The organism is Sphingobacteriaceae bacterium (assembly GCA_016715905.1).
GTDB lineage: Bacteria > Bacteroidota > Bacteroidia > B-17B0 > Aurantibacillaceae > Aurantibacillus.
Map to the genome: position 1 here is coordinate 1 of JADJXI010000004.1, position 115,343 is coordinate 115,343.

A 115,343-nucleotide genomic window follows, 5' to 3' on the forward strand; every position below is an offset into this window, starting at 1 on the left:
TTATTATCTTTATTTTGATTTAATTATTATGAAATTAAAACTTGTTTATTTTTCGTTTATTTTTTCAATTAGTTGTCAAATATTGGTTGGAAAGAATAAAGATGGGAGGCATTTTAAAAAAATAGTTGATAAAAATAATTCTACTTCGGTTTTATTTGGTGAAAGTGATGATAAAAAAGGTAGATCAACTTCGCGAAATGTGGTGAAGCTTAATTTAACTTCCACAATACTTACTAATCCAACAATCCAATACGAATTTGCTTTTCATAATAATATGTCAGCTGCCGTTGCCTTCTCGTACTTTACCCCTAAAAAAATACCCAATTTTTATTACCGCCAAAAATCTAACGAGCAAGGTTGGAAAAATGCCAGATTTGACGGTTGGTCAGTTACCGGAGAATATCGTTTTTATCCGGGTCAAAAAACGGAAAGACAAGCCCCAAATGGATTTTATTTTGCACCTTATTATCGCTATGCAAGTTATACTTTAAAAGCAGACTATGTTCAAACCAATGGAGGTGTAACGCGTGATTTTGGTATGAAAGGAACTTATTCAGGGTACACCATCGGTGGGATGATTGGCGCTCAATTTTTGCCAAGTAAAAATTTTTCAATTGATATCTGGATTTTAGGAATGGGCTTTGGCAAGTCTAAATTAAAATTAGAAGGCTGGGCAAAGGATGGACAGCCTATTTTACAAGATGCGCTTACAAATGATATCTTAGAACATCTTGATGATTTAGGTAAGTTCGGTAAAGGCAATGTAGAGCTTGATGTTAGCACGAGCGCTGCAACGCTTGAAATAACAAAATTACCTATGAGCAGCTATCGAATAATAGGTATTTGTTTGGGCTTCGCTTTTTAATTCATAGCTTATGAAATATTTGTTTATTGGAATTCTTTTTGCTTTTCTTCCTAAAAAACCTTTTACTGCCAAGAGCCTTGATTTTGCGGAAGGTCATAATATTCAGTCTAAATTTACTTGTGATGCCCAAAATATAAGTCCGGGTATTGTTTTTGAAAATATTCCGAAAAAAACAAAATTTTTCGCCATCATCATGGATGATACCGAATCGCCCAATGGTGAATTTGTGCATTGGGTTTTATTTAATATACCCAAATGTGATAAAATAGAAGAAAATACTGCGCCGGGTGTGACCGGAAAAAATAGTTTGGGCATCAATAAATATTTTGGTCCTTGCCCGCCTAACGGCATTCATACCTATCATTTTAAAGTTTATGCCGTGAAGGATTCATTAGCGATTAACAATAATGTAACAAAAACCGAATTACTCAAAGCCTTGAGTGGACAGGTATTAGCGGAATCACAATTTACAGGAAAATACATGCGCAAACAGTGAATAAATTTTATTCAAATGAGTTAGAAGTAATTATAGATTAACTCCTTATCTCCGCGATTCAACGATTCTTTTTTAATTAACTTAGTTTTTCTGGAAAATTTAGATTTTGAAATATTCAAACCCCGCGCTCAATATTCCTTGGAAGAGTTTTATGGAAATGAAGCACAACTGTTGCGCGTATATGGTTTTTTAAAAAATCCCTATAAATCTTTACTGGTTATTCACGGCGCATCGGGCAGTGGAGTTACCCATTTACTGAATGCTTGTGGAAAAGAAACGGAGAAACGAAATAAAAAAGCAATTTATCTCACGGCTGAATGGTTTACTGAAATAATTCGTTCTAAATCTAAAGAGGAGCAAAAAAAGGAGTTTTACGAGCAGTTGAGTAGTTTTGATTTAGTGTGTGTAGATAATATTCAGTTTTTTTATAGAAAGAAAAAGTCAATTACCTTGGATTTAATTGAATTAAGCAATTACCTATTAAAATCAGGAAAGAAAATTATTTTCGGTTGTAGTAAATTAGGTTATGATATTACTCGTTCCAAAAAAATAAATTGGCCGGGGGAATCTATACGTGTACAATTATCTCCTTTAGCCGGATTAACCGTGTTTAAATTATTAAAAAGATTATGTACACCTGAAGATAAAATTCCGGATAGTTTACTTTTTTTAATTTCGGGTTACAATGCCAGCATTGAACAGTACATTAATTGTTTAATATCCATACGTTTTAAAAGCCGGATCAATAATATAGATTTATTGAGCTTGACTATTGAGGAATTAGAAATAGAATTCAGGATAAAAAATTATTTCCCTCAACAGCAATTGAGAAAATCGTTTATGCAAAGCAGTTTGCATTTTATTTCGACAATTAAGCAATCAAAAAATTTAAAGACTTAGTTATTAACCTGTGTTTTGTTAATATTTAAGGGCTAACAAATTTAGAATTGGGATTCTGAGGTTGTAGTTTTAAGAAAATCAATCTTCAGACTATGCCAAAGAATAACAAACGTTCAGCTACTTCTAAAAAATCGTCAAAGAAAATGAAAGTAATAGCCGTTAATTCCAGGAAAGCCGGTAAATTTTTATCGCAGGCCGGTAATAATGTAGCAGTTGCCGGAGGATTGTTAGGTGTGCCGGTATATGAATTTTTGTATTGGTAATTAGCCTTTCATTTTTTTATAAGAAGCATTTATCCCCTTAATGATGGAACTGCTTAGTCCATCATGTTCCATTTGATTTAAACCGGTTATAGTAACACCCATAGGGGTTGTTACCTTATCAATTTCCTGTTCAGGATGTGTTCCATTGGTAATTAATAAATCGGCCGCACCTTTCACGGTTTGCGCGGCGATTAAACTGGCCGTTGCCGCATCAAAACCAATTTCAATACCAGCTTGAATATTTGCGCGAATGTAGCGCATGGCGAAAGCAGTACCACAAGCACCCAGTATTGTGGCAGCATCCATTAACTTTTCGTCAATTACAATTGTTTTGCCCAATGAATTAAATAATTTGTTTACCATTTTCAGCGCATTTTCATTTGAATCGGCCGATGAAATGCAGGTCATGCTTTGATTGATGGCCATGGCTGTATTAGGCATAGCCCTGAAAATTATCACTTTAGGTGGCAATAAATCTTGTAGTTCTTTAATTGAAACGCCTGATACCAATGAAATAATAATTTGCCCGGCCTTAATTTTCTTCGAAATTTCTTTTACAATTTCTTTACATTGAAAAGGTTTTACACACAGCAATACAATTCCGGCATCTTGTACTGCTTTTGCATTAGCACTGGTGATTTTTAAACCTTTATCTTTTAAGTAATTTAAATGATTTATTTTTCTGCGAGTAATAGTAATGTCTTTTCCGGCATACAATTTCGAATTTAATAAACCCTCGGCCAACGCTTTCCCTAAGTTACCTCCACCGATGATGCAGATTTTTGATTTCATGTAAGAATATTTTTGCGTAAAGATACTTGTTTTGAAAATAGGAATATTTATACTTATGAATAATCACAAAATAAAAAAGCCCTGTGATATACAGGGCTTTTATTTTAAGTATTGGTGAATTACTCTATTTTAATACAACCATCTTTGATAGTTATTTTAGCGCCGTTTTTTACTTTAACCCAACCGCAAGAAGTTTTTATTTCAACTTCTGATGCACTGGTTTGAATAGAGGCCGACCCTGACGTAGAAGCTGAAAATTCTACTTTTTGAGTGGAACCATTGGATTTAACTTCCATGGTGTATTTTTTTGAATCTTTGTTGTAATAGCTAACGGTGAATGCGCTTGCTATTGTTGAGCACATAATTAAAATAGCGGATAAAAGAGTTTTAAATTTCATAAGGTTGTTTTTTTTAGTTTTCTCAAATATAAACGATTTAAAATAAATATTAGATAAGTTTTATTAAATGTTGTACTAAATGCGAAAACCTACAACTCTGCCAGTTTTTCAGCTTTTTTTATGGCTTCATTTAAACCTTCTAACTTGCTCCCTCCGGCTTGCGCATAAAATGCTTGTCCACCACCGCCGCCATTTATTTCTTTAGCCAAATCTCTTACAATATTTCCTGCATTCAAATTTTTTTCTTTAACCAAGTTATCATTAATAATCACTGAAATACTTGGTTTTCCATTTACATCAGCGGCTAAAACACAAAATAAATTTGGAATTTCATTTTTTAATTCAAAAAGAATATTTTTTATTTCCTCAGCACTTTCAAATTTTATTTGTTCCGCTAAAAAATTTATTTCACCCTTTTTTTCAATTTTGGTTTTCAATTGATTTTTAACTGCATTTGCTTTTTCTTTCAAATAAACAGTTAGTTTTTTTTCAAGTTCAATTTTTTCTTCTGATAAAGCGCTTACACTTTTGATGAGGTCTTTCGGGTTTTTTAGTATGCTTTTCAACTGCTGAATAATTTCGTTTTGCTGATCAAAAAACTCTTCCGCTTTTTCTGAAGTTATGGCTTCAATTCTTCGAATTCCGGCAGCTACTGCTGATTCCGAAGTAATTTTAAAATAACCAATTTGTCCGGTTGAATTTACATGACAGCCTCCGCAAAGTTCAATGGAATAGTTTTTATCGATGGTAACCATGCGTACAATATCGCCATACTTTTCGCCAAATAAAGCCATTGCTCCTTTTTTCTTGGCCTCTTCAATTCCTAATAGTTCAATATTGGCTTTGTGATTTTCCCGTATTTTAGCATTCACCATTTTCTCAATTTGCGATAATTGTTCATCGCTAATTTTTGAAAAGTGCGAAAAGTCAAAACGTAGATAATCATCATTTACCAAACTTCCTTTTTGCTCAACATGCGTTCCTAAAATATTACGTAATGCTGCATGAAGTAAGTGTGTTGCGCTATGATTGTTTGTGGTTAATAATCTTTTTTCTGCATTTAATTTTGCCGTGAAGGAAGAGCTTATTTTTTCAGGTAATTGTTCGCAAATATGAATGATTACTCCGTTTTCCTTTTTAGTATCAATAATAGTAATTCGGTCGTTAATATTTTCTAAGGTTCCGCTGTCACCTATTTGTCCCCCACCTTCTGCATAAAAGGGAGTTTTATTTAAAACGAGGTGATATAGTTCTTTATTTTTTGTTTTTACTTTTCTGAATCGTAAAATAAAACTTTCGCATTCGTATTGTTCAAATCCTACAAAATCAGTTTCTTTTTCTTGTTTTTCGGTAAGGTGTTTATTTTCTCCTACAATTATCCAATCTTCGGTATCAACTGCTGTGGCGGCTCTTGATCTGTTTTTTTGTTCCTGTAAATATTTCTCAAATCCTTTTTCATCAATACTCAATCCATATCCTCTTGCTATCAATGAAGTTAAGTCAACCGGAAAACCAAAAGTGTCATACAAATCAAATACAATTTTTCCATCGATTATTTTTGTTCCGGCATTATTGGTTTCTATACAAACCTGATCTATCATTTTTAAACCTATTTCTAAGGTTTTATAAAATGAGGTTTCTTCTTCTTTAATTACTTTTTCAATTAATAGTTTCTGTGTATTTAATTCGGGAAAAGCTTCACCCATTTGATGTGCTAATACCGGAACGATGCGATATAAAAAAGGTTCTTTTAAACTTAAAGATTGATAACCGTATCTTACTGCTCTTCTTAAAATACGACGAATTACATATCCGGCACCTGTATTACCCGGTAATTGTCCGTCGCATATGCTGAAAGAGATTGTACGGATATGATCGGCAATCACCCGCATGGCTATATTTGCTATTTGATGATTTTTATGCAAATGTTCTTCTTTTGGATTGTATCGTTGTCCGCTTAATTCTTCAATTTTAGAAATTAAAGGCATAAATACATCGGTATCGTAATTACTTTGTTTTTTTTGTAAAATCCTTACTAATCTTTCAAATCCCATACCGGTATCCACATGTTGCATGGGTAATTTGATCAATGAGCCATTTGCTTTGCGTTCAAATTCCATGAAAACATTGTTCCAGATTTCAATTACCTGATCGTGATCTTTATTCACAAGCGTTGCACCATCAACCTTTTCACGTTCTTCATCCGGTCGGCCATCGTAATGAATTTCGGAACATGGACCACAAGGGCCCATATCACCCATTTCCCAAAAGTTATCTTTTTTGTTGCCATTTAAAATTCTTTCCGGACTAACAAATTGTTTCCAGGTATCATAAGCTTGTTGGTCAAACTCCAAACCTTCTTCGGCATTTCCTTCAAAAACGGTTACATACAAACGATCTTTATCTATTTTATAAACTTCAGTTAATAGTTCCCATGCCCAGGCTATGGCTTCTTTCTTAAAATAGTCGCCAAAACTCCAATTCCCCAACATTTCAAACATGGTATGATGGTAGGTATCAACGCCCACTTCCTCTAAATCGTTGTGTTTACCACTAACGCGTAAACATTTTTGAGTGTCGGCAATACGAGGATATTTAATGGGTGAATTCCCTAAGAAAATATCTTTAAAAGGAGCCATACCGCTATTATTAAACATGAGGGTAGGATCACCTTTCACTACCATAGGAGCACTGGGCACAATGTGATGTCCTTTGCTTCTGAAAAAATCTAAAAATGTTTGTCTGACTTGGTTTGCGTTCATAGTCTCGAAATGAGGAGACGAAGATACAAAATTATTGAGATTTACGAATTAGAGTTTGTAATTCCAAAAGGTGATAAGCGTGTTGAAAAAACTAATTATTTTACTTTATTAAGAAGTTTAAGTACCTGTTTTTCATCTGGTATTTGAGCCATTTGAATTTTACGCGCATAATGAATGGAATCCAGGATTTCCTTTTGTTTTTCATCCACTAAAGCTTTTTGACTTTCTACCTCTTCTTTTTGGCTTTCAATGATTGCTTTTTGCTTTTGGGTTACCTTAAAACGATTGAACATGAATAAGGCAAATATTATTACAATGGCAAGTCCGCCAAATAACGCAACTTGTTGATTTTTTTTGGCTTTTATTTCGGCACTTTGTTTGGCGAGTTCTGCGTTTTTAATTTCACTTTCTTTTGCGTGCGAAACAGAATCAGCGGCCGCTTGTTTTTCATATTCGTATTTAAGTTGGGATTTGATAGAAGCCTTTCTGATAGATTCATTCTCTAGGCTATCTTTCATTTGTATATATAATTCAAAATATTTTAGTGAAAGTTTATAATTTCCTTTTGTTTTATAAATTTCGCTTAATGCCTGGGCGGTTTTTTTGATATTTTTTGTATAGCCAAATTCAGAGGAGATTTGAAGACTATTATGAAAGAGTTGCAGTGCTTTTGAAGCTTTACCGATTTTAAGATATGCACTACCTATATTGTGCAATGTGGTAGCCGTATTAGCATTATCTCCTGATTGTTCGAATAATTTTAAGCTTTCTAAACCATAGCTTAAGGCCTTAGAGTAATCGCCCGAATCATGGTAAAAAGTTCCAATATTGTTAGTTGCCGCAGCCATGCCGGCAATATTACCGGTTTCTTTAAATAATTGAAGCGCAATTTTGTAATGAAAGAGTGCACTATCTAAATTATTCATATAATGAAAAATATCACCAATATTATTATGAGAATATGGTAGATCTCCTTTAAGTTTTAATTCTTCACGTATCAACAAACCTTTTCTATAATATTCCAATGCTTTTTCGTGATCGCCGTGTACGTGATAACATTGGCCTAACTGAGAAAGTGACATGGCTATTCCATTTTTATCACCTAATTTTTCTTTTATTTGTAATGATTTACTAGCGTATTCGATAGCTTCTTTAAGATTGCCGTTACGGCTATAAACGTATGAAATTGCGTTTAGTGCTTTGGAAATATAATTATTGTTATTACTCCTTTCGGCAAAACTCAGACATTTAATGTAATAATCTAATGCTTTTTTGATATTCCCTTTAGAAGAATAAATGTTGCCGATATTAATGTATGAACTAAGAGCACTAAGTGTGTCGCCTAATTGTTTATTTAAATTAAAACTTTCATTAAAGTAACTTAAAGCTTTATCAAAATCTTGTTTATTAAAATAAATTGCACCAATGTTATTTAGTATTGAAGATTGTGTTTTTTTATCATTCAATTGTTTTGTTATTTCAGTGCTTTGAAGAAAAAGCTCCAATGCCTTTTGAAAATCGCCTTGTAAGTAATACACTGTTCCGATGTTATTTATGCTGCTCGCATAGTAACTTTTATACTTCCTGCAAATTTTAGTCAGCGTTTGGCATTGTTTTAATTTTTGAATGCATAAATCTTTAGCGTTTTGCCATATTGCTCTTGCACTATCATTATTTTGTAAAGAAATTTCAGTTCCTAATTGTAAAAGTGTAGCAATCTTTATAGTGTCATTTTTTGTAATTTCTATAATTTTATATAAAGAATCAATTTTACGATTATGTTTAATTTGATTGTTTTGCGCATAATATGTTGAATGTTGAATTCCGAATACAACAAGACAAAAAATAAAATATTTTATTATACTTTTCAATTAAGTAATATTCGTTTTAAATTTTCCAAATTCACTCCAGTTACTGAAGTTGTTTGCATTAATTCTTTATGCTTAATAATATCAAACTATAATTAAAACTTAATTTACAAAAAAGCAACACTTATTCAATTTACTAAATTATATCCTTATTCCAATCAAACAAATATCATCTACTTGTTCTAAGTCGCCTTTCCAATCGTAAAAAGCCTTTTGCAAATTTTGTTTTTGCTCTTTTATAGATTTATCATTGTTCTGCAATAATAGATTTGCTAAAGTTTTATATTTAAACTTTTTCCCTTTCGGACCTCCAAATTGATCGGCAAAACCATCAGTAAATAAATAGATGCAATCTCCTTTTTCCAATTCAAATTTTTGATCAGCAAATGTTTTTTTAGCATATTCTTCCGAAGCGGTGATGGCTTGCTTAGTTCCTTTTAATTCAATTAAATTTCCGTTACGGATAATCCAACAAGGGTTATTAGCCCCAGCAAATAAGAGCGTATTGGTATTAAAATTAATTAAACAGAATGAAATATCCATTCCGTCTTTTATTGAATTTTCTTTATCGGTGGATTTTAAATTTTTAGGTAACTCTCGGTTTAAAAAATTAAGTGCATCTGCAGGGGTATTTATTTCGGGGTTATATGCCGTTTGGTTTAGCAAGGTATTATTAAGCATGCTCATAAATGCGCCGGGCACTCCATGTCCGGTACAATCAGCAGCAGCGATTGCGAGAATGTTTTTATTTAATTGTGTGTCTTGAACATGAATCATCCAATAAAAATCGCCACTAACGATATCTTTAGGAAGGAAAAAAATAAAACTTTCAGGTACTATGTTCAATAACTCTAGTTCAGGAAATAATATAGCTTGCTGTATTCTTTGGGCATATAATATGCTGTCTTTGATGTCCCGATGAGCTTCTTCAACTTTTAATTTTTCTTCGTTTAATTCTTCGGTACGCTCATCCACTTTTTGTTCGAGTATTTTTTTAGCAACAATTAATTTTTTCTCTCTGTATTTAATAAAACCGTAAAAAGAACTTATAATAGTGATTATACACAACGTGTAAAACCAGTTTGTTCTCCAAAAAGGTGGTGCGATATGGATAATCAATTCGGCTGGTTCTTCAGCCCAAGTGCCATTGCTGTTACCGGCTTTCACCAACAGACGATAAGTACCTGGATCAAGATTCGTAAATGTTACGGCGTGTACATTACCAATTTCAACCCAATCTTTATTAAAGCCTTCGAGTTTATAATTAAACTCGTTTAAGTTGGGGTCGGTGTAATCAGTCGCCACAAAAGAAACTGAGAAAAAGTAATCGCGGTAACTTAAATTAATTTCTTTTATAACTGAAACGTGTTGAGGTAGGGCAAAAGGTTTGTTTTGTACACTAAAATCTGTAAAGCAAATTGTTGGGGCAGCTTTTGTTTTTGTTAGTTCTGCCGGATTAAAATAATTTAAACCGTTTAATCCGCCAAACATTAAGCTTCCATTTGGAAGTTTGGATGTTGAATTGCTATAAAATTCTTTTCCTTGTAAACCGTCGGAAACATTATACAATGAAAAACTTTTTAGCTTAGGATTGAATTTACAAATGCCATTTAATGTTCCAAGCCAAAGATTTTCATCGAGGTCGATCAATAATCCTAACACGGCAGTTTTTAAATAAGGTATTTCCTCTGAATAATTTTCAAAAATTTCTGATTCAGGATTAAATTGGATTAAGCCTTCACTAGTGCCCAGCCAAAACATTCCTTTTTTATCAATTGCTATACTCGAAACTCCCAAGCCTAGGCCTTGTTTATTCACTATATTTAAAGGTTGACTAAAAATATTTCTTTTCGGGTTGTACTTGATTAATCCGTGAAATTGTGTTGCAATCCAAACATTTCCCTTTGAATCTTTTATCATTTGAAAAATTTTCAAATCATTATCACTAATATTTATCCCGGTAAATTTAACTTTTCTGAATTTTCCGGACTTTGGGTACAAAATAAATAAGCCGTTTTTAATCATGGAAACCCAAATATTTTGAGCATTGTCAACTAATATTTCATCCGGCGTATCTCCCTTTAGTGAATTGCTATCATTCGCTTGAATGTAATTCACGTAACGATTTTCTTTCTCTATATATTTGAATAAACCGCCTCCATTGGTGCCAATCCACAAGTTATCATCTTGGTCTTTTTTAATGTCGGTAACGGTTGAGTTTGTTGCCAGTTTTTTTCCGTTTTTTACGGGGTCGAATAATTCAAAAGTTCGGGTTTTCAGATTCATTTTAGAAATACCGGCAGCGGTACCCAATAAAACAGCTTCTTTATTTAATTGACAAATGGTGGTAATATGATTGCTATGCAGGGAATGAGGATTATCGGATTGATGTTTAAAGTGTCCTAATAATAGTGATCTGGTGTCAAAGTAATTCACGCCATTTCTCCAGGTTCCGGTAAACAATACTCCATATTTGTCAATAAAAATTTTCATAGCCGTATTATCACCTAATGAATTAGGGTCGTCGGGATTGTTTTTTAAGTTAATTCTATCTAGTGTTTTTTTATCGTATCGAGTAATTCCGTTTTCGGCCGTAGCAAACCAAATTTTACCATCTGGGTCTTCGTACATATCAAATACTAAACTTACTTTTTCAAGACCGGGGATTTGTGTTCCGATGCCAGTATTGTCTTCTATTTCTCCGGTTTTAACGTTTAGTCTGCAAATACCGGCTTGCCATAAACTAATCCACAAATAACCATCTTTGTCCATCATCATATCCCGTATACTTCCGGTATGTAATTGACCTTTTTCCTTACCTATGGTAATTTCTTTAATTTTACCTTGTTGTAAATCCAAACAAGTAATTCCCTTGTTAAAGTGTGATAACCATAAATGTCCTTCTTTGTCTAATTCAATTGATCTTATGCTGTTAGACATTAAACTCGCTTTATTTCCTTCTTCATGTCTATAGTGAGTGAATTGCATAGTATTCATATCCAACAAATCCAAACCGGCGGAAGTGGAGATGGCCATTTTGTTTTGATCAATCAATTTTAATTCCTTAATTACTTCACTCGATACGGAATTATCATTTATAGAATCAGGCATGAAGTAATTAATAGCGTAAGTTTTGAGGTCGATGCAAAACAATCCACCGGCAGAAAAACCAACCCATAATTTATCATTGGGTGTAGCTAAGAGACAGTTAACATGGAATGCCGCCTCATTAATTGAATCAATTTCGGGCACAAAAGAAGTAATTTTATATCCGTCCCACTTGGCTAATCCTCCGCTTGTTCCAAACCAGATGAAACCATTTCTATCTTGCGCAATGGCATTTACAGAAATATTAGGCAGCCCATTATCGGTAGTTATTTTTTTGAAGCGAGTGTATTGAGCTTTGAGAATTACGCTAAAAAACAATAGGGCATATATAAGAGAGCATCTTATTTTCATTAGTCTATCAAATTTTGTCAAAAAAATCGGATTGAACAAACCGGTTGGCTCATATTTACATTATAATTATTAATTTTACTCATATGAGGCATATTTATAAAATTATTTCAAGTCTGATTTTTTGGGGTCATATACTTTTGGCGCAACCTGCATCATTTTCTTTTCAGGTAAATGGCACTGTTCCTGCAGGATTTACAACTGCTTTAAATATTGCCGGGCAGAAATGGAGTGATTATTTACAAATAACTGTGCCAATAAAAGTAAATGTATTTACCGTTAATTCAGGTTTATTGCCGTTTTCGGCGATTACTATTTCTAATGGAGATAAAGATTTTTTGAATGCTCCGGTTTCTAATACGCTTTATCCATCTGCGCTTGCGAATCAATTAGCGGGTATTGAAACAAATTCCGGCGAGTATGATATGGATATTTATTTCAATTTGGCATCCGGATATTATTATGGTACCGGTAAACCTTCCATTTCCGAAAAAGACTTTATCAGTACTGCTATGCATGAAATAGGGCATGGCTTGGGTTTTTATAGTGATGGATATGTAACGAATGGAGGATTGGGATCTTTTGGTAATGTGCCACAATCAGTTATTTTTCCGTTAACACCTTCATTTCCTTGGAAGGGACAGGAGGGAGTTCCAACTATTTTTGATAAATATATTATTAAACAATCGGGTAGTTCTTTAGTGGGAATTGCAGCACAAAATTCGCAGGCACTTGGCGATAGTATAAAAAACAATGCGCATTATTTTAACGGACCCTTATTTGCCAATGCTTCGCATTCTAATACACCCATTCGTTTATCGGGAGGAGCTGGAACTTATACCATGGGCGTTGATTTGTTGCATATACACGATTCGTATGCTAACACGATTATGTCTTATTATTGGGGAAATGGAGATACGGTAAGAATACCGGGTCCATGGGAACTGGGCTTATTAAAAGAAATAGGTTGGAATTTAAAACCTATTGGCTTAGCGGAAAAAGAAATTTCGGAGTTGAATTATTTTTATCCTAATCCGGCTTCGGAGCAAATTAATTTTGCGGGTAAGGGGGCTGAACAGTTTTCAATTTATAATATGAAGGGTGAATTAGTGTTGAATGAAAATATGATTTTGGAAAGCGCAAAAGTTGATGTTTCAACTTTTCCGAAAGGCATGTATTTTGTAAGAGTAAACTTTAAGAATGGAAATTCCATTCAAAGAAAAGTACTGATACAGTAGAATTAATAAATTTTACCAACCCAAAATCCAGGCAAAAATCAAAGGTGCAACAATAGTAGCATCACTTTCAACAATAAATTTAGGTGTATTAATATCTAATTTTCCCCATGTAATTTTTTCATTGGGCACGGCGCCTGAATAAGAACCGTACGAAGTGGTAGAGTCAGATATTTGGCAAAAGTATGACCAAAACGGAATGTTTTCCATTTCCATGTCTTGATACAACATCGGGACAACACAAATAGGAAAATCGCCGGCTATGCCACCGCCAATTTGAAAAAAGCCAACGCCTTTACCCGAACTATTTTTCACGTACCAATCGGCAAGCCAGGCCATATATTCTATTCCGGATTTCATGGTGCTTGCTTTAATTTCGTTTTTGATTACATAAGAAGCGAAAATATTTCCCATGGTGCTATCTTCCCAACCCGGCACAATAATAGGTAAGTTTTTTTCTGCTGCAGCAAGCATCCAGCTATCTTTTGGATCGATTTCGTAATACTGTTTAAGTTCTCCGCTATTTAATATTTTATACATGAATTCGTGAGGAAAAAATCGTTCGCCTTTGGTGTCTGCATCTTTCCATACCTTATGAATGTGTTTTTGCAAGCGACGAAAAGCTTCTTCTTCCGGAATGCAAGTATCCGTAACGCGGTTGTAATGATTTTCCAGTAAATCCCATTCATCTTGTGGAGATAAATCTCTGTAATTAGGCACTCTTTTGTAATGGCTGTGAGCCACTAAATTCATAATATCTTCTTCCAGATTAGCGCCGGTACATGAAATGATATCTACTTTTCCTTGACGAATCATTTCGGCCAAAGATTTACCTAATTCAGCCGTGCTCATTGCTCCAGCCAGCGTAACCATCATTTTCCCACCTTCTGTTAGGTGAGTTTCATAACCGGTTGCAGCATCTACCAATGCAGCTGCATTAAAATGTTTATAATGATTAGCTATAAAGTTTGAAACCGGGCCTTTATTTGATACAGCTGAATTTTTCATAGATTTAAATTAAAGCGACAAAGATAAAAAATTAATGGGATATTATTAATTTTCAATTGTGCCGAGCGACTTTATTGCGGTTCTGTATTTTTTCTTTTTAATAAGGTAGTAATTAATATCATTTCTAAAATAACCGAGTGAAAAACGAATGCCAAACAAGTAATAAAATCCATCAATAACGGATATATTACTTTGCCGAAGGCCTACCGAAGTAACCACGCCAAGCCAACTGAGCGGTTTCCCTATAAATGAAAAACCGGCTGTTGCAATATAAGCTCTGGCCTGGACATTTTTAATATTCACCAGGTTTTTATCGATATTACGTTCTTTATACATTCCTGTGCCTAATTCAAACGGAAATTGAAACTCAAAATACCTTTTATTGATAAGTACATATTGATAATAGAAAGTTGCGTATTGTATGTTAATATATTCCTTCGTTTCTATTCCATCAACAAAATTACGGTAACCGGCACGTGTTTTTGGTGTAGAAAAATAATAGCCTAATGCAAAAACATGTTTTTCGTTTATTAGCACTCCCAGTTGTGGTCCGAAAAAATTTACGATATGCGGATTTCCTAAAGAATTACGTTCAGAGTATTTTAAATGTAACCTGAATTTTCGAAATCTGTAAATGTAGTTAGAGTCAGATTCGAGTTTTGTTTTTAAGGAATCTATAATTTTTAGCCTCGCTTCGTTTTGGGAAAAACAAATTCCGTTAAGCAGGATAATAAAAAATATTAAAATCGGATAACTACGATATGGTATCCTGTTCATCATCCTTTTCTTCCACCATAGATTCGGTATCCACAATTATACCTTCGCTATTGATGAATTTTTTGTCGGTTAATCTTTTTTCCAAAGAAAGTAAAAAGGCCGGAAGAAGAACAAGGTTTGCGCAATAAGCAACAATTAATGTAAAAGAAATTAGTAGGCCCAGGGCTTGTGTTCCGCCAAAACCTGACAAAGCAAACATGCCAAATCCAAAAAATAAAACAATTGCCGTGTATACCATACTAATGCCGGTTTCGCTGATGGTAAGTCTTACGGCTTCGCCAATGCTTAATTTATTTTTCTTTATTTCATGCCGGTATTTGGTTAAAAAGTATAATGTACCGTCGCTGCTTATACCAAACGCTATACTGAAAACCAAAATGGTACTTGGTTTTAAATAAATATTTAAATACCCCATTAACCCGGCAGTAATTATTAGGGCCACTAAACTAGGTATGGTAGCAATGATAATCATTCGTAGACTAGTAAATAATGTGACCATAAAAGCTGCGATTAAAATGATGGCCAGGCCTACACTTTGAATTAAGTTGTTTACTAAAAACTCATTTCCTTTAAGAAACACAATGCAAAAACCGGTTAAGCTAACATGATACTGATTTTCTTTCGCTTCCCATTCCTTTTCATCTTCGTTGTAATTGAAAACGGTATCTAACCTGGGTTTTAAATTTTCTGATATTTCTTTTACACGGGTTGAGCCGCAATCCGCTATTTGCACACTAATTCGAGTGTAACGCTGAGAGCTATCTAAAAAGGAGGAAAGCTGGTTCTTTTTTTCTTTTTCTTCTTTGATATATTCCGCAATAGTTTTTAATTCGGTGATGGAGGGTAATTTGTAAAATTTAGGTTCTCCGCCTTTGTAACTTTGATAGAGGAATTTAGCACCTTCGGCTATCGAAACCGGCCTCGAAAATTCATCGTATTGAGAAATTAATTTTTGAGCTCTATGGATTTTGTACAAACATCTGGCATTATCACTAAATACGCCTTTATCTTTTTTGGTATCAATTAAAATTTCAAAAGGTAAAACTCCGCCAAATTTGTTTTCAAAATATTTTAGATCCTGAATTAAAATATCTGTTTTAGGTATGTCATCTACAACATATCCAAATGCTTTTATTTTTAACAGGCCTACTATGCTTAAAATGCTTATGATTGTTACTGTAACATAAATTGATTTGCGGTGATATTTTGTAATGTAGGCCACTTTATCTAATACCAGCGTTAATCTTTCGCCGTCGAGGTGACGCAAATGTTTGGCATTTGGTGGAGACAGATAACTGAAAATAGCCGGAACTAATACCACTGAATAAATAAATGTGGCCATTACATTAATGGCTGCCACCATACCAAATTCATACAAAACACGATTTTGAATAGTGCAAAAAACGGCGAATCCAATGGAGGTAGTGATATTAGCGAAAAATAAAGAGGCGCTTGCTCTTTGAATAGCTAAATGTAGCGCTTTAGCCTGGGTTTTTCCCAAGGCGATTTCTGTGTGGTATTTATTAAGAACCAAAATACAGTTTGGCACTCCTATCACAATAATTAATGGCGGAATTAATCCGGATAAAACGGATAGTTTATATCCGAACAATACGATGGTACCCATTGCGGTTACAACGCCCACCATGATGATGATTAAAGAAAAGACTACAGGAAATGCAGACCGGAAAAAGATAAATAATAAAATGGCTGTAACCACCAAAGCTGCAATCAAAAAGAAAACCATTTCATTTCTGATTTTACGCATTACTGTGGTTCTGATAAATGGTAAACCTGAAGAATGGGTGTCAACTTCAGTAGATTCGTTGAAAGAATTTATTTGTTTTTTAATGTCATCAACTATATCGATTCTGTTCTTGGTGTTTAATATTTTTTCATTGAAAGTAATCGCCATTAACGATGAGTTTGTTTTTTGATTATATACAATGCCATCGTAAAAAGGTAATTCTTTTACGTTTCTTAAATAAGCATCTAACTCTTTCTGATTTTTGGGTTGATTTCCTGAAAGCGGAATAAATTCAAATTTGCCCAGAGAATCGTTTAATAATAAATCGTTGATACGAGCAATAGAAACAACCGTTTTAATCCCATTCAATGCCTTTATATCATTTCCTAATTTAGCCCAGGCATTATAATTAGAAAGCGATTTTAATTTTTCACTTTCAACTCCAACAACTAGTATGGTACCGTCTAATCCAAATTTCTTTTTAAAGAATTCATATTCTATACTTGTTGTGTCGTCATCGGGTAAAAGTTTAGCAAAGTGATAATCTTGCTCAATTTTAGTAGCGAAATAGCCCATAAAAATTGTAATCAATCCAATTGTAATGATTAACGGCAATCTTTGCTTAAGAATAAAATAAGCTATTCGTTTTAACATAAAATTTGAGCAAGCAAGTTAATTAAAATAGTCGAATCAAAAAGACTTTTGGTGAATAAGAGGCCTCTTGTTTTTTATTCTTTCTGTTAAGATTTCACAACATCTCAACACCAATTGAAATACAGCTTCAAAGTCTTGTGCTGTGCCATAGTATGGATCCGGTACTTTTTGAGCGCTATTATCGTGCAGTAAATCTGTTAATAAAGCTATTTGGGCCTTATTAATCTTATTGTTCATTAGATCAGCTATATTTGTTAAATTGCTTTGATCCATTGCGAATATAAAATCAAATTCATCAAAATCACTTTCAACAAATTGCCTGGCTACCAATTGCGATAAGTCGACTCCGTTTTTTTTGGCATTTTTAATTGTTCTTGGGTCAGGCGCTTCTCCTATATGAAATGATGAGGTTCCGGCTGAATCAATCTGAATGTTCAAATTATGCTTTTGTTTTAGATCTAACATTATACCTTCCGCCAACGGCGATCGACAAATATTTCCTAAACAAACAAAAAGAATTTTATGCATTTTATTTTCTGCAAAAATAAATCATTTCACCTTTGGGTAACCTGTAGCGATCGATAAGTTTTTCACCCAAAGTATTTACATAATCATCTACAATAACTTGAAAACCGGCCTGGGTCAATTTATCTTTATAATCCAACCCAAACAAGCGTAAATGGTCTTTTTGCCAATAATGCTTTTCGCGATCTGCTTCAGTAATAATGTTTTTATCTTCCAACGTAGTTTCCCGTGTTGCGTCTAGCGGGACCTGAAAAATACCCCAACCCCCGGGCCTCATAATTCTATATAACTCGCGCATACATTGATTCGCGTCATTCACGTGTTCAAGTACATGATTACAAAAAATAACATCAAAGGTATTATCTTTAAAAGGTGCACTATGTAAATCAAAATGTATATCGGCAATAGGGCTATTATAATCGCCGGTAGTGTAATCCAGATTTTCCATTTTCCGGAAGATCTTATAAAAGCATTGTTCCGGTGCAATATGAAGCACTTTATGTTTGGCAGTGAAAAAATTGGTTTTATCTTTTAAATAAAGCCACAATAGTCTGTGTCGTTCTAAAGAAAGACTACCCGGACATAAAACGTTTTTCCGTTTTGCTCTGCCTCCGTATCCGTAGGGCAAAAATTTTCTATAGGTTTTGCCCGATATGGGGTCTTCATATCGCTTACCGTAATAAATAAATGGTGCAATTTTACTGAATATTAAACTCAGAGAAATCAGAATAGGGCGGGGGATTGTACGTAAAAGAAAGTGAAACACGGCTAATTTAAAGCTGTAAAGATATAGTTTTTAAGTTTTACTCGGTAAGGAAAGTTGTTTTACAAATAATTTTTTAAATATTGGTAGGAAGGAAATAAATATAATTATACCACTGTATTTCATGATGCTCATCCATCTATCGTATTCTTCTCTCCAATAGGAATCTAAATAGGATTGAAAGTAACTGTCTGTATTATGCACAGTAGGTATTTCCGATGCTTCAACCATTTTATAATTTAATGCATTGTTGTAATAATCATGATTATGAAAAATGTTTGTGTTATCGTGTATAAAGGAAAGCACCAGCAGGAAAATATAAATAATACTCACATAGGTGATTTGATTGAATAAATTGTAAAATGGTTTGTAAACCTGCTTTTGTTTCCAGTAATAAAAACAGGTGATTGCTGAAAATAAAAACAGTAACAATAATCCAATAGTAAATAGATTACCACGTTTAAAATAACCACCAAAAGATAGTAACTCAAATAGAATGAAAGTAATTAAAGGGTACAGCAGTAAAATGATTATTGTTAATAAAAACTGACGCCATTTGGTCATTTTAAAAAGCAATAAAAATGAAGTAATACTTAGGGTGAAATAAAAAATTGTCCAACGGTAATCAGCAGTGAAAATGAATAGTCTGTTGTATTTAGCTTCATATAAATTAGTAAAAACAGTAAGTAATTCGTATTGATAGCTTCCGTAATAATTCATCTCGTTAGCTTGTACTTTATTTTTCTTTATCAATTCCAAATACCGGTTCGCCATTTCCTCGGCTGTAAGATCCATTTTTACTTTATACTTATTGGCTACTGCCACAAACGCATTAATTTTGGATAATAAAATGCTTTTATCGTAAATGGGTTTATAAGCTTTTATTAATTGATGAGCCGTTTTGATTTCCGGAAAATTTAAAGAATCCCATTTGATGAAATAAGGGACAAAATAGGCAGTACCATTGGGATTTAATTTTTTCAAATTCACATATTGAACGGTATTGGTTGAATCGTACCACTCAAAATAAGTGTAAGAAGAATTAGCCAGATAGGGTTCATTCTCATTTAATGTATTTAAATCGCGAATGATTTCTTCTTTTTCAAACATGGAAGAAACACGTGCGTTTTGTATGAGCTCAAAGGGTACAGGGATTAATAAAATAAGTAAAATAATAGTGAAAACCAGGCTAAAGTTCAGATATTCATCAGTCCATTTATAATTTCCAAAATTCTTTTCTTTATTGAAAATAGCATAACGGTAAATCCAAAAACACATGATTATAATAGCCAGTACCGTTAATAAAAAGTACCATAATTCATGCTGAATATCTATTCTAATATCAATGGGTAATGCCAATCCAAACAATGCAGAACATAACATCAACAAAACAATATGCCAAACTGCAAGGTGTATTTTACTTATCCACAATACCGGATAATTAATCAATAATTTATCATTTAACTTTTTTAAAAAACCCGGTGTAATATTTTGAAACATGATTAAATATCTTTATGAAATAATTTACGGGTACTCTGACTTATATTACGGATATAGTTCAATTCAATTTTATTTTTATGCAGTATCTCCGTAAGAAAGTAAATTGTAATATCTGTTCCTGTGCTGATGATATAGGAAGTGCCGGCATTTTCAACATTAATATTCGGTAAATCCTTAAAGCAGGCGGTGAGTTGTTCTAAATTAAAATTGCCTGAAATTTCAAAACTATTGTGACTTCTTTCCAGGGCAAATAATTTTTGAGGCCCGTTGTAAATAGTTACGCCTTGTCTGATGAAAATAATATTATCGGCAATTTTTTCAATTTCGTGCAAATTTTGCGAACTTAAAATAATGCTCATGGGATGCGCTTCTGAAAGCGTAAAAAATTTTAAGTCCTGAAGAAACAACTGTTGGGCATTTATATCTAAATTAGACAAGGGTTCATCAAGAATTAATAATTCGGGTTTCCATAATAACATTTTAGCCAATTCGAACCTTAAACGGTATCCACTTGAAATCTCCGACCATTTTAAATCTCTGTATTTATCTAAGCCCAAACGATATAAAATATAATCGATTCTTTCATCATTGGCCTTGCCTTTTATGTTGTGAATGGTGGCGAAAAACCGCAAATTATCTAATAGTGTGCCTTGCCATTTAGGAATGCGTTGGGGAATAAAAGCTATTTTATTTTTGATCGCATACCAATCGTTAGCATTCACATTTAATTTTGGAAAATCAATTTTTCCTGAATCCGTACTTAGTTCTCCGGCTAAAATTCTAAGTAATGTAGTTTTTCCATTACCGTTTTCGCCTACAACGCCGGTTATTTCTCCTGATTTTAAGGTTAAGTCTATGGGTTGTAAATAAAAAGGATTTCTTCCTTGTGTAAATTGCTTAGAGATGGATTCGGCATTTAAAATTGCTTCTTCAGTTCTGTGTCCTTGTTTCTGCGTGAAGGACCCGGATTTAAATTGATTAAGAATTTCATTTGCATGATGGTTAATGTCGGATTTAGTTTTTTCACTCTGTTCTCCTAATTCTATGGTCAGATAATTTTTCCGAATATCAAAAATTTTATTTTTACTCTCCTCGTCCAGCTCAAACTCTTCACTTAAATCCATTAATCTTCTGCTTAATAAACTATGGTCACCATAAAGTACACCACTTTCAATTTCCTGAACGAATTTATCTCTCAAAAGATTCATGTTTGCTTGTTTGTTATTTAAGAATAGTAAACTTTTTACGCATTATTTTGTGTTGAGAATAATATTCAATCAGATAAAGCCCTTCAGGTAAATTCAATTGCATATTTTTCAAAGTAACTTCATCCGAACTTTCATAAACAACCGAGCCATTAAGATTGAAGATTTTCAATTTAACGAATTCTTCAGAATGTGTTATTAGGCTAAAGTTTCCATTATTTGGATTTGGGTAAATGATTAATTTTTCAGAATCCAATTTTAAAGTTGATATTCCATTACAAATAACAACAGACTGTGTGAACTGCGCGGAAATTGAACAGCCAGTAACGCCGCTGGCATTTAAGGTATAAACAGTGGTTACCGTAGGCGTTACCTGAATACTTGCTGTATTGGCGCCGGTATTCCAAGTATAAGTAGAGGCGCCCGAAGAAACGATAACGGCAGATTGTCCTAAACATAATAAGGTTGAAGTAGAGCCAATGGTTAAGCTTGGTAGAGCATTTACTTGTACAGTATAGTTTTCTGCAGGTGAAATGCCACAGGCGTTATTGGCAACTACACTCATAGTACCACCGGGCGAACTAACAATTGCACTAATTGCATTAAGCGTTTGTGTTGATGTCCAACCAAGGGGCAGATTAAAACTATAAGAAGTAGCTCCTACAACTAAAGGTGTAGAGAATATTAAAGTATCACCTGAGCAAGCAACAGTATTGCCACTTATTGAACTGGGTTTTACCGGCACTTGACAATATTTAGCCGCAAATGCATCAATACTTCCGCTTGAAGTTAGAATGGCATTTCCCGGGCTGAAATCAAAATCAGGAGAGTTACTGAATTCACCGGCTAGATGAACATTGTAGTTATTATCAATTAAAAGCGCATTTCCAACACTGTTGTTACTACCAACCACAGAATTGGCGCTAGTAAAATTACCATTGCCGTCAACTTTTGAAATAAATAAATTAGTTCCACTCGGATTGATGTTGAAAGTACCCACTCCGGCATCAAAATCAGTTAATGCAGAAAATGAGCCTGTGAGATAAACAAAATCTGTGGCATCGCTGGCTATGCTATTGGCAAGGATTGGTGCAGATGAACTTAGCATTTGCCCCCAGGCAAAATTGCCCATATTATCTAGTTTAGAAACATAAACATTAAAGGCGACTCCGGAAAGTGTGAATGTGGAGGGACTCGGATCCATATCAATTATGCCTGAAAAAATACCGGTACTTAATATATTACCTGTATTATCCAAACTTATATTTTTGGCGATATCATCACTAGTGCCACCTATTTGTTCTGAAAATAAAAAATTCCCTAACTGATCAAATTTTAAAATGTAAGCATCTAAGCCACCAAATGATGTAAGTGTGGCTGTGCCGGGACTTGGATCAAAATCCACTGTTCCCGCAAAGGAACCGGTAGTGTATACATTCCCATTATTATCAGTTGAAATAGCAATACCCTCATCATTTCCACTATCTCCGTATCCGGAAACCCAATTTAAATTACCTGAGGTGGTTAAACTGCAAATAAATGCATCCTGCAAACCGTTAGAAGCAATGTTGGTAGTGCCCGGGCTAGGATCAAAGTCAGTTGTGCCGTTATGGATACCTGTACAAACCACATTTCCCAAAGGATCGCAGCTTAAGTCATAAACAACTGATGAAACGGAAGAAATGAAATTTCCTGCCCAAACAAAATTACCGGAGGAACTATATTTGGCTACAAAGCCACTTAATCCGGTGCCCGCATCCAGTGTGGTAGTAGCGGGACCTTGATCAAAATCAACTACGCCCGAAAAGCTTCCTCCTAAGTAAATATTTCCATTTCCGTCTTGTGCAATGGAATAAGCCACATCATTTCCGAAATTTCCAATGCTGAATCCCCAAACTAAATTTCCGCTGCTGTTTAATTTCACAACAAAAAAATCGGACATACCTGCTGAGGTGATGGTTAACGTACCGGGTCCCGGATCTAAATCCACGGTTCCTTCAAAATAACCTGTGATGTAAACGTCTCCATTTGAATTTACGGCATTAGCTTTAGCGCTAACATTATTTAAACTTCCGAATTGTTTGGCCCATTGTAAATTTTGTGAGAAATAAAATGGATTAAAGAAACAAGAGAAAATAAAAAGTAATGTGATTTTTTTCATGATAAAATGTAATTAAAAAGTAAAATAAAATGCGAATTGTTTAAATGCTTAAGAATAAACCCTAGCAATTAAATTATCCTATACAAAGATATAATTTCAGATGAGAATGCCAATTTTTACGATATTTTTTTATATCGCATTTGTATATGTGGGATGTTATCCTCAAGATATTCAATTCCTTCAGGTTTGAATTGCAGATCGGAGTAAAACCTTTCTAAATATTTTTGCGCGGAAATCACAATTTCATTTACTTTAAATTTTTGCAAAGTGGTATCCATACTTTTTTGCATGAGTAATTTTCCAAAATTCTTTCCTCTGACTGATTTTGAAACTACGACGCGACCAATGGCAGCTTCGGGATAAGAAAGCCCGGGAGCAAGAATACGAGCGTATGCAATTAGTTTGTTATTTAAAAAACCTAATACATGCAGCGCATTTAAATCTTTATCATCCATATCCTGATATGCGCAATTTTGTTCAACCACAAAAATTTCACTTCTTAACTGCAATAATTTATAAAGTGTTTCGGAGTCAAGTTCATTAAACCTGTATACAGAAAAAATAATTTCAGAATTCAAATAAACCTCCGTTTTTTCCAAATGGGTTTTTACCTAAATGTTTATATGCAAGCTCTGTGGCTTCGCGGCCTCTTGGAGTGCGATGTAAATAACCTTCCTGCACTAAAAAAGGTTCATATACTTCCTCGATAGTTCCGGATTCTTCACCAACGGCAGAACTAATGTTGTTTATTCCGACCGGACCGCCTTTAAATTTATCAATGATGCAATTTAAGATTCTAAGATCCATTTCATCTAATCCATTTTTATCTACATTCAAGGCTTTTAATGCATAGGTGGCAATTTCTAAGTCAATACTCCCATTACCTTTTATTTGCGCAAAATCCCTTACCCGTCTTAATAAAGAATTTGCTATTCGTGGTGTACCGCGACTTCTTCTTGCAATTTCAAATGATGCGGTTTCATCAATACCAATATTTAATATTTCAGCACTACGCTCCACAATACCGGTTAATATTTTAGAATTGTAATAATTTAAACGACTGTTTATTCCGAATCTGGCTCGGAGTGGAGAGGTGAGAAGTCCGCTTCTTGTTGTAGCTCCAACTAAAGTAAACGGATTTAATTTGATTTGAACCGTTCTTGCGTTAGGTCCGCTATCAATCATGATATCTATTTTATAATCCTCCATGGCAGAGTAGAGGTATTCTTCTACAATGGGACTCAATCGGTGAATTTCATCAATAAATAAAACATCAAAGGGTTCTAAGTTGGTTAACATGCCTGCTAAATCACCGGGTTTATCTAAAACGGGGCCGCTAGTTACTTTTAAATTAACACCAAGATCGTTTGCAATAATATGAGCCAAGGTAGTTTTACCTAAACCCGGAGGTCCATGTAACAAAACATGATCAAGTGCTTCATCTCTTTTTTTGGCCGCCGCCACAAATACCCGCAAATTATCAACTACTGAATCCTGTCCGCTAAACTCATCAAAAAGTTTAGGACGTAATGCTTTTTCCACTTCCCGTTCTGTAGGATTAAGATTTTCTTCTGAAGGATCTAAATTAGGATTCACAAAGTAAAGATAATTGAAAAAGTGGCAGAGTCTTGCTATATTTTGTAGTATAAAATAAACTCAGGGAAAAATTCAGAGTTGAGCGTATTTTTATAAGGAGACTTGATATTAATGTATTTGAAAGGATAATTTTTTCTATTAGATTTATATTGTGAATCGCAAACTATTAATAACTGTTTTAGTTTATTCTCTATTTGTTTCTGCCGCACAAAATGTTTCTGAAATCCAATTGAGTAAATCGGTCGATTCTCTAAAAATGCTGTTGTTTAACAATACTCATGATACTGTTAAAATAAACACATTGCTTATGCTCGGTGATCTTCAATATAATGAACACCCTGATACAGCTTGTTTTTTTTGGCGAGAAGCTATAAAACATGCAGAAAATTCATTGAAAAAATACAACAAAAAAGAAAGAATTTACAAATCTATTTCTTCTGTTTATGCCAGTGCCCTTAATAATGTTGGATATATTGAACAAAATAATGGTAATGTTAACCTGGCAAGAGAATATTATCAAAAGAGTTATGAAGTTCGCAAGGATATTGACGAAAATGACAAAATAGATGAATCATTAATTAACTTAGGTTTTACATTTCAATTGGAAGGAAATTATGAAAAAGCATTATCTAATTATTCTATGGCATTGGCAATTCAAGAAAAGGAAGGTGCCCTTGAAGACCAGGGGATTTCTTTAGGTAACATTGCGTGGTTGTTACAAACAAAGGGAAATATTCATGATGCTTTAATTGCTTATGAAAGAGCACTAGCAATTACAAAGCAAACAAAAAACAAATCCGGATGTGCATTGAATTTAAACAATATCGGATTTTTATATCAGAGCATTGGTAATATTGCTAAATCAATTGAGTATTATCAAGCCGCACTAAAAGAATATGAGTTATTGAATGATAAAAAAGGAATTTCATTATGTTTAAGTAACTTGGGCAACCTTTATCAATCACAAAATGATTTTGAAGCCGCATTTGAGTATTACACCAAAAGTTTAATGATAAGGAAACAGGCTAATGATTTTTTTGGAATAGCAGATTGTTACAATAATTTAGCAGGTTTATATAATTTTAGAAATATTACCGATTCAGCCATTTATTTTCAGAAAGAGGCATTAAAAATTTACGAATCGTTAAATGATCAAAGAAGAATTTCATTCGCGCTTTATAATTTGGGCGTTTCTTACTATAATTTAGGGAACTTTGAGTTATCGGACAAGTTTTACAAAAATAGTCTTTCTATTCGTGAAAAGATTGATGATAAATCTGGAATGACTCAGTGTTACTTGAAAATAGCTGAAATTCTTATGAAAAGAAAGGATTATTTACTTGCTGAGAGTCTTACCTATAAAGGATTTCTACTTGCAAAAAAAATAGGATATCCCGAAAAAATTTGCAGCGCATCAAGGCAGTTATATAAAATAAATTTAGTAAAAGGAAATGCAAAAAATGCATTGACGTATTTCGAAATTTACATTCAAATGCGCGATAGCATGAATAATGAATCCACTCGAAAGGCTTCAATAAAATCTCAACTCAAATACGAATATGAAAAACAAGCAGCTGCAGATTCTGTAGCACATGCAAAAGAGCGTGAAGTGAAGAATGCAGAACTAGCCAAACAAAGTGCAGAAATAAAAGCTAAGAAAAATCAGCAGTACGCTTTATTTGGAGGGTTGGGATTAGTAATGATCTTTGCAGGCTTTATGTTCAACCGATTTAAGGTTACACAAAAACAAAAAACAATCATTGAAAATCAAAAGCTTGTGGTGGAAAGTCAAAAGCATTTGGTAGAAGAAAAGCAAAAAGAAATTCTGGATTCTATACACTACGCGCGTAGAATACAAATGGCCCAGATTCCAAGCGAAAAAAGAGTAGCTAATATTTTGAATAAATTATATGAAAATTAGTAGTCTTTAATCTAAATCACAAAAAAACCCGAGTGTTAGTCGGGTTTTTAATTCTATGAATTATTTTAATCCTTTTTTGCCTCTTCGGGTTTAGGGAGTAAAATTTTTCTACTCAGTTTTATTTTTTTAGTTTTTGGATCATCACCAACGTACTGCACTTTTACGATATCTCCTTCTTTTAGTAAACCTTCAAAGGAGTCAACACGCTTCCAATCATATTCGCTGATGTGAAGTAATCCATCTTTACCCGGTAGTATTTCAACAAATGCACCATAAGGCATAATTGATTTTACTTTGGCATCATAAATAGTACCTACTTCCGGAATAGCAACAATACCTCTAATCTTATTCATGGCTGCTGTTACTTCATCCTTATTGGTTCCAAACACTTCCACAATGCCGGTTTTACCTTCTTCAGTAATAATAATTGTAGTATTGGTGGATTTTTGCATTTCCTGAATTACTTTACCACCCGGACCAATTACTGCGCCAATAAACTCACCGGGAATTACCATTTTTTCAAATCGTGGTGCGTGTGGTTTATAATCTGCTCTTGGTTGATCTAGGGCTTTTAGCATTTCATTCATAATATGTAAACGACCTTGTTTGGCTTGTTCCATTGCTTTAGCCATTACCTCATAAGGTAATCCGTTTACTTTTAAATCCATTTGTACGGCTGTAATACCATCTTTTGTGCCACAAACTTTAAAGTCCATGTCACCTAAGTGATCTTCATCTCCTAAAATATCAGATAAGATTGCATAATTACCTTTATCATCCGTAATTAATCCCATGGCAATACCGGCTACAGGTTTTTTAATTTGTATACCTGCATCCATCATAGCTAATGTTCCGGCACAAACGGTTGCCATACTCGATGAACCATTACTTTCTAAAATATCACTTACAATACGAATGCTGTATCCGGTATCAGTTGGTACTACTTTTTTCAAAGCACGGTTAGCTAAATTTCCATGACCAACTTCTCTACGCCCTGGCCCTCTATTTGGTTTTGCTTCACCGGTGCTAAACCCGGGGAAATTGTAATGTAAAATAAATCTTTCTTCACCATCATAAAAAGCGCCATCAATTTTCATGGCATCTTTAGGTGTACCTAAAGTAACCGTAGTTAATGATTGAGTTTCTCCTCTGGTAAATACTGCACTTCCGTGTGGAGAAGGTAAGTAATTTACTTCAGCCCAAATCGGACGGATATCTGTGGTTTTTCGGCCGTCCAATCTTACTTTTTCATCCAAGGCTAATCTCCTTACCGCATCGTATTCAACATGGTGATAATATTTATTAATTAAACCTTCTTTTTCAGCTAATTCTTCTGCTGTAAATGTTTTTTTGTATTCTTCCAATACAGCTTTAAAATCTTCCTTGCGATTATTTTTATTGGCTTGTAATTTTTTAGCAACAGCATAAACTTTCTCGTAAGTATCTTTATGCACTTTTGCTTTTAATTCTTCATCATTAACCTCATGACAATATTCTCTTTTCGGTTTAAGACCTGCTTTCACGGCAAATTCCTGAATTCCTTTGATATGACCTTTAATGGCGGTATGTGCAAACTGAATAGCTTCCAGCATTTCAGCTTCGCTAACTTCACTCATCTCGCCTTCAACCATTAATATATCGTTAGCACTTGCAGCTACAATCATATCAATTGTACTATTCACTAATTCTGACTTACCTGGGTTAAGACAAAGTTTCCCATTTATTTTACCCACGCGAACTTCGCTTATTGGTCCGTTAAACGGTATATCTGAAACGGCAACAGCGGCAGAAGCCGCTAACCCAACTAAAGCATCAGGCATGGTTTCACGATCACTTGAAATCAATGAAAGCATTAATTGCGTATCAGCATGATAATCTTCGGGAAAAAGTGGTCGCATGGCGCGATCAACAATACGTGAAATTAAAACTTCATAATCTGATAATTTGGCTTCTCTTCTGAAAAATCCTCCCGGAAAACGTCCTGCAGAAGCGTATTTTTCTTGATAATCTACGGTTAATGGTAAAAAATCAACTCCTTCTTTTGCGTCTTTGTTACTTACAATGGTAGCTAAAATCATAGTATCTCCTATTTTTAATACTACTGATCCATCGGCTTGTTTTGCTAATTTTCCTGTTTCCAGGCTTACAGTTCTCCCGTCTCCGAGATCAAAACTGTGTGTTGTTCCTATTTGTGACATTTGTTTTGTTTTGTGTTCCGGCCTTTCCGAAACGGTTTATATTATATAATTTATTCTCTTAATAAAAAAGGCATTTCGAACTGTAATTCGAAATGCCCCCTCTTACTATATCTTTTCCCTTTGTGTTTAGGGATTATTTACGGATATCCAAAGTTTTGATGATAGAACGGTAACGCTCTAAATCAGTTTTCTTTAAATAATCCAATAACGCACGGCGCTTACCTACTAAATTTAATAATGCACGTTGTGTACCAAAATCTTTTTTATTGTTCTTCAAATGACTTGTTAAATGATCAATACGATGTGTAAAAAGCGCAACCTGAGCCTCTGAACTTCCGGTGTTTTTCTCCGTTCCTGCGTATTTCTTAAAAATGTCTTTCTTTACTTGTGATGATAAATACATGTTTCTTCTTTTTAAATAAGGCATCAAATATACGGTTTTTGACCTAATCTGCAAAATTATTTTACCATCTTTAGCTTGGGCATCGGTATCATATTCAATTCTTTGGCTTTATTTTTTTTTGATAGTGTTTCATTATGCTTAAATTTGTTTCTTTAGCACACTAAATCATGAATCAGGAACTTACTAAGGAACAAATATTGGAGATTTACAACACGCCTTTGCTGGAATTGATTACCAAAGCCGCGGAGGTGCATAAAAAACACCACAAAACAGGTGAAGTTCAAATTAGTTCCCTGATATCTGTAAAAACAGGAGGTTGCCCCGAAGATTGCGCCTATTGCCCTCAGGCTGCGCGTTATAATACCGAGGTAAAAGTACATAAGTTGATGGGTGTTGAAGAGGTTAGTGTATGCGCAGATAATGCTAAAAAAGGAGGGGCAAGCCGTATGTGTTTAGGGGCTGCTTGGCGCGAAGTAAGAGATAATAAAGATTTTGAAAAAGTGCTGGATATGGTGAAAACCATTAATGCAAAAGGTATGGAAGTTTGTGCTACTTTGGGTATGGTAACAGAAGATCAGGCCAGAAAATTAGCCGAAGCCGGCTTATATGCATACAATCATAATATTGATACCTCGGAAGAGAATTATGAAAATATTATTTCTACCCGAACTTTTGAAGATAGAATTGGAACACTTAAAAATGTGCGTAAAGCCGGATTAACCGTTTGTTCGGGAGGAATTATTGGAATGGGAGAGAGCGTAGCGGATAGAATAGGTATGTTATATACTTTAAGTTTACTAAATCCGCAGCCCGAAAGTGTTCCTATTAATGCATTAGTGCCGGTTGATGGTACGCCGCTCGAAAATCAAAAACCTGTTCCGGTTTGGGATATGGTTAGAATGATTGCAACGGCAAGAATTGTACTTCCGAACTCAGCTGTTCGATTGAGTGCAGGTAGATTAGAAATGAGCATGGAAGGCCAGGCCTTATGTTTTTTAGCAGGCGCCAATTCCATTTTTGCAGGAGATAAATTATTAACCACACCAAATCCGGCCTATAATCAGGATATGGAAATGTTTTCTATATTAGGATTAACTCCCAAAAAGGCATTTAACGGTAAACCCGAGGTGCAAAACGCATAGTCATTATGAGGAAGGATTTGCCCTTTCATTTAATGAGTATGTTATCGGAACGGGAACATAAAGGCTTACTCCGTGAATTAAAAACAGATTTTCCTCCTATTGATTTTTGCAGTAACGATTATTTGGGTTTTTCGGTAACCGGAAAATTAAAAAATGCACTAGTACAATATCCCGATCAGGATATAAAATCCGGATCTACTGGTTCACGTCTAATTAGCGGCAATTCTTTGTTTGCCGAAAAGTTGGAAGCTAAAATTGCGGCTTATCATCAATCGGAAGCCGCTCTTATTTTTAATTCAGGGTACGATGCAAATCTGGCTTTATTTTCTTCCGTACCGCAAAAAAATGATGTGGTTTTGTATGATGAATTGATTCATGCTTCTATTCATGACGGAATTAGACTGAGTTATGCAAACCGTTATAAGTTTAAACACAATGATGTGCAGGAAGTGAAGGAATTGATTTTACGAAATAAAGATACCGCGTACAATATTTTTATTGCCGTTGAAAGTGTTTATTCAATGGATGGTGATTTAGCTCCCATAAAGGAACTTATCGAATTAAGTAATTTATTCAAAAACGTTTATTTGATTGTTGATGAAGCGCACGCCATTGGAGTTTTTGGTGAACAAGGAAGAGGATTATGTGCTGAACCGGTAATAGCCAACCAGTGTTTTGCGCGACTTTATACTTATGGTAAAGCCATGGGATGTCATGGTGCAGCAATTGTTTGTAATCAGGATTTAAAAAAATACCTCATTAATTTTGCCCGCTCATTTATTTACACCACTGCCTTACCGGCGCATTCATTAAGAACCATTGATGTCGCTTACAATTTAATATCTTCCAATAAAGATCAAGTGAAACTACAGGAAAATATTAATTACTTTAATTCTATTTCAGCGGATTTATTTGTAATTAAAAATCAAAGCGCTATACGTTGCCTGATTACCGGTTCAAATAAAAAGGCGGAGCAATTGGAAACTAAATTAGCAACCGAAGGTATTTATACCAAGGCTATAAAGAGTCCCACTGTAAAAGAAGGTACCGAACGTTTGCGTATTTGTATACATTCGTTTAATACCAAAGAAGAAATGGATAAGCTGGTTTCGGTTTTAAAAAAGAACAGAGTTGAATAAGTACTTTATAACAGGAATAGGAACAGGTGTGGGTAAAACTGTTGTGGCCGCTGCATTCACCGAAGCACTTAAGGCTGATTATTGGAAACCCGTACAATGTGGTTTGGAAGGAGGCAGCGATTCAAGTCGGGTAAAACAGTTTGTGAAAAATCAGGTTTCTGTTTTTCATCCAGAAACTTTTGTTTTTAATGAACCGGCTTCGCCACATTTAGCCGCCCTACTGGAAGCTAAAAAATTAAGTTCCGATCAGTTTATTCTTCCAAATACACAAAATAGCTTAATCATTGAGGGCGCAGGGGGATTGTTGGTTCCGTTGAATGAGCATAATTATGTGATTGATTTAGCTGCTGATTTTGATGCAGAAGTGGTTTTAGTTTGCGGCGATTATTTGGGATGTATTAATCATTCTTTATTGAGCATAGATTTTTTATTAAAGAACGATTTTAATTTAACGACTTTGGTATTAAACGGAAATTTTCATCCTGAAGTTAAAAAAGCAATTATTAATTACGCGGAAATCCCAAAGTTAATTGAGTTACCAAAGGTTGAACAAATCAATGAAGAGGTGATTGGAAATTTTGCAGGTCTAATCAAAAAGCAATTTAATTGAATTTAAGCGAAAAAGATAAAAAAAACATTTGGCATCCTTTTACTCATCAAAAGGATCGAGAAGATAATATTGTTATTATTAAGGGTGAAGGAGTTTATTTATATGATGAGCAAGATAAAAAGTATTTAGATGCAATCAGTTCATGGTGGGTAAATTTACATGGACATAATAATCCACATATCAATAAAAAAATTGTCGATCAGCTTTCTAAAATCGAGCATTTACTTTTTTCCGGTTTCACGCATGAACCTGCAATAATGTTAGCGGAAAAGCTATTGCAATTTCTTCCTGCTAATCAATCAAAAATATTTTATTCAGATAACGGATCTACTGCGGTGGAAGTGGCTATTAAAATGGTATTGCAGTATTGGAACAACAACAATAAAGCCAAAACAATTTTTTTGGCATTTGATGGCGCCTATCATGGTGATACTTTTGGTAGTATGAGTGTTGGTGCCCGAAATGTCTTTAATCAGGCATTTGATAAGTTACTTTTTGATGTAGTGCATTTGCCACTTCCTTCTCAAGCTAATATTGAAGAAATTAAAGCAAGTGTGAAACTTATTTCGAAATCAAATAAAGTAGCCGGATTTATTTTTGAACCTTTGGTGCAAGGCGCGGCAGGTATGAGAATGTATGAAGCTGAATATTTAGACCAAATCATATCCTTATGTAATGAAATGGATATTTTAACGATTGCAGATGAGGTGATGACCGGCTTTGGAAGAACAGGAAAGTTTTTAGCTAGCGATTATTTAGTGAACAAACCAGACATTCTTTGTTTGAGTAAAGGCTTAACCGCCGGATATATGCCTCTGGGAGTAACATCCTGCGCTGATAAAATTTTTCAGGCCTATGTTCAGGATGATAAAACTAAAACTTTTTTCCATGGACATAGTTATACGGCTAATCCATTAGCATGTGCGGCTGCTATTGCGGGAATGGAATTAATGGAAAATGAAGCAACGTGGGAAAAGATAAATTTAATCCACCGCATGCATACGGAATTTAAAAATCGAATTTCCCCACATAAAAAGCTTATAGATGTGCGAGTAATGGGTACTATTTTGGCATTAGAATTGAATACTCAGGAAAAATCTCACTATTTAAATGCAGCAGCTGATAAGATTAGCGATTATTTTATAGAAAGGGGTGTTATTTTACGACCACTTGGAAATGTTTTTTATGTTCTCCCTCCTTACGTCATAAACCGCGAAGAATTGGAATTTATTTATAAAAACATAATAGATTTTTTAAATAATGAATAAAACAGATTAACTATTTCATTCTTATTCAACGGCTGCAGAAATTTTCTTTTCTTTTTTCTTTTTAATCTTTTTATCAATTTGCCAAATCAATATTCCCGATCCTATGCCGATAATCGCGCCACCTAAAACATCGCTTGGATAATGCACACCTAAGCGCATGCGTGAATAACCCATCATTCCGGCATATAAATAGGCAGGTACGCTTACATACCATTTTTTATAAGTTAAACTCAGTGCCGTTGCAGTTGAAAAGGCTCCGGTGGTATGTCCGCTTGGAAAAGAATAGGGACCGGTTTCCTCTCTCTGTATGATTTCATTTGGAAATTCAGTGTATGGTCTGGTTCTGTTTATTGCATATTTTAGTCCTGTAGTTAAACCCAATGCTAATCCTATGCTTAATGCGCTTTTGTAAGCCTCACTTTTTAATTCTTTATTATTTGAAAAATGTCCGTGCGCCCAAATGCTAATACAGGTTACCGGCATAACCGGATAGACGGAAAATGAAACTCCTTTCATGCCTTGATCTAATCCGGTATTATTTCCATTGTTCATTTCTTTCAGCCAATGTAAATCGTAGTTTTGGCCCTGCTGAATCAATGTAAATAGTAACAATAATAAAATTAAACCTTTTCTCATTATATGTTAACTTGCATTTGTTGGTTTAGCCAGGTTAATGCCTTGTCTCGATCGTCAAAAAATTTGGTTTTAACGGCCGGTTTATTAATCTGAACAAATAAATTTCCTAAAATTTTTAGAACGGTTTGATTACTGCATAAAGCTAAGGCCGATACATGTTTACTGTATTCTTTGGAGGCCCCGGCCGATCTTGCTCCCGGAGTAGGGTTAAAAGCGCCTTCTGCTTCTGTCAGTACAAAAAATTTTTTACCGGGTAAATAATTCATTGATAAATTTCTGGAAAGCCAGATGTCATTTTCCGTTAAGCGACAGTCTTTTTTGATGAGAAATTCCACCAATGCATTTTCATGAACGTGCATCTTAAAGTTATCTTCATCGAAAGTCTTCATTTCATTGTAAATATAAGCAAAGTACATTTCTAAAAAACAATTCACAAAATGTTTAAAAATGTGAATTACTTTATAGGCTTATTTGAGTGCTTCTGTTAAATTTGCAACAAAGAAGATGAATATGGCGAACGCAGAACATGTAACTTGTTTAATTATCGGATCAGGGCCTGCCGGTTATACGGCCGCAATTTATGCTGCTCGTGCAGATTTAAAACCGGTTATGTATACCGGCTTAACTCCGGGTGGTCAATTAACGGAAACTACAGAAGTAGATAATTTCCCGGGATATCCTAAAGGTGTTACGGGTCCGGTTTTAATGGAAGATTTAAAATCACAAGCCGAACGTTTTGGTACGCAGGTTCGTTTTGGTATGGTTACAAAAGTGGATTTAAAATCGAATCCTAAACGTGCATGGGTAGATGATACTATTGAGATCACAGCCGATGCTGTTATTATTTCTACAGGCGCAAGTGCAAAGTGGTTAGGTCTTGATTCTGAATACAGATTGCGCACCAATGCAGGTGGAGTAAGTGCATGTGCAGTTTGCGACGGTTTCTTTTTTAAAGGGCAAGATGTGGCTATAGTAGGAGGCGGTGATACTGCTGCTGAAGAAGCAACTTACTTGGCTAAACTTTGCAAAAAAGTGTATATGATTGTTAGACGGGATGAAATGAAGGCAAGTAAAGCAATGCAACATCGAGTGAAAAATACATCCAATATCGAAATTTTATGGAACTCGGAAACAAAAGAAATTTTGGGACAAGAATTAGTTGAAGGAGCTATTGTTACTAATAAAAAGACAGGTGAAGACCGAAAGTTAGATGTTAAGGGCTTTTTTGTGGCTATTGGACATAAACCAAATACTGAAGTATTTAAAGGCCAATTAAACCTTGACGAGATGGGATATATTCAAGTAAAGCCGGGAACAACTAAAACCAATATAGAAGGAGTTTTTGCAGTGGGCGACTGTGCTGATAAAGTTTATCGCCAGGCTGTAACTGCTGCCGGTACAGGTTGCATGGGTGCTTTGGATGCTGAAAGATATTTAGCCATGGCTGAAGTACATTAAAAAAGCACATTTATTCAGCGCGCGCATTAACTCAATTTGTTCATTAATTTGAAATGAACTTTTATACATTTATTCATTGAGAATTATTTTCATATTTTTTCTTTTGCCGGTATTTTTTACAGCGCAAAATAAATATCCGACATTATTATGGAAAATTTCAGGTAAGGGGCTCAATAAACCGTCGTATTTGTACGGAACCATGCATGTCAGTAACAGAGTGGCGTATCATCTTTCCGAAGAATTTTTCAATGCACTTCAAAGTGTAGATGTGGTAGGTTTAGAAACTAATCCCGGAGACTGGATGGATAACATGGAAAAAACCGGTGAGTTGAAACAAGAAACTGTTTTTTCTAATTCCTATTTGCAACAACGTGATTTTTACGGTTCTGTTTTTGATGCTAAATTACCCGACAAAAAACTATTACAAAATTTAATTAGTTATGATCCTGATTTAATAAATGGCCTACTTTACAGAAGAAACGGCGGTAAAGAAAATTTTGAGGAAAATACGTATATCGATTTATTTATTTTTCAAGCTGCCTCAAAACTGGGTAAAAAAGTAATTAGTTTGGAAGATTTCATTCAGGCTGAAATTCATTCGCGATTAGCTTCGTTACCCGATGATGAAACAGAGGAGGAATACGGAAGTAGAAACAATATATTTATCCCATTTTCTAAAATTGAAGATGCTTACCGTACCGGTAACTTAGATTTATTGGATAGCTTAAGCAAAAAAGGAAATTCAAAAAACAACCAAACGTACTTAATAAATAGAAGAAATGTGTTTTTTGTAAATACAATTGATTCTGTTTTGCAAAAAAATACCATTTTCAGTGGAGTAGGCGCAGCACATTTACCCGGTGAAGAAGGCGTGATTGAATTACTTAGAAAAAAAGGATATACCTTGGAACCTGTATTTCCGAAAAATAATTCAAAAGCTGATAAAACTAGAGATGAAATAGAGGCTATGCGAAAGCCGGTTACTTTTGTAAAGCAATTGGTAACCGATTCAGTTTTTTCAGTTGCAGTTCCCGGTAAATTGTATAGTGTGGTTGATTTAGAAAATATTAAGTACAAAGTGTTTGCCGATATGGTGAATGGAAGTTTTTATTCAGTTGTACGATTAAAATACAGCGGACCTTTATTTAATATGAATGCATCGGCTATGCAAGCCAAAATGGATAGTTTACTTTTTGAGAATATTCCGGGTAAAATAATTTCTAAAAAAGAAATTACATCCAATAATGGATTTAAAGGGATTGAAGTAATCAATAAAACGCGAACCGGCGATATGCAGCACTATCAATTCTTCTTCACCGATTTTGATATTACTTTGTTTAAAATGGGAGGAAAAGGTGATTATGCTATCGGACCTGATGCAACTAGCTTTTTCTCTTCCATACATTTCCATCCAAAAAAAGAAGAGAAAATATTATTTACTCCTAAAACAAAAGGTTTTGAAGTACAGATTCCTAAAAATCATTCCTACTTAAAAAATAGCGGAGTTAGTTCTGTGGGTTTGGTAGAAGATGTTCATGCCTATGCTAAAGCCAATAGCACTTATTTCGGAATTAAACATGCCGTATACAACGATTTTGATTATATTGAAGAGGATACATTCGAATTAAATATTCTTTCAAGTAAAGTATTAAAATCATACGAATTTGAAGAAAATATTAAAAAAGAATTAATAAAACATCAGAATTTACCGGCTATCCAATTTAGCGGACAACATAAAAACGGTAAAATTTTAAATGGAAAAATAATCATTAAAGGAGTTCATTATTATTTGTTTTTTACCGTAAATGAGTTAAACACGCAAATGGATCAATCTTTTTTTGAATCCATTAAATTAACTCCAATTGTAAGCACAGAAATAATTAAGGAGATAGAAGATAAAGATTTTTATTTTAAAGCTACTGACGAAGTGAGCGATAATGCTTCCACTCGATTTAATGAACTGTATAGGCAAGTGTATGAAAAAGAAATGGGGCATTTAAAAAAGAAAAAAGAAAAGAAAAAGGATATTTATGATTACGACTATCGAACCGAACGCAAAGCCTATTACTCCCCAAGTAGTAATGAATACGTAAATATTGTTTACGAAAAATTTAATAATTACGATTATAAATCCAATGATGAGTTTGTAGAACTTTTAGAGAAAAACTTAAAGGGATTACATTCTATTTATCCGTCCAATACCATTAAAAAGTATCATGACGGCGGTATTTTCACTTACCGAACTAATTTAAAAGATACTGCATCCAGCAGAGCAATTGCTTTTAAAATGTTGATCAAAAACGGAATGCGATATGAGGTGAGTACTACCTACGATACAATAATTGGATTAGAAGGTTGGTCTAAAGGTTTTTTTGAATCCTTTCGATTAACGGATACAGTTATTGGATTAGATATTATTAGAATTAAATTTGACCTATTAGTAAATGATTTATTAAGCTCAGATACTATAAAAAGAAGAGAAGCAAATCATTCTGTTCAACGTTCAATAAACATGCATAAATTTTTTGCACTTGGTTTTATTGAATTATTATCCAACCCCCGTTTTAATGAAATCAACGAAGATAGCCGGGCGCAATTATTGGTTAACGGAGGAACATTAGAAACGGAAAAAATCATTGAACCTTATAAAAAATTGTACCAACAGTATACCGATAGCTTTTATTTGCAATTGAGTTTATTAAAAGGGTTGGCGTATTTAAAAACCCAAAAGTCTTATGATGCATTTTATGAACTCCTTAGAAATGATGCTCCATTAGTTGGACAAGAAAGTATTATTTCAGATGTATTTCAGGTGTTAAATGATAGTTTAGAATTGTGTAAAAAGTTTTTTCCAAGCATGTTAACTTTAACCCGTTATGAGGAATACAGGAATCCGGTATATTCCTTATTAGCTCAATTAATCGAAAAAGAATTGGTTAATCCTAAAGTAATTTCAGCACGTAAAGATGATATTTTGGCCGATGCACACCTCACTCAAAAAAGATATAATCCCGGTGTGAAAAATATACCCGGTAACATAAAAGCTTTTGAAAATTTGGATAAAGCTAGCAGAGAAATAGCTGAAGTTTTGGCTTTAAACTTAGAAGGGCTTGCCAATAATTCTATTTTTCAAAATACTTCTTTTTTAAAAAACTTGGATGCTGTTTCGCGCCATGAATTGGTTAATTATGCCGTAATTCTAATGCCATTTTATAAATCTGATGAGCGAATAAGGCAATACTTTAATCGATTGGATAAAATTAAATCACAGCATATTAATATGCCTATTGTAATATTGAAACATGAAAATAAAATACAGGGTACTGATACCTTATTTAATTATTATTGTACCAATCTGGCAACGCGGGCTTATTTTTACAGTGAACTCGAAAAAAGGAAAATCGATTATAAGTTTTTAAAGCGTTATAAAAATCAAGAAAGCTTAAATCAAGCCGTAATTTCTATTCAACTTCAATTTGCGAAAATCTACTCATACGATAAAGATAAAAAGCAAATAGATTCCTTGTATCCAATTGAAAACATTCCAGCCATAAACAGATATCAAAAGGGAAAATTATATTTTTATAAAATCGGAAAAGAAAGGGGGGAGAAGGAAAAATGGGCCATAGCATTTGTTCAAAATTCAGATAAGGAATTAACTGTAGATGTAGATGTAATCAGTTTAAATTTTATACCCGATAAAACTAAAACGCAAACTGAAAATATGCAGCAAGCTGCTAGTGAATTTGCCCTCAGATTCAGAAAAAGGGTGTCGCAAAAGGCAAATGACCTTTCCTATTCTTCCTATTAACAAGCTTCCTGCTTTAATAAGTGCTATTTCGCTTTTATTAGTTTAATTATTACCAATAAAACCGTATTTTTATATGCATATTTCCGGTATGATTCAGTTCCATAAATTTAAATTAAAAAACAATCTTACTGTGATTGTTCATGAAGATGAAAGTACGCCCATGGCTTGCGTAAATATCCTTTACGATGTGGGTGCACGCGATGAGTCGGAAGAAAAAACAGGTTTTGCGCATTTGTTTGAACATTTAATGTTTGGCGGTAGCATTAACATTCCGAATTACGACGAGCCCTTACAAAATGTGGGTGGCGAAAATAATGCCTTTACCACAAATGATATAACTAATTATTACTGTACCGTTCCTGCTGAAAATTTGGAAACCGCTTTTTGGCTGGAAAGTGATCGTATGTTAAGCCTGGCCTTTACCGATAAGAGTTTAGAAGTGCAACGGAGTGTGGTTATAGAAGAATTTAAACAGCGATATTTGAATCAACCTTACGGTGATGTATGGTTGCTTTTACGTCCTTTGGCTTATGAAAAACATCCTTATAAATGGGCAACTATTGGTAAAGAAATAAAACACATTGAAGATGCAAGAATGAGCGATGTGAAAGATTTTTTTAAAAAACATTATACTCCTTCAAATGCAATTATGGTTGTTGCCGGAAAAGTTAAACTCGAACAAGTAAAACAATTGTGTGAAAAATGGTTTGAGCCAATTCCCTCCGGCGAAAAACCAAAAAGAGATTTACCGGTTGAACCTAAACAAGAAAAAGAACGAGCACTTACTGTAGAGCGTGATGTGCCGGCTACTGCAATTTATAAAACATACCACATGTGTTCGCGCCGGGATAAGGAATATCATACTATTGATGTTATTTCTGATATATTAAGCAGAGGAAATTCTTCCCGACTTTATAAAAGTCTGGTTAAAGAAAAACAACTTTTTTCTGAAATCAATGCCTATGTGATGGGAGATTTTGATGAAGGTTTGTTTGTGGTAAGCGGGAAATTACCGGATGGAGTTGATGTAAAATCGGCTGAACTTGGAATTACCGAAGAGTTAAATAAAATCGCTACTGAAAAAATTGATGACAAAGAATTGAGAAAGTGTAAAAATAAAGTTGAATCTACTTTAATTTTTAGTGAAACGGATGTGTTAACAAAAGCCACCAATTTAGCAATTGCCGAATTGTTAGGTGACGCAAATGAAGTTAATACCGAAATCGATAAATACGAAGCTGTTACTGCTGAAGGCATTTTAGAACAAGCTAAATTATTATTCAACGAAAAAAATTGTAGTACGCTTTATTATTTGGCTAAACAAAAATGAATAAGTCAGAAATAATCCATAAACTGCAAACGCTAAAGTTTGATACCACCGTTCTTCAACGGTATGAAGAGAAACACAGGCACTATCACACCGTTGCTCATGTAAGTGCTGTTATTGATTATTTGATAAAATCAAACCAATTAAATGATGAGTTATTTTTAGCCGCTGTATATCACGATGCGATTTATGATCCTAAACAAAATAATAATGAAGATTTGTCAGCTGAATTATTTAGTAAGGATGCCGAGGCCGCTAAACTAGACGAAAAAACCATTGCGAAAATTGTACAAATTATTCGTGATACTAAAACACATAAGGCATCATTTAAAGAGTCAGAAATATTTATAGAAGCTGATTTATCTATTTTTAAATCTTCTTTTGCCGACTTAATGAATTACGAACATCAGATTTTCAAAGAATTTCAGTTTGTGGATTATCGGGAGTATAAACCTAAAAGACTGGAAGTACTGCGTAAATTTAATACGGATGGAAAACTGGACTTACTTATTGAATATGTAAGTAATCGTAAACCTCTAATCGGCGTTTTTTGCGGTAGTTTTAATCCTTTTCATAAAGGACATTACAATGTGCTGGAAAAGGCTGAGCGAATTTTTGATAAGGTAATAATTGCATTTGGTAAAAACCCGGATAAACAAGAGCGTAGATGGCCTATCCCAAAAATAATTCAATATCATCAGATGGAAGAGTATAACGGATTGATGACTGATTTTGTGGAGACACTTGGAACAGAAGTAGTGGTAGTGAGAGGTCTCCGGAATTCAACTGATTTTCAGTACGAACAAAATCAATATCGCTACATTCAGGAATTAATGCCCGGCATTCGTATCATTAATATTTTTTGCGATAAGGAGTTTGAACACATCAGTTCGTCCGGTATCAGAACATTAGAAAAATACAATAAACACCATTCTTATCTGCTCGAATAATTCTGTATGATTCAAAAGAACTTTAATAAATTGTATTGGTTACTGGCATTTATTGTGTTTGTCATCATTTGTCTGCGCGCTTTTTTTATTCCCTTTAGTCATGATGAGGCTTCTACTTTCTTCTTTTACATTCAAAGCGATAATTTTTTACCCTATCAGGCGCACGTTTATACCAACAATCATATTTTAAATAGTGCACTGGCCAATTTATGTTATCACATTGCAGGTTCGCATCGTTTTGTGCTGCGTTTGCCCAATGTTTTTGCTTTCGTTTTATTGGCCATCGGACTTTATCGGAACTTTAAATACATGAAAACAACGCAGGCTAAACTGGTTGTTACTGCACTTTTTTTCTTATCCATTAATTTCCTCGATTTTTTTCAATTGTGTAGGGGTTACGGAATTTCTATGGGCTTAATGCTTTTGGGTCTTTCTTACCTAATTGATTATTTCTCCGAGGTGAAATTTAAAAGTTTAGTTCTTTTTACGGTGTTTTGGCAATTGGCCCTTGCAGCTAATATGATTTTAGTGGCCGTAATTTTAGTTTTACTTTGTTATTTATTTGTTTTTCAATACAAGAAAAAAGCAGAAGATGGAAAGCGCGAAATTTTTACGCGCAGAAATATTATTCTCCAACTGATTAATTTTGGAATTTTAGTTTTCTGGATTCGTTTTTCTTTTTTCTATAAAGATAAGGGCGTGTTGGATTATGGAGTAGGGGATAGTTACTGGCTAGTAACCTTTCAATCACTGATCGAATTGGTTTTCGGTTCTAAAGATATTTGGTTTCAGGTGATTGTAGCTTCTGTTTATTTAGTTGTATTTATTTTCTTAATGATAGATATTTGGAGAGACTCCTTTTATATCCGTGATTTATTTAAACCCGATTTATTTTATTCTTTCACTTTTTTATTATTGGTAGGTGCTTTTTTCATGCAAAAGAAATTGTTGGGTGTAAATTATCCCGAAGACCGAACCGGTTTGTTTTTCTTTTTGTTTTTTGGAATGGCATTGGCTTTCACTTTAGATAAAAGACCTTCAACCTATGGGAAAATCGCAGCTGTGACTATTACAATTGCCAGTTTAACTTTTTTCACAATTCGATTTAATTTGAGTGATTTTAATACCTGGCTATATCATACCATGCCTAAAAACATATATGATAAATTGGTATCAGAATACGAAAAAGATTATAAATTATTTACCTTGGGAGGTCACCGTGTGCGAGAAATGAATTATGCCTTCGCCAATTACAGGGGAGAATCTGTGCTCAATGCCATGGATAATTCGGAAGAAATGCAAATGAATTGTGATTATTATTACGCGCAAAAAAGAGAAAAAGCTTTTTACGAACCCTATTACGAAGAAATTGCAGAGGATAAACAATGGGACCGGGTTTTATTAAAGCGAAAAGAAAAAATTGAACACATTCCTATTTTTGAAACCTTTAATTCAATAACGGTATCGGGTGATGGTGAATTTTATGATTTCAAACGTTTGCCGGATACGACTTTTCAATCACATAACCCCATAGAAATTGAAGCCGAATTGTTATTTGAAGAAGTTCCTAAACCATTTAATGCTTTTTTTGTGGTGAGTTTAAATAATGGTAAAAATGAAACCGTTCATTATAAACGCTCACCTTTAAATTGGTTGGCAGATGATTTAAATGCTAAAACAAAGTATTTCAAATTAACCACGGGTAATTTACCGGATACCGTCCGTTCATTTGTGGTTCACATCTGGAATATTGATAAACAACCTATCAGAGTCACTTTAAAAAGTTTAAAAATTTATCAGTTAAAAGGAAAAGGAGTTGATTTTAAAATTCCGGCTTCTTATTATCCTTTAATTGAAAAAATCACTAAAAAACCTTTGTTGTAATGTTAGATCGTAAATCGCCACCTGCTTTTAAAACCATTCATAAAATTGATGTCATTCAAGCACGACAGGAAAAACTGAAGAATGGAATTCCTCTTTTCTCCGTGAAAGCAGGGAGTCAGGAAATTACACGATTGGAATTTATTTTTAAAGCGGGTATGTTTTATCAAGCAAAACCCTTGCTGGCCTCATTTACAAATTCTTTAATGGAAACCGGAACTAAAAAATATTCTGCCAATCAATTAAGCGATGGAATAGATTTTTACGGTTCTTTTCTGGAGGCCGGAGTCGGACAGGACTATGCCAATATTACTTTGTATACCTTAAATAAATATATAAAGGAGTCTTTACACTTTGTTGAGGAAATAATTAAAAATCCGGTTTTTGATGTCAATGAATTGAAAATCCATACAACCAATAAAAAACAACGACACATTATTAATTCTGAAAAAGTAAATGTGCTGGCCCGAAGGAAATTTGCTGAATTATTATTTGGTTCAAATCACCCTTACGGTGTGCAAGTTTCATTAAACGATTATGATGTTGTGAATCGTAACGAGGTGGTTGATTTTTATACCAATCATTATTGTCCGCCTTCTTGTACTATTATGGCTTCGGGCGGACTTAATCCGGATATAAAAGAGATTTTAAATGATTTTTTTGGAGATGATTGGTCAAATGGAAAATTAGTACAATCTGCTACATCCCATACAAATACAACAACACAACAGAAACATTATATACAAAAAGAAAATGCGGTACAAAGTGCCATACGTATAGGAAGATTACTTTTTAATAAAACCCATCCCGATTTTTATCATATGCAGGTGCTGAATACCATTTTAGGCGGGTATTTCGGATCAAGATTAATGGCGAATATCAGAGAAGATAAAGGATATACCTATGGAATTGGAAGCGGTATTATGTCTCTGGTGAACTCCGGATATTTTTTCATTTCCACCGAAGTGGGCGCCGATGTTACTAATGATGCATTAAAAGAAATTTATCGAGAAATTGCTAAACTTAGAAATGAATTGGTTCCCCAAGAAGAATTAGAAACCGTAAAAAATTATATTTTGGGTCAGTTTTTAAGAAGTGTAGATGGTCCATTTGCCTTATCCGATAAATTTAAAGCCATTTGGGAATTTGGTTTAGATTATTCCTATTTCGATAACTATGTAAAAGCTATACATGCGGTTACCCCACAAGATCTGCAGGCACTTGCCAATAAATATTTAAAAGAAGAAGATTTAATTGAATGTGTGGTAGGGAAGAAATAAGAACATAAAATGATTAAATAATCTTTAATAGAATTGTGCATTTAAGTACAGAGTTTGTTAAAATATTATATTGGGTTCAAAACAAATTATTTTGATTTTCATTTCTAATCCTTCTAAAATACTTTATATTTGATATACATTAAATAAATTATTTTATGAGTAATTCAGTAGTTGCCAATTTATGTCCATATCTCGAAGGAGGTGTTGTTACACAGGCCCGTGCATTTTACAATATTATATTTGATGGTTTTTATAAGTTTAATGATAATTGTAATCAGAACATCGGTGGCAAAATTACTAAATCTGAATTACCGATAAAAGAAGAAAAAAAAATACAGGTACTGTTAAAAACCGCTTTATTTCCAAACCCTAATAACGGGAATTTCGTCATAAGCTTAAACGAAAAAGTGAAAAGCAAAATGGAAACTGTATTTATTTATGATGTTGCAGGGAAACTGGTATATGAAGATAAATTAGATACTGAAGCTTTGGATAATATGGAAGTAAGAACCACATTAGCCAATGGCAGCTATCTTGTAAAAATCAAGTTACAAGATGGAAGTTTTGATTTACACCGCTTATTAATTACTAAATAAAATGTTTGGGTTTAAAAAAACAAAAGGAACAAACTTGTTCCTTTTGTTTTTATTTATTGGATATTTAGGGTTTACTCAAATTAACTTTGTACAGAATTCAAGTTTTGAAGAAGGACCGTGCGATGGTTGGGGTTTTATTTTAGGTAAACCTAAATATTGGGACACGCTTCGAGCGGGGGGGGGGGGTATCCGGAATATTGTACGGAATGTACGACTTTTACTGGTATTGGTGTGCCATATAATGGTTATATGCCTTCTTTTCAGATTCCAAGATCCGGCAATAGATATTGTTTTTATACTTGGTATTTAAACCCATTTCCAACGCCTCCAAATGATCAAAGAGAGTATATTCAAAATGAATTAAGAGCCAATTTAAATGCAGGAAAAAATTACTGTGTTTCTTTTTATGTTAGTTTAGTGAATGAAAGCAAATATGCAATAACAAATTTAGGTGCTTACCTGGATGACGGAACTATTTTTACTAATCATTTTGGAACAAGTACTTTAACCCCGCAAATTAAAAGCCCGGATGGTGTGTTTATTACTGATACCTTAAATTGGGTTAAAATACAAGGCACTTTTATTGCGGATGGTACGGAAAAATATTTAACGCTTGGCAGTTTCAAGTTAAACGCAAATACCACCTTTACTCCGGTTTTTCCATCATCAACTCGCAATATTGCAGATTACTACGTAGATGATGTTTCGGTTATTGAAGCTGATTTACCCGCTTACGCCGGTCGTGATACCGTTTTGTGCATTGGCGATAGTGTTTTTATAGGACGTACGCCGGAGATTGGCCTTGAATGCGTATGGCACACTTCGACAAGCTCAGTGGCTATAAATAATGGAGGAGGATTTTGGGTAAAACCTGCAACTAGCCAAACCTATATTGTAACACAGGATGTTTGTGGCTTAATTAAAAAAGATACCATACAAGTACAAATAAAACCACCCTATAACGGTCCGCCCATTGGTTTAACAGCAAACAGCCCAACGGCTTGTTCTAATACAACTCTAACATTAAACATACAAAATAACCCCCCGGTATTAAACAGCTATAATTGGTTGCCATTAGGTGTGTATACCCAAACAAACAATTTTGTTGCAAATGCAGTGATAGCACAAAGCACAACATTCACTTTAAACATCAATAATTTGGGGCAAGATACTTTTTGTCCCTTTCAACGTACAGCAAGCGTAAGTGTTTCCGTTCCTGTGTTTACAGATTCCCCAACATTAATTTCAAACTTCAATCCCGTTTGTCCGGGTGATACCATTGTACTTTCGTATTTAAATTCTGCGCCTGGTAATACCGTAACATATCAATGGTTACCTGCTTCTGCCTATTCTTCAACAACAAATCTTTCCGCAAAAAGCATTACGCAAATGGGAGATACTTATTCTTTAAATATAATGAGCAGTGGTAATGCAAGTATTTGTGCCTTTACTCGTTCCCTAAGTATTTCCATTAGTGTTGCGGATACTTGTTTTAAAGAACTGATTATTCCCAATATTTTTACGCCTAATAATGATAATAGTAATGATGTGTGGAGTATTTATTTCCCGAGTGGAAGTGCCCTCAATTTTGTGGAAGTGTATGACCGTTGGGGCACCTTAATTTTTAAACGTGAAAATTTAAATTTTAAAAAACAAGGGTACACTAATATACATTGGGATGGCAGAAACAGCAGTGGTGAAGAAATGAGTTCCGGTGTTTATTTTTATGTGCTGAGTTATCAAAACCGTAACGGAGAACAATTAGTTAAAAAAGGGAATATTACTTTGATTCGATGATCGCATTGTCATCCTGAGTGCAGCGAAGGATCTATTTTCGGAATAGATCCTTCACTTCCCCTTCGATAAACTCAGGTTTCGTTCAGGATGACAACACGGAATTTGCGTGAGGGATTGAGCCTTTGTTTAAGCTCTTTTTTGCTACAATGACTGGTAAGCAAAAAAAGCGAGTGGCGAAAGCCCGACCCGTAAGGGACACGCCCAAATATTTACCTTAAATAGTAACTTCCGGCGATTAATTTATTCCCTCAAAATCAAGCACTTAAAATTAAATTTCCCATCTCATTTCGGCATTTTATGCGTATTTTTGATTGATTATTTTATAAAATTATGAGGGTAATTGAATTTAGAGAAGCCTTGCGCGAAGCCATGAGTGAAGAAATGCGCCGCGATGATAAAATATTTTTAATGGGTGAAGAAGTGGCCGAATATAACGGTGCTTATAAGGTGAGTAAGGGCATGTTGGCGGAATTTGGTGCTAAACGGGTAATTGATACGCCTATTGCCGAATTGGGTTTTGCAGGCATTGCAGTGGGTGCGGCAGCTAACGGTTTGCGACCTATAGTTGAGTTTATGACTTTTAATTTTTCATTAGTAGCCATTGATCAGGTTATTAATAGCGCTGCAAAAATGATGAGTATGAGCGGCGGTCAATATAACTGTCCCATTGTTTTTAGAGGTCCTACTGCTAGTGCCGGTATGTTAAGTTCTCAGCACTCACAAGCTTTTGAAAATTGGTACGCAAATTGTCCGGGTTTAAAAGTAGTGGTGCCCAGCAATCCATACGATGCCAAAGGATTATTGAAAAGCGCAATTAGAGATAATGATCCGGTAATATTCATGGAAAGTGAGCAAATGTATGGCGATAAAGGTGAAGTGCCTGAGGAAGAATACATCATACCCATTGGTTTAGCGGATGTGAAACGTGAAGGAACTGACGTTACCGTAGTTTCATTCGGAAAAATAATAAAAGTGGCGCTTGCCGCTGCTGTAGAATTAGAAAAAGAAGGAATTAGTGTAGAGGTTATTGATTTAAGATCGGTTCGTCCTATAGATTATGCAAGCGTTATTAAATCGGTAGAAAAAACAAATCGTTTAGTTATTGTGGAAGAAGCTTGGCCATTGGCCAGTATAAGCAGAGAGATTGCTTATAAAGTTCAAAAAGATGCATTTGATTATTTAGATGCCCCTATAAAAGCCGTTACTTGTGCTGATACGCCTTTACCCTACGCGCCAACTTTAATTGAAGCCAGTTTGCCCAACGTAAGCAGAACGGTTGCTGCCATAAAAGAAGTAATGTATATCAATCACTAAAAATGCAACTTCGTCTTCCATTGGTAAAAGCTTCTAAGCCCGAATGGATTAAAGCGGTGTTGAATAATTTTCCGGAATTTTTAATTGATCATGCTAATTGTGAGCGAAAAGCTTCGGCCTTTGCCATGAGTTTAATTGCCAAATATCCCAATAAAAAAGAAATTATTCCTCAACTTATTGAAATTGCTTTGGAAGAGCTAGAACATTTTAGAGACGTTTATCATTTAATTGAAGAAAAAGGTTTACAAATGCCTCATGAAATTCAGGAGGACCAATATGTAAAAGAACTTTTAAAATTATGTAGAAACGGAAGAGAAGATAATTTTTTAGATCGATTATTAATTGGTTCTGTGATTGAAGCCAGAGGAGCAGAACGTTTTAAAATACTTTATGAAAATATCAACGAAGCTGAATTAAAAAAGTTTTACCACGAACTTTGGGCCAGTGAAGCCAAGCACGGGGATGTATTTGTAAAAATGGCACTTCAATTTTATACAGAGGAAATCGTTTATAAAAGATTACAGGAGATAAATGAAGCGGAAGGAGCTATTGTTGATTCGCTTCCCATTAACGGATTAATGCACTAATATGAAAATTGCACTCATAACGGATGGTATTTGGCCTTATGTAATGGGAGGGATGCAAAAACATTCCTATTATCTGTGCAAATATTTAGCGAAACAAAAAATTCAGGTTACTCTTTTTCATTTTAATCAAAGCAATTTGGATATTCAAAAGCTGGATTGTTTTACTGCCGAAGAAAAAAAATACATCCACAGCATTATTGTTGATTTTCCAAATAAAGATAATTTACCCGGACATTATATTCGAAATTCAAAAAAACATGCTGCGCTTGTTTTTGACGCAATGAAAAATTCCATTTTAGAATACGATTTTATTTATACCAAAGGATTTACCGGTTGGAAACTTATTGAATTGAAATCACAGGGTAAAATAAAATGTGCTCCCATTGGCGTTAAATTTCATGGTTATGAAATGTTTCAGAAAATGCCCGGACCAAAAGCTTATTTAGATAGCTTATTGTTATTGAGAAAACCGGTTAAGTATATTTCTCGCCATGCGGATGTTGTTTTTTCCTACGGCGCTCAAATTACAGAAATAATAAAATCAATTGGGGTGAAAGAATCTCATATAATTGAAATTCCTTCAGGTGTAGAAGAGGAAATTGTTTCCGAAAAAATAATTCCCTCAACAAACAAAGTTAAATTCACTTATTTAGGGCGATATGAAAGAAGAAAGGGTATTGAAGAATTGAATAAAGCCATTCAAGGTTTGGATTTCACGAATTACGAATTTCATTTTATAGGCCCTATACCTGAAAATAAGCGATTAAAATTGCCTCAGGTTTTTTATCACGGCGAAATCAGAGATAAAAATGAATTAAAGCAGCTTTTGCTCAATTTTCATGTTTTAGTTTGTCCGAGCTGGAGTGAAGGTTTTCCAAATGTTATATTAGAAGGGATGGCTTCCGGTTTGAGTATTTTAGCAACCGATGTGGGTGCCAATCGTTTGTTGGTGAATGATGAAACCGGATTTTTGATTAAAAAGCCGAATGTCAAAATTCTTCAAAAAGAATTAAAGGAAATTGCCGATTTAGATAATTATACTTTGGACGTGAAGCGGAACAATGCTTTACGATTAATTAAACAGAAATTCACCTGGGAAAAAATAAGCCTACAGTTGTTAAATGAAATTAAAGCATGCATAAAAAAGTAGATTTTCTGTTTTACTTTCTTTTTTATTTCATAAATTTAGGATTGTGAATCAATTAATTTTTAAAAAACTCACTCTTGTAGCGGTCTTTAGCTTGCTTTTGTTTTCATGTGCTAAAGATGTAGGAAGAAACCCGGAACTTCCTTATGATGATTTGTCGCTTTTAGATAGTGCTAAAAAAACAAATTATTATTACTACAAAGGAAAAGATACAATTTATAGCGGTCAACATGGACCCCACGGTAAATTTAAATTACGTTTTAATTCAACGGCTTTTGTGGCTTTAACGGATAGTGGCCGCCTTCCTAAGAATAAAAAATTTGCCGAAGGTTCTTTTATTGTGAAAGATGTGTACAGAGATGGTAATTTGTTTTTGTATGCCTATATGTATAAAAGAAACGGAAAATGGTTGTGGGGTGAAGTGGAAACGAATGGTAATTTTCATTTCAAGATTAATGACGGAGCTACGGTTTGTTTAGGTTGTCATTCACAAGGAGGTAACCGGGATAATGCAGTTGTATTTAATTTTTATTGATTCCTTAGTTCAAACAATTAAGTACCAAAATCTAAAAACACTTTAATCCATCCAATCTGCAATAAACAAATTGGTATCTCTTGTTCCGTGATTTTTTCGGTTTGAACTAAAAATTAATTTTTTTCCATCCGGAGAAAACATCGGGAATGCATTAAACATACTTTCAAAAGTAATTTGTTCCAATCCACTTCCATCTGTATTAATTAGGTATAACTGAAAATCATAACCTTTTTGGCTATGGTGATTACTTGAAAAAATAATTTTTTGTCCCGAAGGATGAAAATAGGGAGCCCAGTTGGCTTTTCCCAAATGGGTAATTTGTTTTAAATCACTTCCGTCCACATTACACGTGTAAATTTCCATTTTTGTTGGGGCAACTAATCCCTGGCTTAAAAGTTCTTTATACTCTTTTACTTCTTCTTCTGTGCTAGGTCGTGATGATCGAAAAACCAATTTCTTACCATCGGGTGAAAAGAAAGCGCCACCATCATAACCTAAACCATTGGTAATCTGTTTTTGATTTTTCCCGTCTATATCCATAGTCCATAATTCCAAATCTCCGCTTCTGTCGCTTGTAAAAACAATTTTATCTCCTTGTGGCGAAATAGTTGCTTCAGCATCATACCCTTGTGTATTGGTTAATTGTTTTTTTATTTTTCCCTTTACATCTGCCACAAAAATATCATAGCTGTTATATACAGGCCATAAATATTTCCCTTTTATTTCAGGGATGGGCGGGCAACTATCGTTTATCAAATGTGTACTGGCATATAAAATATCTTTACCATTGGGCATAATATAACTGCAAGTGGTTCTTCCTTTTCCGGTACTCACTTTTTGTGGTTTATAATTACTATCGGCTTTTGCTTTTTCTATCTCCATTAAAAATATCTGGTCACATTGCACCCCCCAATTTTTATAATTACTTTGAAAAGAAACTTGTTTACCATTCGGACTAAAATAAGCTTCGGCATTATCGCCTCCATTAGTTAGTTTGGTTAAGTTTAATAAATGTTTTTCTTGTGAAATGCTTGTATATACGAAGGAAGACAGAAATAAGGTGAGGTATAAATATATTTTCATTTGCGGGCAAATTTAGTATTAAAAACAGGTTTATAAAATGATTTTGATGCATTTTGCATTAACATTTGTGTATTATTTATAGGTATATTTAGCTTCCAATTTTAGGTATTTTATAAATGAAAAGTTTTAAAGGTTGGTTAATTTTTGTTCTGGTATTAGGTCTTTTAGTAGGTCTGAAATGGCTTTTTTTAGGCAATGACAATGATCTGAAAAATTCCGGACCTAAAGGGAAAGGTGTTTCCGCAATTGTAGCTAATTATCAAGTGGCTAAAACCGATAGTTTAGTGATGGATATTTTCACCACCGGTAAATTAGAAGCTTTTAACCAGGTTATCATACATAGTGAGGCGTCGGGAAAAATTACCTGGATTACCGATAAAGAGGGAAAGCTAGTTCAGAAAGGCGAACGAATTGCAAAAATAAATGATAGTGAATTGCAGGCGCAATTAATTAAGTTAAAAGCCTTATTAAAATTGGCTGAAGAAAAGGCGCAACGAAATGATAAATTACTATTGATTAAAGGTGTGAGTCAGGAAGAATGTGATATTCAAAAAAGTGAAGTGGAAGTGATTAAAGCAGATGTACAGTTAATCAATGCTCAAATTGCAAAAACAGAAATAATTGCTCCGTTCGGTGGGGTTTTGGGTTTAAAAAATCTTTCTGAAGGTGCGGTTGTAAATACAAATGATATTATTGCTGAATTAGTGCAGGAAAGTCCAATGTATATTGAATTTTCAATTCCCGAGAAATATGTTACACAAATTAACGAAGGCATGAAAGTTTCTTTTAATATTGAGTCTGATAATAATTTATTATATGCTGAATTGTATGCCATTGATTCTAAAATTGATGAAGCTACACGAAGTGTGAAGGTGAGAGCAAAGTATTCTGGTAAAAATAATTTGGTAAGTGGCGCTTTTGTTAAAATAAAACTTGATCTCAAACAAATTGAAAATGCCATAATGGTGCCTACATCTTGTATTATACCGGTATTTAAAGGTCAGAAAGTATTTATTAGTAAAAACGGACTTGCTCAAGAGGTGAAAGTAATCACCGGGTTAAGAAAATCAGAATTCATTCAGATAGTTTCCGGAATTCATGCCGGCGATACTGTTTTAACTTCCGGATTAATGTCTATAAAAAATGGAATGCCGGTTAAACTAGTTGAATAAAATATGAATCTGGCAGAATTGAGCGTACGAAAACCTGTTCTATCGATTGTGATGTCGGTAGTAATCGTTTTGTTTGGCTTAATTGGCTACAAATTCCTGGGTGTTCGCGAATATCCCTCTATCGATCCTCCCACTATTAATGTTCGTACTAATTATACGGGAGCAAGTGCTGATGTTATTCAATCCAGAATCACCGAGCCTTTGGAAAAAGTGATTAATGGTATTGAAGGTGTACGTACCATAACCGGTGCAAGTAATCAGGGTTCAAGCATCATCACAGTTGAATTTGATTTGGGTGTAGATATGGAAACAGCGGCAAATGATGTGCGTGATAAAGTTTCACAAGCATTAAGACAGTTGCCCCAAGATTTGGATAATCCTCCCGTGGTATCTAAATCAGATGCTAACGCCAGTGCAATAATCTCCATGACATTTCTAAGTAATAAAAAATCATTGTTGGAGCTGAGTGATTACGCCGAAAATGTAATAGTGCCTGGCTTACAAACTATTCAAGGTGTAAGTCAAGTTCAGATTTGGGGGCAAAGACGATTTACGATGCGATTAAGAATTGATCCCAAAAAACTAATTGCATATCAGGTAACTCCTTTGGATATCAAAGCTGTGTTAGAAAAAGAAAATGTGGATTTGCCTGCCGGTAAAATTGAGGGAGATAATACAGAGCTTACAGTGAATACTATTGGAAAAATTACTAGTGTTGAAGAATTTGAAAAACTGATTATTAAACAAGAGGGAACGGGCGTGGTGCGCATGGAGGATGTGGCCCGAGTAGAAGCAGGCGCCGAAAACGAAGAAACAATTTTAAAGGAGTCGGGTATACCAATGGTGGGATTAGCCCTCGTTCCTCAGCCCGGCGCCAATTATTTAGATATTTCTAATGAATTTTATAAACGTTACGAAAAATTAAGGGCTGAACTCCCCAAAGATTTTGAATTGAATATTGCCTTGGATAATACACGCTTTATTCGCAAATCAATTACAGAGGTTAAAGAGACTTTATTCATCGCTATCATTCTGGTTATTTTAATTATCTATCTTTTTTTTCGCGATTGGATTATTGCAATACGTCCTTTAATAGACATTCCGGTTTCCTTAATTGGAGCGTTTTTTATTATGTATCTTCTCGATTATTCAATCAATGTACTTACCCTGTTGGCTATTGTATTGGCTACAGGTTTAGTGGTGGATGATGGTATTGTAGTAACCGAAAATATTTATAAGAAAATTGAAAAAGGTTTAAAGCCAAAACAAGCAGCTATTGAAGGAACTCGTGAAATATATTTTGCTGTTATTTCTACCTCATTAACTTTAGTGGCCGTATTTATGCCGGTTATTTTTCTGGAGGGATTTGTTGGTCGTTTATTTCGTGAATTTGGCGTTGTTTTGGCCGGCTCCGTATTAATTTCTGCTTTTGTGTCTTTAACGTTAACACCTATGCTTAACGCTAAACTGGTAAGAAAAGATGTACATAAGCGAAGCAGATTCTACCTGTGGTCTGAACCATTTTTCCGTAATATGGAACTTGCTTTTAAAAATTCGGTGACTTCATTTCTCGAAAGAAAATATCAGGCAGTAATAATTTTAATAATAGCTTCTTTTTCAATTTTTTATTTTGGCTCGCAATTAAAAAGTGAATTGGCTCCGTTGGAAGACCGAAATTGGATTAGATTGAGTTATACAGGCCCGGAAGGAGCCACTTTTGAAAATACCGATCGAGTTATGGATCGAATAGCTAAATTCATTACAGATTCTATTGCCGAAAAAAATGTTTGTCTTTGTGTTACGGCTCCGGGTTTTGCAGGTTCCGGCGCTGTTAATACCGGATTTGTTCGTCTATCCTTAAGCGAAGCCGGCGATAGAAAACGATCGCAACAGCAAATTGCAGATTATATGAATAAACATTTGAATCTTTTTCCGGAAGGAAAAGTATTTGTTATTCAGGAACAATCAATCTCATCAGGTGGTGGTCCGCGGGGTTCTTTGCCTGTTCAATTTGTTATTCAAAATAATGATTTTGAAAAAATAAAAGAACACTTACCTAAGTTTTTAGAAGAGGTTTCTGCTAATCCCGTGTTTCAGGGCTTTGATGTAAACTTAAAATTTAATAAACCTGAATTAGTCATTGAAATTGATAGAGAAAAGGCTAAATCACTGCAAGTTTCAATTGCTGATATTGCACAAACTATTCAGTTAGCAATGAGCGGGCAAAGATTTAGTTACTACACCAATGGTGATAAACAATACAGTGTTGTGGGTCAGGTAGATCGGGAAGACCGTGATGACCCATCCGACTTAACAAACTTGAGTGTAAGAAATAAAAATGGTTTAATGATTTCTTTGGATAACTTAACAACCATTCGCGAGATTAGTAGTCCACCACAACTTTATCATTATAATCGTTATCAGTCGGCAACCATTTCTGCGGGATTGGCGCCCGGTAAAACGATTGGTGATGGTATAAAAGAAATGAATCTTATTGCAAAGAAAGTGCTGGATGATAGTTTTGCAACAGATTTAACCGGTTCATCGCGTGATTTCGCCGAAAGTTCTTCTAATATTTTATTTGCTTTTTTGCTGGCTTTGTTTTTAATTTATCTTCTTCTGTCAGCACAATTCGAAAGTTTTTTGCAACCCCTTGTTATCATGCTTACCGTTCCAACTGCCTTAGCGGGTGCCGTTTTTTCTTTGTGGTATTTTAATCAAACATTAAATATTTTCAGTCAGATAGGCATGATCATGTTAATTGGTTTAGTAACCAAAAATGGAATATTAATTGTTGAATTTACAAATCAACTTCGCAAAAAAGGAATGAAAGTGCATGAGGCGGTTGTTGAAGCATCTGTTTCGCGTTTTCGTCCGATATTAATGACCAGCTTTGCTACGGTATTAGGCGCCCTGCCAATTGCTATTGCCTGGGGCGCCGGTGCGAAAAGCAGAATGGGTATGGGTATAGTTGTAATAGGTGGGGTTTTATTATCGATGATGCTAACGCTATATGTAATCCCAGCATTTTATAGTATTATTTCAAAAAATTCAAAGCATGAAGATTTGGATTAAATTATTTTTAGTGTTGACTCAGTTAACTTTTGCGCAAGATGTATTAAATTATAGTGATGCATTGAAAATTGCTATTGAAAAAAACACTTCAGTACTGGTATTCAAAAATGAAAAGCAAACACAACATTTAAAAAACAATGCAGGTAATGCCGGGTTGTCGCCCACGGTGAGTTTAAATGCCAATTTAAATTTTTCGAATTTAAATTCGTATCAGGAGTTTAGTTCAGGCACGATTCAGGATCGCACGGGAGCTAAGAGTAATAATGTGGCGGCCTCGGCAAACGTGAATTGGGTAATTTTTGATGGATTTAAAATGTTTGCGGTGAAAAAGAAATTGAGTAGCAATGAAAATATAAGCGATTTGCAATTAAAAAAACAAATTGAAGATGTTATTGTAGAAATAACAGCCGGATATTATGAAGTAGTACGTTTAAATAAATTATTGGCAGTTGCGAATGAAAATTTAAGTTTACTTCGGAAACGAAAAGAAATAAGTGAAGAAAAATTCAAAATAGGATCCGGTTCGGGTATTGATTTACTTACTTGTAAAACAGATGAAAATAAAGCGCTTTCGGAAGTTTATAACCTGGAATGGTTAATTGTAAAATCAAAAAGTGAATTAAATAAAGCATTGCTTAAAGATGTGAATGAAGATTTTAAAACAAGGGATACTATAGAAGTAAATTTTGAACCAAATATAGATGAGCTAACTAAGTTGAAGAGTCAAAATACCGGACTGTTAATTTCCAAAGAATTAGAAAAACAAGCGAAATATAGTCTGGATGAATCTAGATCTTATTATATGCCCTATGTACAATTAAATGGTTCATATAATTTTACACGAAATACAAGTCAGGCCGGATTTATTTTTCAGAACAGACAAAATGGAATTTCGGCCGGATTAAGTGCAGGGTGGACCATTTTCAATGGCAATAAAAATTCAAGAATGTATAAAGAAAAACAAATAGCCTTGTTGAATACAGCATTAAATACAACGGATTTAAATAAACAATACGAATCTATCATATACATTAACGTGCAGGCATTTCTAACTCATAAAAAAATATACAAGCTCGAGTTAGCTAACTTAAACGATTCAAGAGAATTACTAACGGTTGCCGATGAGCGATACAAAATTGGGCGGTCAGATTTAATTCAAGTGCGTGAAGCGCAAAAGAATTTTACCGAAGCTCAATCTCGTTGTATAAATTCCTTGTACAATTTAAAAATGGCAGAAGTAGAATTGTTAAGAACAAGTGGGCAATTAATAAAATAATTGGGAATTAAATTTAATTGAAACGCATTTGCAGTACACCCCAAAAGGCTTCTTTAAAAATCTTGGTACTCATTTTGCTTACGCCTTCAACGCGGTCAACAAAGGTAATGGGCACTTCAACAATTTTAAATCCTTTTTTGTAAGCTGAATATTTCATCTCAATCTGAAACGCATAACCCATAAACCGGATTTTATCCAAATCAATTGTTTCTAAAACTTTCCGTTTATAACATTTAAATCCGGCCGTGGTGTCTTTTACATTAAACCATAAAACCAACCGCACGTATAAAGAAGCAAAATAGGAAAGTAAAATTCTTTTCATGTCCCAATTGCTAACATTTCCACCTTTCACATATCTTGAACCTACCGCCACATCGGCACCCTTTTCACAGGCTTCTAATAAGCGGGGTAAATCATCGGGATTATGGCTGAAATCACAATCCATTTCGAAAATATATTCAAAATTTTTCTGAAGAGCCCATTTAAATCCGTGAATATATGCAGTACCTAATCCTAGTTTCCCCTTTCTTTCTTCAAGAAATAATCGATTAGCGAAGGTTAATTGCAGTTCTTTAACTTTGTCGGCTGTACCATCCGGTGAACCATCATCTACAATTAAAACTGAAAATTCGGGGGTAACGGACATCACCTTTCGAATCATTTTTTCAATGTTTTCAATTTCGTTGTAAGTGGGTATGATAACCAAATTTTTGCTCACAAGTAGCGAATATACACATAATGAAAAGAAAAAAAAGTATGGATTGCACAGTTTTTATGAGTGTTTAATGAAAATTAAGAAATCGAACTAGCTTTATAGCTTTCATTTAGGAAGGGCAGGAATAAAGTATTATTTCCTTATTTTTATATCGTGGTGAGTAAATTTAATATTCGGGTTTATGGAATTCTGGAAATGGATAATAAAATCTTGTTGACGGAAGAGAAAATCAGGGGCAGACAGATTATTAAATTCCCCGGAGGTGGATTAGAGTTGGGCGAAAGTTTAGTAGATTGTTTGAAAAGAGAATTTCAGGAAGAATTAAAGGTGGATATTATTGTGAAAAATCACTTTTATACCACCGATTTTTTTGTTCAATCTGCATTTGATGATTCGCAGGTCATAAGTATATATTTTTGGGTAGATTTAATGGATGAGCAAGCTTTAAATGAATTACCTCAAACTGAAAATTTATATTTTAAATGGGAAGAAAAAGATAAAATTAATGCAGATCTGTTATCCTTGATTATAGATAAAAAGGTAGCGGATTTATTACATCTCCATTATAAACATAATTAATACTGAAAAATAATTCCAAATACTTTTTTCAAATACTAGGCCCTCTGTTGGCTTTTCTTTTTATCTTTTTTATAGAACTGGACCCCGAACATCCCATGGTGAGTTACATGGCCGGTGTTGCCATTTGGATGTGTATATGGTGGTTTTCAGAGGCTGTTAATTTGGCCGTTACCGCTTTGGTTCCTGTACTAATGTTACCCGCATTGGGTATTGCCGGTGCTAAACAAGTATCGCAGCAATATACCGATAGTATCATCTTTTTATTTATTGGTGGATTTATGCTGGCCTTCGCCATTGAAAAATGGAATTTTCATAAAAGGATTGCAATTAAAATATTATCCATTGTGGGTACCAGTCCGGGAACCATTTTGTTTGGGGTGATGCTTTCAACTTTTTTAATTAGTAATTGGATAAGTAATACGGCTACTACCATGATGTTATTTGGTGCAGTTTTCGCGCTCATTGAAGAGACCAAAGCCTATATTCATCACCATGCTAAAAAGTTTGCTGCTGCATTATTATTAGGGCTAGCTTTTTCAGCCACAATTGGCGGAATGGCCACACCAGTGGGTACACCACCCAATATGTATTTTTTTAAAGCATTCCGTGAAGCTTTTCCGGGTGATGGAAATTTAAATTTCATTAAATGGAGTTTGATAGGTTATCCAATAGCATTTAGTTTTTTATTGATTACATATGCGGTATTAAATAGTTACTTTCTGCGCAAAAAAGTAAAAATTGAAATTGCAAAAGATTACTTTACGAATAGTTATAAAAAGTTAGGTAAATTCTCTTATGAAGAAAAGTGGGTGTTTGGCATATTTATTTTTTGTGTGGTAGCTTGGTTTACACGCGCTGATATAGATTTTGTATCTTTCAAATTCAGGGGGTGGAATAATATATTTGATAAACCAAAATTCATAGATGATGCATTTGTGGCATTAATTGCGGCATTAGCCTTATTTTTAATCCCATCTAAACAAAAGCGAGGCGAAGCTCTATTGATTTGGGATGATGCTAAAAAGTTGCGCTACGATATTATTTTAATGTTTGGTTCGGGATTTGCGTTGGCCTATGGATTTGAAGTTTCAGGCCTCAGTCATTGGCTGGCTGATAGCTTAAAGGTTTTGAAAGGAGTATCTCCGGTGCTCATTATCTTAGGAATTTGTATAATTGTTACCATAATAAGTGAATTTGCATCTAATATTGCTAGTATACAATTGGCCATACCGGTAATGCTGGCCCTGCAAAAAGATTTAGAGTTGCCGGCTTTGTTTTTAATGATGCCTGCCACCTTTGCCGCTTCATTAGGATTTATGTTACCTGTAGCAACGGCGGCAAATACCATTGTGTTTGGTACTCGGCAAATAGAAATTAAGGACATGTTTAAAGTTGGATTAATTTTAGATATTATCGGAATTTTAATTATTACCTTTATGTGCTACATCTATTTGGCTTAATGATCAGTGCTAAAAATATTCACAAATCGTATGATAAACTCGAAATATTAAAGGGGGTTGATCTTGAAATTAAAGCAGGAGAAGTTGTTTCCATTGTGGGCTCATCCGGAGCAGGTAAAACAACTTTGCTCACCATTTTAGGAACATTAGACAGGCCGGATAGTGGAGAGGTAATTTTAGCCAATGAGCAGGTTTTCAATTTAAACGATAAAAAGCTCGCTGCCTTTAGAAATAAGAATGTTGGATTTGTTTTTCAGTTTCATCAATTATTACCTGAGTTTACAGCCCTCGAAAATGTAATAATTCCTGCTTTGATAGGGAAGCGGAATAAAAAGGATGCTGAAGCTAAGGCCACGGAATTATTGACTTTTTTCAATTTAAACGACAGAATAAATCATAAACCTTCTGAATTGAGTGGGGGAGAACAACAAAGAGTTGCAGTGGCCAGAGCTTTAATTAATGAACCCAAAGTAATTTTTGCCGATGAACCCAGTGGAAATTTGGATTCGGCCAATGCCAAAGAATTACATGATTTATTTTTTCAGTTACGTGATAAATTCAATCAAACTTTTGTGATTGTTACTCATAATAACGAATTAGCAAAAATGGCTGATCGTACTTTAGTGATGAAGGATGGCCGGATTATTTCTTGATCAAATCCCTAAAAATTTAAGTACTTATTCACGCAATGAATTAAAGTGAGGGATTAATTTTTTTTTAGCATTAAATCAACAACCCTTTTTAGAATTAACAAAATCAGGCCAGGCCAAATTATTGTTATTCTTCTCCTTTTTAAGCTTATAAACTACTTCTGTTCTGCCTTCATCAGAAGTATTTATTTCTTCTTTTGACTTTTTGTTTTCTTTATAAAAATAGAGTGCTCCGGCTATGATGGCAACGATAGCCAGACAAAAGAAGAATATTTTCCATGCGCTATAAGGTCTTTCTCCTTGTACTTCGCCGGTTCTGGCATTTACCGTAAAGCGATACACTTTATTATTGTATTTATATGCGCTAATCCATAACGGTAATAAAATATGTTTGAACGTAATGTCGTTATAATTCGTATTGATGGTATGAATTTGTTGTACATCTCCTCCAATATCACTTCTCACACTACTTTCAATAATTGGTTGCATTCTCACTTTAGCCTCATCAAAGCCAGCTTTTAATTCGGTTTGATAGCTTTCGGTAACAAATCCGGCTAAAAATTTATCATCGTAAGCGATCAGTTCAGGCAAATCCCAGGGTTCTAACTCTTGTACTAATTTTTGAGGTAGTGAATGCGATGCGCAAACCAAAACATCATCAAAATTATTATTTACGTGTCCACTTGCAGGATACCAGTTAGTGCGTTGTACTTGACGGGTATGCGTTTTACCTTCGCTGTCTTTATATGTTTCGGTTACATAATAATGTTCTCCTCTTAACCCCGAATAATCACTTTCGGTAGCACTATCATAAGTCCAGTATGGCATATATACTCCTCTTAGTTTTTCGGCACTATGTCTGGCGTAGTCTTTTAATTTATTGGGGGCAAACCATAATCCACCAACCCATCCTACAAATCCTTCTTTTGCCTTATTTCTTTCAACCTTAAACGGAAGTAAATATTTAGGTTTTATGATACTGCAGGTAGCGGCATCTTTTATTACTAATGGCGTATCACAATATGGACAATTAGAGGAAGTAACGTTTGGGGGTAAAGTAGTGGAGCAACCACAACTGGTACATTTAACCGTGCTGATATTCTGCTTCTCACTTGTATTCATTTTTTCATTGATGAACGACTCGTAATCATTTTCAATTACTTCAGCTTTTTCGGTTGTAATAATATTATTGGCATTACAATATTCGCAGGTGAGTGAATTTTGACCGGGGGCAAATTTTAAATTGGCACCACAGTCCTTACACTTTATGGTGTCGGCGGTATTGGCTGTTGACTCAAAGGTTTCGTTGCTCATATTGTATTTTTGACGAACTAAGATAATAAAACAAAAACAATAAACGATTAAGTTTATACCGTTTTGTATTATTATTAATTAAATGGAAGTCTAAATTTTAATTTTTAACTGAGGCTATTGTGGATTTACCTGAGGGTTGTGTAGTATTGGAATAAAAAAGCAAAGTTTGTCCGTTCTTTGTTTCAGCCAATACTTCATAACATTTTCCGTTGTACGAGCAATGTAATATGGTGATAGGAATTTTTAATACTGAATTCGTTTTGTTTAGTGTAATTTTATCGGGTCGTAAAAAGACATTCTTTTTTAGCGTACGAGCACCTTCTTTTTCAAAATCTGATTTTTTTAATATATTATACTCACCTAATAAGCCGGCCAATTTTACATTTTTGGGATTATAATATACCTCCCATTTTTCGTTAATCTCAATGAGTTTGCCTCCATCTACAATTCCTATTCTGTCTGCATATTTCAAAGCCTCATCGGTTTGATGGGTAATTAAAATTACCGAGGTGTTTTTCTTTTTAACTTCCTTATTAATAAAGGCGTAAAGTTTTTCACTTAATAAACGATCTAAATTACTAAAGGGTTCATCCAGTAAAAGTAAATCCGGAATTATTGTTAATGCGCGTGCTATAGCAACCCGTTGTTTCTGTCCGCTAGATAAAAAACGTGCTTTGGTATTACGCAGTGCATTTAACTCTAATAAGTTTAATATTTGGGTAACTCTTTTTTGTTTGGCCTCATCGGTATAGCCTATTAATTTATCGGTTATGTTTTCCTGTACGGTATGATTATCTAATACATAATATTCCTGACTTACTAAACTCATGTTTTTATGTCCGGGAATTAAATTGTAGGAAGGGCCGGTTACTGTTTCTCCGTTTAGGTTTATTTCACCGTTATGTAAATCTTCCAAACCATAAATGCATTTGATTAAAGTGGTTTTACCACTACCGCTTTTTCCAATTAAGCCCAATACTTCTCCTTCATTAAGGTCTAAAGAAATATTTTTAATTCCTTTAAAATAATTTTGTTCGGGATAATTGAAGGATATGTTTTTTACCTGTAGGATGGTTTAGCGCTGTAAGGTAAAATTGGTTTTGAGTTTGTAAGTACGGCCATCAAAACCTGTGGCTTCTAAAACACAAAAATAAACACCGGTTTGACACGGCTCACCACTACTTGTTCGACCGTCCCAATATCCTTTTGGTTTATCCCAGTGATATATTAAAGTACCGTATCTACTGTATATCCAAGCATTCATGGTGAGTATTCCACGGGCTATTGGTCTGAAAACATCATTTACACTATCGTTATTAGGCGTAAATACATTGGGTAATGTTATGCCTGACGAATCTGCAATTCTGAATGCGTAAGAAGAGGTATCGTTACAGCCATTTAATCCAGAAGCGATCAAAGAAACCGTATAATTTCCGCTGGCGGTATAATCTTTAACCGTGTTTGTCATGAAGTCAGAAGGTCCGTCACTATAAACCCACTCTACTCCGGTGTTATTGCTGGAATAATTGGTTAAAATAAGTTGATTTGGAAAACCAACTGTATTTAAGCTTGCGTTGAAAGAGGCCGTTGCATTTTGTGAAACTAATAAAGTTTGGCTGGTTGATGATGAACTAAAGCTGTTACTTACCTGTAAACTTAAAGTGAAAGCAGTTCCTTTGTTAAATACTATGGTTGGATTTTGCGTATCTCCACCGGTAACTATACTTGCCTGCGATGAAGGTAAAACCGTCCAACTAAATGTTGTAGGTGTGTTTGAAGTGATGCAAGAGAAGGTGTAGCTTTTACCGCTGCAATAGGTAAGTGTAGGAATACCAATAGTTGCTGTAGGTACCTGTGCGTAGAATGAATTTAACGCAAAAAATAAAAATAAGCCACTAAATATATGCTTAATCATACCCTATAAAGATACTAAAAAATCCCATGTGTTTATGCCATCGGCAAAGTCAGTAATAACAGGGCTTTGTGAATAACCAAAGGGTATATAATCCTTACTTATTACGCATTGCGTTTCATTAATATGCTGTTTTAAATATTTAGTTACATCATCTTTTGTTTGGTAGTATTCGTAATATAAGCAGGCGACGGGTGAGTGCAATTCTTTAGATTCTTTCACCAGAAGGAAGTTGTTATCTAAAAATTTCATATTCTCTAGAAGATAAATAGCCCTTTGATATTCATAGTTATTCGCATATTTATTATTCGAAATTACATCTCCATAGTCAACAATAGCCTCAAAAAAAGCATTGAAATTGTAATTTTCGGGCACCAAAAGCTTATTCACATTTCTGCATCCCAAACCAAAATAGGTAAATATGTCCTTGCCTAAATGAAAAAGTTCTTCTTTACTTTCCGAGCCATTTAAAACGGCGAGAGAACTTCTGTTCTTTCGGATAATTCTGGGATATTTTTTAAAATAATTCTCAAAATGAGCGGCTGTATTATTGCTTCCGGTGGCAATAATAGCGTCGAATTCACTTATTCTTTGATTAGCAATTCTGATTTTTTGATCTAATTCGGGATTATATTGAACCAATAATTTTAATAAGAAAGGAAGGATTATTGAATCATCGGTCGAAAATTTAAGCAAAATTTTATGGCCGCTTAATAAAACACAGAGTATATCATGAAAAGCAACACAAGGAATATTGCCGGCGCAAATTACAGCTACGGTTTTAGGATTTTTGACTTCCGAATTTTTTGTAAATGCGTTGAGGTTTTCTTCATTAAGCATGGATGCTATATTCATTAAAGATTCTTTAACATAATTCTGAGTAAACCAAGGATTATACAAACAAGCTTGTTTGATTATGGTTTCAAATCCCTGATGCAGAATAGCTTCGTTGTGCTTTGTTTCAGAATAAAATTGGTTTATAAACAATCCTGTTTTAGAAAAGGCCTCTATTCTTTGTTTTAAACTCATATAATTTGATTGTATATTTGTATTCTCTAAAAATTAAGGCAAAACTAAGTAAAATGGCTATAATAATTACAGACGAGTGTATTAATTGCGGAGCATGTGAACCAGAATGTCCGAATAATGCAATTTATGAAGGTGGGGCAGAATGGCGCTTTGCTGATGGTACAGGAGTTACAGGGAAATATAAAGGATTAAGTTCAGGCAATGAAGCAGAGGCTGATGAAGCACAAACTCCTGTCAATATGGATGTGTATTACATTGTAACAGATAAATGTACCGAGTGTAAAGGTTTTCATGACGAACCACAATGTGCGGCTGTATGTCCGGTAGATTGTTGTATTCCGGATCAAAATTTTGTGGAAACGGAAGAACAGTTGTTAGCCAAAAAAACTTCTTTGCACGTTTAATTTCCGCACCAAAAATATCTATTTGATTATTTAGCTTCTGCTTTAGATTGGTTATTCTCTCTGATTTTATTTAATTCGTCAGTTACCAATTTGCGCTTGGCTTTAATTTCTTCCAATTTTGTTTTTTCCTCAGCTATTTTATTTTCAAATTCAGCCATCAATGGATTTCCTTTAGAATGTTTAAAAAAGCCAAGATTGTTTTCGTAAGTCAGTAAGTTGCTGTTTATTTCGTCTGCCAATTTTTTCAAATAATCAGCTTCTTTTCTTAAAGCATCAAATGCATTACCTGAATTCGAAAGCCTTTCTAATTTATTATTAAACTGAATTTCACCTTTTTCTTTTTTATCAATTTTCAGTTTATCGTATAACTCATCTAGTTTTTTGAAAAACTGTTCGGTTATTCGTTTTTTCTCTTTAATAGGAACGTGGCCGATTGCATTCCATTTTGCTGAAAATGCTTTAACAATTTCTTGATCTCCGGCTGAATCTTGGCCGGGAACAAAGGCCGATATTTCTGAAATTAATTCCTCTTTTAATTTTAGGTTTTCTGATTCTTCGGCGTCTTTCTGAGCATTTCCGGCTTTTTTCGCTTCAAAAAAGGTGTTACAGGCTGTACGGAATCTTTTGTATAATTTGGGTTCTTCTTTATCTCCGTTGCTGGGATGCTTTTTCCAATCTTCCTGTAATTTAAAAAATGCTTGAGAGGTTTTTTGCCAATCTGTACTGTGCTGAATTTCTTCTGCCTTTGCAATCAATTCATTTTTTATTTTTCTGGCTTCAGCAAATTTTTCGTTGAGTCCGGCAAAAAAGCTTTTCTTTTTTTCAAAGAAGGAATCACAAAGTGCACGAAATTCTGCCCAAACTTTTTCGTTATCTTTTTCATTGGTTCTTCCTACATTTTTCCATTCGCCCTGCAAGGCAAGTATGGCTTCGGTAGCACTATTCCATTTTCCGGGACCCGAATTTTCAATCGTTTCAAGTACTGCTTTAATCTTTTCGATTAATTCCAGTTTCTCTTTCAGATTTTCTTCTTTCTTTTCTTCAGCAGTATGATAAAATGATTTTACTTTACTATATACTTCGTCAAGGGCAGTCTTGTATTCTCCTTTTAATGTATCCCATTTATCGTTAGGTACAGGGCCAAGTTCATCCCATTCGTTTCTGTAAATTTTGATTAATCGCTCAGTTTCCTTAATATTTTCCGTGTCTTTTAAGGCCTTGAGTTTTTCAATTAAAATAGATTTATTTTCAAAATTCTTTTTAAGGTCGTGTTCTTGTAAGTCGCGATAAATTTTTAAGTTGTAATAAAATTCTTCAATGGCTTTGCTATATTCTGCTTGTACCTCTTTGTACTTATGTGATGAAACAGCACCGCATTCTTTCCATTCTGTTTGAAGTTCTTGTAATTTTTTAATTGCCGCTCCTACATTATCACTCAATTGGCTTAAATCATTTATTTTGGCAATAATTTCTTTTCGGATATTTAAATTGCGAGTTTGTTCATTGGCTAATTTCGCGTCGCTTTCTTTTTTGAGTGTATTGTATTTTTCAATTAAATTTTCAAACACCAAATCTTCATTTTGCTTAGGATAATTGAATTCTTTCGCTTTTCCGCCTTCGTCTACGAAAACCTGACGGGCTTCTTCAAATTCTTTGGTCCATAACTTCTGATACTCTTTTTGAAGAGCGTGTACCTGATGAGCTACTTCACCTGCATCCTTAGCGAGCAGTTCTTCTAGTTGATTGATTAAGTCGGTTTTCATTCCTATTGGTCTAGTAGATTCAAAAATAAGTTTTTCCTTCGGTTTTACAAATGATTGAAGCCTTGTTTATAATTAAAAAAGTTTGTAATTTGTAAATTCTTAAAATGCACTTTTAACTTCTTTCAGGCAGATTTGATTATAACCGCAATAAATGCAGGTGTCTGAATTTAAGGTTTGTTTAAAATCTCCATTTGTTTCAAGTAATTCTGATATGAATTTAGAAAGCGCGAACTCAAATTCTAGTATTAATTTTTCACTGAAGATTAGTTCTTCTTTTTCTTTGGTTCTTATTAGATGAGGTTGCAAGGTATAATCCTTAAAGGCGATGATGCCGGGTTGAAGGGATCCGGCAGATGCATAGCTGTTCTTATACAAAAGCCATGCGTACATAAATAATTGCAATTGTTTGTTATATTCTATTTTATCAAATAGATCTTCAAAACCGGTAAAGACAAATTTGTCGCTTTGTTTCACTGAATTTTTATAGTCAATAATTCTAACCTGGGTATTTACACTATCAATTCTGTCTATTTTACCTCTTATAAATACCTCTTTTTCTCCACCCTCAATATTAACCATTAATGAGGCATTGAATTCTTTTTCTAAATCCTTTATTACAAATGAAACTCCATTTTTCTCACAAGTTGTACTTAAGCTCAAATCGGTTTTGATTTGCTTTTCCAGATAGGCTTTTATTACTGCAGCTTGAATTAAATTTTTACCCTTAATTTCGTCTAAATCAAAAAAGCTCAAAAAAGCTTCTTGCACCATTTTTTCAATTCTATTTTCATGGGTATGTAAGCTTTGACTTTGAAGATGTTTCCCGATAAATGGAGTATAGTATTTTTCCAGACAAAGATGAAGAATGGATCCGAAGGTATTGCTTTCAGCACTTTCTTCTACATTTTCGGTTTCTTTAAGCAGGGCACCATATCGAAAATAAAATTTTAAGGCACATTCCTTGTAAGTATTAATTGAAGAGGGAGATAATCCGGTGTAGTCGGAATTGGTTGTTGCTTTATGTAAAATTGGCTGCAGGGAAATTTGATTCTTAGGATAAGCGATTTGATTATTCGCCTCTCTCATTTTTAATTCCGACTCAGCATTGTATTCGTTAATTTCAATATTGGCAGAGTAATTTGGAAGTTCTATTTGTAATTGAGAAACAAATCTGCTTTTTTCGCCTTTACCAAAAGTATCGGTTTCGCAATCATAGGTTATGCTTACTTCTTTTGCTCTTTGTAATAATCGGTAAAAATGATAGGAATAAATGGCATCTTTTTCGGTATAAAGTGGCAAGTTAAAAGCTCTTTTTAAATCATTCGGAATAAAAGAATTAACCGACTTGCCTGATGGTAAAACAGATTCATTAACATTTACAAAAATGACGTGTTCAAAATCAAGCGTACGGGTTTCTAATAAGCCCATAATTTGTAAACCTTTTAAGGGTTCGCCAATAAACGGCGCACTTAAACTGCCTGTGATTTGACTAAATAATTGTTTAAAAGCGTGGATATTTTTAAAATATGGATATTTAGAAAGCGCATCGCCTATACGATTAAAAGAACGTTTGTAAAGCGATAAATATTCTTTTTCTAGTTTTATTTCATTTTTTTGTTCTGATTTATTAAAATGATTAATTAAATCATTTATTAGTTGTTGTAAGGCATCGTTAAATGCCAGGTTATTATTAGCTTCAGTAAATAAGGCTTGTATAATTGCATAAGATTCACCAAAAAATTCAATCAGGTGTTTTTTATGAATAAAGGCAATATTTTTTTTGTGTATTGCTTCTGTGATTGCAGAAATTGAAATATTTATATTATTGAATTGAAGCCAATTTTGAAACAAGGGTTGTTTGATGATGGAAATAAATTCGGTGTAATAAATGTATTTGTTTTTATTTTCTTGTTTATCAAAACTTACTTGCAATTGAATGCATGATTCCAATAATGCAGATGTGGCGGTATACCTCAATGGGTATTCCATGGTAATGTTAACATGTTCAACCTCGTTTGGTAGTTGTCTTAGTACCGGCCAAAGCAATTTTTCATTAGCTAAAACGATAGCAATAGAGTCGAGTGGTGTTTTTTGTTGAATGTACTCTTCTAATATTTGTTTTACCGCCATAGCTTGTCCCATTTGTTTGGGCACCGACAGAATATTTATTTTTTTGGACTCGAGAAAATGTTCTTTAATGAAACTTGGATTTTTTTGCGGAAACAATTCAAGATTTTTTCTTAAAAAGTGACCTGCCTCATGATCAACATTTTTCAGGTAATAAGGATCGCCATCCCATAACAATTCGGCTTTTTGTTTTTTAACTAAATGCGAAATGATTTTTAATTCGGAAGTATTTAAAGCATTAAATCCACAAAATAAATATTTAGAAAAGATAGAGTCAAACTGTGAAGTGCTTAATTTTTCGGTAGCAACACGGTAGGCTAATCCCTGATAGGCCAATTTTTCTGCAAGAAGTTTTGTTGTAAAATCGCTGTATATGAAACTTAAACTATGCATAAATGCCAGATATTTTTTCTGAAATTCAGTCAATTCCTCATTATTCAAACTCCAATTTTCTATTTCCTTAATTTCGGCAAGGTTTTCATACACTTGTTTGGGGTTGGCCAGGTGTCGATCTATTTCGTTAAAATCCTGTAAAATTAAGCCGCCCCATTTGGCAAAACTTTCAAAAGGTTCTGCTGCGGTTTTATGTAAAGTTTGGTAGCTATCGTAGAGCATACATAATTGATCCACTTCATCGGCTGTTTGCAATCCACTGATTTCTCTCACTAGGTCTTCGGCACTAATAATGGTAGGCAACCAAATAGTTTCCTTAAAAACTTGAGCCAGGTATTTTTTGAGAAATAAGGCTCCTCTTTTACCGGGGAGTACCACGCATAGATTTTCCGTGTTATCTTTGTGGTGCTCAAAAATATGTAAAGCTACTTGCTTTAGAAAGGGTAAACTCATGAACTTGAAAGATATTAAATTCCCGCAGTATAGAAAATACAGTAATGACTTGAGTTATTTCAAAATTATAAGCGCTAATGAAATGATTGAAGTAAGGAGGGTAGGCAAAAAATTAATAATAACGGAGCTTTTGGCTAGCCAATTACCCGAGCTGAATTATATTAATGACTTACTGAATGAAGAGGGCAGGGCCTTAACCATAGAAGCGGATGAGTTTGAGGTTTTGTTGAAAGAATTATAAATTCTAAATCAATTATCAATTTTTTCGGAAATTTTCCGAAAAAACTTAAGATGGGTTAAAAACTCTCCGGCAATAATTCTAAATAAGGTATAAACGGGTAAAGCCACAATCATAGCGGGTATACCACCTATGGTTGCCGCCATTAAAGTAACCAGAAAAATTTCGAGCGGGTGTGCTTTTACTGTATTGGAAAATATAAAAGGCTGTACAATAAAAGCGTCAAATAAGTTTACACTTAGTAAGGCAATAAATATTTTATTGATTACAGGCCCAATCATATCATAATTACCGGCATGAATGCATCCACTTACTCCTAAAAATATGGCGATTAACATGGTTAATACCGAACCTATATATGGTATGATATTGAAGAGTCCTGCAACAAATGCGATTAAAAGGGCGTTATTAATTCCTAATATGCTAAGAATGATAAAATCTAAACTTCCAACAATAAGCATGTCTAAAAATAATCCCGCAAAATATTTACTGAGAATTTTTTTGCTTTTAGACATCACTTCTTTTATTTCTTCTTCTTTTTCGGTAGGTGTTAGAGTTAGAATAGCATTCTTAACCAATAATTGATCTTTCAGAAAAAAGAACGTAATGAATAAAACACATAAGGTACCGCCGGTTATGGTTCCAAAATATCTAAATAAGTGATTTGCAGCGTCTGTTAAATTATCGGTATTAATGTATTCGCTTATTTGATTAATAACATTATTGTGAAAATCTTCTTCGGTTCCAAATTTGAATAAAAGGTTTTTCAATGTTGGAAATTCATTTAAAATATTATGAAGCACATCAAAAAAGTTAAGATTTGAAAGGAATTCGGCTTCTTTTAGTAAAGGAGGAACAATCACTAAAAATAAGCCGGATACGCAGCCTAAAATAACAAACAAGGTAATAAGTGAGGCAATGGAATCGGGAATACTTTTTCTACCCATTTTAATTTTTTCAATTCTTCTGGTTAAGGGGAAGAAAATGAAAAATAACACCATGGAAATAAGGATATAAATTAAGATTTTAAAAAAAATAAATGAGAGTATGAATAATACAGCGAGGCCAATTATTCTCCAAATTCGGTATGAAAGCGGATTTTTCATTTAATCAAAGATAGTTTTAAAATACGTAATTTTACTACCTGTGCGTTTTACATTTTCAAAGATAACTTTAATTTTTTATTTGGTATTGTTTTGTGCTTGCTCCACAGGCCGACAGTATTCTCAAAAGCCAACAAAAAGCGTGCTTAATCAGGATGAAGAATCGGTAGAAGTTAAATCAGTAGTTTATCATTTGAACGATTCAATAAGTTTGTTATTGGTTGAAGTAGTGAATGAAAATTTAATGTATAAACGTCCGGATACCAGCAGTGCATTTTATGCAGAAATTAAAGTGAGCGCTTTGTTAATTCCGGATTACGCATCAAGAATAGTATTGGATAGTTCTTCGATTTATCTAAATGATAGAGCAGGGGAAATAATAGCACCATCTTCACTTAAAACCATGTTTACTTTTAAAGTTCAAAAGGGACAAAACTACTATATCGACATTAAAGTACTTGATCTAAATAAAAAAATAATTTATATCAAAGGGCAGTCTGTTTATAAAAAAGAAAATTATGGAAGCCAACATTATTTGGTTAATGTGAAGAAAAAACCTTCGTTTTTACACCATTTTAAAGAAAAGGATACCCTTCAAATAGAAACGAAATTACAGGAGAGTAAATTTGTAGTTGATTGCTTTATTAAAGAATTTCCGCCTGCATTTCCTCCCTTTTCAACTAAAAAGTCTGATGAAATGAAATACGTGGCGGATAGTACTTTTTATTTAGAAAAAGTGGATGATAAATTGGAAATAATCATGCCTAATAAAGGATTTTATCATTTGCGCTCAAACACGTTGGTAAATGAAGGCTTAAGTTTATTTTGTTTCGGGAATTCATATCCCGGAATTAGTACAAATGAAGAGATGATAAAAGCAACACGTTATATAATGGGTAAAGATGAGTATGAAAAGTGTTTAAATGCTCCTGATCAAAAAAATGCAATTGACGAGTTTTGGGTGAACATCGGAGGCAGCAAAGAAAGAGCAAAAGAATTATTAAAACGATATTATAATCGGGTGAAAGAGGCGAATAAATATTATACCAGTTATTGTGAGGGTTGGAAAAGTGACAGAGGTATGCTTTTAATTGTGCTCGGAAAACCAAATTACATTTATAAAGGTAAACAATCAGAAACCTGGTTGTATGGTTTAGAAAATAACCCAAATTCCTTCCGCTATGTTTTTACAAAAACAAACAATCCGTTTAGTGATAATGATTATGTTTTAGAGCGTTCGCAGTTTTATAAAGATCATTGGTATCAGGCAGTGGATATTTGGAGACAAGGCCAGGTTTATTTAAATAAGAATTAGAAAAGAGCTATTGAGGCTTTTATTCACCTTTTTTGGGGGAATTTTAAATTTTACACAGTTAATTATTTGTTAATTCATTAATTCCGAATGAATTAATTGTTAAATTTGCGACTTAAACCAATTAAAACAAAAAAATGAAAAAATCTACTAAAATGTTCTTTGCTCTCCTTACTTTATTGGGAATGAGCGTATTCGGTCAAGCTCCTGTGGTTGACTTCTCTTGGACTCCTACTTCACCTTGTGCAGGTCAAACTGTTCAAATTACAGGTTCTGTTACTTCAGGTACAGCAACTGCTTGGGGATATAGTTTAACAGGCGCAACAGCTGGAAATACTTTAGTTCAAAATCCTGTTGTTACATTTACAATGGGTGGTGTTCAAACGGTTACCTTAATTGCATTAGATGGGTTTACTCCAAGTGCTCCGGTTGTAAAAACTATTACAGTTCAAGCTGCTCCTGATGTTACTGTTACCAGTGCTTCACCCGTAGTATGTTCAGGAAATTCAGTAGTAATCACCGCAACTGGCGCTGCTACTTATTCTTGGATGCCGGGTGGTCAAACTACAAGTACTATTGCAGTTACTCCAACAGCTAATGCAACTTATTCAGTTATTGGTACCGGTACTAATGCTTGTTCCGCTACTTATACAATTACACAATGGACTGCTTCTTTAGCTGTTTCAAGTACAACCAACATGTTGTGTAGTGGTTCTAGTGCAACTTTAGATGCAGGTTATGGTGTTACTTATTCGTGGTCACCGGGCGGACAATCTACAAAAACAATTGTAGTTTCTCCAACTGTAACAACTTCTTATACAGTAACTGATGCTACTTGTTCATTAACTGCTAATTTCACACAAAGTGTTACAACTTGCGTAGGATTAAACGAGCGTAATGCGGATGTTAAATCTTTTGGAATGTATCCAAATCCAGCTGTTAATGAAGTAGTATTAGAATTCAATAACAATTTTGATAAAAATGTAACTATCGTTGATATCACCGGTAAAAATGTTATGTTGGTTAATTCAAACGAAAGTAAATTATCTTTAAATATTTCTACTTTAAATCAAGGAGTTTATTTTGTAAAAATTCAGTCGAATAACAAAACTGAGTACGCAAAATTGATTAAAGAATAAACAAACTCTAATTATTATTAAAACCTCTCCGGTAATGGAGAGGTTTTTTTGTTTTATCTCTTTCAATAAATTATATTTGTTATCCTAACAATTTAAAAAATAAGATTATGGCGTTTGAATTACCTAAATTAAACTATGCATTCAATGCATTGGAACCACATATTGATGCAAAGACTATGGAAATACACCACGGAAAACATCATCAGGCCTATGTTACGAATTTGAATAATGCTATTGCAGGAACTGATGCAGAGAAATTATCCATTGAAGATATATGTAAAAATATTTCAGAGTATCCAATGGCCGTGCGTAATAATGGTGGTGGTCATTTTAATCACTCCTTATTTTGGGAAATTATGTCTCCAAATGGAGGTGGTGTTCCTTCGAACGAAGTTGGTAAAGCCATTGAAGCTGAATTGGGTGGTTTTGATAAATTTAAAGCGGATTTCACAGCAGCAGGAGCAACTCGTTTTGGTAGCGGATGGGCTTGGTTATGTGTAAAGGCTGACGGTAAATTGTGTGTATGCAGTTCTCCAAATCAGGATAATCCTATGATGGATATTGCAGAGTGCAAGGGTACACCTATTTTAGGAATGGATGTTTGGGAACACGCTTATTATTTGAACTATCAAAACCGTCGCCCGGATTATATGGCAGCATTTTTTAATGTAATCAATTGGGAAAAGGTGAATGAAAATTATTTGAAAGCAAAAAAATAAAAACAATTAAATATTAAGCCTTTGAAAAAGGGCTTTTTTTTTACCATACCTCAAAGGTTTCGTGAATTACCCCTTTAAACCATTTTTCTTTACCCCAACGTTTAATCATTTCTTCCTTCATTTCAGGTACGGTGTAAACTTTTTTACGTTTGGAGGGAATGAAAACAGTAACCGGGGGTTCTATTAATTCTACTTTTTTGGCAAAATAAATTATGCCACCATCTTCTGTAGCTAATCCTAATATTGTTCCTGGTAATCCATAAAAACTTTCAGGACCTGTACCGGGAATTAAATCGTAGCTAAACCAGGCGTAAATTCGAGTAGTATCATTTACCTGCCAAAGTGCTTTTCTGCATGCGTAACCGGCAATCATTCTTGTACTCTCCGTTATTTTCCAGTTTCTGGTAAATAAACTATCTGTAAGATTTAATTCTTCTCCCCAAAAGAATTTTCGCAAGTATCTTGTTTGTGTGTTGAAATTCTGATAAACTGTATTTTTTTGCGTAGCCCATTCAAAATTTTCTTTCAATTCACTCTCCTGTGGTTTAAAAACCGAAATCGTATCATTAAAATATAATTCAAAAAAATCTATCTTTATCTTGTCTTCTTCTTTAATCCATCGCTTATAATCATCGCCTTTAAATTTTTTATACAAATTTGTTCTTCTTTCAAAAGTTATTTTTCCTCTTGTGATTTGTGCCGGTGCAAGGGAACAGAGCAATATAAGTATGCTTAAGCTAATTCTAAAAATCATCTTCTTCCTCCTCTTCTTCTTTTTGACTAGTAAATTTATAGATTAAACGAAATAGAAAAAAGCGTTTTATTACTTGAGTTTTACTGTCAACAATACTATTACTGTTTACGTATCTTGTATTGTTTACATTTTGATTCAATAAATCATAACCTTCCAAAACAACAGTTAATGCATCGCGTTTAAAAAAGGCTTTACTTATGGTTGCATTGATGGTGGTTACTTCTAAATTAAAGCCCGGAGTTCTGTTTCCATTGTTGGTGTATTTCACGTCAGAGGTGATGTAAAACTTTTTTGGTAATTTGAGTGATAAATTAGCTCCTCCTGAATAGGAATAATAATTTTGATTGGAATTAATACTGATTGTTTGTTTTGTGTTATCGTATTTATATTCGCCTGTTATTCCTAATTCCATCCATTCTATTTGCTTTTCAATTGTTAATTCAGGTGCAAACCCATAAGATTCAACCGTGTTAAGTTTATTGTTAACGTACGAAAGGTTTCTGTTTATATTCGCATTTAATCTATATTCTATTTTCAACCATCGGTGAAGTATTGGAAACCCACCGCCAAGCCAGGTATTTCCATAGTAATTACCATTAATATTAGTTGGTGTCGCAATGGCTCTTCCTAAGCTGTCAAAATAGCTGGTATTGGTAAACTGATTAAAGGTTTGAGAACCATAAATACCTACATTAAAATGCACATCGCTTATTCCTTTGTAGAAATAATAATTCATGTTTAAATTATTTACAAAGGCAGGTTTTAAATCCGGATTACCAATAAAAATCCTATTGGGATCGCTATTATCTACAACCGGTTGCATTTGCGATAACTCCGGAGTTTGCAAATCTGAATAATAATTCATCCATAAGTTTGAACTTTGTGAAAATCGGATTTGTGCATTAGCATAAGGTAAAAATCCGGTAAATGTTTTATTTAATTTCTGATTATCGGTTACATTAATATTTTCCTGATATATATTTTTATAATTTACGCCAACTCCAATTTTATACTTTTTAACTTCATAAGTTAATCTTGTTCCACCCCGGTTAGTTAATCGGGTATTTCTAAAGTCATTGGATTGTAAAGTATTGAAAAGATCGTAAGTCTGCCCACCAAAATCAAATGTTTTTCTGGTATTAGCATTTAAGCTATGTGATATTCCGTAGCTAAATTCCGATTTTAATTTTTTACTCCAAGGTTCAGTATAGGTTAATGAACCGTTGTTTAAATTTTTTAAACTTGATGTTTCGCGTTGCTGCGCAATACTCGAGTCTTTTAATTGGGATTGAAAATAAACAAAGTCGGTGTTTAAATTATTTTTACCCTTTTGTTCAAATAGAGTAGGGTTGTACATAATAGATAATTGTCGGTCTTTCTTTTTAAAATTCCGGTTGATTTTCATCAAAATGTCGGCATCCGTTTTTTCGGTTTTGCCATTATTCAGAATAGAAGTTCTTCGGGTTGTGGTTCCTTCTTCACTTACAAAATCATCAATTTTTAAGTTTGATGTTTCAGTTATGCCCAAACTACCTTTAGGTCTTACTATCAATTCGGTTAGTGAATCCAACTTGGTGGAAAGTTTGAAATTAAAGTTATGACTCAAGTTTTGATTGTTATTAGAAGAAAGTTGTTGATTGGTATAGGTGGTGTCATCTAAAAAGTATTGTGTATTAACTTCCGAACCTGAAAGTAAACCGGTTTGACGGAAGGTATAATCGGCATTTACTTTAGTTGACTTACCAAATTTATTATTAAAATAAAAACCACTTTTTAAAGTAGTAGGAATCCCTGATTTATTATCTTCAAAACTGGTCCAGGAATTAGATTCCGGATCAAAGGATACATTACCATTATCGTTAATGCCGTACTTATAAGCGTCGCTCCAGTCAAAAGCTTGTTTGGGTGTTGAGGTCCATAAACCAAATGCCGATATTTTTAAATTCTTTTTAAATCGGTTAACTAATAAATCGTTTTCATGAAATTTATTAAAGTCACTGGCTCCTGAAATTTTTCCAAAATATCCTTTTTTAGCATCTTCTTTTAATTTCAAATTCATCACCTTCAACATTTCATCTGTATTACCTTCTCCTTCTGTATTGTCTTTCTTTTTATCAAATACTTGAACCGATTCCAATGTTTTTGCATTTAAATTTCGAGTGGCTACTGTTGGGTCGCTTCCAAAAAATTCGTCTCCATCCACCAATACCTGATCAACCGCCTTACCCTGAACGGTTATTTTTCCCATTGCATCTACTTTAACACCGGGTAATTTTCTCAGTAAATCTTCAACATTGGCATTCGGTCTGGTTTTAAATGAATCGGCAGTAAACATAAGTGTATCTCCTTTGTAATACACTTTATCCTTATAAGCTAATATTTCAATTTCATTTAATTCAATCGATTTGGAAGGGAGTACTACATTTTTAAAATTATAAACACTGTCAGCAGAAGGAACTAATAAATAAGTTTTATCATTAAACTTGGGATGCGATAATATGACAATGTATGTATCAAGCGGAACAACTAAAGATTTGAAAACGCCTTCTTTATTGGTGCGTGTAAAACTAACCAAACTACTGTCTTTAAACTTTACAGCCATCATTAGTACATTGGGTAAGCCTTGCGATGCAGCCGTGTCTTTTACATTTCCATTAAAATAAAGGTTTTGACCATGAAACGTAGTTGCGCTTAGGAAAATAATAAGCAATAAAATGAATTGTTTCATGAAACGCAGTTAAAGCGATAATACAAATATTAAAAAAGGTTACGTAGGAATGATGGGAAAGTAGAATTTTTGACATAAATTGGCTTTTAATAATTCAAAATCACAGCAACCTATAGGGTACAAGTTTATGTTAATACGATTAAATGACAATAGCCTAAGCAGTAAAGGCATGGATCAAATCATTTCCTGTTTAAAAAACGGCGGGTTGATTATTTATCCTACAGATACGGTTTACGCTTTGGGAGCAGATATCACAAACGTTAAAGCTTTTGAAAAGATTTGCAAGTTAAAGGGAATAAAACCTGATAAAGCTAATTTTTCATTTGTATGTAGTAATCTTAGTCATTTAAGTGAGTATACCAGTCCAATTCCTAATCCGGTTTACCGCATCATGCGTAAAGCTTTACCCGGGCCATATACATTTATATTAAACGCCAGTCAAAAAGTACCCAAACTTTTAAAGCAAAATAAGAAAACGGTGGGTATCCGGGTGCCTAATAATAAAATATGTACAGCTATTGTTGAACAGTTGGGCAATCCATTAATTTCAACAAGTTTGCATAACGAAAATGATGATATTTTAGAATATTTTTCAGATCCGGAACTAATTCATCAGCAATATGAAAGTGAAGTGGATATTGTTGTTGATGGAGGTTTTGGTAATGTTTATCCTTCTACTGTGATTGATTGCAGCGGAGATGAATGCGTGATTGTAAGAGAAGGGGCTGGCGACGCATCTATTATTAATTTATGATTTATCTAAGTAGTATTTTACTGCTAATTCGTAAGATTGTAATCCGAATCCTGAAATACTGCCAATACAGTTTTTTCCGACATAGGATATATGTCTGTAATCTTCTCTCGCAAAAATATTGCTAATATGTACTTCAATTACAGGAGTTTTAATAGCGGCTACCGCATCGGCTATACCAATGGATGTATGCCCATAAGCGCCCGGGTTTAATATAATTCCGTCAGCTGCAAAACCTTCGGTTTGTATATGATTAATAAGTTCACCTTCAATGTTACTTTGCAAATATTTAAAGTTAACCTGCTTGAATTTCTTTTGCAAAAGCACTAAATACTCATCAAAACCCATGTTTCCATAAATATCCTTTTCTCTTTTGCCTAAAAGGTTTAAATTTGGTCCATTAATTACGGTTATATTCATAAAGTGAAATTACGGGTTATTTTAATATTTACGTGCATTTTTACATTTCAAGTTTGTAAGGCACAAAAGTATCCTATTAAGGATAAAACTACTTATTATTTAAATTCAATTTTTATTGGAGGTAAAAAAAACGCCTTGGTGCGTGATAAAGGACATATAGTTTTTGATTTAAAAGCGAATGAGGCTACTTGTTTTACTTCCTGTAATTTCGTAAAGCTTAAAGTTAAAATCAAAGATCAAAGCATCAAATTCACAACTGCGGTGCCGGCTAAAACGCCATGTCCTGATCATCTTTTAGGAATTGAAGAAGATATCAAGGAAAATTTGCCTAAAATAAATAATTACACAGTTAAGGGTAATCAGTTAATTTTAATGAAGGATAAGGATGTTCTAATCATTTTTACAGAATCCGGAATTGAGGGCGTGAAGAAATAAGAATATGGCAGACTGGACGGTTTTTTATTCCGGTTTTAAACGTTATTTACAATTAGAAAAATCCTTATCAGAGAATACAATTGATGCCTATCTTGGAGATTTAAAAAAACTTCAGACCTTTTCAGAATCCAACTACAAACATTCCTCTCCACTTTTATTTACCTATAAACAACTTGCGAAATTTGTTGAATGGGTAGCAGAAATGGGATTTTCGGATACTACACAAGCTCGTGTTGTATCGGGCATCAAGACTTTTTATAAATATTTGGTTTTAGAAGATGAATTGAAAAGTTCGCCGGCAGAATTACTTGAAAAACCAAAAATCACTCGTAAACTGCCAACACCTCTTACAATTCAGGAAATCGATAAAATGATAGCGTCAATTGATTTGAGTAAACCCGGTGGAGAACGGAATAGCAGCATTTTGGAAACCATGTATAGTTGTGGTTTACGTGTGAGTGAATTGGTGGATTTACGAATTAGTCAAATGCATTTAAGCGAAGATTTTATAAAAGTAAAGGGAAAAGGAAAAAAAGAACGTTTAATTCCTATTGGTAAACCGGCTGCTAAAAAAATTGATGCTTATATGAGAAATGAAAGATCTACTCTTTCCGTCAAAAAGGGCAATGAAGATTTTGTTTATTTGAATAGGAGGGGGAGTAAACTAAGTAGGGTAATGGTATTTTATATTATTAAAGAATTGGCAGAAAAAGCCGGTATCAAAAAACAATTAAGTCCGCATACATTTAGGCATTCTTTTGCTTCTCACTTGGTTGAAGGGGGTGCAGATTTGAGGGCTGTGCAAGAGATGTTGGGACATTCAAGTATAACTACAACGGAAATTTATACGCACTTAGATAAACAATATTTACGCGACAATATTTTAAGTTTCCACCCCCGAAATAAAAACGAATTATAAAAGCTTAAAATACTTTTGACAACTCAGTAATTGTAAAGATTTTCCGAATTTTAATTGTTGTGCTCTTTTGGTGAATTCGGCAGCAGTGTCAAATTCTTCTTTTTCTCCCGAATTTAAAAAATAGATAATATACCGATGTTTATTTTTTTCGGTATCGTATTTAATTTTCGCAATAAAAATATTCTGATCAAAATTAAATTCAACAATATTAATTATTCCGGTGTGCACCTCACCATTATCCGATTGGTCAAACTTTACAACTTCAGATTCGTTATACAGATATCCGTTATCCAAACTATCTGTGCAATGTATGGCAAACGGATAAACCAGGGGCAAACGATAATAATCTTGAAATCCCAAATAGGTGTAGAATTGTGAAGGGATTGCATTTTTATGCTCCGGTTTTTCAATCATTTTTAAGTATTGGATTTGTTTGGATTGTGCGGTATCGGCTCTTTTATAGCTTTTATTTGCAAAAGTGGTATCAATATTCATTTCAAAACTATGCTCTAAGTCACTCACAAAATTTCTTGCTTTATGGGTAATTTTCTGTACTAAAAGGAATATAATAAGAAGAAGTAAAAGTAGAGATGCTAAAAATCCGGATAGCCAAATGAATTTACCTTTTTTATTGTTTGCGAAATAAATGATACTAAATACAGAGCACACTAGGGTAAGTGTTCCTAAAATAAAAATTCCAAAAAAATAAAATAAACCACCTAACATTTTACAAAGGCATATTTCCGTGTTTTTTCTTTGGAAGTTTATCTACTTTATTTTCCAGCATTTTAAATGCTTTTATCAATTTAATTCTTGTGTTTTCGGGTTTTATTACTTCATCCACAAAACCTCTTTCAGCTGCACGATAAGGATTAGCAAACATTTCTTTGTAAATATTTTCTTTCTCTTTTAGCTTAGCCTCTTTATCTTTCGCTTCAGCAATTTCACCTTTAAAAATAATTTCAGCAGCTCCTTTCGCGCCCATAACTGCAATTTCTGCAGTTGGCCAGGCATAATTCATATCTGCTCCAATGTGTTTGCTATTCATTACATCATAAGCACCGCCATATGCTTTTCTTGTGATTACGGTAATGCGCGGCACGGTAGCTTCACTAAACGCGTATAATAATTTAGCTCCATTGCTGATAATTCCGTTCCATTCTTGATCTGTTCCCGGTAAAAATCCCGGTACATCTTCAAATACCAAGAGAGGTATATTAAAGGAATCGCAAAAGCGAACAAAACGAGCAGCTTTTGTAGAAGAATGAATATCTAATACACCGGCTAATACGGCAGGTTGATTGGCAACAATTCCAATACTTTTTCCGGCTAAGCGCGCAAAGCCTACTACAATATTTTCGGCAAATAATTTATGTACTTCCAAAAAAGTTCCTTCATCAATTATTTCTGTAATAACATCTCGCATATCATAGGGCTGATTTGGATTTTCAGGTATGATGCTGTTTAATGCGGGTCGTGATTCATTTCCTATTGTATAAGGTAAGGAAGGAGCATCTTCTTCGCAATTCTGCGGCATGTACGATAAAAGTTGTTTGATGTGATTGATGGCTTCCACTTCATTAGCGCATGCAAAATGAGTTACTCCGCTTTTACTGGCATGTGTAATTGCTCCGCCTAACTCTTCGCTACTTACTTCTTCATGAGTTACTGTTTTCACAACATTAGGCCCGGTTACAAACATATAACTGGTATTTTCAACCATTAAAATAAAATCGGTAATAGCAGGACTGTAAACCGCTCCGCCGGCGCATGGACCCATAATAGCAGAAAGTTGAGGAATAACACCGCTGCTTCTCACGTTTCTGTAAAATATATCCGCATATCCTCCCAAAGAAACAACTCCTTCTTGAATTCGAGCTCCGCCACTATCATTTAGCCCGATAACCGGAGAACCGTTTTGCATAGCTAAATCCATAATCTTACAAATTTTTTCGGCGTGAGTTTCGCTCAAGCTACCTCCAAATACAGTAAAATCCTGTGAGAAAACATAAACTAATCTTCCGTTAATTGTGCCATATCCGGTTACAACCCCATCGCCTAAATATTTTTCTTTATCTAATCCGAAATCAGAACTACGGTGAGTAACTAACATTCCAATTTCTTCAAAAGAATTTTCATCCAATAAAAAATGAATTCGCTCTCTGGCGGTTAATTTGTTTTTTTTATGTTGGGCGTCTATCCGTTTTTGACCTCCGCCCAGTATAGCTTCATTTTTTTTCTCTTCGAGAATTTTTATTTTGTTATCCATTTATATCATTTTTTAATGAATTGATATCTTCCAGCGTATTGCTCCGCAATTGAACCGGATTTGTTTTTTTTCTAAATCGTAAATTTAATAACTCTACTATAAAACTAAAAGCCATTGCAAAATAGATATAACCCTTTGGAATATGGATATTTTCAACATGAATACCTTCAATAACCAATAAAACGGCAATGAGAACTAAAAAGGAAAGAGCTAATATTTTAAAAGTAGGGTGTTTATTTATAAAGGACGCAATTTTTGGAGAATAATAAAACATAACAATCATGCTAATTAAAACTGCGGTGGCCATTATTGGTAATTTATTGGCCATTCCTATTGCCGTAATTATTCCATCCATACTAAAAACCAAATCGATTAAAAGAATTTGAATAATGATAGCCTTAAATCCTTTTTTTAAATTGGTTTTAGCTTCTTCTCCTTCTTCATTAGCACCTTCTACTTTATTATGAATTTCCAAGGTACTGTTCACGAGTAAAAATAAACCTCCCCCTAACATAATTAAATCTTTGAGTTGAACAGGATGATTAAATAAATTAAATAAAACCGATTCACCCTTTATTAAAAACACCAAAATGAATAATAAAGAAATGCGCATGATGATACCACTCACCATCCAAATCATACTTGCTTTTTTAGCGTCTGAAGTATTTAATCTGCTCATGACAATGGAAACGAATATAACATTGTCAATACCTAACAGAATTTCCATTACGGTTAAACTCAACAAACTCAATACTGATTCTATAGTGAATATACCTTCAAACATGTGTAAAAAATTACCGGATTAAAATAAGTGAAAAAAAAGTAATAAAGAGCGGGAATAAGAACAATTAATTAAAAGAAATCAATAAAAATCTATTAGTTTTTATTTTCTTTCATGTAATTACGCCACATCACCAAGAAACTACTCATATCGTTTGGAAGTTCACTATCAAAAAATAATTTTTTATTAGTGAATGGGTGTGTTATTCCCAGTGTTTTAGCGTGCAAGGCGTGGCGGGGTAAAGTTTCAAAACATTTTTGAATGAATTGTTTGTATTTTCCACTATTTACTCCTTTTAATATTGCATCTCCTCCGTATTCCCAATCGTTAAATATGGGATGTCCAATACTTTTAAAATGTACCCTAATTTGATGCGTTCTCCCGGTTTCCAGCGTACATTCTACCAGATTTATATATCCCAAGCGTTCAATTACTTTATAATGTGTAACCGCATGTTTGCCGTGTTCACTTCCTTCAGGGAAAGGTGCCATTACTTTTCTGTTTTTTAAATCACGTCCTACATTACAAATAATCGTCCCTTCTTCTTGTTTTAAATCACCCCATACAATTGCATTGTATTTTCTATCCATTTTGCGATCGTATAATTCTTTAGAAAGTTTCATCATGGCCAATTCAGTTTTGGCAATAACCAATAAACCCGAAGTGTTTTTATCTATTCGGTGTACCAACCCGGGCCGTTCCAGATAAACATCGTTGTTTAATTTCGTTCTGTTTTTGGGAAGATTTTGAAAATGCCAGGCCAAGGCATTTACCAAAGTTCCTCTGTAGTTTCCATAGGCAGGATGTACCACCATGCCGGGTTCTTTATTTACAATGGCCAAATGATCATCTTCATAAATTATATTAATTGGAATGTTTTCCGGAACAACTTCTATATCCCTCGGCGGAACAGTTAATACAATAGAAATTTCATCGAATGGTTTAATGCGGTAATTAGATTTTGCGGGTTTGCCATTTACACGTACAAATCCGGCTTCGCAAGCGTTTTGAATTTTTGTTCGGGTTGTGTTAGAAATTCGAATTAAAATAAATTTATCAAGCCGAAGCATTACCTGGCCTTTGTCTACTTTTATATTGTGATGTTCAAATAATTCCTGTGCATCCTCTGATGAATTTTCATCAATTTCATTATCTTCTGTTACTTTCACAGGTTCATTTACAATATTAAATTAGCTTCTTTAGTGTTGGATGATGATTTTTTGATGTTGCGAATTTTGCTCATCATTTATTTGCAGGAAATAAACCCCGGATTCAATTTGTGATACATTTACGGCAACTTGATTTCCAAAAAAAGAATTTTTTAAAATTAATTTCCCGGTTATATCAAATAATTCATATTGAATAAGGGTTTTATTGTTTTGAGTAATGTAAATGATATCATGGGATGGATTTGGAAAAACACGAAATAAATTTATTACGTTTTTATTTTCAGAAAGTCCAACGGGAGGGGGAATAACCCTTCCAAATACCGGGTGTATCATGATAGATCCGGGAATCGTGGATTGTGTCCAGCCACTTCCTGAATCAAAAAATAAATAATTACTGTGATTTAAGTTCCGATCGAAACCTACTCCAATTCCCGTTGAAATTTTTTGTTTAAATCCGATGTAATATTCTCCCGGCGGAAGTATAAGGGGTGTAGTGAGTGTATAATCCGGCGTAACATTAACCCCCGCTTTTAAATAAATTACTTTCATTGAACTATCCTGAAGTAATAACGGTCCGGGAAAGCCACCTAAATCAGCATATACTTGTAATTGAAAAGAAGCTGATTCTGCACTTTGCATATTTCCAATGGGATCAAAATAAATCCGAACAGATCGTAAGGTATCGCTAAAGTTCAAATTAAATTTTACAGCCATTTTACCAAATGCGCCATTTATGTAATAGGCCGCTTCAGCACTTCCGTCGTCGTATGCGTAATAATTTTTAAAGGTTTGGCGTTGAATTACGGTATCATTTTCGGGACAAAAATCAGCAGAAATTCCATCCGTAAATAAGTAATGCTTGAGGGTGAAATCTACGCTATCTGAAAATGTATTGAAAGTATAAGTAAAAGCGGGAAACCTGTGTTGATTATCAGTACTCCAACCAAAATATTTAAATCGTTTAAAATTCGGGATAGCTCCTCCATCATAATTATCAATTGCTAGTCCGTTTTGGTACATGGCGTAACGATAACTCATATTGGGAATAGTAATTCCGGAATTGCTTCTAATAAATACATTTAAATTATTGGCCCGCTCTTCGGGTTTATATTGATGCCAGGGCATGGTAGCATATCTTTTTAGCAAAGGACTCGGAACATATCCAAAACTGATATCATTATAAGTGGTATCGCCAATAATTGTTCTTCCTTTATTTAAATACACGTAATCTAAATGCCATTCGTCAAAATCACCGGATGTAGTAGCCTTATTTCTAAATCTGAATTTAAATCCGTCTTTAAAATAATAAGCCGAATCTAACATTACAAAACCTCTTTTGAATACGGTATCGTTGATGTTGGCATTGGCATTTCCTTTTGAATGCCATATATTATTATTCCAAACACCAGCGGTTGGGTTGTAAAAATCAAGAATGAGTGAATCTATTATTTCCGGCGAATCTCCAAATCCTCTGGCTTGATAATAAAAGGATAATCCAACGCTATCAGAAGCTTGTAAAGTTTGTGCGCCCGATGTTAATAAATTAATGGGTTTTGATGTTAAGGTATCAGCTGGGTACGTTAGAGCGGTGTTTAAAATATAGGGTGTATACGGATAACCCATTTTATTGAGCCCGTCGAATGTAGCAACTCCAACACTTGGTGGTGCTGTACCGTGCCCGGTATTCACATGTGTGCTGGAATCGCTCCATAAATTCTGATCCGGAAAATTACCGGTTGCCGCATAATAAAAATCATCCTTAAAAGGTAAATTTATGCTGGCTGCATTTTTTTTATTTGCAATCTCGTTTTGACTATTATTTAATTTAAGGTCCTGATAAAATAAATTTATGTTGCCATTAAGCGGTCTTAATTCTTCCTGCGCTTTAGAATTAAACGAAGCTAAAATAAGTAAGTGTGTTACAAAATAAATATTTTTTCTATTCTTCTTCATCAAAATTTATATCATCCGCCTTAGTAGTATCATTTGGAAGGGCATTGTAATTATTATCTTTAACGCCTACTACCAAATTAATTTTACTTCCTTTTAAAACCTTATCCCCTTCGTTAATATCTTTTCCGTCTATTTGCTGACCTACAACACATCCATTGCAATCGGCATTTATTGTAATAACTTTTCCTAATTTTAGCCCATAGGAAGAGATAATTAATCGCGCCTGCCTTTCACTTCTATCAATAAGCTTTGGCATTTCAATGGCCGGAGGAACTAATCCGGTAACGTATAAGTAAACGGTTCTATTGTGTTTTACTTTACTTAAAGCTTCAGGATCTTGCCTTAATACAATTCCAGCTTTTTCTTTAGGGTCGTAAATGCTATCGATAATTTCAAAATGTATATTTTTATCGGAAGAAAAGTTTTCCAGATTTCGAAGTTCAAGGCCTTTAAAGTCAGGAACTTGAACAAAATCAGCATGTTCCGTATAAATGGAAAGCCATTTAATAACACCTAAAAAAATGCCCACTAATACAATAGTAATTAAACCTAAATGAATAAAAAAGGGCTTGGACTTTATAAAGCTAAACATGTCTTTCATTAATAAATTCTAAATTTCTTCGTGAACATGTTCTCTGATTACATACTTTAATACGAGCATGACCATTACACCTACAGATTGTTCGGCAACTTGCCAAACGCAATTAATTAATAGGTGATTCATGCTTAATTGTTTGGTTAATGAAATATGTATAACGGTGGCAATCATGACAAGTCCTAACCCACTTATTATTCCGGTAATTAAGGCTCTGATTATAGAGGATTCAAAACGTTTCATGAGTCGGCTTTCGAATAAAAAATACATTCCTGCACCAATCAACAAATAAGAAAAAGCGGCAAAAGTGATAAACCAAGTAAGTGGGAATTGAATTCGTTTAAAATCATTTAAAAATACACCATGCCAAACATAAAATAAGGTAAACATAGTGATTGCGGATAAAATCCAGGAAAGAAAAAATCGGATTCCAATCTTCATAATTTGTAGGCTTTACAAATTTAATCAATTTTGATGAAAATAGGACCTAAAAAAATAGCTAAAATGAGAGGTAAAATAAGTTATATTTGTATTTGTGCGGTTTTTTAAAAAAACTTGGTTAATAATAGCCTTATTGCTGGCATTTTTTGCTTGTCGCAAATCAACTATCGCTACATGGGATGTAGATGTAGTGTTCCCGATTTTAAAAAGTGAGTTGAATATTAAGAATTTTTTTGGTGACACTATTTTTAAAACAGATAATAACGGTTTATTACATCTGGCGGCAACCAGAACCATTACAGCTATTAAATTAGATTCTTTAATTAGTCTGCCTGATACCACGATTGTGACTAATTTCACTATTCCTGCAATTTCTTATACGTTAAACGCAGGGCAGTTTATAGAAAATGTATTTCTTCAACCTTCAGAATTAACTTTTAGTGTAGGTAACGGAGCACAACTCAAAACTGTTGCTATTCGAACCGGAAAGTTAAAAGTAACGTATAGTAACGGTTTAACGGAGCCTTTGCGATTAATTTACACAGTGCCAAACGCCGTAAAAAGTGGGCAATTATTTACAATAGACGATGTGATTCCTCCGGGTAATAATAGTTTAGTAAAAGAATATTCCATGAATGGATTTGTTTTCAATTTGAAAACCGGAAATTTATATAATACGGTGATTCAAACTTATTCCATTCAAAACGCCGGTGCGCAGCCCGTTATAATTCCATTTGGTGCCGGAGTAACTGCAGAAATTAGTTATGCTGATATAGTGCCGGAATATGCCGAAGGATTTTTTGGTCAGAATGATATAGAAATAAAGGCAGACACGACCAAATTGGATATTATTAAATCGTTTACGGCTACCAATTTTATGTTAGCTGATGCTAATCTCGAATTTAGAATATTGAATGAATTTGGATGTGAATTCAGTGGTAACTTATCTGATATAAAATCAATCAATGGAAATTCAATTATTGCACTAAGCACCAATCAGCTTTCCAACTTAAACATCAATAGAGCTACCAGAAGCGGAAGTCAAATTTACCCCAGTGTAAGAACCACTTCACTCTTGGCGAATAACAGCAACATCGTTCCATTTTTATCCAATTTACCCGACAAACTTACTTATAAAGGGAATATTACTGTTAATCCTTTAGGTAATTTAAGCGGATATAACGATTTCGCCTATTACAATACCGGAATTAAAGTTTTAGCTGACATAGATATACCTTTAAAATACAATGCTAATTCTTTTAAACTTGTTTCTACAACAAAAATTGATTTTGGAAATGTAACCCAATTGGATAATGTAAATTATGGGCAGTTTATTATCTCTGCATTAAATGGTTATCCGTTTTCAGCCAAATTGCAAGCATTTATTCTGGATAAAAACGGAATTATATTAGATTCCTTATTTGTGAATGGTTTAAATACCATTGCCGGTGGTTCGGTGAATAATTTAAATGAGGTTATTGCATCAAGTTCTACAAAAATCAATGTACCATTAACTCAGGAAAAAATTCAGCATTTAAAAAGTGCAGAACAGGTTAGAATTGAAACTGTTTTTATTATGCCGCCTAATCCGCCGGAAATTAAAATACTGGAAAATTATTTAATTGATTTAAATTTAGTTGCTGAGTTAAATTACACGGCCAAAAGAAAATGAGAGTACAAAGCGCATATATCATATTCCTTTTCGTGCTTACGTATTCTTCTTTATTTGGGCAATACAATTCTGAATTTATTAAATATGATAAGATGGGCCGAAGTGTTTCGGTTAATCTGGATTACGATTTAGCCAGCAACGGAATGAATAATTCGTTGCTAAATAAACTGGTGTTTGGAGGAAATATTGATGATGATTTAAAAGCTTCCTCATCCAAATATCTAAATGCAAAAAATAATTTTGGTCTTAATCTATCTTATGATGTTAGTGCTTTTATAAAGGCAAATTCCAAATTTGATTTTTTAATCGAGTTTAAAAATCAGGAAATTTTAAATGCTACTTATACCAATGATTTTTACAATTTAATGTTTTACGGAAATCAAATGTATAAAGGTCGTACCGCTAACTTGGCCGGTTCTAATGTAAATGCATTGCGTTTTCAAGAAGTGAAATTTGGAGCAATCATTCATCATTTTGATTCGGTTGCAAAAATTGGTATGTCGGTTTCATTTTTAAAAGGTGAGCAATTATTTTATTTGAAGACCAATAAAAATTCAAGTTTGTTTACATCCGGAGACGGAAGTGAGCTAATTTTTAATTCTGATTTCAGTATGGCCTTAAGTGACACCACGCAAAAAAGGTTGGGCAGCTTTAATGGAGTAGGAGCAAGTGCAGATATTTATTTTGAAACACCCTATAAAAGTAAAATAGGAAAAAAAAGCATATTAATTGTGAATGCAAATAATATCGGTTTTATACATTGGCGTAACAATAGTGTACAATATAACAGCGATTCGGTGCTTCGCTTCAGCGGCTATCACGTAAATAATATTATTGATTTAAAAGATTCTACGTTAAATAGAATAAATACCGATAGCATGGCCTTAAGTTTAACCAATGCGCGTACCGAACCTTTTAATGTAAATATTCCAACGAATTTGGTAATTATAAATAAAATTTATTTTGGCCAACAAAAATTTTGTTTATCAACCGGTTTTCGTCACATTTTCAATGCCAATTATAAACCTTATGTTTTTGTTGAGCCGGAATTCACGAAGGATAATATAACAGCTTCCTTACATACCGGATATGGAGGGTATGGAAGATTAAATGTAGGATTATCTGTAACTGCAAATTTAAAAGGATGGTATTTTAGAGTGGGAAGTAATAGTTTGCAGGGTTATGTGTTACCTGCTTCCACCACAGGGCAAAGTTTATTTTTTAGTATTGCAAAAAAATTAAAATGAAAAATACTTTAGTATATTTTTTTATTCTATTTTCTTTTTGGAGTTTGGCGCAGCCTCCTTCTCACTTTCATACAAAGCTTGGTGGTAATGGTATTGATATTGGATATGGAGTATTACAAACTTTAGAAGGTAATTACATTATTACCGGTAGCACAACTTTTTATGGGGCGGGCAATTCAGATGTGGTCCTAACTAAAATTGATTCCATGGGAGTAACGCTTTGGTCCAAAACTTTGGGAGGGTTTAATAATGATGTAGCAAAAGCAATCATTCAGTTACCAGACTCCGGATTTATTATAACCGGATTTACCAATTCTTATGGTAATGGGGGATATGATGCACTTATTATCCGCACAGATAAATTAGGAAATCAGTTGTGGTTAAAAACCTATGGTGGTTTAGATTGGGACTTTGCATACGATATAATAAAATCCGCCGATGGAAATTTTATTATCTGTGGTAAAACGTCAAGTGAAGGGAAAGGTAAATACGACGCATTTGCCATAAAGTATGATATAAACGGAATGTTAATTTGGAAAAAACTTTTTGGTGGTGTCGAAAATGATGAATTTAAAGGAGCATATACTAAAAATGGTAATGAAATATTCTTGGCCGGATCTACAGAAAGTTATGGTGAAATTAATGGTGATATGATTTTATTTAAGTTGAATACCAATGGTGATTCACTGATGCGAATTATTTATGGCGGACCAGAAAAAGATTTTGCTAATGATATAACCTTAGATAAATTAAATGATATTTATCTGGCAGGAGGTTCTGAAAGCTTTACTAATGGAAAGTTAGATGCGTTGTTAGTTAAATTTTCACCAACCGGTAATTATATTAATAAAACTAATGATGGTACGGCAACAAGAGATGAAGAGTTTTTTAAAATTGTGCCTTCGCAATCTAATTTCGGTGATATTGTAGTGATTTTTGCTAAAGATGAAAATCAAGGTACTGCGGTAGATTTTACAACCTTTGCCTTAGGCGCTGATTTATTTTTTGTTACGGGTGGCAATAATGGAAGTTTTGGGTATTTGGATGATGAAGAACCCTTTGATATGTGTCCAACTCGCGATAAAGGATATGCTCAGGTTGGTTATACAAAAAGTTTAAATGCCCTGGATAAAGACATCCTTTTTGTGAAAAGAGATTCAATGATACGGTATGGAAATCAGGTAGTTGGATTAAAAAAAGAGCGTTCTTTAACTGAGAAAAACTTTAGTATATATCCCAATCCCGTTCAACAAAATGGTGATTTTTCAATAAATTTTTCAGATATTTACCTTCTTAGTATTAAGGTTTCTGTTTTGGATATGATTGGAAATCAAGTAAAAGAAATTAACATAAATACAAAAGATATAAACAATAAAGTCAATATTCAGGAATTACCGCAAGGAGTTTACCTTCTGAAAGTACAAAGCCCGGAGCATTGTTTTTATTACAAAATTTCTAAATTATGAAGTGTACACTACGTTCGGTTTTTTCTCTGTTTTTTTTCTTTTTGGTGGTATCTGCTGTTGCTCAAATTACCAATACTCGCAAATGGCGTAAAACTGAAAAAGATTCTTTGGATAACGCATTAATAGTGTATGATGATAAACGGTATCTTTTGTGCCTTCCTATTTTTGAGCAATTATACAAGCATCATCCGGAAGAAAAATTTCTGAAATATGTGTATGCTAAATGCGCCATGTATCGTCCGGATAAACATGAAGATTCTTATACCTTATTAAGTGATATTTATTCGCACAATCATAAAGTGGAAGATATAAAATATGATATCGCCAAAACTGCCCATCTAACTAATCGTTTTGATATTGCTAATGAATTTGCGGATAAATTTTTGGCTGACAAAAGGACAACCGCTGAAGGAAAAAAAGACGCACTACATCTTAAAAAATACATTGCTAATGCTATTTACTGGACAGCGAAACCAACCAACGCCGTTATTAAAAATGTTGGAAATGTAATCAACACGGAAACGGATGAATACGTTCCGGCCATTACTGCCGATGAAACGGTGATGATTTTTACGCATCGGGGTGATAAATGTAAAGGCGATGTGCAAGATGACAGCGAAAAACCGGAAGATATTTATATGTCGGTGAAACAAGATGATCAATTTACTACACCAATTGGTTTAGATAGTATTAATACGGATGTGCACGATGCGGCTATTTCGTTAAGTCATGATGGTCACATTCTTTTTATTTATCGCGATAATGGAGATGATCACGGAGATATATATCAGAGTTTTTTAATAGGCGATGTTTTCTCTAAACCATACAAGTTACAAGGCGAAGTAAATACCTATTCCTGGGATGGTCACTGTTCATTATCTCCCGATGGACAAACACTTTTTTTTAGTAGTGAAAGATCGGGTGGATTTGGCGGAAAAGATATTTGGAAAGCCACTTTAAAATCGGATTCAACTTGGGGGAATATTCAAAACTTGGGAGATTCAATTAATACAATTTGGGATGATGATGCCCCTTTTATTCATCCTGATGGTGTAACGCTATATTACTCTTCTAAAGGAAAAACGTCAATGGGTGGGTATGACATTTTTCAGGCTACTATGTCACAGGATTCAACTTTCAAAGATGTAGAAAACTTGGGTTTCCCAATTAATTCAACCGATGATGATATTTATTTTGTTTTATCTGCAACAGGTAATAACGGTTATTACAGTAGCGGTAAACACGGTGGTGTTGGTATGAAAGATATTTATTTGATTGAAACCAATTTCAGTTCTAAAAGAAATTTATTATTGGTAAAAGGTCGTACTTTATCTGATACCACGCCTGTTGAAGCCAAAGTTAAAATTGAAGTGATGACACGCGATAATAGAATATTTCGATCATTTAATTCTAACAAAGCTAATGGGCAATATTTAGCAACCTTACCAAAAGGAGCAGAATATAGATTTACCTACACTTATTTAGACCGGGCGCCGGATGTATTTACAATCAGTACAATGGATATTGTAGGTTATTCTGAAAAAATACATGATGCTATTTGGGACAAACCGGATACAGCAAAGCCGGTAATAACACCTACATTAACTCCAAATCCATCTACTTTAGCACCGGTGCCGGAAGATACCTGGGTGGCTAAAACAAAACTGCAAGAAAAAACTATGCGATTTAATAAGGATTATGGAAACATAAGTGCAGAAGGATTGGAGTTTAAAGTGCAGATTGCCGCTTATAAATTCCCCAAAAATTATTCTTATAAACATTTAAAAAAACACGGAAAGGTGGAGAAGTTATTATTGAATGATGGAATTACCCGAATCACCATTGGTGGAGCATTTAATACCATTTCAAAAGCCTGGGAACATAACAAAAAGGTAATAAAAGCCGGCCAACCCGACGCGTTTGTAACAGCCTTATACAAAGGTAAACGTGTGCAATTGGAAGAATTAGTGAAAATGGGAATTTTTGTAAAGTAAAAAAAAGGAATTTACTTATATGATTTAATTCATTGCCTATCATTATAATTTAAATGAATAATTGGTTTATTATTTCTAATTTTACCAATTATGCAAAGCTTTCCTGAGTCGGAATTAATTTTAACTTCAGATAAGAGGGTTTATCACATTAACCTGCGTGCTGAAGAAATTGCAGATGATGTTATTGTTGTTGGAGATCAGGGTAGAGTAAAACAAATAGCTGCTTTTTTTTAGTAGTACCGAATTTTCTACTTCTCACCGTGAGTTTTTTTCAACTACAGGCCTGTATAATGGTAAACGAATTACCGTTTTAAGTACGGGTATCGGTACAGATAATATTGATATTGTTATGAATGAATTGGACGCTGCAGTCAATATCAATCCGGATACCAGAACAGTTAATAAGGTCCTTAGAAAATTAAATGTGATTCGGTTAGGTACTAGTGGAGCGCTGCAAGCATATATTCCTGTAAATGATTTGGTGGTAAGTTCACACGGATTGGGTTTAGATGGATTATTAAGCTTTTATCATAATTGGGAATCTTATTGCGAAAATGAAATAAGTAAAGCATTTATAACGCATACAAATTGGAACGCAAATTTGCCTTTTCCTTATTGTGTTAAGAGTGGTGACACGCTTTTAGGAAAATTTTCAAACGGCAATCATGTCGGAATCACGGCCACTGCACCCGGTTTCTATGGTCCTCAAGGTCGTCAACTCCGATTAAAGGCCGGAAATAATCAATTAAATGAATTATTAACCGCATTTGATTATAACGGTTTGCACATTACCAATTTCGAAATGGAAACTTCAGCACTTTACGGATTAGGTAAAATGTTGGGGCATCAGTGTTTAACCGTATGTGTGATTATTGCCAACCGTGTGCGTAAAGAGTTTACTAAAGATTATAATACGAGTGTGAAAATACTTATTGAGAACTGTTTGAATAAATTAACTGACAAATGAATCGAGAAAAATTAATTGAGCAAATAAAGCTGAAAAAAAGTTTTTTATGCGTTGGCTTGGATCCTGACATTAAAAAGATTCCTCAACACTTATTGAGTCATGATGATGTTATTTATGAGTTTAATGTATCTATTATTGACGCTACGGCCCCGTATTGTGTAGCTTTTAAACCCAATAATGCCTTTTATGAAGCGTATGGATTGAGTGGGATAGAAAGTCTTGAAAAAACAATAAAGTATATTAAAACGAATTATCCGAATCATTTTTTAATTGCAGATGCAAAACGGGGCGATATTGGAAATACCAGCGCAATGTATGCACATGCTTATTTTGAACGATTAAATACCGATGCTATTACCGTAGCACCTTATATGGGAAGTGATTCTGTGAAGCCATTTTTAGAGTTTAAAAATAAGTGGACCATTTTGCTGGGACTTACCAGTAATGAAGGCGCTGAAGATTTTCAGCAACTAAAAATTAACGGTAAAGAATTATACTTACATGTAATTGAAAAATGTGCTTCCTGGGGGTCGAAGGAGAATATGATGTTTGTTGCGGGAGCAACGAAAGCTGAGATGATTTCGGAAATTAGAAAGATAATACCAGATTATTTTTTACTGGTTCCCGGTATTGGAGCTCAAGGTGGAAATTTGGCGGAAGTTTGTAAGCATGGAATGAATTCGGATATTGGGTTATTGGTGAACTCTAGTCGAAATATTATTTATGCTTCCAATGCTGAAGACTTTGCGGAGAAAGCCGCCGAGGCCGCTAAAGAAATAGCTCAACAAATGAAATTATTAATCGAAAAATCAAAATTATGAACGAAAACAATAACCAGAATCAACCACATTTAGATATAGAGTTGAGTGAAGAAATTGCTGAAGGTACATATTCCAATTTGGCTATTATTACCCATTCACAAAGTGAATTTGTAATCGATTTTATCAAAATTATGCCCGGAGTTCCGAAGGCAAGAGTAAAGTCAAGAATTTTATTAACACCGCAACACGCTAAGCGATTAGTTAAGGCCTTAAGTGAAAATCTTCAGAAATTTGAACAAGTTCACGGAAAAATAAAAGAATTTGAGAATGCCTTTCCAATGAACTTTGGAGGACCAACTGCACAAGCTTAATTTATTTTAGCAGCATATTTCTTTTAACCAGATAGGTATATAATACTTTATCAAAACCCTCATTAATGTCCGCCTCAACCAATTCAATTTTAAATTGGCCGCATTTAATTTTTAACTCAGCATTAAATTCATTAATGGATTTTAAATATTGTTCTTTAATTTGATTAGGATTTAATTTTATTTCTTCCCCACTTTCTAAATCAATAAAATGATAAGGTTTATTTTCAAAATTAAACTCTAACTCTTTTTTCTTGTCTACCACATGAAAAAGCACCACTTCATGTTTCTTATACATTAGATGTTGCAAAGCTGAAAATAATTCGTCATTATTTGCTTGCGATTCAAACATATCACTAAAGATTAGAACTAATGAACGTTTATGAATTATTTCTGCAATTTCATTCAATGCAGAGGCGGCAGAAGTGGGTTTGTTTTTAAAATCTTGTTCCAGAATATTTTCAAGTTTATTAAAAATGTGTTTAAAGTGCACCGGATAACTTTTAGCCACTAAATGATCTCTTATTTCACTATCAAATGTCGTTAAACCAACCGCGTCTCTTTGATGTTTAAGCAGTTCGGTTAATGCAGCAGCAGCTTGTACACTAAAATTTAATTTATTATCATTTTTATCCAACGGAAAATGCATACTTCCCGAGGTGTCAATTACTATTTGACATCTTAAATTCGTTTCTTCCTCATAGCGCTTTATGAATAATTTCTCCGTTCTCCCATAAAGTTTCCAATCAATGTGTTTGGTGCTTTCTCCGGTGTTGTACAATCTGTGCTCAGCAAATTCAACAGAAAATCCATGAAAAGGACTTTTGTGTAGTCCAGTAATAAATCCTTCAACCACCCTTTTAGCGATTAGTTCTAATCCTTTAAATTCTTCTATTTTGGATCTATTGATAGGCATTTGTTAAATTTAAGTTATTTGTTTAAACTTTATTGACTAAAAAAATATCAACAAATAGAAGCTTGTTAAATTACGCTGATATCAATGCGATTGTATATACTTTAAAATCAACAATATAAATAATTTTAGGAAAAATAAACTACCCTAAACTAACCTTAATTTAAGCATTTTAGTTATAAACACTAACTCACTAAAAACAAGCCTATTAAATTCAAAAACTTTGCTTTTTTTTTCTTATTTTCGTAGAATTCGAGAAATGTGATAATATGTTAAAACGCTTACGATTTTCAGTTCTATTTGTAGTCTTCTTTTTGGGTGCAGGTGCACAAATAGACACCAGTTTTTGGTTTGTAGCCCCGGATATTTCAGCAACACTTGGCCAAAGCCCCGTGCAGTTGCATATACAAACATATAATCAGGCTGCTACAGTTTATGTTCGCCAACCGGCTAATATTACCGGTGTAAACGCTACACTTACTATTCCCGCGAATACGATTCAGGTTCTCGATGTTACTGCTTCTATCACGGCAGTTGAAAGCGCACCTGTGAACTCCGTTAGTACCAAAGGAATGTATATTAGCTCAAATGCTAATATTTCAGCGTACTATACTATTGGGGCTGGTGCGAATAAAGAAATGTTGAGTTTAAAAGGTTCTGTTGCCAAAGGCGTCGATTTTTATATTCCGGTACCTAATACATTAACAACTGCTTTGAGTCCAACGGATGGTGGAGTAGGTTTTGATATTGTTGCAACCGGTACAGGAGTTACGGTACTATTAATTACTCCAAGAACGAATTGCGTTAGTAGAGCTGCCAATGTCACATTTGCTGTAAGTCTAAATCAGGGAGAAACATTTTCTGTTCGAGATAACAATTCTATTAACCCAAGTGAATTGGATGGTTCTATTGTTTCTTCCGATAAGCCAATTGCGGTTACTGTAAGCGGTATGGTAATAAATACAAACACAACTTGTGTATCTTATTACGCCGATCAAATTACTTCAAGCAATAATCTTGGAAAAAATTACGTGCTCCTTAGAGGTGATGGTAATATTGATATGGGTTATATTTTATCCACAGTTAATGCTACTAGTTTACAGATAACTACAGGAACCACTGTTGTGAATACGCTAATTAATTACGGGGAGACATTTACAGTTGATGTTAATTCAGGAATGAGTTATATAAATTCTGATAAACCAATTTATGTGATTCATACAAGTGCCTATGGTTGTAAGTTTAGTGGTGCTCAGATTGCGCCTGCTTTTTGCGCAGGTTCGTATACCAATAATTTTACTCGTTTAAGTGCTGATTCTTTAAATCTCAATTTAATCACCAGATCAGGTTTTCAAAATACATTCACACTTACTAGTAACGGCGTTAATATTCCAATTTCACCTGCTAGTTTTACGGTTGTACCGGGTTCTTCCGGCGTGTTAGTTGCTGCAAAATTGTATTATCCGGTAGGAACAATTGCAGTGGGGTCACATAACGTGTTAAGAAATAATAGAGATTTATTTGGTTTGAGTATTATCAATGGAAGCACAGGTGGAGGTAGTGCTTATGCCAATACAAGCGAATTTAAATCAAATACATTTGTAGTTGCAAATGCTTTGCCAAGTGCAACAATTTGTTCAAACACAACTTTTACATTAAATGGTTCTATAGGAGGTGGCCCAATAACTGGTATCTGGACACATAATGGCTTGGGTACATTATCTGGTCCTATCACCCAGTATACTAACAACGTTTATACACCTAACCCTTTAGATACAGTTATTAAACCATTAACCTTTAATTTAACTTCAACAGGAATTTGTCCGAACATTTCTAATTCGTTTTCACTTTGGGTTACGCAAGCTCCAATTGTAAATGCAGGTATTGATCAAACAATTTGTTCTAATAATGCAACTGTACAGTTAGGCGGAAATGTAATCGGCCCAACAAATCAAGGTGTTTGGCAAGTAGTAGCACCGGGTAGCGGAACATTTGTTCCTAATATCAATGTAATGAATCCGCTTTATAATTGTTCAAATTCAGATACCACCTTAAATAATTTAAAATTTGTATTAACCAGTACAAATAATGCCGGATGTTTACCTGAAAATGATACCGTGGTAGTTTACATGAATCACGCGCCATTAGTATTTTCAAGTTTAACGAAACCTATTATTAAATGTTCTAATAGTCCAAACGTATTTCTAAATGGCACCATTGCGGGAACCGTTACTTCCACGGGTCAATGGACAACAACAGGCACCGGTTTCTTTAATCCTAATAATCTTTCTTTAATAACTAGTTATGTGCCTACACCGGCTGATATAGCTACTGGTACGGTACAATTAAAATTAACCACTACAAATAATCAACAATGTTTACCAGTAGCCGACAGTGTAGTTGTATTGTTTTCGGCACCACCGGTAGTTAATGTTGGAATTGACTTAAATAGCTGCAAAAATAATCCTGTTTTCACCCTTTCAGCAAATATAACAGGAACAATAACCAATACCGGAGAATGGTATGGTGGATCCGGAACTTATTCGCCTTCTAACACCGATCTTAATCCAACTTATACAGCTTCACCGGCAGAAATTTCAGCAGGATTTGTTGTGTTATCATTTAGTACAACCAATAATGGTTTATGCTTAGGAGTTTCTGATCAACTTCGAATTGATTTCAGGGATGATCCAATTCCGAATTTCAGTGCGAATATTGTTTGCCTAAATGATTTAACCACCTTTACAGATTTATCAATAAATACGGAACCGTTTGCTACAATCAATTCATGGATATGGAAATACGGGGATGGCGCAAGTACGAATTCATTAAATCCGTCATACACTTATACCGCACCGGGCGTTTATACCGTTCAACTGATTGTTGGAAACAGTTATGGCTGTTTAGATTCAATAACCAAACCTGTTACGATTTATGCTTTACCTGACGCAAGTATGAGTATAACACGTAATTGCGCAGGCTCTGAACAAGAAATTACTTTTACTGATTTATCCACTATTTTACCACCTGCAACAATTCCTGATCCAGGCGGATATTATTGGGACTTTGGAGGATTTGGTTTCTCGAATGCGAAGGATACTTCAATTGTATTTCCATCACAAGGAATTTATAATATTACGCATATTGTAACGTCTGGTAATGGATGTAAAACTACAATAACACGCTCATTAAATATTACACCAAAACCTTTAGCGCAGTTTTTTTACGATATAAATTTATTACCGTCATTACAAACAGATGTTACCTTCATTGATTCATCGCGTGCGGCGGTTACCTGGAACTGGGATTTTGGTAACGGATCAACCAGTACATTGCAGAACCCAAACACCTTTTATACTGCAAATGGTGATTATACTGTTACTTTAACTGTTACAGATCAGTTTGGTTGCCCTAGTGTGAAACAAAAAATAATTAGAATAAGCAATATTGTGGAAGATGTTGCCGAGTTAATTCCGAATTTGATAACGCCTAATGGTGACGGTAAAAATGATGATTGGCGACTCGATTTCGTTAATCTATTTTATAAGCAAGCAGAAATAGATATTTATAATCGATGGGGTGAACATATTTTCCATAGCGTGGGTTATGATAATGCCTGGAATGGAAGTTACTTAGGAAACCCTCTTCAGGTGGGTGTTTATTTTTATGTAATTAAATTAAATGACAGTGAAAACAGAATTTATAAAGGAACAATTAATTTATTAAAGTAAGGACATGAAAAAGATTTTAACCATCATATTTTTGTCCTTTTTAATTGGAAGTAATTTAATAGGACAACAACAAACTCTGTTAACCAACTTTGTTTTGCATAGGTATATGTATAATCCGGCTTTTGCAGGAACAAATACAGGTATGGAGTTTAATGCGAATTACCGTAATCAATGGACCGGCTTTACCGGTGCTCCTAAAACGATTGCTGTTAGTGGATACGGAACCTTTAAGAAAAAACCGAACATGGCAGTGGGTGGAATGGTTTATTCAGATAAAACGGGATTGGTTCAAAGAACTAATTTTTATGGTTCTTATTCTTATCATGTTAAGCTAAACAAGAAATATAGTTTAGGATTTGGCTTGGCTTTAGGAGGGGTGCAATATAATGTAAAAGTTTATGACGCAATTCCGTTTGATAAAGATGATGAATTTTTAAAAAATGACATATTAAATGCGAATGCTTTTGATGCCAATTCAGGCTTGTATTTTTACAGTAAGAAATTCTTTTTTGGATTGAGTTCAGCCCAAATGGTAAATGGTAAAATTCATTGGTTCGAAAAAGAAGGAAGATTAAGCCCGCATTTTTATGTTATGACTGGATTTAATCAGATTTTGGATAAAAAGAAAAAAGAATGGATGCTTCAACCAACTTTCTTGGCTCGTTTTAATAATCCTTCTCCTTATATGATGGAATTAGGATTAAGAGGCTTATATAAGGAAATGTATTGGTTAGGATTCTCCGGTCGAGTTTGGAAAAATTTCGATAAAAAATGGAAATCAGCATCTGCTTGTGTTTTAGTAGGCGCAACCATTAGCAAACAATTTACATTGGCTTATAGTTATGATTATGCATTAACTGCACTTAATCAGTATTCATCAGGTTCACATGAAATTATTCTTACCTATACCAAATTAGGTAAAAAACGAAAAACTGCCAGCGAAAAAGTGATGGATGCGGATGAAAGCGAATTTAATAACATTGACAACAGTATGAAATCTAATTTAAAAAATAAAAAGAAAGAGGAGGAACCAAAAAATGATTAAGAAAGTAAAAATTCTCGCCATTATTTTTATCAGTCTTTTGAGTTTTACAAAAACTGTAGCTCAAGTTGATACGCTCTTTTGGTTTGCAGCACCTTGGGTAACTCCTGATCACTCGTTCAGAGATCCGGTAAGATTGTATGTGGCCGGTGACCCCGGTACTACAGTTCGTATTTGGCAACCGGCGGCAATTGCACCAAATCAATATGACACCACTGTAACATTACCAGCTTCTGGTTTCTTTGCTTACACTTTTTGGAGAGATAAATTAGCAACAACTACAAATATTGGTTACGACTCATTGGAATGCCGTCCAACTAATTCGGTTGTACCTTACGGTTTAAAAATATCAGCTAATAATACAATTACCGCAGTTTATGACGTGGTTTCAAGAGGTACCGCTCAAATGACCTTTGGGTCAAATCCTTTGAATCCTGAAACATTTTCTCTTAAGGGACAAAATGGCTTGGGAACAGAGTTCGTTTGCCCGTTTCAAACAACAAGATTTAATCAACCTTTAGGAAATTTAGCTAATACACCTCCTGGTGTAATGCAACCCAAACAGCAAATAAATATTGTTGCTACGGTTGCTAATACTACCGTATGGATAACACCAAGGTGTCCGGTTATCGGTCATCCTGCGAATATCACATATAGCGTTTTTCTTCCTAATCCGGGTGACGCTTTTACCGTCGAAAATGCAGTGCAAACAACAAATGTTGCAGGCAATAATTTATCCGGCTCTATTGTAACATCAAGCCAGCCAATTGCTGTTACAGTGGCAGATGATTCCGTAAGAGGTGTTACTGGATGTTATGATTTAATGGGCGATCAAATTGTGCCAGTAGATATTGTTGGAAGAGAGTATATTTTAATCGGTGGGCGAATGAATGTAGGCGAATTTGAAGGAGCCTATATTGTAGCAACAGAAAATTTCACACAGATTAATATAAATAATGGTACACCACAGGCCCCAGTAATGTTGAATCAGGGCGATACTTATTATTTCGCAGTACCGCAAAATACAGTTTGCTATGTACTTGCCAATAAAAATATTTATGTATTACACATGACAGGGTTTGGTTGTGAGTTAGGTGAAGCATTATTACCTCCAATGGATTGTGGGGGTTCAAACAATATTAAATTTAGTAGAAATAATACGCAAACCTATTTCTTAAATGTACTGTGTTTATCATCCATAGTCAATAACTTTACACTTAATGCAAATCCGGCTTTATTAACCGGTGGTGATTTTACAATTGTTCCCGGTACCGGTGGTTTATACAGCGCTGCACAAAGATCTTATACCCCGTTAGAAATAGCGGTAAGTACTAATACTAATTCTAATTTATTATCAAATAACACTACTACTAATACAGTTTTTTCTTTAGGAGTTTATAACGGTGGTGGTAGTACCGGCTGTATGTATCATTACATGTCCTTATTCTTTCGCAAAACACTAATTAATACTCCTACTATAAATCCAATATGTTTTGGAGCTACTCCTACCATAGCACTTACCGGCTCTATCACCGGCGGTGTAACTAATGGATATTGGACTGTTGTAGCCGGAAATGGTACCTTAAGTCCTAGTTACGGTTCTTCTGTGATTTATACGTTAGCCCCTGGCGATGCAACAATTGATACATTGAGATTTAGACTTATTTCCGACAAAAATTGTAAAGGAGATTCTGTAATGGCAATAACAAAAATAAAAGTGCATCGTTTGCCAATACCTCAAATTACTTCAACCGTTGCTCCAATGTGTAAAAATAATATAACACCGATATCCCTGACCGGTACAGTTAGTTATGGCGTTGGTTCATGGACAGGAGGAGTGGATGGTGTGTTTGGAATTCCAGGAGCCAATACAACTTATACACCGGGGCCTGGAGATTTGGCGGCAGGCACTATTACATTAAACCTTGTTGGTTCGAGTACAGTTGGTTGTACTTCTGCAATGGTATCTATGACCGTTGGATTTATTGACCCTCCATTCGTTAATCCGGGTGCGAATACATTAGTTTGTACAAACTCCTCTTCTTTACAACTCAACGGGAGTATTACAGGTTATACTACCGGAATTTGGAATAGTACAGGAACTGGTTTATTCTTCCCGAATAATTCAACTCCAACAGCAACTTATGCGCTAAGTGTTGGTGATCTTTCATTAACAAGTATTGTTTTTAGTTTAACCTCAATACCACATCCTTCTACGGGATGTGCAGCAGAAACTAAAACAATGGTGGTGAGTATTATTCCAAAACCAAATGTAAATGCAGGAACTGATTTTTCTGTTTGTGCAAGCAGTACATTAATAACTTTAAATGGAAATATTTCAGGCGCTGCAACTACGGGGTCTTGGACAACCGTTAATGGAAGTGGTGCTTTCCCTCCTCCAAATGCTGTTCCACAGGCAACTTATTTAGTTGGACCTAGCGATCCGGCGGCCGGAACTCTTACTATGGTTTTACATTCAGATGCAGGAACCTGTCCTACTAATATGGATACATTATTGATTCATATAGTAAGTGATCCAATTATAACGGTTCCATCGAATACCACCGTTTGTGAAAATGCAAATATAATCTTGTCCGGAACAATTGTTGCGGCCATCAGCAGTGGTTATTGGACAGCAAGTCCGGGTGGCGGAGTATTTACACCTACAAACTCTTTATTCAATTGTCAGTACACTCCATCGCCAAGTGATATTAGCGCGGGAACGATAATTATGACACTGCATTCCGACGATGTTTTCTGTGGAAATACTTCCAAATCATTTACGGTAACGGTTATTTCTTCGCCGGATGCAAACTTTGCATATCCTACCTTGGGGCGATGTGTTGATGCAGGGATAACATTTACCAACACATCATTAGCCAATGGATCTTCAACGCTTAATCCAACTTGGAACTTTGGAGATGGAACAGGTGTTTCCATTGCAAATACTCCAATTCATACATTTACCAATTCCGGCTCTTATTTAATTACGTTAACGGTAACAGGAAATAATAACTGCTTTGATACCATTACTAAAAGAGTTTCTATTGCTCCGTTACCAATTTCTGATTTTACGGTTAACAATGCATGTGCAGGAACTGAAGCTGTATTCCAAGATTTGTCTCAAAGCTTACCGGGCGGCGGATTTATCAATTCATGGACCTGGCAATTTGGGGATACACCACCAACTCCTTCTGTAACTGGTATTCCAACTACAACAGTTCCTCATATTTATTTAAATCCCGGATTGTATTTTGCTGCGTTAACGGTTTCAACTAACATTGGATGTTTGCATACATCCAATCAAACTTTAAATATTGCTCCTCAACCTCAGGCTGAGTTTGCCATGACAAATAATCCGGCAGTTGCTCAGGAGCCAATATATTTCTCGGATTTCTCAACGCCTTCTGCCAATATCAATTCATGGTTCTGGCAATTCGGAGATGAAACTACAGGTACGGGAAATGCGCCTTCACATAGTTATCCTAATGCGGGTACATTCACCATATTATTAACTGTAACTGATAATAACGGTTGTACGGATACCGTTAGTCATGCTATTGAAATTACTTTATTGCCACAGGTTCCAACGGCCTTTACTCCGAACGGAGATAATAACAATGATTTATTATTTGTAAAAGGAGGTCCGTTTAATAAAATACTCTTCAGAGTGTATAATAACTGGGGTGAATTATTATTCGAGACAACAGATCAAAATGTTGGATGGGATGGTAAGAAAAATGGAAAAGAACAGCCACTTGGTGTTTACGTTTGGACATTAGATGTTGAGATGTATAATAATAGGCAAGTGAAAAAGAATGGTGACGTAACGTTAATGAGGTAACAAAATTGAATATGAATAAAATAAAAAAACTAATTGTATTATTTCTTATTGGAGTACAGTCTTTAATAAAGGCACAGGATTTCCATTTAAGTTTATATGATGCCGCCCCATTGTTTTTAAATCCGGCAATGGCCGGATTGGTAGATGGAAAAATGCGAGCTCATGCGCAATACCGTAATCAATGGAATGCTATTGCCTTTAAACCTTTTACTACGGCATTAATTAGTTTTGATATGCCTTATAAAAAATGGGGTTTTGGTGGACAAATTTCAAATATGCGTGCGGGTTTTGGAAATTACAACGTTTTACAATTTCTAACTTCTGCTGCTTATGCAGTTCCTATTGATAAAAATCGATATCATAATTTATCTTTAGGATTGCAAGCCGGTTTTACTCAAAAGAGAATTGAATACCAGATTTTCACTTTTGATAATCAGTGGAGTACAGTTTCGGGTGGCTCGTTCGATAAAGGATTAAATAATAATGAAAACTTTTCAGGACAAACGGCTTTTCAAGCTGCAGTGAATGCCGGCTTTCTTTATTATTATGCGAAACAGCAATCCAGAATAAATCCGTTTTTAGGTTTTAGCGCATTTAACTTAACACAACCTAAGGAGTCATTTACCGGCTATAATAATAAATTGCCAATTAGAATGTATACACATGCCGGTGTCAGAATCAACATCAGTGAGTTGTTTTATGCAATCCCTAAGGTTTTAATCTATCAGCAAAAGAATATTTTGCAACAGACCTACGCATTAGATGCCGGTTATTATTTTAAGGGCGAAAAATTTTATGCCTTGGCAGGGTACATTTTTAGAGCAAGCGATGCCAATATATTTAATGTTGGCTTTAGAAAAGATAATTATATCGTAAAACTTGGTTATGATTTTAATACATCCAGTTTACGTAATACTTCCAAAAGCAGAGGTGCTTATGAGATTTCATTCACCTGGCTTGGACGAAAAGCAAAAAATCAAGATATTAAGAATTGCCCTAGACTTTGATAAAAATTATGTTCAGTAAAAGATTTTTCCTTCTATTCTTCGCCTTAGTTTGGCTTAGTAACTCATTTGCTCAATCTAAAAAAGTTTGGATTGAAATTGCAGATAACGCATACGAAAAACATGATTATGCTACCGCTGCAGTTTATTACGAAAAAGTATTAGACGATACAACTGTGTTGAGGAATTATGTAATTCCTTATGAAGCTCAATTGGTAAATTTAAAAATGAAATCACTTTTTAAAGTGCCTGAATTAAAAGTTACGCATAAAAAAGACAGTATTAATGCTACCAAAGATGTTATGGCAGGTACTAGTAAGTATGATTTTATACTTTATCGTTTGGCAACTAGTTATCGTTTAAATTTTGATTACCCGCATGCTGTTGATGCGTATAAAAAATGTATTGATCAAAAGGTTTATCCTGATGCGCCTTATTATTATGGCTTATCATTAATGGCTTTAAAAAGATATCAAGAAGCTATGACTACTTTTGATGGTTACGCCGTTGAACAAGTAGGTACGGATTCTTTATTAAAATTGGCGACTAAAAAACAATCTGCTTGTTTCTTTGCTTTAGATTCTATGGCGCCAAGAAGAAGAATGAAAGTGCGTAAAATGGATTCTTTGGTTTTTAATAGAGGAACTAGTGCATTTGCACCGCAATATTATTTAAGTGATAATAAAATGATTTTTACGAGTGCACGTAGAGGTGGAGTGGTAACTGACCCTGAAAAGCAAGACTCAAAGTACTATTGTGACTTGTATTATTCAACTTTGGATGATACCATTTGGCAGCGTCCCGTAAATTTTGGCCGTCCGGTGAATACCTCTTTACATGAAGGAGCCGGAGTTTTTACTCCGGAGGAAGTAATGCTCTTTACTCGTTGGAGTGATAATAATCGGAACGAATCTTTCATTTATATGGCCAGAACTTTAGACGGAAAGTTTTATGAAGCCATGAAACTGGGTACCAATATTAATGTTCCGGGTTATAAATCCCAACAACCGTATGTAACTCCGGATGGACAAAAATTATTTTTCTCTTCCAACCGGCCGGGTGGTTTAGGTGGTTTTGATATTTGGCAAGCTAATATTACCAAAGAAGGATATATTGGTGAGGCAACAAATTTAGGTGCGCCGGTAAATACATCCGGTGACGATGTAACTCCCTTTTTCCATTCCATTAGCAACACCTTATATTACAGTACAGATGGTTATGTAGGTTTGGGTGGATTAGATGTGCATAAAACTTCTTTAAACGTAGATGATTCATCGTATGCGACGCCTACAAACTTAAACGGGCCGGTAAACTCAAGTAAAGACGATGCTTATTTTATTTGTGATAAGTTAGGTAACAAAGGTTTCTTTGCTAGTGATAGAGAAGATTGTCCGGGTGGTCATTGTTATGATATTTATGAATACGTAAATGATCCTTTAGTATTTAATTTGGAAGGCTTCGTATATGATGAAGCAACAAACAATCCTATTCCAACCGCTTTAGTTACTGTGATTGATGTACACGGTGGTGATGAACCATTCTATTGTGTAACGGATGAAACCGGTTTTTATTCAACTCCATTAAAGCCGCACATGGAATACTTTTTAAAAGCACAAAAAACCGGTTATTTTGGTAGAGCGGATGAGGTTTCTACTAAAGGAAAAACTGAATCTGAATTATTTACTCGCGATTTCTTTTTAGGGAAAATTCCTGAGGGTGATATTGAAATTGAAGGTGTTGAATACGATTTTGATAAAGCTACATTGCGTCCGAAATCACTCGAAGTGCTGGATAAAATCATTGATCTCCTCAAAATTAACGACAATTTACAAATCGAACTTAGTTCGCATACCGATGCGCGAGGTAATGATGCATATAATATGCGTTTATCTCAAGCCCGTGCACAAAGTTGTGTGGATTACATGATTAGCAAAGGCATTGCTAAAGATAAAATTCATGCGCAAGGTTATGGCGAAACTAAACCTATAATTCCGGAAGCGGATATTAATAAAATGGTTCCGAAAAGTGAAGAGTTTGAACTCGCTCATCAGAAAAACAGAAGAACTGCCTTCCGTGTTATTGGCGAATCAAAAATTAATATCATCAATAAAACACAATAATTTTGTGTCAATTGTCTGATTTTTGCGGCGCCATTACAAAATAACTATTCGAGGTTTAGTACAAGGTGTATCTTATCGTTTTAATGCGCAGGCTAAGGCCCACGAATATGATCTAACCGGTTTTGTAAAGAATAATTACGATTTTTCTGTATACACTGAAATTGAAGGGGAAGAACATAACATTAATAAATTTATTGAATGGTGCTATGTGGGCCCTCGTTTAGCCAAAGTTACCGAAGTTGCTGCGGAAGAAGGAGAGCTTATTGGTTATTCCACTTTTGAGGTGCGTAAATAATTGTTTAACTTTTTTAATTTTTCTAAATCTCATTTATCCGTATCTTTACTATGAAGCTAAAATGAGCAAAGTAAAGTATAGATTCAACACCAAATCTTTAACCTACGAAAAAGCAAGCCTTTCTTTCAAGGATTTGTTTTTGCGAATTATTTCATACTTGGCCACAGGGATTGTGTTTGCTACCATCACCATTATTTTGTCCCGCAAATTTTTACCATCGCCGTACGAAAAAAAACAAAATCGAGAAATAGATGCTTTGAAATTACAATATGAGTTATTGGCCAACAAAGTAAGAATGGCGGAAGATGTTTTGAAAGATTTAGAAGAACGGGATGATAATATTTACAGAAGAATTTTTGAAGCAGAACCTGTTCCTAACACCATTCGTTATGGGGGTACGGGTGGATCTGATAAATACAGCGTGTTTGAAAGTTACGAGAATGCCGATCTATTAACTTCTACTACCGAACGAATAGATAAACTCACCAAAAGATTATATATACAAAGTAAATCCTTTGATGAAGTTGTTAAAATGGCGAAGAATAAGGAAAAATTAGTAGCCTCTATACCTGCCATCATGCCAATTAATCAAAAAGATTTGTTGCATGCCATAACCAGTGGTTTTGGGTGGAGAACACATCCAATTTATAAAACACAGGAGTTTCATCCCGGAATGGACATGACTGCACTACAAGGTACACCCATTTACGCCACCGGTGATGGAGTGATAGAAACTGCGGATAATTTGGCACAGGGTTACGGAAATCATGTGGTTATCAATCATGGATTTGGTTACCAAACTTTATATGCGCACATGAGTAAAATTAAAGCAAGAGTAGGGCAAAAAGTTTTAAGAGGAGAGTTGATAGGATACGTGGGCAGTACCGGTTTAAGCACTGCGCCACATGTGCATTATGAAGTTATTCGTAATGGCGAAAAAGTAAATCCTATTAATTTTTATTATAATGATCTTTCTCCGCAGCAATATCAGGAATTGATAGAGCAAACCAATAAAACTTCTCAATCATTCGATTAATGTCTTCTCACAAAATCGGATTCAATACCGCAGTTTCTGTAGTTATTGCAAATATGATAGGCACCGGCGTGTTTACCAGTATTGGCTTTCAAGTAATGGGTATACAAAATGGTTTTGCTTTACTAATGCTGTGGATTGTTGGTGGAGTTTTGGCTTTATGCGGTGCTTTAACGTATGGTGAAATTGGCGTAGCCTTTCCGCAAAGCGGTGGCGAGTATAATTATTTATCCAAGTTGTATCATCCTTTAGTTGGATTTACCAGTGGATGGGTAAGTGTAACAGTTGGATTTGCGGCTCCAATTGCTGCTGCTGCTATGGCATTGGCCGGTTATATTTCAAAGTTATATCCTTCAATAAATACAGTGATATTAGCTATTTCAGTTATTATTATTATTACAAGTATTCATGCTATTAATACAAAAGCAGGTGGATTATTCCAGCGAATATTTACTTTGGCTAAAATAGTTTGTATAACTATGTTTATTGGCTTTGGTTTATTTCATTCGCCCCAACATACTACCGATTTTAGCGTAAACTCTTCTGCTTGGAGTGATATTTTTTCAGCTTCATTTGCAGGTTCCCTTATTTTTGTTACCTATGCTTATAGTGGATGGAATGCGGCCACATACATTTCCGGGGAAATAAAAAATGTAAAAAAGAATTTACCAAAATCTTTAATTGTAGGTACTTTTATTGTAATGATTATATACACCTTGTTGAATTACGTTTTTTTATACTCTGTTCCTATTGATGAATTAAAAGGTGTGGTTGAGGTTGGATTTCTTAGCGCAAACAATATTTTTGGAGTTTCTACAGGTAAATTTATGAGTCTGGTCATTGCTTTATTATTGGTATCAACCATTAGTGCGATGATATTTGCCGGACCACGTGTTATGCAAAGTATGGGAAATGATTTAAATGGTTTACGTTTTTTTTCAAAAGTAAATAAAAATAATGTGCCTTATATCGCAATCATTATTCAGTCAATCATTTCAATTGTTTTGGTTGTTACCTCTAGTTTTGAGTCGTTAATTACTTATGTGGGATTTACTTTGAATTTGTTTACTTTTTTAACGGTAATGGGTATCTTTATTCTAAGATATAAGCAAAAAGGTGTGGAAAGAAGTTATAAAACATTTCTTTATCCCGTTACTCCGTTACTATTTTTGTTTATCCTACTTTGGATATTAATTAATATTATGATTAATAAACCCGAAGAATCACTATATGGATTATCAACTGTATTGATTGGTGCTTTGATTTATTATATTACAAAAGGTTCGAAAAATAAAAACGAAGAAAAAATATCGGTTAGTAATGAGTAAGGTGAAGTTAACCTCCATGCTCTTTTGTTTTTTTTCGCTTTCTTTCTTCTCGCAAAACGCTACTTTATTAGATTCCTTGTTTAAAGCTGATTCCTTATTTAATAATCCAATTATCAGCAATCCAAAAAAGTTTAAAACACAAATACTATTCACTCAAATAAATAGAAATGAAAATAACAAGCCTTCCTTTGTGAATCATGCGTATCAAATCAATGAAAATTATTTTTATCCGGCCAGCACGGTTAAACTACCCATGAGTATACTTTCCCTCCAAAAGTTAAATGAATTAAATAAAATTCCCCGTAGTTCAATTTTAATTGCAGACAGCGCCTTTTATTGCCAGGAGAAAACTAAAATGGATACCTCGGCAAAAGCCATTAAACCAAGTATCGAAAATTATATCAAACAGATGTTATTGGTAAGCGATAACTCTGCTTTTACTCGCTTGTATGAATTTGTAGGTTTTGATTATCTGCATCAAAGTTTGGCTAAAGCCGGATACGAGAAAGTAAGATTAAATAGCCGTTTAAACGCGAATTGCAGTGGAGATACAGCAAAAATCACACCCCCTGTTTATCTATTGAATGACAATGGGGATACATTATATAAACAAGCGTTGGCTTTTCCTACGCACACTCTTCCACATCCTCTGGCTAGCGCCAAAGTTGGCGTTGCTTACTTTGATGTGGGTAGAAAAAAAATAAATAAACCTAAAGATTTTAAGCAACACAATTATTTTTCGATAACGGATATGCATACTATTTTAAAGGATTTAATTTTTAGCTCTGATTCCGTAAAACAAAATCATTTTAAATTAGAAGTGGAACAACGTCAATTTTTAATTCAACAAATGGGTCTTTATCCTCGCGAAAGCCAAATGCCACAATATCCAAATGAAATTTATTTTGATTCGTTTAAAAAGTACTTTATGTATGGAAATGCGGTTGCTAAAGTAAAAGAAGATTCTGTTCGTGTTATCAATGTGGTAGGACGAGCCTACGGTTTTTTGATTGACTGTGCTTATATTATAGATTTGAAAAATAAGGTTGAGTTTTTATTAACTGCGGTTGTTTTTGTGAATGAACGCAATGTAATAGGTTCGGGTAAGTACGAATATGAAAAATTAGGACTACCTTTTTTGAAAGACCTGAGTTTAGTCTTATATAAGTACGAAGCGAAAAGAAAGAGAAAATATAAACCTGATTTGCAGGAATTCCAACAATTGTTTAATTATAAATATAAATAATGAGTTTTATTGTAAGAAGATTGCGTGCATTCAAATACGCGTTTAATGGTTTAATAACTGCAATAAATATGGAATCAGTGTATTGGATTCATATATTGGCAACGGTTATAGTTGTTATTACTGGTTTACTTTTTTCTATAAACAAATTTGAGTGGTTAATACTCATTTTATGCATTGGATTGGTTTGGATTGCTGAATTAATTAATTCTGCAATAGAACGTTTATGCAACTTTATATCATCCGAAGATAATATTCAAATCAAAAATATTAAGGATATCAGTGCGGGAGGGGTATTAGTCGCTAGTGTGATAGCTTTTATCTGTTTTCTAATCGTATTAATTAAATATCTTACATATACTAAAATATTTTAGAATTCGATTTTAAGTAAATTCGGTATTATATTACATATGAAATAACAGCACCAAAATACAAAAGCATTAAATTTTAAAATACGCGTACTTTATTAAAGTAAAAAACGCAGTATGAATAGAATTTATTATAGCCTAAAAGAAAGTATAAAACCATTAACTCTCAAAAAAGCTTTATTTTATTTGTTATTTGTTTCTATTTTTTTAGTAAGCAATATTATAAACGCCCAAACCGAATGGTTAATTCCAATTAATAAAATACATTATTCAGGTGCAAAGTCAGTAAATCGATTAAGTGTAGAAGAATCTTTCTTAAAATCTATTACGGAAGATACAGTTGCACAACAAGAAATTGATATTTTACCTTTTAATAGAGTTCAATATAATGAGTTTGTTTTAAAAGGAAATTTAGATCTAAGTATTAGCGGTAATTTGTTAGGTGGATTAGTTGCTCCGCAATTGTATTTTCAACGAGGGTACCATACGATTTATAGCGGACCATTATTTCAGCAAATAAACATGAAATTAGGCGGAGTAAGATTAGGGTATTCGTTTAATATTACAGGTGGAGATTATAATGCCTTAAAGCATTCAAGAGAATACGTAGATCAAACCTTTTATTTAAACGCTTTTTTATATTATCAGTATACCAATGGTTTGTACCTGAGTAATAAAAATAGAATAATAGAAGAACGGGGAAGTTGGGGAATAGATATAGATTGGACGAAATATAAACTTAAAACCAATGAACTTTGTATAGGCGTGGATTTGAATGTAAGGATTTTAGAACAGTTGGTTTGGAATTTCAGATCTGGAATATCCCTATTTAACAATTTAAACCATATAGAAGGAATGTGGAATGAAGGACAAGGATGTATGTTGCTAATCGGAACCGGTATTACTGCAAAAATCCTATAAATTGGATTTAATTGATCTCCACCGGCAAATTACATTATTATAAGTGTGATAAAAGATGATTTTAAAAAATCTTATCGTTCTTAAGCTTAAAATCTAAATTTTAGGAATTCACATGATTAACATTGAGGGCAAAAAATCTTAAAACCCTCCTAAAATTTAGATTATCGAAATACAATTATTTCTAACAGATGATAAAAACGAAAGGAAATAAAAATAGAAATTGGAATAAATCGCTTTTACTTTGTTTTAGAAAATCAAATGTCAAAATATATGAAAACGAAAAGTAAATCATTGAATAGTTTCTGCAAGGCAGGACTTATTCTTTTGTTCTTATTATTAATAAATATTCCTGCAACCGCAGGCAACGGGAATGAAAAGAAAAAAGCCAAGAATGAAGTCTTTTCTCTTACAATTAACGGTTTAATTTCTAATGTAAAGGAATTAGAAAATAAAAACTGCCTGGTCGAATTATATTGCTATACTGAAAAAATAGATTCCGTAATCGTAAATTCAAAAGGTTTTCATTTTGTGTTAGATAAAAATAAGTATTATACGATTAAAATAAGTCAAAAGCAATGTGTAACTAAATTAATTAGTATAGATACTGAAACACCGGAAATGATTAACAATAAACATATTTTTCAATTTGAAACAAGTATGTTAAAAGAAGCTGATGCCACTAAATTAGATAAAATGGTACTTGATTTTCCGGCCGCATTAATCATGTATTACGAGGGTATATCAGGATTTGAGTTTTGTTTGGAATATGATAAAGTAAGAAATGACATGCTGAAGCATGGTAAAGACTTTCATTCCATTGATTAAATAAGAGTAAATTATAAAAGACCGATTATGAAAACAAAATCGCTTTTTAGCCTGGTATTAATTACTTTAATATTTCTTTTAATATTATTATTTAGTGAA

At 34.1% G+C, this 115,343-nt stretch carries 94 protein-coding genes and 1 pseudogene (1 of these 95 running past the window's edge); 56 read left to right on the top strand and 39 right to left on the bottom strand.

Features of this window, described 5'->3' with window-relative positions; translation table 11 throughout:
- Positions 1-28: 28 nt before the first annotated feature.
- The 4 genes from IPM51_04290 (at position 29) to IPM51_04305 (ending at position 2,524) form a co-directional block, all read left to right on the top strand.
- Complete coding sequence (locus IPM51_04290) at positions 29-865, top strand: DUF3575 domain-containing protein (protein MBK9283520.1); 837 nt, start codon at positions 29-31, stop codon at positions 863-865.
- Between the two features lie 10 nt (positions 866-875).
- Positions 876-1,361 (top strand): YbhB/YbcL family Raf kinase inhibitor-like protein, encoded by a 486-nt coding sequence (locus tag IPM51_04295; GenBank protein MBK9283521.1) that lies wholly within the window; start codon positions 876-878, stop codon positions 1,359-1,361.
- Between the two features lie 138 nt (positions 1,362-1,499).
- Positions 1,500-2,261 (top strand): ATP-binding protein, encoded by a 762-nt coding sequence (locus IPM51_04300; protein ID MBK9283522.1) that lies wholly within the window; start codon positions 1,500-1,502, stop codon positions 2,259-2,261.
- 92 nt (positions 2,262-2,353) lie between these two features.
- Positions 2,354-2,524, top strand: coding sequence for a hypothetical protein (locus IPM51_04305; protein MBK9283523.1), 171 nt, complete (start codon positions 2,354-2,356; stop codon positions 2,522-2,524).
- Here the strand turns inward: IPM51_04305 and proC are convergent, their stop codons facing one another.
- The 5 genes from proC to IPM51_04330 form a co-directional block, all read right to left on the bottom strand.
- Positions 2,525-3,316 (bottom strand): pyrroline-5-carboxylate reductase, encoded by a 792-nt coding sequence (proC, locus tag IPM51_04310; protein ID MBK9283524.1) that lies wholly within the window; start codon positions 3,314-3,316, stop codon positions 2,525-2,527.
- A gap of 119 nt (positions 3,317-3,435) precedes the next feature.
- Positions 3,436-3,714, bottom strand: a complete 279-nt coding sequence (locus IPM51_04315; protein MBK9283525.1) for a hypothetical protein — start codon at positions 3,712-3,714, stop codon at positions 3,436-3,438.
- An 89-nt stretch (positions 3,715-3,803) separates the two neighbouring features.
- Positions 3,804-6,476, bottom strand: a complete 2,673-nt coding sequence (gene alaS / locus IPM51_04320; protein ID MBK9283526.1) for an alanine--tRNA ligase — start codon at positions 6,474-6,476, stop codon at positions 3,804-3,806.
- Between the two features lie 95 nt (positions 6,477-6,571).
- The gene (locus IPM51_04325) at positions 6,572-8,347 is read right to left on the bottom strand and encodes a tetratricopeptide repeat protein (protein MBK9283527.1); all 1,776 of its coding nucleotides are present in this window, start codon (positions 8,345-8,347) and stop codon (positions 6,572-6,574) included.
- A gap of 138 nt (positions 8,348-8,485) precedes the next feature.
- Complete coding sequence (locus IPM51_04330) at positions 8,486-11,803, bottom strand: SpoIIE family protein phosphatase (protein MBK9283528.1); 3,318 nt, start codon at positions 11,801-11,803, stop codon at positions 8,486-8,488.
- Positions 11,804-11,886: 83 nt separating this feature from the next.
- Here IPM51_04330 and IPM51_04335 point away from each other — a divergent pair, with 83 nt between their 5' ends.
- Complete coding sequence (locus IPM51_04335) at positions 11,887-13,038, top strand: T9SS type A sorting domain-containing protein (GenBank protein MBK9283529.1); 1,152 nt, start codon at positions 11,887-11,889, stop codon at positions 13,036-13,038.
- A 12-nt stretch (positions 13,039-13,050) separates the two neighbouring features.
- On the opposite strand, the gene IPM51_04340 is transcribed toward IPM51_04335, so the two are convergent.
- The 10 genes from IPM51_04340 to ruvB all read right to left on the bottom strand — a co-directional run bounded on the left by IPM51_04340 (position 13,051) and on the right by ruvB (position 24,971).
- Positions 13,051-14,043, bottom strand: coding sequence for a deoxyhypusine synthase family protein (locus tag IPM51_04340; GenBank protein MBK9283530.1), 993 nt, complete (start codon positions 14,041-14,043; stop codon positions 13,051-13,053).
- 45 nt (positions 14,044-14,088) lie between these two features.
- Positions 14,089-14,820, bottom strand: a complete 732-nt coding sequence (locus tag IPM51_04345; protein MBK9283531.1) for a hypothetical protein — start codon at positions 14,818-14,820, stop codon at positions 14,089-14,091.
- The gene (locus IPM51_04350; GenBank protein ID MBK9283532.1) at positions 14,798-17,221 is read right to left on the bottom strand and encodes an MMPL family transporter; all 2,424 of its coding nucleotides are present in this window, start codon (positions 17,219-17,221) and stop codon (positions 14,798-14,800) included. The genes IPM51_04345 and IPM51_04350 overlap by 23 nt, the downstream gene beginning before the upstream one ends.
- Before the next feature lie 36 nt (positions 17,222-17,257).
- A complete protein-coding gene (locus IPM51_04355) occupies positions 17,258-17,749 on the bottom strand; it encodes a low molecular weight phosphotyrosine protein phosphatase (GenBank protein ID MBK9283533.1) in 492 nt (163 codons plus the stop codon).
- Position 17,750: 1 nt separating this feature from the next.
- Positions 17,751-18,512: a methyltransferase domain-containing protein gene (locus IPM51_04360; GenBank protein ID MBK9283534.1), complete on the bottom strand. Its 762-nt coding sequence runs from the start codon at positions 18,510-18,512 to the stop codon at positions 17,751-17,753.
- Positions 18,513-18,542: 30 nt separating this feature from the next.
- Positions 18,543-20,009: a hypothetical protein gene (locus IPM51_04365; GenBank protein ID MBK9283535.1), complete on the bottom strand. Its 1,467-nt coding sequence runs from the start codon at positions 20,007-20,009 to the stop codon at positions 18,543-18,545.
- Between the two features lie 2 nt (positions 20,010-20,011).
- On the bottom strand, positions 20,012-21,217 hold the full coding sequence (locus IPM51_04370) for an ABC transporter ATP-binding protein (GenBank protein MBK9283536.1): 1,206 nt from the start codon (positions 21,215-21,217) through the stop codon (positions 20,012-20,014).
- Positions 21,218-21,230: 13 nt separating this feature from the next.
- Entirely contained in the window at positions 21,231-23,375 is a 2,145-nt protein-coding gene (locus IPM51_04375) for a T9SS type A sorting domain-containing protein (protein MBK9283537.1), read from the bottom strand.
- A 116-nt stretch (positions 23,376-23,491) separates the two neighbouring features.
- Entirely contained in the window at positions 23,492-23,941 is a 450-nt protein-coding gene (locus IPM51_04380; protein MBK9283538.1) for a GNAT family N-acetyltransferase, read from the bottom strand.
- A gap of 1 nt (position 23,942) precedes the next feature.
- Entirely contained in the window at positions 23,943-24,971 is a 1,029-nt protein-coding gene (ruvB, locus tag IPM51_04385) for a Holliday junction branch migration DNA helicase RuvB (GenBank protein MBK9283539.1), read from the bottom strand.
- Positions 24,972-25,278: 307 nt separating this feature from the next.
- Here ruvB and IPM51_04390 point away from each other — a divergent pair, with 307 nt between their 5' ends.
- Positions 25,279-26,892, top strand: a complete 1,614-nt coding sequence (locus tag IPM51_04390; GenBank protein ID MBK9283540.1) for a tetratricopeptide repeat protein — start codon at positions 25,279-25,281, stop codon at positions 26,890-26,892.
- Between the two features lie 65 nt (positions 26,893-26,957).
- Here the strand turns inward: IPM51_04390 and pnp are convergent, their stop codons facing one another.
- Together pnp and rpsO are read right to left on the bottom strand one after the other, a co-directional pair.
- Positions 26,958-29,090 carry a polyribonucleotide nucleotidyltransferase gene (pnp, locus tag IPM51_04395; GenBank protein MBK9283541.1) on the bottom strand — a complete coding sequence of 711 codons (2,133 nt, stop codon included), beginning with the start codon at positions 29,088-29,090 and terminating at the stop codon, positions 26,958-26,960.
- 133 nt (positions 29,091-29,223) lie between these two features.
- Positions 29,224-29,493, bottom strand: a complete 270-nt coding sequence (gene rpsO / locus IPM51_04400; protein ID MBK9283542.1) for a 30S ribosomal protein S15 — start codon at positions 29,491-29,493, stop codon at positions 29,224-29,226.
- Between the two features lie 167 nt (positions 29,494-29,660).
- Between rpsO and bioB the strand changes: the two genes are divergently transcribed.
- From bioB to bioA, 4 genes are read left to right on the top strand one after another with little or no spacing between them, the layout of a single operon-like run.
- The gene (gene bioB, locus IPM51_04405) at positions 29,661-30,635 is read left to right on the top strand and encodes a biotin synthase BioB (protein ID MBK9283543.1); all 975 of its coding nucleotides are present in this window, start codon (positions 29,661-29,663) and stop codon (positions 30,633-30,635) included.
- A 5-nt stretch (positions 30,636-30,640) separates the two neighbouring features.
- Positions 30,641-31,774, top strand: coding sequence for a pyridoxal phosphate-dependent aminotransferase family protein (locus IPM51_04410; GenBank protein ID MBK9283544.1), 1,134 nt, complete (start codon positions 30,641-30,643; stop codon positions 31,772-31,774).
- On the top strand, positions 31,767-32,384 hold the full coding sequence (gene bioD / locus IPM51_04415) for a dethiobiotin synthase (GenBank protein ID MBK9283545.1): 618 nt from the start codon (positions 31,767-31,769) through the stop codon (positions 32,382-32,384). Before IPM51_04410 ends, bioD begins: the two co-directional genes overlap by 8 nt.
- Entirely contained in the window at positions 32,381-33,652 is a 1,272-nt protein-coding gene (bioA, locus tag IPM51_04420) for an adenosylmethionine--8-amino-7-oxononanoate transaminase (GenBank protein ID MBK9283546.1), read from the top strand. The genes bioD and bioA overlap by 4 nt, the downstream gene beginning before the upstream one ends.
- A gap of 21 nt (positions 33,653-33,673) precedes the next feature.
- Here bioA and IPM51_04425 read toward each other — a convergent pair whose 3' ends face one another.
- Together IPM51_04425 and IPM51_04430 are read right to left on the bottom strand one after the other, a co-directional pair.
- Complete coding sequence (locus tag IPM51_04425) at positions 33,674-34,288, bottom strand: phosphatase PAP2 family protein (GenBank protein ID MBK9283547.1); 615 nt, start codon at positions 34,286-34,288, stop codon at positions 33,674-33,676.
- Positions 34,288-34,677, bottom strand: coding sequence for a hypothetical protein (locus IPM51_04430; GenBank protein MBK9283548.1), 390 nt, complete (start codon positions 34,675-34,677; stop codon positions 34,288-34,290). Before IPM51_04430 ends, IPM51_04425 begins: the two co-directional genes overlap by 1 nt.
- Positions 34,678-34,798: 121 nt before the next feature.
- On the opposite strand from IPM51_04430, the gene trxB reads away from it, so the two are divergent.
- The 12 genes from trxB to IPM51_04490 all read left to right on the top strand — a co-directional run bounded on the left by trxB (position 34,799) and on the right by IPM51_04490 (position 50,971).
- Positions 34,799-35,746 carry a thioredoxin-disulfide reductase gene (trxB, locus tag IPM51_04435; GenBank protein ID MBK9283549.1) on the top strand — a complete coding sequence of 316 codons (948 nt, stop codon included), beginning with the start codon at positions 34,799-34,801 and terminating at the stop codon, positions 35,744-35,746.
- A gap of 76 nt (positions 35,747-35,822) precedes the next feature.
- Complete coding sequence (locus tag IPM51_04440; protein MBK9283550.1) at positions 35,823-39,557, top strand: TraB/GumN family protein; 3,735 nt, start codon at positions 35,823-35,825, stop codon at positions 39,555-39,557.
- Positions 39,558-39,645: 88 nt separating this feature from the next.
- The gene (locus IPM51_04445; protein ID MBK9283551.1) at positions 39,646-40,887 is read left to right on the top strand and encodes an insulinase family protein; all 1,242 of its coding nucleotides are present in this window, start codon (positions 39,646-39,648) and stop codon (positions 40,885-40,887) included.
- A complete protein-coding gene (locus IPM51_04450; GenBank protein ID MBK9283552.1) occupies positions 40,884-41,834 on the top strand; it encodes an adenylyltransferase/cytidyltransferase family protein in 951 nt (316 codons plus the stop codon). The genes IPM51_04445 and IPM51_04450 overlap by 4 nt, the downstream gene beginning before the upstream one ends.
- Before the next feature lie 6 nt (positions 41,835-41,840).
- A complete protein-coding gene (locus IPM51_04455; GenBank protein ID MBK9283553.1) occupies positions 41,841-43,718 on the top strand; it encodes a hypothetical protein in 1,878 nt (625 codons plus the stop codon).
- Positions 43,718-44,995 (top strand): insulinase family protein, encoded by a 1,278-nt coding sequence (locus tag IPM51_04460; GenBank protein ID MBK9283554.1) that lies wholly within the window; start codon positions 43,718-43,720, stop codon positions 44,993-44,995. Before IPM51_04455 ends, IPM51_04460 begins: the two co-directional genes overlap by 1 nt.
- A 155-nt stretch (positions 44,996-45,150) precedes the next feature.
- Positions 45,151-45,591, top strand: a complete 441-nt coding sequence (locus IPM51_04465; protein MBK9283555.1) for a T9SS type A sorting domain-containing protein — start codon at positions 45,151-45,153, stop codon at positions 45,589-45,591.
- 156 nt (positions 45,592-45,747) lie between these two features.
- Positions 45,748-47,388 carry a gliding motility-associated C-terminal domain-containing protein gene (locus IPM51_04470; protein ID MBK9283556.1) on the top strand — a complete coding sequence of 547 codons (1,641 nt, stop codon included), beginning with the start codon at positions 45,748-45,750 and terminating at the stop codon, positions 47,386-47,388.
- Between the two features lie 330 nt (positions 47,389-47,718).
- The gene (locus IPM51_04475) at positions 47,719-48,702 is read left to right on the top strand and encodes a pyruvate dehydrogenase complex E1 component subunit beta (protein ID MBK9283557.1); all 984 of its coding nucleotides are present in this window, start codon (positions 47,719-47,721) and stop codon (positions 48,700-48,702) included.
- Between the two features lie 2 nt (positions 48,703-48,704).
- Positions 48,705-49,289 carry a tRNA-(ms[2]io[6]A)-hydroxylase gene (locus IPM51_04480; GenBank protein ID MBK9283558.1) on the top strand — a complete coding sequence of 195 codons (585 nt, stop codon included), beginning with the start codon at positions 48,705-48,707 and terminating at the stop codon, positions 49,287-49,289.
- 1 nt (position 49,290) lies between these two features.
- A complete protein-coding gene (locus tag IPM51_04485; protein MBK9283559.1) occupies positions 49,291-50,439 on the top strand; it encodes a glycosyltransferase family 4 protein in 1,149 nt (382 codons plus the stop codon).
- Between the two features lie 43 nt (positions 50,440-50,482).
- Positions 50,483-50,971 (top strand): hypothetical protein, encoded by a 489-nt coding sequence (locus IPM51_04490; GenBank protein ID MBK9283560.1) that lies wholly within the window; start codon positions 50,483-50,485, stop codon positions 50,969-50,971.
- Between the two features lie 42 nt (positions 50,972-51,013).
- On the opposite strand, the gene IPM51_04495 is transcribed toward IPM51_04490, so the two are convergent.
- A complete protein-coding gene (locus IPM51_04495; protein MBK9283561.1) occupies positions 51,014-52,054 on the bottom strand; it encodes a PD40 domain-containing protein in 1,041 nt (346 codons plus the stop codon).
- A gap of 116 nt (positions 52,055-52,170) precedes the next feature.
- Here IPM51_04495 and IPM51_04500 point away from each other — a divergent pair, with 116 nt between their 5' ends.
- Genes IPM51_04500 through IPM51_04510 form a run of 3 tightly spaced genes read left to right on the top strand, consistent with a single transcriptional unit; the run spans position 52,171 to position 57,577 of the window.
- Entirely contained in the window at positions 52,171-53,226 is a 1,056-nt protein-coding gene (locus tag IPM51_04500) for an efflux RND transporter periplasmic adaptor subunit (protein MBK9283562.1), read from the top strand.
- Between the two features lie 3 nt (positions 53,227-53,229).
- On the top strand, positions 53,230-56,301 hold the full coding sequence (locus IPM51_04505) for an efflux RND transporter permease subunit (protein MBK9283563.1): 3,072 nt from the start codon (positions 53,230-53,232) through the stop codon (positions 56,299-56,301).
- Positions 56,285-57,577, top strand: coding sequence for a TolC family protein (locus tag IPM51_04510; protein ID MBK9283564.1), 1,293 nt, complete (start codon positions 56,285-56,287; stop codon positions 57,575-57,577). Before IPM51_04505 ends, IPM51_04510 begins: the two co-directional genes overlap by 17 nt.
- 13 nt (positions 57,578-57,590) lie before the next feature.
- On the opposite strand, the gene IPM51_04515 is transcribed toward IPM51_04510, so the two are convergent.
- Entirely contained in the window at positions 57,591-58,295 is a 705-nt protein-coding gene (locus IPM51_04515) for a polyprenol monophosphomannose synthase (GenBank protein MBK9283565.1), read from the bottom strand.
- A gap of 150 nt (positions 58,296-58,445) precedes the next feature.
- Between IPM51_04515 and IPM51_04520 the strand changes: the two genes are divergently transcribed.
- The 3 genes from IPM51_04520 to IPM51_04530 are packed head-to-tail and all read left to right on the top strand — an operon-like array spanning position 58,446 to position 60,984.
- Positions 58,446-58,871, top strand: coding sequence for an NUDIX hydrolase (locus IPM51_04520; GenBank protein ID MBK9283566.1), 426 nt, complete (start codon positions 58,446-58,448; stop codon positions 58,869-58,871).
- A gap of 47 nt (positions 58,872-58,918) precedes the next feature.
- Complete coding sequence (locus IPM51_04525) at positions 58,919-60,331, top strand: SLC13/DASS family transporter (protein ID MBK9283567.1); 1,413 nt, start codon at positions 58,919-58,921, stop codon at positions 60,329-60,331.
- Entirely contained in the window at positions 60,331-60,984 is a 654-nt protein-coding gene (locus IPM51_04530) for an ABC transporter ATP-binding protein (protein MBK9283568.1), read from the top strand. Before IPM51_04525 ends, IPM51_04530 begins: the two co-directional genes overlap by 1 nt.
- Before the next feature lie 75 nt (positions 60,985-61,059).
- Here IPM51_04530 and IPM51_04535 read toward each other — a convergent pair whose 3' ends face one another.
- From IPM51_04535 to IPM51_04550, 4 genes are all read right to left on the bottom strand, one after another.
- A complete protein-coding gene (locus IPM51_04535) occupies positions 61,060-62,295 on the bottom strand; it encodes a hypothetical protein (protein MBK9283569.1) in 1,236 nt (411 codons plus the stop codon).
- Between the two features lie 97 nt (positions 62,296-62,392).
- The gene (locus tag IPM51_04540) at positions 62,393-63,271 is read right to left on the bottom strand and encodes an ABC transporter ATP-binding protein (protein MBK9283570.1); all 879 of its coding nucleotides are present in this window, start codon (positions 63,269-63,271) and stop codon (positions 62,393-62,395) included.
- Positions 63,272-63,370: 99 nt separating this feature from the next.
- Positions 63,371-64,210, bottom strand: coding sequence for a gliding motility-associated C-terminal domain-containing protein (locus IPM51_04545; GenBank protein MBK9283571.1), 840 nt, complete (start codon positions 64,208-64,210; stop codon positions 63,371-63,373).
- 3 nt (positions 64,211-64,213) lie between these two features.
- Positions 64,214-65,236 carry an acyl-CoA reductase gene (locus IPM51_04550; GenBank protein ID MBK9283572.1) on the bottom strand — a complete coding sequence of 341 codons (1,023 nt, stop codon included), beginning with the start codon at positions 65,234-65,236 and terminating at the stop codon, positions 64,214-64,216.
- Positions 65,237-65,289: 53 nt separating this feature from the next.
- On the opposite strand from IPM51_04550, the gene IPM51_04555 reads away from it, so the two are divergent.
- Positions 65,290-65,640 carry a 4Fe-4S dicluster domain-containing protein gene (locus tag IPM51_04555; GenBank protein ID MBK9283573.1) on the top strand — a complete coding sequence of 117 codons (351 nt, stop codon included), beginning with the start codon at positions 65,290-65,292 and terminating at the stop codon, positions 65,638-65,640.
- 26 nt (positions 65,641-65,666) lie between these two features.
- On the opposite strand, the gene IPM51_04560 is transcribed toward IPM51_04555, so the two are convergent.
- Positions 65,667-67,403, bottom strand: a complete 1,737-nt coding sequence (locus IPM51_04560; protein MBK9283574.1) for a DUF349 domain-containing protein — start codon at positions 67,401-67,403, stop codon at positions 65,667-65,669.
- A gap of 99 nt (positions 67,404-67,502) precedes the next feature.
- Entirely contained in the window at positions 67,503-70,376 is a 2,874-nt protein-coding gene (locus IPM51_04565; GenBank protein MBK9283575.1) for a PD-(D/E)XK nuclease family protein, read from the bottom strand.
- Positions 70,377-70,380: 4 nt separating this feature from the next.
- On the opposite strand from IPM51_04565, the gene IPM51_04570 reads away from it, so the two are divergent.
- Positions 70,381-70,617 (top strand): hypothetical protein, encoded by a 237-nt coding sequence (locus IPM51_04570; protein ID MBK9283576.1) that lies wholly within the window; start codon positions 70,381-70,383, stop codon positions 70,615-70,617.
- Positions 70,618-70,625: 8 nt separating this feature from the next.
- Here IPM51_04570 and IPM51_04575 read toward each other — a convergent pair whose 3' ends face one another.
- Positions 70,626-71,720 carry an AI-2E family transporter gene (locus tag IPM51_04575; GenBank protein MBK9283577.1) on the bottom strand — a complete coding sequence of 365 codons (1,095 nt, stop codon included), beginning with the start codon at positions 71,718-71,720 and terminating at the stop codon, positions 70,626-70,628.
- Positions 71,721-71,859: 139 nt separating this feature from the next.
- On the opposite strand from IPM51_04575, the gene IPM51_04580 reads away from it, so the two are divergent.
- The 3 genes from IPM51_04580 to IPM51_04590 all read left to right on the top strand — a co-directional run bounded on the left by IPM51_04580 (position 71,860) and on the right by IPM51_04590 (position 74,887).
- Entirely contained in the window at positions 71,860-73,032 is a 1,173-nt protein-coding gene (locus tag IPM51_04580; protein ID MBK9283578.1) for a GWxTD domain-containing protein, read from the top strand.
- A 134-nt stretch (positions 73,033-73,166) separates the two neighbouring features.
- Positions 73,167-74,168 carry a T9SS type A sorting domain-containing protein gene (locus tag IPM51_04585; protein MBK9283579.1) on the top strand — a complete coding sequence of 334 codons (1,002 nt, stop codon included), beginning with the start codon at positions 73,167-73,169 and terminating at the stop codon, positions 74,166-74,168.
- 104 nt (positions 74,169-74,272) lie between these two features.
- Entirely contained in the window at positions 74,273-74,887 is a 615-nt protein-coding gene (locus IPM51_04590; protein MBK9283580.1) for a superoxide dismutase, read from the top strand.
- Between the two features lie 40 nt (positions 74,888-74,927).
- On the opposite strand, the gene IPM51_04595 is transcribed toward IPM51_04590, so the two are convergent.
- Both IPM51_04595 and IPM51_04600 read right to left on the bottom strand, forming a co-directional pair.
- Positions 74,928-75,641: a GLPGLI family protein gene (locus IPM51_04595; GenBank protein ID MBK9283581.1), complete on the bottom strand. Its 714-nt coding sequence runs from the start codon at positions 75,639-75,641 to the stop codon at positions 74,928-74,930.
- Complete coding sequence (locus IPM51_04600; protein ID MBK9283582.1) at positions 75,631-78,369, bottom strand: outer membrane beta-barrel protein; 2,739 nt, start codon at positions 78,367-78,369, stop codon at positions 75,631-75,633. Before IPM51_04600 ends, IPM51_04595 begins: the two co-directional genes overlap by 11 nt.
- A gap of 127 nt (positions 78,370-78,496) precedes the next feature.
- Between IPM51_04600 and IPM51_04605 the strand changes: the two genes are divergently transcribed.
- Positions 78,497-79,123: a threonylcarbamoyl-AMP synthase gene (locus IPM51_04605; protein ID MBK9283583.1), complete on the top strand. Its 627-nt coding sequence runs from the start codon at positions 78,497-78,499 to the stop codon at positions 79,121-79,123.
- Here IPM51_04605 and IPM51_04610 read toward each other — a convergent pair.
- Positions 79,118-79,540: a 3-dehydroquinate dehydratase gene (locus tag IPM51_04610; protein ID MBK9283584.1), complete on the bottom strand. Its 423-nt coding sequence runs from the start codon at positions 79,538-79,540 to the stop codon at positions 79,118-79,120. The two genes, IPM51_04605 and IPM51_04610, sit on opposite strands and share 6 nt — an antisense overlap.
- Positions 79,541-79,543: 3 nt before the next feature.
- Between IPM51_04610 and IPM51_04615 the strand changes: the two genes are divergently transcribed.
- Together IPM51_04615 and xerD are read left to right on the top strand one after the other, a co-directional pair.
- Positions 79,544-79,975 (top strand): META domain-containing protein, encoded by a 432-nt coding sequence (locus IPM51_04615; GenBank protein ID MBK9283585.1) that lies wholly within the window; start codon positions 79,544-79,546, stop codon positions 79,973-79,975.
- Positions 79,976-79,979: 4 nt separating this feature from the next.
- The gene (xerD, locus tag IPM51_04620; protein ID MBK9283586.1) at positions 79,980-80,894 is read left to right on the top strand and encodes a site-specific tyrosine recombinase XerD; all 915 of its coding nucleotides are present in this window, start codon (positions 79,980-79,982) and stop codon (positions 80,892-80,894) included.
- Here xerD and IPM51_04625 read toward each other — a convergent pair.
- The 7 genes from IPM51_04625 to IPM51_04655 form a co-directional block, all read right to left on the bottom strand.
- Positions 80,889-81,563 carry a hypothetical protein gene (locus IPM51_04625; protein ID MBK9283587.1) on the bottom strand — a complete coding sequence of 225 codons (675 nt, stop codon included), beginning with the start codon at positions 81,561-81,563 and terminating at the stop codon, positions 80,889-80,891. The two genes, xerD and IPM51_04625, sit on opposite strands and share 6 nt — an antisense overlap.
- A gap of 58 nt (positions 81,564-81,621) precedes the next feature.
- Positions 81,622-83,163 (bottom strand): acyl-CoA carboxylase subunit beta, encoded by a 1,542-nt coding sequence (locus tag IPM51_04630; protein ID MBK9283588.1) that lies wholly within the window; start codon positions 83,161-83,163, stop codon positions 81,622-81,624.
- Entirely contained in the window at positions 83,156-83,947 is a 792-nt protein-coding gene (locus tag IPM51_04635) for a TerC family protein (protein ID MBK9283589.1), read from the bottom strand. The genes IPM51_04630 and IPM51_04635 overlap by 8 nt, the downstream gene beginning before the upstream one ends.
- A 92-nt stretch (positions 83,948-84,039) precedes the next feature.
- Positions 84,040-85,014, bottom strand: a complete 975-nt coding sequence (locus IPM51_04640) for an RluA family pseudouridine synthase (protein MBK9283590.1) — start codon at positions 85,012-85,014, stop codon at positions 84,040-84,042.
- 129 nt (positions 85,015-85,143) lie between these two features.
- Positions 85,144-87,066 carry a T9SS type A sorting domain-containing protein gene (locus tag IPM51_04645; protein ID MBK9283591.1) on the bottom strand — a complete coding sequence of 641 codons (1,923 nt, stop codon included), beginning with the start codon at positions 87,064-87,066 and terminating at the stop codon, positions 85,144-85,146.
- Positions 87,053-87,667 (bottom strand): PASTA domain-containing protein, encoded by a 615-nt coding sequence (locus IPM51_04650; GenBank protein MBK9283592.1) that lies wholly within the window; start codon positions 87,665-87,667, stop codon positions 87,053-87,055. The genes IPM51_04645 and IPM51_04650 overlap by 14 nt, the downstream gene beginning before the upstream one ends.
- Positions 87,668-87,676: 9 nt before the next feature.
- Entirely contained in the window at positions 87,677-88,102 is a 426-nt protein-coding gene (locus IPM51_04655; protein MBK9283593.1) for a hypothetical protein, read from the bottom strand.
- Between the two features lie 94 nt (positions 88,103-88,196).
- Here IPM51_04655 and IPM51_04660 point away from each other — a divergent pair, with 94 nt between their 5' ends.
- The 7 genes and pseudogenes from IPM51_04660 to IPM51_04690 all read left to right on the top strand — a co-directional run bounded on the left by IPM51_04660 (position 88,197) and on the right by IPM51_04690 (position 96,580).
- Positions 88,197-89,774: a hypothetical protein gene (locus tag IPM51_04660; GenBank protein ID MBK9283594.1), complete on the top strand. Its 1,578-nt coding sequence runs from the start codon at positions 88,197-88,199 to the stop codon at positions 89,772-89,774.
- Positions 89,771-91,021, top strand: coding sequence for a hypothetical protein (locus tag IPM51_04665; GenBank protein ID MBK9283595.1), 1,251 nt, complete (start codon positions 89,771-89,773; stop codon positions 91,019-91,021). Before IPM51_04660 ends, IPM51_04665 begins: the two co-directional genes overlap by 4 nt.
- On the top strand, positions 91,018-92,487 hold the full coding sequence (locus IPM51_04670; GenBank protein MBK9283596.1) for a T9SS type A sorting domain-containing protein: 1,470 nt from the start codon (positions 91,018-91,020) through the stop codon (positions 92,485-92,487). Before IPM51_04665 ends, IPM51_04670 begins: the two co-directional genes overlap by 4 nt.
- A complete protein-coding gene (locus IPM51_04675; protein ID MBK9283597.1) occupies positions 92,484-94,481 on the top strand; it encodes a PD40 domain-containing protein in 1,998 nt (665 codons plus the stop codon). The genes IPM51_04670 and IPM51_04675 overlap by 4 nt, the downstream gene beginning before the upstream one ends.
- Before the next feature lie 90 nt (positions 94,482-94,571).
- Positions 94,572-95,448, top strand: a pseudogene (locus tag IPM51_04680) (nucleoside phosphorylase).
- A complete protein-coding gene (pyrF, locus tag IPM51_04685) occupies positions 95,445-96,269 on the top strand; it encodes an orotidine-5'-phosphate decarboxylase (protein ID MBK9283598.1) in 825 nt (274 codons plus the stop codon). The pseudogene IPM51_04680 and the gene pyrF overlap by 4 nt, the downstream one beginning before the upstream one ends.
- A complete protein-coding gene (locus IPM51_04690) occupies positions 96,266-96,580 on the top strand; it encodes a DUF3467 domain-containing protein (protein MBK9283599.1) in 315 nt (104 codons plus the stop codon). Before pyrF ends, IPM51_04690 begins: the two co-directional genes overlap by 4 nt.
- 1 nt (position 96,581) lies before the next feature.
- Here the strand turns inward: IPM51_04690 and IPM51_04695 are convergent, their stop codons facing one another.
- Positions 96,582-97,493 (bottom strand): DUF58 domain-containing protein, encoded by a 912-nt coding sequence (locus tag IPM51_04695; GenBank protein MBK9283600.1) that lies wholly within the window; start codon positions 97,491-97,493, stop codon positions 96,582-96,584.
- A gap of 266 nt (positions 97,494-97,759) precedes the next feature.
- Here IPM51_04695 and IPM51_04700 point away from each other — a divergent pair, with 266 nt between their 5' ends.
- The 13 genes from IPM51_04700 to IPM51_04760 all read left to right on the top strand — a co-directional run.
- Positions 97,760-101,221 (top strand): gliding motility-associated C-terminal domain-containing protein, encoded by a 3,462-nt coding sequence (locus IPM51_04700; GenBank protein MBK9283601.1) that lies wholly within the window; start codon positions 97,760-97,762, stop codon positions 101,219-101,221.
- A 4-nt stretch (positions 101,222-101,225) separates the two neighbouring features.
- The gene (locus IPM51_04705; protein MBK9283602.1) at positions 101,226-102,266 is read left to right on the top strand and encodes a PorP/SprF family type IX secretion system membrane protein; all 1,041 of its coding nucleotides are present in this window, start codon (positions 101,226-101,228) and stop codon (positions 102,264-102,266) included.
- Entirely contained in the window at positions 102,259-106,107 is a 3,849-nt protein-coding gene (locus IPM51_04710; protein MBK9283603.1) for a PKD domain-containing protein, read from the top strand. Before IPM51_04705 ends, IPM51_04710 begins: the two co-directional genes overlap by 8 nt.
- An 11-nt stretch (positions 106,108-106,118) precedes the next feature.
- Positions 106,119-107,114, top strand: coding sequence for a PorP/SprF family type IX secretion system membrane protein (locus tag IPM51_04715; GenBank protein ID MBK9283604.1), 996 nt, complete (start codon positions 106,119-106,121; stop codon positions 107,112-107,114).
- 8 nt (positions 107,115-107,122) lie between these two features.
- Positions 107,123-109,231: an OmpA family protein gene (locus tag IPM51_04720; protein MBK9283605.1), complete on the top strand. Its 2,109-nt coding sequence runs from the start codon at positions 107,123-107,125 to the stop codon at positions 109,229-109,231.
- Positions 109,232-109,253: 22 nt separating this feature from the next.
- Entirely contained in the window at positions 109,254-109,526 is a 273-nt protein-coding gene (locus IPM51_04725; protein MBK9283606.1) for an acylphosphatase, read from the top strand.
- Between the two features lie 61 nt (positions 109,527-109,587).
- Positions 109,588-110,562 carry a M23 family metallopeptidase gene (locus tag IPM51_04730; GenBank protein MBK9283607.1) on the top strand — a complete coding sequence of 325 codons (975 nt, stop codon included), beginning with the start codon at positions 109,588-109,590 and terminating at the stop codon, positions 110,560-110,562.
- On the top strand, positions 110,562-111,887 hold the full coding sequence (locus IPM51_04735; GenBank protein ID MBK9283608.1) for an amino acid permease: 1,326 nt from the start codon (positions 110,562-110,564) through the stop codon (positions 111,885-111,887). Before IPM51_04730 ends, IPM51_04735 begins: the two co-directional genes overlap by 1 nt.
- A complete protein-coding gene (locus IPM51_04740; protein ID MBK9283609.1) occupies positions 111,880-113,133 on the top strand; it encodes a serine hydrolase in 1,254 nt (417 codons plus the stop codon). The genes IPM51_04735 and IPM51_04740 overlap by 8 nt, the downstream gene beginning before the upstream one ends.
- Positions 113,133-113,504, top strand: a complete 372-nt coding sequence (locus IPM51_04745; protein MBK9283610.1) for a diacylglycerol kinase family protein — start codon at positions 113,133-113,135, stop codon at positions 113,502-113,504. Before IPM51_04740 ends, IPM51_04745 begins: the two co-directional genes overlap by 1 nt.
- 111 nt (positions 113,505-113,615) lie before the next feature.
- Positions 113,616-114,419, top strand: a complete 804-nt coding sequence (locus IPM51_04750; protein MBK9283611.1) for a hypothetical protein — start codon at positions 113,616-113,618, stop codon at positions 114,417-114,419.
- 270 nt (positions 114,420-114,689) lie between these two features.
- Positions 114,690-115,244: a hypothetical protein gene (locus tag IPM51_04755; protein MBK9283612.1), complete on the top strand. Its 555-nt coding sequence runs from the start codon at positions 114,690-114,692 to the stop codon at positions 115,242-115,244.
- A gap of 27 nt (positions 115,245-115,271) precedes the next feature.
- Positions 115,272-115,343 carry the 5' portion of a hypothetical protein gene (locus IPM51_04760; protein ID MBK9283613.1) on the top strand. It continues 531 nt past the right edge of the window, so the window shows 72 of its 603 coding nt (coding positions 1-72); it begins with the start codon at positions 115,272-115,274; the stop codon falls past the right edge of the window.

Bases quoted from the DNA above. Each gene is read 5' to 3' on its own strand.
- IPM51_04645 (MBK9283591.1), bottom strand. From the start codon at position 87,066: ATGAAGAAGAATAGAAAAAATATTTATTTTGTAACACACTTACTTATT.
- IPM51_04510 (MBK9283564.1), top strand. From the start codon at position 56,285: ATGAAGATTTGGATTAAATTATTTTTAGTGTTGACTCAGTTAACTTTT.
- IPM51_04595 (MBK9283581.1), bottom strand. From the start codon at position 75,641: ATGATTTTTAGAATTAGCTTAAGCATACTTATATTGCTCTGTTCCCTT.
- IPM51_04720 (MBK9283605.1), top strand. From the start codon at position 107,123: ATGTTCAGTAAAAGATTTTTCCTTCTATTCTTCGCCTTAGTTTGGCTT.
- IPM51_04295 (MBK9283521.1), top strand. From the start codon at position 876: ATGAAATATTTGTTTATTGGAATTCTTTTTGCTTTTCTTCCTAAAAAA.
- pyrF (MBK9283598.1), top strand. From the start codon at position 95,445: ATGAATCGAGAAAAATTAATTGAGCAAATAAAGCTGAAAAAAAGTTTT.
- IPM51_04485 (MBK9283559.1), top strand. From the start codon at position 49,291: ATGAAAATTGCACTCATAACGGATGGTATTTGGCCTTATGTAATGGGA.
- IPM51_04390 (MBK9283540.1), top strand. From the start codon at position 25,279: ATGCTCGGTGATCTTCAATATAATGAACACCCTGATACAGCTTGTTTT.
- rpsO (MBK9283542.1), bottom strand. From the start codon at position 29,493: ATGTATTTATCATCACAAGTAAAGAAAGACATTTTTAAGAAATACGCA.
- proC (MBK9283524.1), bottom strand. From the start codon at position 3,316: ATGAAATCAAAAATCTGCATCATCGGTGGAGGTAACTTAGGGAAAGCG.
- pnp (MBK9283541.1), bottom strand. From the start codon at position 29,090: ATGTCACAAATAGGAACAACACACAGTTTTGATCTCGGAGACGGGAGA.
- IPM51_04350 (MBK9283532.1), bottom strand. From the start codon at position 17,221: ATGTTAAAACGAATAGCTTATTTTATTCTTAAGCAAAGATTGCCGTTA.
- IPM51_04335 (MBK9283529.1), top strand. From the start codon at position 11,887: ATGAGGCATATTTATAAAATTATTTCAAGTCTGATTTTTTGGGGTCAT.
- IPM51_04585 (MBK9283579.1), top strand. From the start codon at position 73,167: ATGAAAAAATCTACTAAAATGTTCTTTGCTCTCCTTACTTTATTGGGA.
- IPM51_04355 (MBK9283533.1), bottom strand. From the start codon at position 17,749: ATGCATAAAATTCTTTTTGTTTGTTTAGGAAATATTTGTCGATCGCCG.
- IPM51_04495 (MBK9283561.1), bottom strand. From the start codon at position 52,054: ATGAAAATATATTTATACCTCACCTTATTTCTGTCTTCCTTCGTATAT.
- IPM51_04370 (MBK9283536.1), bottom strand. From the start codon at position 21,217: ATGAATCTTTTGAGAGATAAATTCGTTCAGGAAATTGAAAGTGGTGTA.
- IPM51_04455 (MBK9283553.1), top strand. From the start codon at position 41,841: ATGATTCAAAAGAACTTTAATAAATTGTATTGGTTACTGGCATTTATT.
- IPM51_04635 (MBK9283589.1), bottom strand. From the start codon at position 83,947: ATGTTTGAAGGTATATTCACTATAGAATCAGTATTGAGTTTGTTGAGT.
- IPM51_04500 (MBK9283562.1), top strand. From the start codon at position 52,171: ATGAAAAGTTTTAAAGGTTGGTTAATTTTTGTTCTGGTATTAGGTCTT.
- IPM51_04365 (MBK9283535.1), bottom strand. From the start codon at position 20,009: ATGTTTCAAAATATTACACCGGGTTTTTTAAAAAAGTTAAATGATAAA.
- IPM51_04565 (MBK9283575.1), bottom strand. From the start codon at position 70,376: ATGAGTTTACCCTTTCTAAAGCAAGTAGCTTTACATATTTTTGAGCAC.
- IPM51_04305 (MBK9283523.1), top strand. From the start codon at position 2,354: ATGCCAAAGAATAACAAACGTTCAGCTACTTCTAAAAAATCGTCAAAG.
- IPM51_04330 (MBK9283528.1), bottom strand. From the start codon at position 11,803: ATGAAAATAAGATGCTCTCTTATATATGCCCTATTGTTTTTTAGCGTA.
- IPM51_04640 (MBK9283590.1), bottom strand. From the start codon at position 85,014: ATGCTTCGGCTTGATAAATTTATTTTAATTCGAATTTCTAACACAACC.
- IPM51_04710 (MBK9283603.1), top strand. From the start codon at position 102,259: ATGATTAAGAAAGTAAAAATTCTCGCCATTATTTTTATCAGTCTTTTG.
- IPM51_04670 (MBK9283596.1), top strand. From the start codon at position 91,018: ATGAAAAATACTTTAGTATATTTTTTTATTCTATTTTCTTTTTGGAGT.
- IPM51_04705 (MBK9283602.1), top strand. From the start codon at position 101,226: ATGAAAAAGATTTTAACCATCATATTTTTGTCCTTTTTAATTGGAAGT.
- IPM51_04430 (MBK9283548.1), bottom strand. From the start codon at position 34,677: ATGAAGACTTTCGATGAAGATAACTTTAAGATGCACGTTCATGAAAAT.
- alaS (MBK9283526.1), bottom strand. From the start codon at position 6,476: ATGAACGCAAACCAAGTCAGACAAACATTTTTAGATTTTTTCAGAAGC.
- IPM51_04610 (MBK9283584.1), bottom strand. From the start codon at position 79,540: ATGAATATAACCGTAATTAATGGACCAAATTTAAACCTTTTAGGCAAA.
- IPM51_04735 (MBK9283608.1), top strand. From the start codon at position 110,562: ATGTCTTCTCACAAAATCGGATTCAATACCGCAGTTTCTGTAGTTATT.
- IPM51_04460 (MBK9283554.1), top strand. From the start codon at position 43,718: ATGTTAGATCGTAAATCGCCACCTGCTTTTAAAACCATTCATAAAATT.
- IPM51_04480 (MBK9283558.1), top strand. From the start codon at position 48,705: ATGCAACTTCGTCTTCCATTGGTAAAAGCTTCTAAGCCCGAATGGATT.
- IPM51_04700 (MBK9283601.1), top strand. From the start codon at position 97,760: ATGTTAAAACGCTTACGATTTTCAGTTCTATTTGTAGTCTTCTTTTTG.
- IPM51_04505 (MBK9283563.1), top strand. From the start codon at position 53,230: ATGAATCTGGCAGAATTGAGCGTACGAAAACCTGTTCTATCGATTGTG.
- IPM51_04475 (MBK9283557.1), top strand. From the start codon at position 47,719: ATGAGGGTAATTGAATTTAGAGAAGCCTTGCGCGAAGCCATGAGTGAA.
- IPM51_04560 (MBK9283574.1), bottom strand. From the start codon at position 67,403: ATGAAAACCGACTTAATCAATCAACTAGAAGAACTGCTCGCTAAGGAT.
- IPM51_04315 (MBK9283525.1), bottom strand. From the start codon at position 3,714: ATGAAATTTAAAACTCTTTTATCCGCTATTTTAATTATGTGCTCAACA.
- IPM51_04665 (MBK9283595.1), top strand. From the start codon at position 89,771: ATGAGAGTACAAAGCGCATATATCATATTCCTTTTCGTGCTTACGTAT.
- trxB (MBK9283549.1), top strand. From the start codon at position 34,799: ATGGCGAACGCAGAACATGTAACTTGTTTAATTATCGGATCAGGGCCT.
- IPM51_04575 (MBK9283577.1), bottom strand. From the start codon at position 71,720: ATGAAAAATCCGCTTTCATACCGAATTTGGAGAATAATTGGCCTCGCT.
- IPM51_04465 (MBK9283555.1), top strand. From the start codon at position 45,151: ATGAGTAATTCAGTAGTTGCCAATTTATGTCCATATCTCGAAGGAGGT.
- IPM51_04745 (MBK9283610.1), top strand. From the start codon at position 113,133: ATGAGTTTTATTGTAAGAAGATTGCGTGCATTCAAATACGCGTTTAAT.
- IPM51_04290 (MBK9283520.1), top strand. From the start codon at position 29: ATGAAATTAAAACTTGTTTATTTTTCGTTTATTTTTTCAATTAGTTGT.
- IPM51_04545 (MBK9283571.1), bottom strand. From the start codon at position 64,210: ATGATTAAGCATATATTTAGTGGCTTATTTTTATTTTTTGCGTTAAAT.
- xerD (MBK9283586.1), top strand. From the start codon at position 79,980: ATGGCAGACTGGACGGTTTTTTATTCCGGTTTTAAACGTTATTTACAA.
- IPM51_04535 (MBK9283569.1), bottom strand. From the start codon at position 62,295: ATGAGCAACGAAACCTTTGAGTCAACAGCCAATACCGCCGACACCATA.
- IPM51_04340 (MBK9283530.1), bottom strand. From the start codon at position 14,043: ATGAAAAATTCAGCTGTATCAAATAAAGGCCCGGTTTCAAACTTTATA.
- IPM51_04600 (MBK9283582.1), bottom strand. From the start codon at position 78,369: ATGAAACAATTCATTTTATTGCTTATTATTTTCCTAAGCGCAACTACG.
- bioB (MBK9283543.1), top strand. From the start codon at position 29,661: ATGAATCAGGAACTTACTAAGGAACAAATATTGGAGATTTACAACACG.
- IPM51_04605 (MBK9283583.1), top strand. From the start codon at position 78,497: ATGTTAATACGATTAAATGACAATAGCCTAAGCAGTAAAGGCATGGAT.
- IPM51_04450 (MBK9283552.1), top strand. From the start codon at position 40,884: ATGAATAAGTCAGAAATAATCCATAAACTGCAAACGCTAAAGTTTGAT.
- IPM51_04750 (MBK9283611.1), top strand. From the start codon at position 113,616: ATGAATAGAATTTATTATAGCCTAAAAGAAAGTATAAAACCATTAACT.
- IPM51_04690 (MBK9283599.1), top strand. From the start codon at position 96,266: ATGAACGAAAACAATAACCAGAATCAACCACATTTAGATATAGAGTTG.
- IPM51_04530 (MBK9283568.1), top strand. From the start codon at position 60,331: ATGATCAGTGCTAAAAATATTCACAAATCGTATGATAAACTCGAAATA.
- IPM51_04345 (MBK9283531.1), bottom strand. From the start codon at position 14,820: ATGAACAGGATACCATATCGTAGTTATCCGATTTTAATATTTTTTATT.
- IPM51_04425 (MBK9283547.1), bottom strand. From the start codon at position 34,288: ATGAGAAAAGGTTTAATTTTATTATTGTTACTATTTACATTGATTCAG.
- IPM51_04655 (MBK9283593.1), bottom strand. From the start codon at position 88,102: ATGAAGATTGGAATCCGATTTTTTCTTTCCTGGATTTTATCCGCAATC.
- IPM51_04650 (MBK9283592.1), bottom strand. From the start codon at position 87,667: ATGAAAGACATGTTTAGCTTTATAAAGTCCAAGCCCTTTTTTATTCAT.
- IPM51_04675 (MBK9283597.1), top strand. From the start codon at position 92,484: ATGAAGTGTACACTACGTTCGGTTTTTTCTCTGTTTTTTTTCTTTTTG.
- IPM51_04755 (MBK9283612.1), top strand. From the start codon at position 114,690: ATGAAAACGAAAAGTAAATCATTGAATAGTTTCTGCAAGGCAGGACTT.
- IPM51_04375 (MBK9283537.1), bottom strand. From the start codon at position 23,375: ATGAAAAAAATCACATTACTTTTTATTTTCTCTTGTTTCTTTAATCCA.
- IPM51_04630 (MBK9283588.1), bottom strand. From the start codon at position 83,163: ATGGATAACAAAATAAAAATTCTCGAAGAGAAAAAAAATGAAGCTATA.
- IPM51_04715 (MBK9283604.1), top strand. From the start codon at position 106,119: ATGAATAAAATAAAAAAACTAATTGTATTATTTCTTATTGGAGTACAG.
- IPM51_04410 (MBK9283544.1), top strand. From the start codon at position 30,641: ATGAGGAAGGATTTGCCCTTTCATTTAATGAGTATGTTATCGGAACGG.
- IPM51_04555 (MBK9283573.1), top strand. From the start codon at position 65,290: ATGGCTATAATAATTACAGACGAGTGTATTAATTGCGGAGCATGTGAA.
- IPM51_04730 (MBK9283607.1), top strand. From the start codon at position 109,588: ATGAGCAAAGTAAAGTATAGATTCAACACCAAATCTTTAACCTACGAA.
- IPM51_04695 (MBK9283600.1), bottom strand. From the start codon at position 97,493: ATGCCTATCAATAGATCCAAAATAGAAGAATTTAAAGGATTAGAACTA.
- IPM51_04740 (MBK9283609.1), top strand. From the start codon at position 111,880: ATGAGTAAGGTGAAGTTAACCTCCATGCTCTTTTGTTTTTTTTCGCTT.
- IPM51_04550 (MBK9283572.1), bottom strand. From the start codon at position 65,236: ATGAGTTTAAAACAAAGAATAGAGGCCTTTTCTAAAACAGGATTGTTT.
- IPM51_04445 (MBK9283551.1), top strand. From the start codon at position 39,646: ATGATTCAGTTCCATAAATTTAAATTAAAAAACAATCTTACTGTGATT.